75 protein-coding genes and 1 tRNA gene (1 of these 76 running past the window's edge) are annotated in these 115,343 nt (G+C 61.8%); 63 read left to right on the top strand and 13 right to left on the bottom strand.

The genetic code is table 11. The annotated features are described in order from the left end of the window. The 12 genes from ACMRQN_RS07575 to leuD form a co-directional block, all read left to right on the top strand. A protein-coding gene (locus tag ACMRQN_RS07575; RefSeq protein ID WP_418734470.1) for a carbamoyltransferase HypF crosses the window boundary here: on the top strand, positions 1-1,687 show its 3' portion. It extends 926 nt beyond the left edge of the window; only the last 1,687 of its 2,613 coding nucleotides appear in the window; its start codon lies beyond the left edge, outside the window; it ends in the stop codon at positions 1,685-1,687. 17 nt (positions 1,688-1,704) lie between these two features. Beyond that, positions 1,705-1,929, top strand: coding sequence for a HypC/HybG/HupF family hydrogenase formation chaperone (locus ACMRQN_RS07570; protein ID WP_158050267.1), 225 nt, complete (start codon positions 1,705-1,707; stop codon positions 1,927-1,929). Then, positions 1,926-3,029, top strand: coding sequence for a hydrogenase formation protein HypD (gene hypD / locus ACMRQN_RS07565; protein WP_418734469.1), 1,104 nt, complete (start codon positions 1,926-1,928; stop codon positions 3,027-3,029). Before ACMRQN_RS07570 ends, hypD begins: the two co-directional genes overlap by 4 nt. A 79-nt stretch (positions 3,030-3,108) precedes the next feature. After that, positions 3,109-3,489: a metal-dependent transcriptional regulator gene (locus ACMRQN_RS07560; RefSeq protein ID WP_418734468.1), complete on the top strand. Its 381-nt coding sequence runs from the start codon at positions 3,109-3,111 to the stop codon at positions 3,487-3,489. A gap of 192 nt (positions 3,490-3,681) precedes the next feature. Beyond that, entirely contained in the window at positions 3,682-4,737 is a 1,056-nt protein-coding gene (locus ACMRQN_RS07555) for an FtsB family cell division protein (protein ID WP_418734467.1), read from the top strand. Next, on the top strand, positions 4,737-5,699 hold the full coding sequence (locus tag ACMRQN_RS07550) for a Ppx/GppA family phosphatase (protein ID WP_418734466.1): 963 nt from the start codon (positions 4,737-4,739) through the stop codon (positions 5,697-5,699). Before ACMRQN_RS07555 ends, ACMRQN_RS07550 begins: the two co-directional genes overlap by 1 nt. Positions 5,700-5,722: 23 nt before the next feature. Next, positions 5,723-5,807, top strand: a tRNA-Leu gene (locus ACMRQN_RS07545). Between the two features lie 54 nt (positions 5,808-5,861). Then, a complete protein-coding gene (locus ACMRQN_RS07540) occupies positions 5,862-6,911 on the top strand; it encodes a polyprenyl synthetase family protein (protein ID WP_418734465.1) in 1,050 nt (349 codons plus the stop codon). Positions 6,912-6,920: 9 nt separating this feature from the next. Continuing rightward, positions 6,921-7,835 carry a peptidoglycan-binding domain-containing protein gene (locus ACMRQN_RS07535; protein ID WP_418734464.1) on the top strand — a complete coding sequence of 305 codons (915 nt, stop codon included), beginning with the start codon at positions 6,921-6,923 and terminating at the stop codon, positions 7,833-7,835. An 819-nt stretch (positions 7,836-8,654) separates the two neighbouring features. Then, positions 8,655-8,924 (top strand): hypothetical protein, encoded by a 270-nt coding sequence (locus tag ACMRQN_RS07530; RefSeq protein WP_418734463.1) that lies wholly within the window; start codon positions 8,655-8,657, stop codon positions 8,922-8,924. 303 nt (positions 8,925-9,227) lie between these two features. After that, on the top strand, positions 9,228-10,496 hold the full coding sequence (gene leuC / locus ACMRQN_RS07525; RefSeq protein WP_418734462.1) for a 3-isopropylmalate dehydratase large subunit: 1,269 nt from the start codon (positions 9,228-9,230) through the stop codon (positions 10,494-10,496). 21 nt (positions 10,497-10,517) lie between these two features. Beyond that, a complete protein-coding gene (leuD, locus tag ACMRQN_RS07520) occupies positions 10,518-11,012 on the top strand; it encodes a 3-isopropylmalate dehydratase small subunit (RefSeq protein WP_329979410.1) in 495 nt (164 codons plus the stop codon). Positions 11,013-11,736: 724 nt separating this feature from the next. Here leuD and ACMRQN_RS07515 read toward each other — a convergent pair. Continuing rightward, positions 11,737-12,984: an ATP-binding protein gene (locus ACMRQN_RS07515; RefSeq protein WP_418734461.1), complete on the bottom strand. Its 1,248-nt coding sequence runs from the start codon at positions 12,982-12,984 to the stop codon at positions 11,737-11,739. 395 nt (positions 12,985-13,379) lie between these two features. Between ACMRQN_RS07515 and ACMRQN_RS07510 the strand changes: the two genes are divergently transcribed. Then, a complete protein-coding gene (locus ACMRQN_RS07510; protein ID WP_418734460.1) occupies positions 13,380-14,591 on the top strand; it encodes a trans-sulfuration enzyme family protein in 1,212 nt (403 codons plus the stop codon). A 98-nt stretch (positions 14,592-14,689) separates the two neighbouring features. Then, on the top strand, positions 14,690-15,871 hold the full coding sequence (locus ACMRQN_RS07505) for a MalY/PatB family protein (protein ID WP_418734459.1): 1,182 nt from the start codon (positions 14,690-14,692) through the stop codon (positions 15,869-15,871). A gap of 181 nt (positions 15,872-16,052) precedes the next feature. On the opposite strand, the gene ACMRQN_RS07500 is transcribed toward ACMRQN_RS07505, so the two are convergent. Next, positions 16,053-17,399, bottom strand: a complete 1,347-nt coding sequence (locus tag ACMRQN_RS07500) for a hypothetical protein (protein WP_418734458.1) — start codon at positions 17,397-17,399, stop codon at positions 16,053-16,055. 208 nt (positions 17,400-17,607) lie between these two features. On the opposite strand from ACMRQN_RS07500, the gene leuB reads away from it, so the two are divergent. From leuB to ACMRQN_RS07470, 6 genes are all read left to right on the top strand, one after another. Next, a complete protein-coding gene (leuB, locus tag ACMRQN_RS07495; RefSeq protein ID WP_418734457.1) occupies positions 17,608-18,717 on the top strand; it encodes a 3-isopropylmalate dehydrogenase in 1,110 nt (369 codons plus the stop codon). Between the two features lie 36 nt (positions 18,718-18,753). Next, complete coding sequence (locus ACMRQN_RS07490) at positions 18,754-19,125, top strand: histidine triad nucleotide-binding protein (protein WP_276998092.1); 372 nt, start codon at positions 18,754-18,756, stop codon at positions 19,123-19,125. Between the two features lie 156 nt (positions 19,126-19,281). Next, positions 19,282-20,481: a YibE/F family protein gene (locus tag ACMRQN_RS07485; protein WP_418734456.1), complete on the top strand. Its 1,200-nt coding sequence runs from the start codon at positions 19,282-19,284 to the stop codon at positions 20,479-20,481. Between the two features lie 147 nt (positions 20,482-20,628). Beyond that, positions 20,629-26,058: an S-layer homology domain-containing protein gene (locus ACMRQN_RS07480; RefSeq protein WP_418734455.1), complete on the top strand. Its 5,430-nt coding sequence runs from the start codon at positions 20,629-20,631 to the stop codon at positions 26,056-26,058. A 195-nt stretch (positions 26,059-26,253) separates the two neighbouring features. Then, a complete protein-coding gene (locus ACMRQN_RS07475) occupies positions 26,254-26,637 on the top strand; it encodes a NifB/NifX family molybdenum-iron cluster-binding protein (RefSeq protein ID WP_297153789.1) in 384 nt (127 codons plus the stop codon). Positions 26,638-26,858: 221 nt separating this feature from the next. Further along, on the top strand, positions 26,859-29,882 hold the full coding sequence (locus ACMRQN_RS07470) for a tetratricopeptide repeat protein (RefSeq protein ID WP_418734454.1): 3,024 nt from the start codon (positions 26,859-26,861) through the stop codon (positions 29,880-29,882). A gap of 102 nt (positions 29,883-29,984) precedes the next feature. On the opposite strand, the gene ACMRQN_RS07465 is transcribed toward ACMRQN_RS07470, so the two are convergent. Beyond that, positions 29,985-30,380 carry a molybdenum cofactor biosynthesis protein MoaE gene (locus ACMRQN_RS07465; RefSeq protein ID WP_158049291.1) on the bottom strand — a complete coding sequence of 132 codons (396 nt, stop codon included), beginning with the start codon at positions 30,378-30,380 and terminating at the stop codon, positions 29,985-29,987. Positions 30,381-30,626: 246 nt separating this feature from the next. Between ACMRQN_RS07465 and lysA the strand changes: the two genes are divergently transcribed. The 6 genes from lysA (at position 30,627) to ACMRQN_RS07435 (ending at position 38,660) form a co-directional block, all read left to right on the top strand. Continuing rightward, entirely contained in the window at positions 30,627-31,982 is a 1,356-nt protein-coding gene (gene lysA / locus ACMRQN_RS07460; protein WP_418734453.1) for a diaminopimelate decarboxylase, read from the top strand. Between the two features lie 9 nt (positions 31,983-31,991). Further along, positions 31,992-33,275 carry a homoserine dehydrogenase gene (locus ACMRQN_RS07455; protein WP_418734452.1) on the top strand — a complete coding sequence of 428 codons (1,284 nt, stop codon included), beginning with the start codon at positions 31,992-31,994 and terminating at the stop codon, positions 33,273-33,275. 24 nt (positions 33,276-33,299) lie between these two features. Next, the gene (ispG, locus tag ACMRQN_RS07450) at positions 33,300-34,382 is read left to right on the top strand and encodes a flavodoxin-dependent (E)-4-hydroxy-3-methylbut-2-enyl-diphosphate synthase (protein ID WP_418734451.1); all 1,083 of its coding nucleotides are present in this window, start codon (positions 33,300-33,302) and stop codon (positions 34,380-34,382) included. Between the two features lie 8 nt (positions 34,383-34,390). After that, positions 34,391-36,130 (top strand): proline--tRNA ligase, encoded by a 1,740-nt coding sequence (locus ACMRQN_RS07445; protein ID WP_418734475.1) that lies wholly within the window; start codon positions 34,391-34,393, stop codon positions 36,128-36,130. A gap of 247 nt (positions 36,131-36,377) precedes the next feature. Continuing rightward, entirely contained in the window at positions 36,378-37,034 is a 657-nt protein-coding gene (locus tag ACMRQN_RS07440; protein WP_418734450.1) for an HAD family hydrolase, read from the top strand. Between the two features lie 318 nt (positions 37,035-37,352). Beyond that, on the top strand, positions 37,353-38,660 hold the full coding sequence (locus ACMRQN_RS07435; protein WP_418734449.1) for an RNA-binding domain-containing protein: 1,308 nt from the start codon (positions 37,353-37,355) through the stop codon (positions 38,658-38,660). 260 nt (positions 38,661-38,920) lie between these two features. On the opposite strand, the gene ACMRQN_RS07430 is transcribed toward ACMRQN_RS07435, so the two are convergent. After that, positions 38,921-40,291: an ATP-binding protein gene (locus ACMRQN_RS07430; protein ID WP_418734448.1), complete on the bottom strand. Its 1,371-nt coding sequence runs from the start codon at positions 40,289-40,291 to the stop codon at positions 38,921-38,923. Between the two features lie 265 nt (positions 40,292-40,556). Here ACMRQN_RS07430 and ACMRQN_RS07425 point away from each other — a divergent pair, with 265 nt between their 5' ends. The 9 genes from ACMRQN_RS07425 (at position 40,557) to ACMRQN_RS07385 (ending at position 53,111) form a co-directional block, all read left to right on the top strand. Beyond that, the gene (locus ACMRQN_RS07425) at positions 40,557-41,189 is read left to right on the top strand and encodes a phasin family protein (protein ID WP_418734447.1); all 633 of its coding nucleotides are present in this window, start codon (positions 40,557-40,559) and stop codon (positions 41,187-41,189) included. Between the two features lie 24 nt (positions 41,190-41,213). After that, positions 41,214-42,869, top strand: a complete 1,656-nt coding sequence (locus ACMRQN_RS07420; RefSeq protein ID WP_418734446.1) for an ABC1 kinase family protein — start codon at positions 41,214-41,216, stop codon at positions 42,867-42,869. Positions 42,870-43,128: 259 nt separating this feature from the next. Continuing rightward, the gene (locus ACMRQN_RS07415) at positions 43,129-44,673 is read left to right on the top strand and encodes a DEAD/DEAH box helicase (RefSeq protein WP_418734445.1); all 1,545 of its coding nucleotides are present in this window, start codon (positions 43,129-43,131) and stop codon (positions 44,671-44,673) included. A gap of 508 nt (positions 44,674-45,181) precedes the next feature. Next, positions 45,182-47,494, top strand: a complete 2,313-nt coding sequence (locus tag ACMRQN_RS07410; RefSeq protein WP_418734444.1) for a methylated-DNA--[protein]-cysteine S-methyltransferase — start codon at positions 45,182-45,184, stop codon at positions 47,492-47,494. 319 nt (positions 47,495-47,813) lie between these two features. Then, entirely contained in the window at positions 47,814-49,409 is a 1,596-nt protein-coding gene (locus ACMRQN_RS07405; protein ID WP_158049304.1) for a PucR family transcriptional regulator, read from the top strand. A 180-nt stretch (positions 49,410-49,589) separates the two neighbouring features. Beyond that, complete coding sequence (locus ACMRQN_RS07400) at positions 49,590-51,152, top strand: hypothetical protein (protein WP_158049305.1); 1,563 nt, start codon at positions 49,590-49,592, stop codon at positions 51,150-51,152. Between the two features lie 85 nt (positions 51,153-51,237). Further along, on the top strand, positions 51,238-51,669 hold the full coding sequence (locus ACMRQN_RS07395) for a hypothetical protein (RefSeq protein ID WP_158049306.1): 432 nt from the start codon (positions 51,238-51,240) through the stop codon (positions 51,667-51,669). A gap of 137 nt (positions 51,670-51,806) precedes the next feature. Further along, positions 51,807-52,553: a 23S rRNA (guanosine(2251)-2'-O)-methyltransferase RlmB gene (gene rlmB / locus ACMRQN_RS07390; protein WP_418734443.1), complete on the top strand. Its 747-nt coding sequence runs from the start codon at positions 51,807-51,809 to the stop codon at positions 52,551-52,553. A 15-nt stretch (positions 52,554-52,568) separates the two neighbouring features. Next, a complete protein-coding gene (locus ACMRQN_RS07385) occupies positions 52,569-53,111 on the top strand; it encodes an NYN domain-containing protein (protein ID WP_418734442.1) in 543 nt (180 codons plus the stop codon). A gap of 403 nt (positions 53,112-53,514) precedes the next feature. On the opposite strand, the gene ACMRQN_RS07380 is transcribed toward ACMRQN_RS07385, so the two are convergent. Both ACMRQN_RS07380 and ACMRQN_RS07375 read right to left on the bottom strand, forming a co-directional pair. After that, positions 53,515-54,489 carry a glycosyltransferase family 2 protein gene (locus ACMRQN_RS07380; protein ID WP_418734441.1) on the bottom strand — a complete coding sequence of 325 codons (975 nt, stop codon included), beginning with the start codon at positions 54,487-54,489 and terminating at the stop codon, positions 53,515-53,517. Further along, positions 54,486-57,617: a YfhO family protein gene (locus ACMRQN_RS07375; RefSeq protein WP_418734440.1), complete on the bottom strand. Its 3,132-nt coding sequence runs from the start codon at positions 57,615-57,617 to the stop codon at positions 54,486-54,488. Before ACMRQN_RS07375 ends, ACMRQN_RS07380 begins: the two co-directional genes overlap by 4 nt. Before the next feature lie 533 nt (positions 57,618-58,150). Here ACMRQN_RS07375 and ACMRQN_RS07370 point away from each other — a divergent pair. The 5 genes from ACMRQN_RS07370 (at position 58,151) to ACMRQN_RS07350 (ending at position 69,145) form a co-directional block, all read left to right on the top strand. Continuing rightward, the gene (locus ACMRQN_RS07370) at positions 58,151-61,612 is read left to right on the top strand and encodes a DNA-directed RNA polymerase subunit beta (protein WP_413587822.1); all 3,462 of its coding nucleotides are present in this window, start codon (positions 58,151-58,153) and stop codon (positions 61,610-61,612) included. 3 nt (positions 61,613-61,615) lie between these two features. Beyond that, positions 61,616-66,028 carry a DNA-directed RNA polymerase subunit beta' gene (locus ACMRQN_RS07365; protein ID WP_418734439.1) on the top strand — a complete coding sequence of 1,471 codons (4,413 nt, stop codon included), beginning with the start codon at positions 61,616-61,618 and terminating at the stop codon, positions 66,026-66,028. A 237-nt stretch (positions 66,029-66,265) separates the two neighbouring features. Continuing rightward, positions 66,266-66,745, top strand: a complete 480-nt coding sequence (locus ACMRQN_RS07360; protein ID WP_417059753.1) for a phosphoribosyl-ATP pyrophosphatase — start codon at positions 66,266-66,268, stop codon at positions 66,743-66,745. Between the two features lie 3 nt (positions 66,746-66,748). Next, a complete protein-coding gene (gene glmM, locus ACMRQN_RS07355) occupies positions 66,749-68,125 on the top strand; it encodes a phosphoglucosamine mutase (RefSeq protein WP_418734438.1) in 1,377 nt (458 codons plus the stop codon). A gap of 69 nt (positions 68,126-68,194) precedes the next feature. Then, positions 68,195-69,145 carry a leucine-rich repeat domain-containing protein gene (locus ACMRQN_RS07350; protein WP_418734437.1) on the top strand — a complete coding sequence of 317 codons (951 nt, stop codon included), beginning with the start codon at positions 68,195-68,197 and terminating at the stop codon, positions 69,143-69,145. 545 nt (positions 69,146-69,690) lie between these two features. On the opposite strand, the gene ppk1 is transcribed toward ACMRQN_RS07350, so the two are convergent. Beyond that, positions 69,691-72,297, bottom strand: a complete 2,607-nt coding sequence (gene ppk1 / locus ACMRQN_RS07345; RefSeq protein WP_418734436.1) for a polyphosphate kinase 1 — start codon at positions 72,295-72,297, stop codon at positions 69,691-69,693. A gap of 84 nt (positions 72,298-72,381) precedes the next feature. Further along, positions 72,382-73,344 (bottom strand): exopolyphosphatase, encoded by a 963-nt coding sequence (locus tag ACMRQN_RS07340; protein ID WP_418734435.1) that lies wholly within the window; start codon positions 73,342-73,344, stop codon positions 72,382-72,384. A 254-nt stretch (positions 73,345-73,598) separates the two neighbouring features. Here ACMRQN_RS07340 and recJ point away from each other — a divergent pair, with 254 nt between their 5' ends. After that, the gene (gene recJ, locus ACMRQN_RS07335) at positions 73,599-76,946 is read left to right on the top strand and encodes a single-stranded-DNA-specific exonuclease RecJ (protein WP_418734434.1); all 3,348 of its coding nucleotides are present in this window, start codon (positions 73,599-73,601) and stop codon (positions 76,944-76,946) included. A 126-nt stretch (positions 76,947-77,072) separates the two neighbouring features. Here the strand turns inward: recJ and ACMRQN_RS07330 are convergent, their stop codons facing one another. Then, positions 77,073-77,948, bottom strand: coding sequence for a hypothetical protein (locus ACMRQN_RS07330; RefSeq protein WP_418734433.1), 876 nt, complete (start codon positions 77,946-77,948; stop codon positions 77,073-77,075). A 318-nt stretch (positions 77,949-78,266) separates the two neighbouring features. Here ACMRQN_RS07330 and ACMRQN_RS07325 point away from each other — a divergent pair, with 318 nt between their 5' ends. The 4 genes from ACMRQN_RS07325 to ACMRQN_RS07310 all read left to right on the top strand — a co-directional run bounded on the left by ACMRQN_RS07325 (position 78,267) and on the right by ACMRQN_RS07310 (position 83,228). Beyond that, positions 78,267-79,157 carry a hypothetical protein gene (locus ACMRQN_RS07325; RefSeq protein ID WP_418734432.1) on the top strand — a complete coding sequence of 297 codons (891 nt, stop codon included), beginning with the start codon at positions 78,267-78,269 and terminating at the stop codon, positions 79,155-79,157. A 139-nt stretch (positions 79,158-79,296) separates the two neighbouring features. After that, on the top strand, positions 79,297-81,675 hold the full coding sequence (locus tag ACMRQN_RS07320; RefSeq protein WP_418734474.1) for a RelA/SpoT family protein: 2,379 nt from the start codon (positions 79,297-79,299) through the stop codon (positions 81,673-81,675). Positions 81,676-81,756: 81 nt separating this feature from the next. Next, positions 81,757-82,419, top strand: coding sequence for an MBL fold metallo-hydrolase (locus tag ACMRQN_RS07315; RefSeq protein WP_418734431.1), 663 nt, complete (start codon positions 81,757-81,759; stop codon positions 82,417-82,419). 176 nt (positions 82,420-82,595) lie between these two features. Further along, positions 82,596-83,228, top strand: a complete 633-nt coding sequence (locus ACMRQN_RS07310; RefSeq protein WP_296061769.1) for a DUF47 domain-containing protein — start codon at positions 82,596-82,598, stop codon at positions 83,226-83,228. 128 nt (positions 83,229-83,356) lie between these two features. Here ACMRQN_RS07310 and ACMRQN_RS07305 read toward each other — a convergent pair whose 3' ends face one another. Beyond that, positions 83,357-84,313 (bottom strand): zinc dependent phospholipase C family protein, encoded by a 957-nt coding sequence (locus tag ACMRQN_RS07305; RefSeq protein ID WP_418734430.1) that lies wholly within the window; start codon positions 84,311-84,313, stop codon positions 83,357-83,359. A gap of 190 nt (positions 84,314-84,503) precedes the next feature. On the opposite strand from ACMRQN_RS07305, the gene ACMRQN_RS07300 reads away from it, so the two are divergent. From ACMRQN_RS07300 to ACMRQN_RS07265, 8 genes are all read left to right on the top strand, one after another. Next, positions 84,504-85,730 carry an MFS transporter gene (locus tag ACMRQN_RS07300; protein ID WP_418734473.1) on the top strand — a complete coding sequence of 409 codons (1,227 nt, stop codon included), beginning with the start codon at positions 84,504-84,506 and terminating at the stop codon, positions 85,728-85,730. A 228-nt stretch (positions 85,731-85,958) separates the two neighbouring features. Beyond that, on the top strand, positions 85,959-87,236 hold the full coding sequence (locus ACMRQN_RS07295) for an aspartate kinase (protein ID WP_277014145.1): 1,278 nt from the start codon (positions 85,959-85,961) through the stop codon (positions 87,234-87,236). A 10-nt stretch (positions 87,237-87,246) separates the two neighbouring features. Continuing rightward, a complete protein-coding gene (locus ACMRQN_RS07290; RefSeq protein ID WP_296061745.1) occupies positions 87,247-88,302 on the top strand; it encodes an aspartate-semialdehyde dehydrogenase in 1,056 nt (351 codons plus the stop codon). A 331-nt stretch (positions 88,303-88,633) separates the two neighbouring features. Then, positions 88,634-89,395: a TlyA family RNA methyltransferase gene (locus ACMRQN_RS07285; RefSeq protein ID WP_418734472.1), complete on the top strand. Its 762-nt coding sequence runs from the start codon at positions 88,634-88,636 to the stop codon at positions 89,393-89,395. A gap of 137 nt (positions 89,396-89,532) precedes the next feature. Continuing rightward, positions 89,533-90,063, top strand: a complete 531-nt coding sequence (locus ACMRQN_RS07280; RefSeq protein WP_418734429.1) for a nitroreductase family protein — start codon at positions 89,533-89,535, stop codon at positions 90,061-90,063. 292 nt (positions 90,064-90,355) lie between these two features. Continuing rightward, positions 90,356-91,177, top strand: coding sequence for an MBL fold metallo-hydrolase (locus ACMRQN_RS07275; protein WP_418734428.1), 822 nt, complete (start codon positions 90,356-90,358; stop codon positions 91,175-91,177). A 65-nt stretch (positions 91,178-91,242) separates the two neighbouring features. Then, positions 91,243-92,922 (top strand): energy-dependent translational throttle protein EttA, encoded by a 1,680-nt coding sequence (gene ettA / locus ACMRQN_RS07270; protein ID WP_418734427.1) that lies wholly within the window; start codon positions 91,243-91,245, stop codon positions 92,920-92,922. A gap of 7 nt (positions 92,923-92,929) precedes the next feature. Beyond that, positions 92,930-93,214: a hypothetical protein gene (locus ACMRQN_RS07265; protein WP_418734426.1), complete on the top strand. Its 285-nt coding sequence runs from the start codon at positions 92,930-92,932 to the stop codon at positions 93,212-93,214. A 671-nt stretch (positions 93,215-93,885) separates the two neighbouring features. Here ACMRQN_RS07265 and ACMRQN_RS07260 read toward each other — a convergent pair. After that, positions 93,886-95,250: a PFL family protein gene (locus tag ACMRQN_RS07260; RefSeq protein ID WP_297151791.1), complete on the bottom strand. Its 1,365-nt coding sequence runs from the start codon at positions 95,248-95,250 to the stop codon at positions 93,886-93,888. A gap of 300 nt (positions 95,251-95,550) precedes the next feature. Between ACMRQN_RS07260 and ACMRQN_RS07255 the strand changes: the two genes are divergently transcribed. From ACMRQN_RS07255 to ACMRQN_RS07230, 6 genes are all read left to right on the top strand, one after another. Beyond that, on the top strand, positions 95,551-96,177 hold the full coding sequence (locus ACMRQN_RS07255; protein WP_418734425.1) for a TetR/AcrR family transcriptional regulator: 627 nt from the start codon (positions 95,551-95,553) through the stop codon (positions 96,175-96,177). Between the two features lie 15 nt (positions 96,178-96,192). After that, a complete protein-coding gene (locus ACMRQN_RS07250; RefSeq protein ID WP_418734424.1) occupies positions 96,193-101,151 on the top strand; it encodes an acyl-CoA dehydratase activase-related protein in 4,959 nt (1,652 codons plus the stop codon). A gap of 443 nt (positions 101,152-101,594) precedes the next feature. Beyond that, entirely contained in the window at positions 101,595-106,268 is a 4,674-nt protein-coding gene (gene gltB, locus ACMRQN_RS07245) for a glutamate synthase large subunit (RefSeq protein ID WP_418734423.1), read from the top strand. 3 nt (positions 106,269-106,271) lie between these two features. After that, a complete protein-coding gene (locus ACMRQN_RS07240; RefSeq protein WP_418734422.1) occupies positions 106,272-107,786 on the top strand; it encodes a glutamate synthase subunit beta in 1,515 nt (504 codons plus the stop codon). A 128-nt stretch (positions 107,787-107,914) separates the two neighbouring features. After that, a complete protein-coding gene (locus tag ACMRQN_RS07235) occupies positions 107,915-108,217 on the top strand; it encodes a helix-turn-helix domain-containing protein (RefSeq protein WP_418734421.1) in 303 nt (100 codons plus the stop codon). After that, positions 108,217-109,470, top strand: coding sequence for a type II toxin-antitoxin system HipA family toxin (locus ACMRQN_RS07230; RefSeq protein WP_418734420.1), 1,254 nt, complete (start codon positions 108,217-108,219; stop codon positions 109,468-109,470). Before ACMRQN_RS07235 ends, ACMRQN_RS07230 begins: the two co-directional genes overlap by 1 nt. A 74-nt stretch (positions 109,471-109,544) precedes the next feature. On the opposite strand, the gene ACMRQN_RS07225 is transcribed toward ACMRQN_RS07230, so the two are convergent. Both ACMRQN_RS07225 and ACMRQN_RS07220 read right to left on the bottom strand, forming a co-directional pair. Then, on the bottom strand, positions 109,545-110,630 hold the full coding sequence (locus ACMRQN_RS07225; RefSeq protein ID WP_418734419.1) for a hypothetical protein: 1,086 nt from the start codon (positions 110,628-110,630) through the stop codon (positions 109,545-109,547). Between the two features lie 50 nt (positions 110,631-110,680). Next, entirely contained in the window at positions 110,681-110,842 is a 162-nt protein-coding gene (locus ACMRQN_RS07220) for a hypothetical protein (protein ID WP_418734418.1), read from the bottom strand. 203 nt (positions 110,843-111,045) lie between these two features. On the opposite strand from ACMRQN_RS07220, the gene ACMRQN_RS07215 reads away from it, so the two are divergent. The 4 genes from ACMRQN_RS07215 to ACMRQN_RS07200 all read left to right on the top strand — a co-directional run bounded on the left by ACMRQN_RS07215 (position 111,046) and on the right by ACMRQN_RS07200 (position 115,023). Then, on the top strand, positions 111,046-112,254 hold the full coding sequence (locus ACMRQN_RS07215) for a Tm-1-like ATP-binding domain-containing protein (RefSeq protein ID WP_418734417.1): 1,209 nt from the start codon (positions 111,046-111,048) through the stop codon (positions 112,252-112,254). A gap of 211 nt (positions 112,255-112,465) precedes the next feature. Further along, complete coding sequence (locus ACMRQN_RS07210; RefSeq protein WP_158048630.1) at positions 112,466-113,296, top strand: phosphoenolpyruvate hydrolase family protein; 831 nt, start codon at positions 112,466-112,468, stop codon at positions 113,294-113,296. A 138-nt stretch (positions 113,297-113,434) separates the two neighbouring features. Further along, on the top strand, positions 113,435-114,292 hold the full coding sequence (gene rsmI / locus ACMRQN_RS07205) for a 16S rRNA (cytidine(1402)-2'-O)-methyltransferase (protein WP_418734416.1): 858 nt from the start codon (positions 113,435-113,437) through the stop codon (positions 114,290-114,292). A gap of 11 nt (positions 114,293-114,303) precedes the next feature. Further along, on the top strand, positions 114,304-115,023 hold the full coding sequence (locus tag ACMRQN_RS07200) for a M48 family metallopeptidase (protein WP_418734415.1): 720 nt from the start codon (positions 114,304-114,306) through the stop codon (positions 115,021-115,023). Positions 115,024-115,343 lie beyond the last annotated feature (320 nt).

Raw genomic sequence — 115,343 nt, 5'->3', positions numbered from 1 at the left:
TCCGGCGCGTCCGATCGTGCTGCTGAAGAAGCGCCCAGGCGTGGCGCTTGCTGCGGGCCTTGCCGACAAGCTGCCCGAGCTCGGCGTCATGCTCCCCGCCACCCCGGTGCAGCTCCTCTTGCTGCACGATTTTGCCCGCGCCCTTGAGGAAATGGGCGTCCCTGAACCTCCGATGCTTGTGATGACCTCGGGAAATATCCACGATGAGCCGATCGTTACCGACGATGCCGAAGCACGCGGGAAGCTCGGCGGCATCGCGTGCGCCGTGCTGGGCAACGACCGCGCCATCCTTTCGCGCTACGACGACTCGGTGGTTCGCATCATTTCGGCGGGTTCTGCGGGCGCTGCCGTGCAAGTGATCCGCCGTGCGCGCGGGTTTGCGCCCGTGCCGTTGAAGCTGGCGCAGGCGAGCACCAACCCAGAGGCTGCCGCAGTCCCGGAGGATGCCGCGGCCCCCGAGGCGACTGGCGCCGCCGGCTATGAGGGTTCTCCCGAAACTGCAGGCCATGAAGCTGCGGTCGCCCCGGTGCTCTTCGCGGCAGGCTCGGAGCAGAAAAGTACCTTCGCTTTCGTCCGCGGTTCGGAGGCGTTCGTCTCCCAGCATGTGGGCGATCTGGAAAACGCTGAAGCTTTCGATGCCTGGCTCGACGCGAAAAGCCGCTTCGAGAAGCTTTTCGAGCTGCGCGCGACACGCCTTGCCTGCGACGCGCACCCCGAGTATCTCGCTTCGAAATGGGCGCGCGAGCAGGCGAGAAAGCTCGATATCCCGCTGGTCGAGGTGCAGCATCACCATGCGCACATCGCTTCGGTCATAGGCGAGAACGGCCTTTCGGGCGCGGTGTGCGGAATCGCCTTCGACGGAACGGGGTTCGGTGCGGACGGCTCTATCTGGGGCGGGGAAGTGCTGCTCGCAAACGCGCAGGCCTATGAGCGGTTCGCGAACTTCGCCTACGTTCCCATGCCGGGCGGTGCCGCCTGCGTGAAAAATCCTTTGCGCATGGCGTACGGCGTTCTGTGGGAGTTCGACCTGCTCGAGCATCCGGCGGCCAAGCGGGTACTCGATGCGCTCGGCGAGCAGGCCGACCTTTGCGACCAGATGATCGAGCGAGGCTTGAACACGCCGATGACCTCGTCGGTCGGCCGTCTTTTCGACGCGGCGAGCGCCATCTTGGGGATATGCGAGCACCCGACCTACGAAAGCGAGGCGGCGGTTCTCTTGGAGGCTGCCATGGGGCCGGCCGCATCTCCTGACGGTGGTTCGACCGACGAGGCGGGCGTCAACGGCCGTTACTCGGTCGCCATCACGAAGAACACCGCGACGTCGAAGTCGACCGCCCAAGACACGTCGGTCCTGCTCTTCGACGCGGTGCCCACCTTCAAGGCGCTTCTCGACGACATGCAGGCGGGCATCCCCGCAGCGACCATCGCCCGCCGCTTCCACGGTGCCTTCGTGGAAGCCATCGTGAACGCGGCGAAGCTTGCGTACAGCGTTTACGGCGTGTCCACGGTGGCGCTCTCGGGCGGCGTGTTCATGAACCGCTTCATAATCGAGCATGCGCTCGCGGCTTTGCAGGACGAGGGCTTCACCGTTGCCGTCAATCGTGAGCTGCCGCCCAACGACGGATGCATCTCCTACGGCCAGGCTGTGATAGCATGTGCGCAAGACGAGACGACGCACGACGAGTAAAAAAGGACTGAGTGCCTATGTGTTTGGCAATACCCGCGTTGATCACGGAAAAGAAATCGGACAATTTGGCGACGGCCGAAATTCTCGGCGTCACGCGCGAGGTGGCGCTTGATCTCACGCCGCAGGCGAACGTCGGCGACTACGTGTTGGTGCATGCCGGCTTCGCTATCGAAGTTGTCGATGCTGATTATGCAAAAGAAACCATTGAACTGGTCAAACAGCTTGAGGATGTCGCCGTATGAGCGTCTTGGAGGATGCCGCCGACATCGATTTCTCGGCGTTTAAAGACCCGAAGCTCGCGCGCGGCCTCATCGAGACCATCCACCGCCTTGCGCCCGAGCACGCGACGCTCATGGAGGTGTGCGGCACGCATACCGTGGCAATCGCACGCAATGGCATTCGCGATTTGATGCCTGAAGGGCTTCGCCTGGCGTCGGGCCCCGGGTGTCCCGTTTGCGTCACGTGCAACCGCGACATCGACACGGTGATTGCGCTCTCGCGCATCCCGAACGTCACGATCACCACCTTCGGCGACATGACGCGCGTCCCCGGGTCCACTTCGAGTTTGCTTGCGGAGCAGGCCGCGGGCCGCTCGGTCGAGATCGTCTATTCGCCCCTCGACGCGCTCGCCTTTGCGAAGGCGCATCCCGAGCGGGAGGTCGTCTTCGTGGGCGTTGGCTTCGAGACGACGACGCCGCTTGTGGCCATGGCCATCAAGCGCGCAAAGGCCACGGGGCTTTCCAACTTCACCGTGTTCGCGGCGCACAAGAACATGCCCGGTGCGTTGGAGCTGCTCGTGGGCGACCCCACGCTCGAGCTCGACGCGCTCATCCTCCCCGGTCATGTGAGCACCATCATCGGCGCCGAGCCGTACCGCTTCCTGGCGGAGAAATACGGCATTCCTGGCGTGATCACCGGATTTGAGCCGGTCGACGTGCTTCAGGGCATTGCCATGCTCGTGCGGCAGCTGCACGAGGGTCGTGCCGAAATCGAGATTGCGTACGCGCGCGGCGTCATGCCTGAGGGAAACCCCGTGGCCCTCGCCGCGATTGACGAGGTGTTCGAAACCTGCACGGCCACGTGGCGCGGCTTGGGCGATATCCCCGGCTCGGGGTATCGCATCCGCGAGGAATTCGCCGACTTCGACGCGGTTCGCCGTTTCGAGCCCGATGTCGAGCCGACGCACGACCCGAAGGGATGTCGCTGCGGCGACGTGTTGCGAGCTCGCATGGCTCCTAACGAATGCCCGCTGTTCCGCACGATCTGCACGCCGGAGAACCCGGTGGGGCCTTGCATGGTGTCGAGCGAAGGCAGCTGTGCGGCGTACTACCGGTATTACTAAAGTTAGCTACAGCTAAGACCTTCCCCGTTACCCTTCGCGCTGTGGTACCATAGAAAAAAGCGCTGATTGGAGGATGGAAATGGAAAAAGTCTCCATGTCGCATGAGGATTACCTTGAGGCTATCGTCATGCTGGGTGGAACGACCGAGAACTCTGTGCGCTCGGTCGATATCGCGAACAAACTGGGGGTTTCCAAGGCCTCTGTCAACAAGGCGATGAACGCCCTGAAGGAAAAGGGTTTCGCCGATCAGCCCTATTACGGCGACGTCACGCTGACGGAAGACGGCTATCGCTATGGTGCGGCGGTGCTCGAGCGCCACGAGCTTCTGCGCAAGTTCCTCACCAAGGTTTTGGGCATTCCCGAGGACACGGCCGAAGAGGAAGCGTGCTTGATGGAGCACGCCATCAGCGACGAGTCCTTCAAGAAATGGAATTCTTATATCAAGCAGCTTGACCTTTAAGGGCCCTATCGCCACTGCCCGTTTTTCCTAGATACGAATCTGAGCTGTTCAGCGGGCCGAGGGCAAGGCAAAACACTGCAAAGCGCCGGCCGTTTTCCCACGTGCCGGCGCTTTGCTTGTGTGGTATCCTGCGAAGAGCTTCTTGCATTACACACACTCTTATCAAACCACGATGCACTAAGGGGCCATTCGTTGACACAGCAGGCGAAAATCCTTTCGTTTGACAAGGCACGGCGCGCGCAAGGCGACCGCTCGCACTCACTCGATTCTTCTCGATACGCAACGCGCGATGCGCGCTCTTCCCGAACGGGGTATTCCTCCCGCGAGCGCTCGGGGGCATATGCGGCTGCCCGTACGCGTCGGGACTCCGACTATGCCGCTCGCGCAGCGGAGCGCTTGCGCTATTCCGAAGACGACGTTCGCGACGTCCGCTCGCGCTATGCGGGCGAGGGAACCCGCGACGTCCGCTCGCACTCGCGCGATTCGCGGCGCTCCGCTTCCGACAGGGGGCCCATCGGCGGGCGCGCATATTCCTCGCAATCCCGAGACGCTTATGCGAACAGCCGTCTTGCCTGGGACGATTCCCTTGAAGAGGAGAACCCCGAGCAAGCTGAGCACGAGCCCGAAACGCTTTCTCGCTTCGAGAAGCTCAAGCGCAAGCACGCGAAAGACAAGGCTGATCGCAAGTTCGCGCGCCAGTACGGCGGCGGTGGCGACGCTGCGCCTGGAGAAGGCGGCTCGCGCGCTGCGGTGTACAAAGGGGAAATGGGCTCGGCGCATCGCCGCTCATCCCGCATGCAGAACGAGGAATCGTCGTCCGCATCGCGGCGCACCCGCGGCGGCGATTCTCAAAAACCAGCCTCGCGCCTCGTGAGGAAGCCTTGGTTCATCGTAACCGCGGTCACGGCGTTTTGCCTGGTGTTCACCGTGTCGTTCCTCTATCCTTCAGCGGCGCAGCTCTACCATTCCGTGCGAGAGCGCGACCAGCTCCAGGCGGAATATGCCGCCATCGAGCAGCGCAACGACTCGATTCAGGCGACGGTCGACGCGCTTTCGACCGATGCGGGCGTGGAAGATCGCGCCCATCAGGAGTTCGGCTGGGTCTCGAAGGGCGAGAACGCCGTCACCGTGTACGGCCTCGACCTCGATGACGACTCGACGTTCACGGCAAGCGTCGTGCCTGGCAGCATCCCCGCTCCCGAGACGTGGTACTCTAAGCTGCTCGATCCGATCTTCGGGGAGAAATAATGCGCTGCGGGCGGTATGCCGCAATCGACATTGGGACGGTGACGTGCCGCATGCTCGTTGTCGATGCGGACGAGTCGGGGCTCCACGAGCTCACGCGCGAATACGCCATCACCAACCTCGGCGAGGGGGTGGACGCAACGGGCGAGCTCAAGCCCGAGGCGATCGGCCGCGTCGTTCGAGCCATCGACGGGTTCCTCGCGGTGCGCGATTCGCTCTCGACGCCCGATCATCCGGTGATTCGCACCGTTGCGGTGGCGACATCGGCAGCTCGCGACGCGCGCAACGCCGCCGATTTCGCAGCGCGTCTGCGCGAGCGGGGCATCGAGCTTTCCGTCATCCCCGGATCCCGCGAGGCCGCGCTGTCGTTTTCGGGCGCCTCGATTGACTTTTCGGGCGAGCGCCTCATGGTGGTCGACGTGGGCGGCGGCTCGACCGAGGTCGTCATGGGAACGGGCGGCGCCGAGCCCTTGTGCGCGCACTCTTTCAACGTAGGATGTCGCCGGGTGACCGAGAAGTTCCTGGCGAGCGACCCGCCCGCGCCCGAAGAGCTTGCCCGGGCGCGCGCATGGATTCGCGAGCAGATGGCTTCCTGGTTCGCTGACCAGGCAAAAGAGGCGGCGTCGCTCGAACGTGTCATCGCGGTTGCGGGCACGGCAACAACCGTCGTCAGCATCCGCGAGCGCATGGAGACCTACGACTCCTCGCGCGTTCACAAGGCGCGGGTTTCTCGGCAGGATCTGCTCGAAGTGCACGAGCGCTTGGCTGCTCTGCCGCTTTCTGAACGAATGCAGGTGGTGGGGCTCGACCCCAAGCGCGCGCCCGTGATGGTCGCGGGGCTTCTCATCCTTCTCGAAGTGCTCGATTTCGCCGGCATTGATGCGTTTACGGTGAGCGAAACGGACATTCTGCATGGTATTACGCTCGCAGTCTCGCATGAGGCCTGCGAAAAATCGTGCTTGTGATAGGATTTGCACGAGCAAATCACGGGGGCGTGGCGGAATTGGCATACGCAGCGGACTTAAAATCCGCCGCCGCAAGGCTTGTGGGTTCGAGTCCCACCGCCCCTACCAGATGTTTGCTTCTGGAAACGTTCGATCTATGAAGACAGGCGATTTACCGACCGCATGGAAACCATCAACGACATCATCGCATTGACCGAGCAGCCCCCCACCTCTTTCGAGGAGTACCTGAGCTGTTACGCGTCCAAAATTGGGGACATCCTCAACGCCTACATTCCGTCGGGCTCGCATCCCGACATGGATCGCTATCTCTACGATCCCCTGAAGCGCTATAGCGAAAACGGCGGCAAGCGCCACCGCCCGCTCATCTGCTTCGCAGCATGTCGCGCGGTCGGCGGCAACATGGAGCTCGCCACGAGCGCTGCGGCGGCTATCGAGCATTTCCACACAGCGGCGCTCATCCACGACGACATCGCTGACGAGGCTGAGCTGCGCCGCGGCGAGCCCTGTCTGCACCTTACCGAGGGCATAGGACTTGCCATCAATATGGGAGACCTTGCGTTGTCCCTGGTCAACGGTACGGTAATCAATGATCCGCTGTTGAGCGACGCGGTGAAGGTGCGTGTGGTCAGCGAGCTGATCGAAATGACGCGCCGCACGATCGAGGGGCAGGCGCTCGATATCGGATGGGCGCGCGACGGTCGCTACGACATCACGCCCGAGGATTACCTGGTCATGGCGACGCACAAGACCGCGCACTATTCGGGCGCTGTGCCTTTAGCGGTCGGCGCTATCGTGGGCGGTGGCACCGAGCAGCAGATCGAGGCGCTGCGCTCCTACGGCCTCGACACAGGGCTCGCTTTCCAGATTCAAGACGATTTGCTGAACCTCATCGGCAGCGAGGAATCCACCAAGAAGGATTTCCGCAGCGACATCACCGAGGGCAAGCGCACGCTCATGGTCGTCCATGCGTTGCAGAACTCCCCGAAGCGCGAGCGCCTGATCGAGATTCTCTCCTCGAAGGAGAAAGATCCCGCCGTCCTCGCCGAGGCGGTGGACATCATGGTCGAGTCCGGGTCCATCGAATATGCGCGCACCTACGCGGAAAACCTGACGAGCATCGCCAAGAATCGCCTGGTCGACCTTGTCGAGCCGTCCGATTCGCTGAAGCTGCTCATCTCCATGGCCGATTGGTTCGTCAACAGATTGAAGTAGGCGGTTCTCATGGATAGGATCAAACGAAACGACAAAGGGCCGGCGGTCGAGGACGTGCAGCAGCGCCTCGTCGCTGCCGATTGCCTTGAGGAAGGCGCCGTGAGCGGTGTCTTCGACGACGCGACGGTCGCCGCGGTGCGCGCCTTCTGCGTGAAGTCGGGCCTTCCTGCAGCTGAAGAGGTCGACGAGAAGGTGTGGTCGGCGCTCGTCGACGCGACGTTCTCCCTGGGCGATCGCACGCTCTACCTGCGCATGCCGTACTTCCATGGTCGCGATGTGCGCGAGCTGCAGCAGGTGCTTTCCGCGCTCGGGTTCGCCTGCGGCGTGATCGACGGCATCTTCGGGGCCCATACCGAAGACGCGCTGCGCAAGTTCCAGCTCAATCTGGGCCTTCCTTCCGATGGCATCGCGGGCGCGTACACGTATGCCGCGATCCAGAACCTGCACCATTCGTGGGTCGGCAAGGCAGCCATCCACGAGATCGTCCACCTCGGATTCGCGCGTGCGGCGGGAGTGCTCGAGCGGAACGCGCTGTGCCTGTTCGGTACCGAGGAGTTCGCCCGCAGCGTCGCGTCGCGCATGTCGAACCTCTCACTTGCCACGAACCCGCAGTCGAAGATTCTCTCTGCGGACTCGCTTCTTGTTGCGCCTGACGAGTCTATGCTGCTGGTGCACATCGTGCTTCCCGAGGAAGAGGCCGTGCAGAAGGTGCCGCGCGTGAGCTACGAGGACGAGGCCACGCTGCCGCTTCGCTTGGAGCAGGCCATCGCCGCAGCTCGCAAGGCGACGCCGCGCCGTATCGCCATCGAGCTTCCTGGCCGCGTGTGGGAAGACGCGGGCGAGGGCCGCAGCGCCCAGCATTTCGCGATCACCCTGCTCGACGCCTTGTGCACCGCGCTTTCCCAAAGCGAGCGCTCCGCCTAAGCGTTGACGCTCGGCGTGCGTCTTGCGGGGAAGGGCTAAAGCATCTCGCGTGAGCGAGGGTTCGTCCCAAAACAACCGAAGAAACCAAATGAGGGCCGCCTGAGTGCGGCCCTCTTGTTGCGCGAGGCGGGAAACGCCGGCGTGCCTCTTTCCTGCCTCGCGAGGCGGCGGGGCACTACCGGCGTGTCTCTCTCCTGTTGTGCCGGGGACGGGCTTGCCTGCGCGCGGTGCCCTCGCCGTATCGGAAACGAGCAGTGGGCGTGCACCTCTCCTGTTGTACCGAAAACGGGACATCCAGACGTTTGAGTGCCTTGGTGAGTCGGGAATTCGACCAACAATCTACCTGGGATTTCAAGTAAAACCTGAAATTCGCCGCATTTTAGGGAATTCCCCCTTGCCTTACTGACATCATGCATGACATAATGCCCGACAGTTGCCTGAATAACAAGGGAACTTTTCACGAGGATGTTGGAAACCGAAGAACGTTATGACGTCGCACGTTTTCGCTCTCAGTCTTGCGTCGGGCGGGTTGGCTGCCTGTGGAGGCGAGGCGAACGGCGCTGCCGCATTCTTCTCCCGCAAGCGAGTTGGGGCGAAGCGGCATTGAGCCGCCTGTTGCATTGGCGGGCATTACGAAAGGGCGTGGAACGTAAAGGCGTCAATTGCTATTTGCGCATCCATCAATTGGGCAGGTGAACAGGGGTGCGCAGCATATAATCGAATAGAGTCCTGAACGGCTCTTGGCGATTCCCGGCAACAACATCGAGAAGATGTTCGATCGATCTAAAACGGACGAGGAACGAACCAAAAGGGGACATTATGGTTTCAAAGGCAGAGGCGCCCACGGAAGAAGAGCGCGAGCATCTTACCCCGATGCAGGAGCGCCTGCTCGGCTATATTGCCTTCCGGACCGTCGGTCGAGATGGGACGAGCGAATCGAAGCGCCAGCTTGCCGAGCACCTTCGCAGCAGCACGAAGACGGTCGACCGAGCGATTACCCGCCTGTGCAACGAGGGCTACATCGAGGTGGAGGAGAATCTCCTTCCCGATGGCCGGCAAGGCGCCAACACGTATCGACTGAGTAGATAACGAGCAGCTTGCTTGCTCCGCGCGCTTCGTCGCAAGTTTTCCTAGGGCTCGAATTCTCCCGTCTCTTGTGTGCTTTTCCCTTGCCGCGCGCTGCCTCCCGTGCGCTTTCTCGTGCGCCCCTCTCGCCTTCCCGCTGCGAGCTGCCTTCCGTCGCCCTTTCCCTCTCCACGAGCCTTCCCGTCCTGCGCTTTCCCGCCGCGTCGCAATCTGCATCTTACGTGCGGATGAACTTCGTGACCTGGCGGGAGTGCTACAATGTGCGGGTTTTACAGACGGTTCAACTGCACGAAAGAGGGAGTCAACATGGCACGTCCCATGACCATGGCGGAAAAGATTCTGGCCGCCCATGCGCATCTCGATGAAGTGGAGCCGGGGCAGCTGATCGAATGCGATCTCGACCTCGTGCTTTCCAACGACATCACGTCGCCCATCGCGATCAAGAACTTCAAGAAGATCGGCGTCGAGAAGGTGTTCGACCCGACCAAGATCGCCCTGGTGCCCGACCACTACGTTCCCAACAAGGACATCAAGAGCGCCGAGCAGGCCAAGCAGGTGCGCGAATTCGCCCGCGAGCAGGGCATCACGCACTATTACGAAGTCGGCTGCATGGGCGTCGAGCATGCGCTTCTGCCTGAGCAGGGCGTTGTGGGCGCGGGCGACCTCATCATCGGCGCCGACTCCCACACCTGCACCTATGGTGCGCTCGGCGCATTCTCCACGGGCGTCGGCTCCACCGATGCCGCGGTCGGCTATGCCACCGGCAAGGCGTGGTTCAAGGTGCCCGAGACGCTGCTCTTCAAGATCGACGGCGAGCTCAACCCGGGCGTTACCGGCAAGGACATCATCCTCTACATCATCGGCATGATCGGCGTCGACGGCGCGCTGTACAAGGCGATGGAGTTCACGGGCAGCGCCATCCGCAGCCTGTCGATGGACCAGCGCCTTTCCATCTCCAACATGGCGATCGAAGCTGGCGGCAAGGCCGGCCTCATCGAGGTGGACGACATCACGCGCGCCTACATGGACGGCCGCACCGAGCGCCCCTACACCGAGTATCATTCCGACCCCGACGCGAAGTACGCGAAGGTGTACGAGATCAAGGCGTCCGACATTCCGCCGACGGTCGCGTTCCCGCATCTGCCATCGAACACGCGCCCGGTCGCCGAGGCCCGCGATGTGAAGATCGACCAGTCCGTCATTGGCAGCTGCACGAACGGTCGCTTGGAAGACATGCGCCAGGCCGCGGCCGTGCTCAAGGACCGCAAGGTTCACCCCGACGTGCGTTGCATCGTGATTCCCGCCACCCAGCAGGTGTACAAGCAGTGCATCGCCGAGGGGCTCATGGATATCTTTCTCGACGCCAACTGCGCGGTGTCCACGCCGACGTGCGGCCCGTGCCTGGGTGGTTATATGGGCATCCTCGCCGCAGGTGAGCGCTCGATTTCCACCAGCAACCGCAACTTCGTCGGCCGCATGGGCGACCCGACGAGCGAGGTCTATCTCTCCTCACCGGCCGTTGCCGCGGCGAGCGCCGTCTTAGGGCACATCGGCCTGCCGGAAGATTTGGACTAACGGGAAGGGAAGGTTCCACTCATGCATTTCAAGGGTACCGCGCATCGCTACGGGCGCGACATCGACACCGACGTCATCATTCCGGCCCGCTACCTGAACTCCTCCGAGCCCGAGTGGCTCGCACAGCATTGCCTGGAGGATTTGGACGCCGACTTCGTGAAGAAGGTCAAGAAGGGCGACATTATCGTTGCCGAGGAGAACTTCGGCTGCGGCAGCTCGCGCGAGCATGCGCCGATCGCCATCAAGGCGGCGGGCGTCGACGTGGTCATCGCGAAGAGCTTCGCGCGCATCTTCTACCGCAACTCGATTAACACGGGCCTCGCCATCATGGAGTGCCCCGAGGCGGTCGATGCTATCAAGCAGGGCGACGTTGTGGATGTCGACGCCGACGCGGGCGTCATCACGAACACCACGACGGGCGAGACCTTCAAGGCGCAGCCGTTCCCGCCATTCATCCGCGAGATTATCGAGGAAGGCGGCCTTATCAACCGCACAAAGAAGGTGCTGGGGAAGTAAAAGAGAAAGCCGATGCCGAGGAGGCGGCGCAGGGCGTCGACACCTCTAATCTTGCCGCCGCCCAGAAGAAGCACGATGAGCTGAAACAGTCCTACGACGAGCTCGTCGAGCAGCGCGACGCCATTCGGGACGAGCAGTAGCGCCTCTATGAGGACGCGATGGTGACACGCAGGGATTACGAGAATGCCCGTAAGAACGCCTCCAGGGAAAACACGAAGGTTAGTGACGACGAGGGCTATCTCAACCAGTAGCTTAACATGGACTGGGACTGGCTCCGGAGCTCCTCTGGGGTCGGTCCCTTCAGTTTAACTGGAACTTCTCGTTCCCCTGATTTCGAACTGCCTCACGCTTCCCAGATACGGGCGCCTCCCGTCTCTGGAGAGGGTAAGATTTATACGTTCTGAATAAGCATCGGCGTCCTTGAGTAGCTTGACCTCGTCTTCGTTTTCAAGAAGCATTTGCTTCTTGTTGCCGCACACGCAGCAATCGTCTCTCTCTACGTTAATCTGACCACATGCGCAGACCCACCATGTTTCGTTGCGGATGATTCTACGTTCCGCGAAAAATGATAAGAGCGAAGAAAAGGATGATGATAGAAGACGGTATAACCATGACTGACCCCTTAAACTTCCTATGCTTTTGCGACAATCGGAAGAGTTTTCGTTTGCGCTGATGTTCTTCCTGGCAGTAGGTTATCGGGGGGCTTGTCGATGATTGTTTTCGGCTACTCTTCTGGCCAGAGGATTTCGCTGCGTAGATAGTCTCCTAAGTGCGGCGTGGAGAAGCGCACGAGCCCATAACCTGCCGACTCGATGACGTGCTCACGAATGAGGCTGGCCCGATATTTTGCCGCCCAGCTTGTGGTTCTCCCGGTGCGCTCGGCAATATCGGAAACCTTCGACGGGGCATCGCCGTCTTTCGCCATCGCCTCTATGAAGAAACGCTGCGGACTGCGGAGGCCATAATACAATGGTGCGCATATCGCCTCGTAAAAGGCGAGCAGCGCGTCGGATTCCCCAGTTAAAACGTCGCAGCTCTCGATAATGCGCGATCCGCGCCGCTCGGCAGCACGCCACATGTAATACCCGACGAGTTGGATCATGTATGGATGCCCGCCCGCCTTCCTCGCGGCGTCGAGCGCTATCTCTTCAGGGATTTCCTTCCCAGACTTCGAGGCGACACTTGCATACGCATCTCGCACTTCAAGCAAGGGAATCTCCTTGAGAATGCGACGCTGGCTTCGCCTTAAAAACGTGAGGGCATCGTTTCCTGTAAGGTCGTCGACAATTGAAGGAAGGCCAGCGAAGGCGAATGCAACGCCCTTCTTTTCGCTATCAGGGGTGTTCGTCAAATCCTGATCTCGGATAACGTGTTGCAGGGCGGTTGCAAGCGCCACCATATCATCCGGTGAGGCGGCTTGCGCTTCGTCGATGGTGAACACGATGCCTTTCCCCGGTGCTTCTTTTTTCAGACGCTGATTTATCGCTTCGCGCAGGGTGAGGGCGCATTGCTCGGACGGGGCGAATGATGCTGCTCCTAAACTCGCACTCGCGATGCCCGGAATCGAAAACGAGGGTCCTATGTTCGCGCTTTTAAGTTTGAGTCCCTGAGGCGCCAGGGCGGCGACGATGCGGTCGCAAAGGCCGAAAGACGCAGTCTCGGAGACGACCGTCCAGCCTTGAGCGGTTGCAAGGCGGGCGAATTCGCTGAGCATGACCGTTTTCCCGTAGCCGCGCTGGCCGGTAATGAGCATGAGTCGTCCGGGCGCTCCAGCACCGTTTTCGAGCCCCTCCGCGAAATCGTCGATAATTGGCTGTCGGCCGATAAGCAGCGGGGGAATTTTTCCTGCGGTGGGTTTGAACGGGTTTTGAGTCAAGCGGGCCTCGCTTCGATTTTCTTTTCGTGATGAACGATTACTAAACTGTATCAAATTATACCAACTTCTACCAAACGCTACGATTTGAATTGACATACTTTGGGTGGATCGGACGTTATCTTTCCACAAATGCGGCAATGATTTTCTGCCCGATAACCAGTGTTCTGAAAAGCGAATATCAGAGTTATCTGATTTCCATGCAGGTAGTGCGATTCTCCGATACACTAATCACTCGGATTAGAACCATACAAACTTACTAGGGAAATACTGGCTGCCCCCCTGTCTCTGCGTGTGTAGCTCGCGCGTAATGGGTTGGCGCAGGTCGGGCGCACGTGCCGTGCCGCGCGGGCGAGAGCCTCAAGATTTCTGCGAGCTGCTGCGCCTCTCGGTCTTTGCTCACCTCGTATGGGCGAGGCCGCCGGGGTGGCTAGCGTTTCCGAGTGTTTGTCCTTTGCGGAAGACGACATCAGGGGGAAGGGAGCATTGCTCGCATGAACGACTCAAGCTTCGAGGCAATGGCCGAGGAAATCGAGGGGCTTCTTGGCATCGACCAGGAGAAACACGCTGACTGGCACGCGGAATCCATCGCGGTCCACGGCTATGAGGGCGCAGACGTGCGCACGGGCGCCATCAGCTACCCGCTTTACCAGTCCGCGACGTTCGCCCACCCCGCATGGGGCAAATCGACCGGCTACTGCTATTCTCGCTGCGGGAATCCGACGCGCTTGGAGCTTGAGAACACCATCGCCCTTTTGGAAGGCGGGAAGAAGTGCATGGCGTTCTCGAGCGGCATGGCGGCTATCACCACGCTGCTCAAGCTTCTGCGCTCGGGTGATCACGTGCTGGTGAGCGACGACCTTTACGGCGGCACATATCGCCTGTTCAGCAATATCTATACGCAGTACGGGCTGGAATTCGACTACGTTGACCTTACTGATACCGACGTGCTTGCGGCGTCGTTCAAGCCGAACACTAAGCTCGTGTTCCTGGAAACGCCCACAAACCCCACCATGAAGGTAGCCGATATCGCCAGTGTTGCCGAGGCCGCGCACTCGCACGGGGCGGTGCTTGCAGTGGACAACACCTTCCTTACCATGTACTTCCAGAAGCCGATCGAACTGGGCGCTGACGTGGTGGTTTACAGCGGCACGAAGTACCTGTGCGGCCACAATGACGTGCTGTCGGGCTTTCTCGTCCTGCGCGACGGCACGCTGCTCGAGACGCTGTTCAACGCTACGATGAGCGAGGGCAACCAGCTCGACCCGTTCGACAGCTGGCTTATGCTGCGAAGCCTGAAGACGCTCGGCGTTCGCCTTCGCCAGCAGGAGGACAACGCGAAGCGCATCGTGGAGGCTCTGAAGGAGAATCCCCACATCACAGACGTGTTCTACGTCGGCGACCCCGATCACCCGGACTACGACCTGTCTCGCAGCCAAACAACGGGCTTCGGCGCGATGATGTCGTTCAAGGTCGACACGCACGAGCGCGCGCTGGCGGTGCTCGAGCGCGTGCGGCTCGTTCTTTTCGCGGAGAGCCTTGGCGGCACGGAGAGCCTCGTGACGTATCCACTCGTGCAGACGCACGGTTCGATTCCGGGGCCGATACTCGACAAGCTGGGAATCGACGAGCGCCTGCTGCGCCTTTCGGTCGGCCTCGAAAACGCGGAGGACCTTATCGCCGACCTGGAGCAGGCAATAGGGTAACCTTATCGAGGGAGGAAAAATTACCAAGGTTGTGCGTTTTGCCCAGGACGGGTGCGCCTGGGTGCGACCTTGTGTGCGACAGTGAATGGAGCATTCGCATGACGAAGTACGATTTCGAGACGATTATCGATCGCCGCGGCACGGGCAGCTTGAAGTGGGACGCGTGGAGCCGTCGCGGCCATGCCGTCGATGAGCTGCCGCTTTGGGTCGCCGACATGGATTTCAAGACCGTGCCCGCCGCAATTGAAGCGTTGACGGAGCGCGCGGCGCACGGCGTGTTCGGCTACTCGATGGCGCCCGACGGATACTACGAGGCGGTGCAAGCGTGGTTTGAGCGCCGTCACGGCTGGCGCCCCGCGCGTGAGTGGTTCGTCATGACTCCTGGCGTGGTGTTTGCCCTGGCCATGGCCGTGACCTCGTTCACGCAGCCGGGCGATTCCGTGATTATCCAGCCGCCTGTGTACTACCCGTTTCGCATGATGATTGAGGACAACGGCCGCAAGATGGTCACGAGCCCGCTGCTCTACGACGGCGGACGCTACACCATGGACTACGAGGGCTTCGAGCGCGAGCTGGAGAAAACGGGCGCGAAGCTGTTCATCCTGTGCAACCCGCACAATCCCGTGGGGCGTGCGTGGACCGAAGACGAGCTGCGACGCATCGGCGACATCTGCCTGCGTCACAACGTCGTGGTGGTCGCTGACGAGATTCACGCCGACTTCGCGCGCGCGGGCCATGTACATGTGCCGTACGCCTCGCTCGGCGAGCGCTATGCGAAAAGCGCCGTCGTCTGCACGGCGCCGAGCAAGACGTTCAACCTGGCAGGGCTGCAGCTGTCAAACATCTTCATCCCGAACCCCGATCTTCGCGCCGCGTTCAGGCGCACGCTCGACCGCACAGGCTACGACGAGCCGAGCGTGTTTGGCGTCGTGGCCACGCAGGCGTGCTACGAGCAGGGTGAAGAATGGCTCGACGAGCTCAAGGGCGTGCTCGACGAGAATTACGCCGTGCTCGAGGCGGCGGTTTCGCGCATGCCGGGTGTGGAACTCGTGCCGCTCGAGAGCACGTACCTGCCGTGGCTCGACTGCCGTGGCCTGGGGCTTAGCGACGTCGAGCTCAAGCATCTGGTGGAGCATGACGCGAAGCTCTGGCTCGACATGGGAACGATGTTCGGCCCCGAGGGCGCGGGCTTCGTCCGCGTGAACCTCGCAAGTCCGAAGGCCATGATCGAGGACGCCTGCGGCCGACTCGAGCGGGCGGTGGCGGCTCTGGGGGAGTAGTCACCATTGTTGTAGGGAAATGCCACGAGGTTTAAATGAGGAGTCGCCGTCCTTGGAATCGAGGTCTCCGGCTTTAGGATCAGCTCTCCTGCCTGAGTCCTTGCGGCTACGCAAAGGGGGCGACCAGGCTATCATCGTCCCTGGTCGCCCCTCTCCTTGCAAGTGTTTGTCGCCTGGCGACTTACTTCCCGAATATCTTTGAGAAGAACCCTTGCTTTTTAACCTTCTCCTCGCGCAAGGACCCCTCGCGCTTCGCCTCGGCCTGCGGGGCGCCGCCGCTGCCGCCGTTGCCCCCGATGCTGACGATCTCGTGCAAGAAAGGCGACTTCACGTAGCGAATCTCGATGGGCGTCGCGTGCACGGTGCTCTCGCCCGAGAGGTGCACAGTCGAGCTGAGCGGGGCGACAACGTGGGTTTCGCGCGTCTCGCTGAACAGTACGGCGGCGGCGCGTCCCGTCTGGCCATTCACGGCGATGCGCACCTGCTCGCCCTCGCGCCCGTCCGAGGCGGGCCTATCGACGTAGTAGATGGGCACGAGCATGAGCCCGGAAGTGTGCTTCCTCACGTTATATGTCCAGGTGCGGAGGCTTTTCTTGCTCAGGCCGAGCGCTTCTTCGGCATCGTTTTTCGCAATCTTGAGCGCTAGGTTGTCGATGATGACGCTGTCCTTCGCGAAAGCCTCGACGGCCGCCACGCGGAAATTCCCCTCCTGCATGACGGGGTCGAAGGGGGCCACCGCCGAGAAATCCCACGGCTCCAAAAGGTTCATGAGGGACAAATCGAATATGCGCGTCTTGGGGTAGACCCAATCGAGCACCTCGAAGAGCACGAGCGTCTCCTTCTGGAACTTCTTACCGGGGTAAGACGCGATTATGCGCAGGTCAGCGAGCGATACCGCGGTATACGCGAGAACCATCTGGTTGTCGATGGCGTCCTCGACGCTGTGCCCCGCGAAGAGGTCGGGGTGCTGCCGCACGAGCTCGCGGGCGTTTGCGCGCGCCTGCTGCTCGGATATGCGGCAGGGAATTGCCTGGTCGGGGATGTATTCCGAGCCTGTCCCGATGGACAGGTGCTTGCTGAACGTGCCGGGTTGCATCAGGTCGGTGGCGCCGATCTTGTTCCCGCACGACGGGCACTCGAACACGCTCTGGGTCGACTCGCCTTCGAACGCCGCGCCGCAAAACGGGCAGGGGATGCTCACGGTCGTTGCGCGCTCGAACTCGCCTGCGGTGGCGGGGTCCTCGTTTAAGATCCACTCGGCGAGGGACATGTTGCGCCAGTAGGGCTTGAAGAAGTACCAGTCGGATTCCTTCGGGGGCTCGAGGCGCGACACTTGGGGCAGCTTGATCAGGCCGTTTACCATTTGAAGGGGCTGGTGGCGGAACTTCACGATGGAATCTTGCCCCGCCGCGCCTTCTCCCCAGGGCTCGCTCGTCCCGCAATACGCGCATTCGAAGCTGCGGGTTGCCTGGTGAGAATACATGGGGCCGCCGCAGTTGCGGCACTTGATAGCGAAGAAATCTTCCATGAAGCCTCCTTAGCATTCGGTTTGTCTCCTGAAAGTATGTGGGAGCGCGCGCGGGCTTGGCAATACCCCTATGGCCCATTTCGCGCCGCTGTTGCGGCTTCCGTTTTGCGAGTTTGCGCGGGAAATCCGAGCGAGCCCCTTCCTTGTTATCGCGCTGCGCTACTATAGGCGGGTGCGATAAACCGCTTATCGAAAGAGGCATGCAACTATGACTACGAAGTACAATATCTGCCTTTTGCCGGGCGACGGCATCGGCCCCGAGATCATCGCGGAAGGGGTGAAGGTCCTAAACGCCGTCGGCGCGAAGTACGACACGGAATTCGCGTGCGAGGAATCGCTTATCGGCGGCGCTGCCATCGATGCTACGGGCGAGCCGCTTCCCCAGGCGACGCTCGATGCCGCGAAGGCCGCCGACGCCGTGCTGCTTGCCGCTGTGGGCGGGCCGAAGTGGGACACGACCGATCCGAATGCCCCGCGTCCTGAGCAGGGCTTGCTCGGCATCCGCAAGGGCTTGGGCCTCTACACCAACCTGCGCCCCGTGCAGATCTTCGACGCGCTCGCCGGCGCTTCCACGCTGAAGCCCGAGGTCATCGCAGGTGTCGACCTCATGATCGTGCGCGAGTTGACGGGTGGTCTGTACTTCGGCAAGCGCGAGCGCTTCTACGACGAGGAAGGTGCCGGCGTAAACGGCGCCAAGGGACAGCGTGCCTACGACACGCTCGAGTACCGCGAGTACGAGATCGAGCGCATCGCCCGCCAGGCGTTCGAGGCTGCGCGCAAGCGCCGCAAGAAGGTGACAAGCGTCGACAAGGCCAACGTGCTCGAGACTTCCCGCATGTGGCGCGAGATCGTGCATCGCATCGGCGAGGCCGAATATCCCGATGTCGAAATCGAGGACCTGCTCGTCGACAACACGGCGATGCAGTTGATCAACCGTCCCGCCGACTTCGACGTTGTGGTGACCGAGAACATGTTCGGCGACATCCTCTCCGACGAGGCGGCCCAGATCACGGGCTCGCTCGGCATGCTCGCCTCCGCCAGCTTGGGCGACGGCACCGCGCTCTACGAGCCTTCCCACGGAAGCGCGCCCGACATCGCGGGCAAGGGCATCGCGAACCCGCTCGCGCAGATTCTCTCCGTCGAGATGATGCTGCGCTACAGCTTCGACATGAATGATGCCGCCGACGACATCCGCCGCGCGGTGACCAACCTGCTCAACGACGGGTGGCGCACGGGCGACCTGAAGGATGCCACCACTCCTGCCGACAAGGTGGTCAACTGCGCCGGCATGGGCGATTTGGTCGTGAAGTACCTGTAAACTAGTCCTGATGTGATGCTATCGAAAGGAACTGACATGGCTGACGATTGCTTGTTCTGCAAACTCATCTCCGGGGAAATCCCCACGAACAAGGTCTACGAGGACGACATTTGCTTCGCGTTCGACGACATCGAGCCCGAGGCGCCCGTGCATACGCTGCTCGTGCCGAAGAAGCACTACGACGACATGTGCGACGGCGTGCCCGAGGAAGTTTTCGGCCACATGATGTCGGTCGTCCCGAAGGTTGCCGAGATCAAAGGCGTGCGCGAGTCCGGCTTCCGCACGGTGGTGAACACTGGCCCCGATTCCGCGACCACGGTGAAGCATTTCCACATCCACATTCTGGGTGGGGTGAAAATGGGACGCTTCACGTTCGAGAACTCCCAGCGCGCGCAGGGCGAGGAGTAAGCGCCAGCGTTTAGCGCGACGGCGCGCGGGCGCGCACACTTCGTCCTAACGTAAGGCGTAGGAAAAATCCTCCTCAAGAGTTCGTGCGCGCCTCGCCTGCCCCTGCCCTTCCCGATAGGGTTTAACGGTTGTTGCCTAGTGAAGAGGGGTCAATCCGTGAAAACCAATCGCCTGGGGAGGTTGTCGGCTGCGTGCCCCACGCGTCGCTCCCGCGTCGCCGTCGCCGCGTTCGCCATCCTGCTCGTCGCCTTTGCGGGGTTTCTCGTGTGGCTCAACGCGGGAATCGATCGCGTTCCTTTGCGTCCGACGGGGGGAAGCGAGTTCGAGAAGGCGACGGTCGACGAGGTTATCACGAGCGACGTGAGCCTGAGCGATTCGGGCGAGATGCAGGGCAACCAGAAGGTGCTCCTCACGATTACGTCGGGCCAGTACGCAGGCCAGCAGGCCGAGGCGACGAGCCCGTATTCCAACAACTCCGGCGCGCTCTGCTCGCCGGGCTTGAAGGTGATTGTTCTGGTGAACGAGGGGCAAGACGGCTCCCTGGTCGCGACGGTCTACAACTACGACCGCGGGATCGTGCTCTGGGCGCTCGTCGGGCTGTTCCTCGTTTTGCTCTGCGTGGCGGGCGGTCGCTCGGGGACGCTCTCGGCGCTCGGCCTGGCATTCACGTTCGCCTGCATATTCTTCCTGTACCTGCCGATGGTCTACAGCGGTGCGTCTCCCTTTTGGACCGCCGTGCTCGTGGTGGTGCTCGTGACGGTTGTCGGGATGTACCTTATCGGCGGCTGGTCTGCGAAAACGCTCTGCTCGATAGTCGCTACGGTCGTGGGCGTGCTCGCGGCCGGCTTGGTCGCCAGCGTGTGCGGCTCGCTGGGACATATCTCGGGGCTGAACGTCAGCGAGATCGAAACGCTTGCGTATGTCGGGCAGAACAGCAAGCTCGACGTGTCGGGTCTTCTGTTCTCGGGAATCCTCATCTCCTCGCTCGGCGCGGTGATGGACATCTCCATGTCGGTCACGTCGCACGAGTGCGAGCTTCACGCCGCCAGCCCGGCGCTCTCGATGCGCGAGCTCTTCAAGTCGGGGATGGCCGTCGGTCGCGACATGATGGGCACGATGACGCACACGCTCATCCTCGCGTTCGCCGGCGGGGCGGTCAACACGCTCGTGATCATCTACGCCTACGCGATGCCGTACTTCGAGTACTGGAACGAGTATGCCATCGGAATCGAGATCCTGCGAGGCCTTTCCGGGTCGATCGGGATCATCGTCTCCGTCCCCTGCGCCGCGCTGATCACGGCGTTCTGCCTTTCGAGGAAGAGCCGCCAGGGCGCAGGCGCCTTGCATACTTCTTAACAGGGCTTAACGCGCTTCTTGCGAAAGCTGTGCCCAAACCTTCCCTTCGCATGATGTTGACCTTACGTTGGTCGGCCACACTTTTCAATTGTGCCCGCAGTGCGCGCGGACGCGAATAACCATGCGAAAGAGGAGGAACACGGAAGTATGAAACGATGCTTCAACGCCGTGATCGCCGCAACGCTCGCTGCGTCGCTTGCGGTGCCGGTGCCTGCGGCATTCGCCGACGGGACCGGAGACGACACGGCAAGCGGTGCCGCACAGACGGCAGCGACCGCCGAGGGCGATACGGGCAACACGGGAGAGGGCCAGGCGGCTTCAGACCAAGCGGCTTCTGACCAGGTGTCTCCGTTGCTTGTGACGGAAGTGGTCACCGATTCCCCCGGCAAGGGAAAGTACACCTACGTGGAGGTGTACAACAACTCCGACAACCCCATCAACTTCAAAGACTACGTGTACTACTACTGCTACGAGGGAGGCATGGGCACGGGAAAGGTGTTCAGCTCCTCGGATAAGCACCTGGGAATCGATTACGGCAGCAAGGACGCCGATGTCATCATCGAGCCTGGTAAAACGCTCGTGCTGTGGATGGGCGGCTCGAAGAATGAGACGTCGCTCGCCGACTTCAACAAGACGTACGGAACCAACCTCGTCGAGGGCAAGGACATCATCCGCACGCCGTATTCGGGCATCCACACCACGAACAAGCGCGGTTACTTCTTTGGAAAAGACAGCGACGCCGTCATGATCGGCGCCTGGTCGAACGCGAACGGTGACGAGATCCCCGCGGGCAACCCCAACAAGCAGGGCATCCAGTACACCTATCCCGGCTCCGGCCGCGAGTGCGTCGACAACGGGCTCGCGAAGGCGACCCCCGGTTCGGTTACCGCTGACCAGATTCCTGCACAGCGCGCAAACGCAAGCGATCAGCAGGCGAAAATCGAGAAGGCGACCGCGACTGGCGACGGGCAGTTTCAGGTAACCGCTGAGGTTCCTTACCAAGGTTCGTCGGCGACCACGTTCGTGAACCTGCACTACAAGCAGCACTATGGCGACAAGGCGTCTGACGAGAAGACGGTCGCGCTCGAGCCGACTGGGGACGGCAGGACCTTCGCGGGCACGATCGACTCAAGCGAGTTGTTCGGCGAGAGCGTCGAGTGGTACGTCACCGCGTACGGCAACACCGGCAACGAGGTGCGCACGGACGCTCAGACGACCCCGATTACCGCGCAGGTGCCTGTCGCGGAGAAGGCGGCTCCCTACTACATCACCGAGGTCCACGCCAACCCGCAGAGCACCGATGGCAAGCAGTATTCCTATTTCGAGGTGTACAACGCTTCCGACAAGCCCATCAACCTGAGCTACTTCAAGATCTTCTACTATTACAATTACCCTGATCAGACGGCATCTGCATCGGGCAAGGTCTGGTCGCTCGACGACTTTACGGCCTATCTCGAGCCGGGCAAGACCATGGTGTACTACCTTTCCAGCAACGGCACCACGGTCGAGGATTTCAACAACTTCTACGGCACGAGCCTCGAAGAGGGCAAGGACATCGTGCGCGTGAACTACGCAGGCCTGCACTCCTCCGAAGCGCGCTGGATTCGCTTTGGCACCACGGAAGACGACGCGTTCGCCGTGGCGGGCTTCAACGAGAACGCCTCCGAGCGCAGCGACCATGATACCTCGCTGCAGTACACCTACCCCCGCGGCACGGGCGATCGCGAGCCGGTCGGTACGGGCGGGCTCACGGCGACGAACGCATCCCTTCCCGTCGAGGTTTCCGCTGCCACGCCCGGCGAGGTCGCCAATTGGCAGAAGTCCCCGGTGACGGCGAAGTTCCAGGGCTATCCGGGATATCCGGAAGATGACGGCCAGGCTCCGACGCTTGCCGAGAACACGCAGGACATCTACACCGTTCCCGAGTCCATCGACGAGGGCGACGCGCTGAAGGTGCTCTACGACACCGACCTTCTGGTTGGCGCTACGAGCGACGCGCGTCGCGACGCCTTCACCGACAACAAGGACAACGCGTCAGGTGCCGATAACCCGACGAACTATCCTGGCGGCGCGGAGGCGCTCAAGACGCGCCCGTACCTGCTCGGCACCGAGGTGCTTTACAAGCTCGACGACGATTCCGACTGGACCGTTGTCAAGCAGAAGACCCAGTGGCGCCTGGGGCATTTCATGATGCAAATCCCCTCTGACGTGCTGTTTGGCCACGACAAGGTCACCTACAAGGTGCGCGCCTACTCCCTTTACGGCATGAGCGAGACCGACGAGAAGATGGTGAAGATCAACCGCCTGAACGCCACCGACGGTATGCGCCTGTCGCTCAAGGACGGCGCCGTCGTCTCCGGCACCACGACGGTCACCGCCAACGATGGCTCCGACAACGCGAAGACGGCGATTTCCGTCGATGGCGCCCAGGTCACCGACGCGCGCAAGACCTTCGAGAACGGTGCCTGGTTCATGGTGCAGACGAGCGGCATGGACAGCTACTTCAAGGACGCCATCACCGCGCCCTACGGCGACAACCCGCGCGACATCATCACCATCATGGGGCCATGGTGCGAAACGCCCACGTCGCGTGCGGTGCATATCGACAACAAGTACTTCACGTACAACGCGGAGAAAGACACCTACAACGTGACGCTGACCTTGTGGGCGGGCGATTCGGGCACGCCGTTCGAGGAGGCGCTCTATCCCTCGGTGTTCGGCGAGAACCATGAGGATTACAAGGTGTCCGGCCTGCAGATGAAGCTCGCGAACGGCAAGAGCTACCTGCCGGTGAGCATCGCGCCCGACAACGAGAAGACCAACACGAGCACGGCGCTCGACGTGTGGCATACAATCGGCGATTCCGCGGGAATGGAGACCCACCTCGACGCCACGTTCGAGATTCCCGCGGCGGACGCCACGGCCATGGGTTTTGATTGGGACACCACGCAGGTCGCTGACGGCGCGCACGCCGTGACCGCGCAGGGCGAGAACGGCACGGCTTCGGCCAACGTCATTGTCGACAATACGAAACCAACAGTTGACCTGGGCATCGAGGACAGCAAGCCGCTCTACCAGGCTGTCACCCTCGACCCCTCTGCGATTGCGAGCGACGCGAACGGGTTGAAGTCGGTCGCCGCCACGCTCGATGGGGAAGACCTCGCGCTGCCTTCCGCCATCGACCCGCAGAAGCTTGCGGTGGGGGAGCACGTGCTCGCCGTCGTCGCGGTCGACGAGGCCGGCAACATCACGACCTCGCAGGTGAAGTTCACCGTCGAGGACAACGACCCCAACGTGACCGTCGATTCTGACGGGGACGGCATCACGGCCACGACCGCGAACCTGACCGTCAACGTGGGCGACGATCCCGCCAACGTGAGTTTCCGCCAGGGCCGCACGCTTTCCGCTGACGATATCGTTGCAGCTTCGACCAACCAGGCGGCCACCGACGACGGCTCGTTCCCGGCGCAGCTGTTCGAGGCGAAGGTGGGCACTGCCGCCGAGGGCGACACCGTGTCGCTTTCCTGGAAGGGTCAGGCGTCGAGCGTCGATGACGCCCACCCGGTCACGATGTACGCCTTCAACTTCGCGACGCAAGGTTGGGAAAAGGTCGCAACCGCCGATGCGAACGGCGAGATGACTGGCGAGTTCCCTGCTGCCGACCACTTGCGCGACGGCAACGCGGTGATCCTCGTGCAGCAGGTTGCCACCGAAGGCTACCCGACGGCGGCGCTTCCCGACGAGTCCGTGTTCACCGAGGCCGTGTCCCTTCAGTCTCTTGACGGAGCGGGCGAGGCGGCTCAGTCCAGCTGGGACGGCACGGGCCTTCCCGAGAGCTACGACTTCTCGTTTGCTTGGGAAACCGACACTCAGTACTACGCCGAGAGTTTCCCGTACCACTTCGACAACATGAACCAGTGGATTGTGGACAACGCGCAGAGACTCGGCATCCGCTACGTCATGCACACCGGCGACATCGTCGATGACGTGGACATGGGCGGCGAATGGGTGAACGCCGACCACTCCATGAAGATTCTCGACGACGCGGGCATCCCCAATGGCGTCCTTGCGGGCAACCACGACGTTTACGCGGGCATGGAGGATTACGGCAACTACTGGAAGTACTTCGGCGAGGACCGCTACAGCGGTAACCCCTGGTACGGTGGCTCGTACAAGAACAACCTCGGCCACTACGACCTGCTCTCCGAGAACGGTCAGGACTTCCTGGTCCTGTATATGAGCTGGGACATCTACACCGATGAGATCAATTGGATGAACCAGGTGCTCGCGCAGTACCCCGACCGCAAGGCCATCATCTGCCTGCATCGTTACACCAACGTGAAGGAGACGAATGCGGGGCTGCTCGACTACACCGGCAAGCTTTTGCAGGAGGAAGTCGTCGCGAAGAACCCGAACGTGTTCGCGGTGCTCAACGGGCACTACCATGGGTCGTCCATCGAGACGAGCGCGTTCGACGACAATGGCGACGGCGTGAACGAGCGCACGGTGTACCAGATTTGCACCGACTACCAATCCGACCCCGAGGGCGGCAGCGAGTACCTCAAGTTCCTGTACTTCGATCTGAAGAACAACAAGATTTACGTGAACTCGTATTCCCCCTACCGCGACGATTTCAACTACTATGACACCGCGAAGCAGAGCTCGTATGCGGCTGGCACGCAGTATCTCAACCAGGACATCGTCGAGCTTGACGTGCCGTTCACGAAGAGCGCCGACGATCTGAAGAAGAGCCTGATCACGTCTGCGATCAGCGCGAGCGTTGAGAGCGCGACCGAGATCGGCGCTGCGACGGGGTCGGGGGATGTCTCCTTCACCTGGAAAGGGCTGGCCCCGAGCACCAAGTACGGCTGGTATGCCGTGGTCACGAACGACAAGGGCGGCGTCACGCGTACTGTCGTGCAGGAGTTCACGACCGAGGCGGCGGCCGAGCCTGCGGTGCCTACCTTCACCGATGTCGATTACTCGCTCTGGTATGGGCCTGCGGTGACGTTTGTCGCTGGAAAGGGGCTCATGACGGGCTACGCGGGAACGACCCTCTTCGGTGTCGGCGACACGCTGACGCGCGGCCAGCTGGCGACGATCCTCTGGCGCAACGCGTGCCCCGACGAGGCGGCGTCTTATGATGCGACCAAGGCGAAGGACGAGACCGGCATCGCCGGGTCTGCCGACGGCATGTACTACACCGCCGCTGCCAATTGGGCGGTGAAGAAGGGCGTGATGACCGGTTTCATTCGCGATGACGGCTCGGCCGATTTCGCGGCGGATGAGAACGTGACCTTCGAGCAGCTCGTCACGGTCCTGGCTCGCCTCACCGCAAAGTCCGGCGACATCGATGCGGCGGGCGACAACCTGTCGAAGTTCGTGGACGGATCGAGCGTGGCCGACTGGGCGAAGAAGTACGTCAACTGGGCAGCTGGCGAGGGTCTTGTGAAGGGCTACGACACCGGCGCCGGTCAGGTGCTTTTGCCAGGCGAGGACGTTGCCCGCGAGCGCACGGCGATGGTTCTCCAGCGCGCGTTTGCCCTGGGCCTGTTATCTTCCCTATATCTCGATTGATATGATAGTAATTAGGTGTCATTTAGAGACAAATTTGCGCCATTCGTCCTAGAACGCGGTCGTCGCGGCAAAATACTCCGTATTTGGGGTAATTTAAGTCCCATAAGACGAGTTGGATGCATGGCCGCGACGGGGTTGCGTCGATTGCGCGGCATGCGGGGAAGCGGGACGGAGTTCCCGAAGAAAGAAGGCAAGATGACTACCTCGATCAAACTCGCTGTGCCGACGATGGGCGCGGCTGGCCTCAACGCTGAGCGCTCCGGCCATTTCGGCCATTGCGACTGCTTCACCGTGGTCGAAATCGTCGACGGCGTGGTCTCCGAAGAGGCGACGATGGTCGCGAACCCGCCGCACGAAGAGGGCGGTTGCCTGCGCCCGGTGGGCTTGCTCGCCGACGCCGGCTGCAACGCCATTGTCGCTGCTGGTATGGGAATGCGCCCGCTCATGGGCTTCAACCAGGCGGGCATCACGGTGTACTATGACGCCGAGCACCCGATTGTAGGCGACGCCGTTCGAGCCGTTGCGGCTGGTGAGGCGCCCATCATGTCCGCCGACCAGGCGTGCAACCATCACCACTAAGGTACCCAGGTTTTCTCCGCGCGGCAACTCAATCGAGCTGCCGCGCTTTTTTATGCCCGCTGGGGGGTTTGGCTATGCTCGCCGGGGGGTTGGCTCCTATCGTCGCGACTGGTGCGCTCGCGGCTGGTGCGCTCGGGTCGCTTGTATCGACATTGCGCTTCGTTAAACGGGGCATCTGCGCTGTGCAGTGCTATCCTTTTCCCAAGAGGAAAGGAAGTTTGATGGCGCATTGCGAGGCGGATAAGGACGGCGTGTATCGCATCGACGGCAGGGTCGGTCTATTTGGGACGCGACCCCAGGTGCTGCCCGATGCGGTGATGCCCCTGCCCGGCGGACCTGCACCGACATCGTCGTTCGGCTGGATTCGCGACTCGAGCATCACTCCCTCCTCGGGCGACATCTACCTGGTCGAGTTCATCGCGGAAAACAAGTTTCGCATTTGGGGTTACGTCGATTGCTACGGTCGCGCGTTCGTGACCGACCGCCCGCTTTTCGCGCCCCCGGCGCGCGATCCCGACATCCTGTTCTCGCGACCGTGGGACGGGAAGTCCCCCTCTGATTTCGGCACGCTTGTTCTACCGAACTCGAAATTCAAGCGCGATCAGGAGATTCGCGGCACCGTTCAGCTGCGCGACAAGCGCGGGGTTCGTCAAGTTGCCTGCTTCTCCCTGAAAAACGGCCGCTACTCGCTTTTCGATTCCTGGTGCGATTTCGGCTCCCATTCGGACAACCTCACATATCACGAGGCGCTCGCCCGCTGCTTTTTCGCGTTCACCTTCCGCCCGCTGCTCGGCGGTGCGCGGGTCCCGGCGCGCGGTCTCGGCGAGATCATGGAGAGCCTCGACTCCGAAACGCCCTTCAAGGACCTGCTCGGCGCCCTGCACGACATCCGCTCTGCGGCCCTCGATCCCGCGATGCAGCCTCCGTCGCTCGCGCTTCTGCTTGCAAGCTGGCTTTACGACGCGAACGCGATGGGCGTGCTGGCGGGTGCCCAGACCGACGGGTTGAACGCGCCGTCGCTGCGATTCGTTCGGACGCGGCGCTATTCGGACACGTATTTCCTCGGTCGCGGGGAAGGCGGCGACGGCATTCCCGAGACGACGATTTGGGCTATCGAGTCGGCGATCAACCGCTTCGTGCTCATCGCGCGAAAGCTCGAGGAAGGCACAGGCGCGGGGTGCTGCGATACGCCTGACCAGGATATTTCCGAAATTGATGAGTGCGGTGCCATCGATACGCAGCTGTTCGAAGCGGTTGCTGCGCAGGCTCCCTGCGCCGCGCATCCCGCAGACGAGCACGCCGCGGCGCCGAACAGGGCGGGGGAATGGGACGTCCGCCGCTCGATCGGGGAATCGATTGAGCGCTTCCAGCTGCCCGTTCGCTTCATGGTCGAGTACCGCGTCGACGTGCGCTGCGGAAAGGTCGCGTTCGAGGTGGTCGTTCCTCCTGCGCAGCTCATGCCGCAGCGGGTTTATTCCTCCCAGGCGGGTTCCTGGGTCGATCGATCCGACGCCGAGAGAGGGCGGATGGCGCTGCGCTACGCCGAGCACGTGGGCATGATGCTCGCCGCAGCCGCATTCCATGCGGGATGCGCGATCGATGAGGTGGCCGTCTGTGCACGGGAACTGAAAACAGCCGGCGAGATCGAACCCGAAGGCAGCAAGCCGGTAGGCGAAAATCATGGCGACGGCGCTGGCGTCGACATCGGGTTTGGCGCCGGTTTCGGTGGCGAAGATGGCGAGTTTGACGACGGGTTTGACGCTGAAGGAGATGAGTTTGATGGCGGCAGCGTCATCGTCGAGCTCGAAGACGGCAGCGTTATCGTTGAGCCCGGTGGCAACGGCAGCGGCAGCGGCAGCGGAAACGCCGATGCCGGCAGCCGCGACGCGCACCCCCTCTACCAGGTGAAATTCACGAGAAATATCTGCGAGGGCGCCTGTTTCCAAGAGGCGCTTAAAGGCGATCCCGCGCAGCTGTTCGCGGAATGCGGCGCGCGCTTCGGCGTTGACGCGGCCGACTTCTCGCTCGATGATGCCGTCGATGCCGAAGTGAAGCGCATTCGCGGCGAGCTGCCCGAGGTGGGCTCACTCGCCTTCGGTCCGCGCGAGGCGAAGGCATTCGGCGCTGAATCGCTTCGTGACCTAAGGATTCACTCCGATGCCCAGCTGCGCCATGCGGGCGAGCGGCTTGCCGATGCGATCGCGCGCGCGACGAGCACCACCGAGGTCATCCGCCTGGCGCAGGCGGAGCAGAACGCAGCCGATGACCCGCGTATTTTCGCGGCGTGCACGCGCCTTATGACCGACCTTCTCGAAGGCAACGTCGACGCGCACGACCAAAACGCGCTGGTCAGCTGCTTTATGGGGGAGGACCCTTACCTGAATGCACTCGGGCAGGCGCGCGCCGTCGCGCAGGCCGACCCGCATCGGGCGGCGTCGATCCTGCGCGAGGCGATTCGCCAGGCTGAGGAGTCCAAGCGCTTTGCGGACAACTCCGAAGCTGTCCATCGCATGTTCGACACGTATGCGTCGCGCATCATCTACAACCGCGAGCGGCAGGGGAGCGCACCCTGGCGAAGCGGACTTGCCTTCCCCCATCCTGATGAGGGAAAACGCGTCGAGCTGTTGCCGTCGTCTTTGGCTATGTGCTACCTGGAGTCGGTTCGCCTTCTCGAGGAGTCGTTCAATCATGCCGAGGAGGCCGTGCAGTTCGGCCTGCGCTGCATCCAGGTCGCGCCCACCTACACGCCCGCGTATCGCCAGACGGCACGCGCGTACATGCTCATGGGCGACGTGTCCACGTCCTCGCGCACGCTCAGGCGCTGCCTGGAAATCGCGACGCAGCCCGACGAGATCGCGCTTGCGTACTACCAGCTCGCCTATGTGGAATGGAAGGCGGGGAAAACGGCGCTCGGCGTGGCGTGCTACATGAAGTCGATGATGATCGCCCCGATTTATCTGGCTCAATGCACTATCGAGATGCATCGGCTGATGGCGGAGACCGGACAGGGCCCTATCGATCGCGAGGACGTCGACGCGATCCTTGCAGGCGAGGGCGTGCCCATCGCGCCGCTCGACTCGCTGCTCGATGCGCTCGACGACGCCATGCGCACGGCGATTGACGACAACATCTTCCAGGTCGGCCAGCCGCTCTTGGCGTTGCGGCTGTTCTATCGCCCCGACGATGCACTTGTGAACGTGCATAAGAGCCTCAACGCGCCCCTTCCGCCGCAGGCGCTCGACTAGGGGAAATGCAACGAGGCGCGTCCCCGCTCGCTTCGTTGCATTAGTGCGGCGCCCCGGGGTTGGCTTTTCTCCCCGGGGCGCCGCTGCGTTCACGCGAAAGCTCTACGCGTAGATTTCCTTTTCCACGACGAGCTCGTTTTTGATCTTGCCGACGAGCTTCTGCAGCGCATCGACGCAGTTCGGGCGGATGTCGGCGCCGATGAGCACGTACATGATGGAGTCGCCCACGCCAAGCTCGCCCTCGTTCATCCAGGTGCGCACGTAGTACACGCCCGGCCAGGTGAGCGCCTCCTTCTCGGCCGCGGCAACGCCTTCGGCATCGTAGGAGAATTGCACCTTCGCGACTTCCCCAAGGCCTTGGACGCCTTCGCGCACCTGTTTTTTAGGCGTGATGCGCACGATGCCGTTGTGGGTGAGGAACATGCCGCACTGCGCGGCTTTCGGGTCGGCCTTGGCTTCCTTGAGCCACTGGTCGATCGACGGTTCGGGTTTGGACATAAGTTGCCTCCAAAACGTTGAGTGTTCAGGCGCCCTTTCCCAGGCGCTATCTAGATGCCCATTGTACTCGAAGCGAGCCTTCCCGCGGGGCGTGCGCACCCCAGCTCCCGCGAATCGGCAGGTTTGCTATTCGTCCCGCTCACCTTCCCCTTCCCTATAAAACGCGTGCATTTTACGAATGGGAAATACTTGCTCATCGCCCAAATGATAGACTGGGAAAATTCCACAGCATCAGAAAGGACAGCTATGTCTCTCCCAGCATCCGATACCAGCAAGCAGCCCGATAACCTCACCACCATGGATTTGGGTGAGGTTCTTCCCCGCACGGCTGAGGTTCGCGATAACCACCTGTTCATCGGCGGTGTTGACATGGTGAAGCTCGCGCGCGAGGAAGGCACCGCGCTCTACGTGTTCGACGAGGCCGACCTTCGTTGGCGCATGGAAACCTACCGCGAGGCGTTTCGCTCGCGCTACGAGAACTCCGACGTCATCTACGCTTCGAAGGCGTTTCTGAACAAGGAAGTCGTGCGCATTGTGAACGAGGAGGGCCTCTGCCTCGACGTGTCGGGCGGCGGTGAGCTCGCTTGCGCCCAGATGGCGGGCTTCCCGATGGAGCGCGTCTTCGTGCACGGCAACAACAAGACGCCCGCTGAGCTGCGCGAAGCCATCTCCGCAGGTGTGGGCCGCATCGTGGTCGACAGCCGCATCGAGCTTGCCCGCGTGTCCGAAATCGCCGGCGAGCTCGGCGTCGAGCAGGCCATCTACATGCGCATCACGCCCGGCGTCGAGGCCGACACGCACGAGTACATCCGCACGGGCTGCGAGGACTCCAAGTTCGGCTTCACCATGCTCGACGACTTCGCGTTCAAGTGCGTGAAGGACGCCATCGAGGCGCCCAACGTGAAGCTCGTCGGCTTCCACTGCCATATCGGCTCGCAGATCTTCGCGCTCCACTCGTTCCGCGAGGCCGCGCAGGTCATGATCGAGTTCATCGCGCGCGTTCAGAAGGAATACGGCATCGAGATTCCCGAGCTCGACCTGGGCGGTGGCCTGGGCGTGGCCTACCTCGCGACCGACAAGCCCTCCTCGATCGACGATTTCGCGGAATGCACGACGCGTGCCGTCAAGGACTTCTGCGCTGAATACGGCGTTGCCGAGCCGCGCATCCTCGTTGAGCCTGGTCGCAGCCTTGTCGCCAACGCCGGCGTTACGCTCTACACCGTGGGCATCCTTAAAACCCTGCCCGGCATCCGCAAGTACGTCGCCATCGACGGCGGCATGTCCGACAACATCCGCACGGCGCTCTACCACGCCGACTACGAGCCCGTGATCGCCAACAAGGCGGGCGAGCCGCGCACCGAAATCGTCACGCTGTGCGGCAAGCACTGCGAAAGTGGCGACGCGGTCGTCATCGACATGCCCATCCAGCATCCGGAAATCGGCGACATCGCGTGCGTGTTCACAACGGGCGCGTACTGCTCTACCATGTCTAGCAACTACAATGGCCAGCCCAAGCCGGCCGTAGTGTTCGTGAAAGATGGTGCCGCCCGCGTCGTCACGCGCCGCGAGACCTATGCCGACCTCTACGCCCGCGACATCTAGGAGGACCTTATGACCATCAAGCTCGGACTCGTCGGCACCGGCACGGTCGGTGGCGGTTGCATTGACATCCTTCAGAAGCACAAGGAGGACTTCAAACGCCATTACGGCATCGACGTGGAGCTTGTCCGCGTCTGCTCGCGCGACCCTGAGCAGGCCGAAGCCCATGGCGTAAGCGACCTGTTCACGCTGGATTACCACGACATCGTGAACGATCCCGACATCGATATCGTCATCGAGCTCATCGGCGGCACCACGGTGGCGCGCGACGTGGTCGTGTCGGCACTTGAAGCGGGCAAAAACGTCGTCACGGCGAACAAGGCGCTCATGGCGACCCACGGCGAGGAAGTCATGCATCTGGCGGAGAAGATGAACCGCGAGCTTGCCTTCGAGGCGTCCGTCGGCGGCGGCATCCCCATCATCGACCCGCTGAAGCATTCGCTCATCTCGAATGAGATAACCTCTGTTATGGGCATTGTGAACGGCACGACGAACTACATGCTCACGCGCATGGTCGACGACAGCCTCTCCTACGACGAGGCGCTCAAGGAAGCCCAGGAGCGCGGCTTCGCCGAGGCCGACCCTACGGCCGATGTCGACGGCTTCGACGCTGCGGCGAAGATTGCCATCTTGGCGTCGATCGCTTTCAACTCGCGCGTCACGCTCGACGACGTGCACACCGAGGGCATCCGCAACATCACGACGCTCGATCTGGACACCGCCGACGACATGGGCTACGTCATCAAGCTTTTGGCGATCGCCCATCGCACGCCCGACGGCATCGACGTGCGCGTCCATCCCACGATGCTCCCGAAGGCGCACCAGCTCGCGACTGTGAACGGCGTGTTCAACGCGATTTACGTGACGGGCGATGCCGTGGGCGAGACGATGTTTTTCGGCGAGGGCGCGGGCGCGGGCCCGGCGGCGAGCGCTGTCATGGGCGACGTGCTCGAGGTGGCGCGCCATCTCACGCTGGGCGTTTCCCCCATCGTGGGCTGCACCTGCACCGACAACCTGCCCATCCTTCCGGTGGAGGAGCTGCAGACGAAGTACTACATCCGCTTCGCTGTGGCCGACCGCTCGGGCGTGCTCGCCGCGATGGCGGGCGTGTTCGCCAAGCACGGCGTCTCCGTGCGCTCCGTGGTGCAGCGCGGCAACTCCGAGCACGAGACGGTGAACCTCTCCTACGTCACGCACACCGCCAAGGAAGCAAGCGTGCGCGCGGTGCTTGCGGAAATCGCAGGGCTCGAAGACGTTCTGCGCGCCGAGCCGTCGGTGATCCGAGTGGAGGGCTAGCGCGCACCTGCTACAATGCCAACTATGTGTGAAAACGATTCCATAACCGATAAAAAGCCCAACCAGCTCACGCACCGCGTGATGGTGGGCAACGTGCCCTTAGGCGGCGGCGCCCCTGTGGTGGTGCAGTCCATGCTGAACGCGCCCGCGAACGACGTGGACGCCAACCTCGCGCAGATTCGGGAACTTGCCGCGGCGGGCTGCGAAGTGGTCCGCATGGCCATCCCGCGCCGCGATTGCCTCGACGCCTTCCAGCGCGTCTGCGAGCAATCGCCCCTTCCCGTGGTGGCCGACGTTCACTTCGACGCGCAGATCGCCGTGGAGGCGGCGCGCCGCGGGGCGGCCAAGCTGCGCATCAACCCCGGTAACATAGGCGGCCTTGCAAAGACCGACGCCGTGCTCGACGCCGCAGGTGAGGCGGGTATTCCCATCCGCATCGGCGTGAACGCGGGCTCGCTTGACCAAGACCTCGCCGCGCGGCGCGACCTCACGCTTCCGCAGAAGCTCGCCGCGTCCGCCGCGGGCTACGTGGAATACTGCGAGGGCCGCGGGTTCCACGACCTTGTGGTGAGCGCGAAGGCTCACGACGTCATGACCACGGTGCGCACGTATCGCCAGCTCTCGCGCGATCTGCCCCATATCCCTTTGCACATCGGCATCACCGAGGCGGGAACGCAGTTCCAAGGCGTCATAAAAAGCGCCTCTGGCCTGGGAATCCTTTTGGAAGAAGGCATCGGGGACACCATGCGCATCTCGCTTACCGACGACCCCGTCGTCGAGATGCGGGCGTGCTGGGCGCTGCTTTCGGCGCTCGATTTGCGCCGCCGCGGCCCGGAAATCATCAGCTGCCCCACGTGCGGGCGTTGTCAGGTAAACTTGATCGAGCTGGCCAAGCAGGTTGAATCAAACCTCATGAGCACGACCAAGCCCATAAAGGTCGCTGTCATGGGCTGCGTCGTCAACGGTCCCGGCGAGGCGCGTGATGCCGACATCGGCGTGGCGTGCGGCGCGGGCGTAGGCGTCGTGTTCAAGCACGGTGAGGTGCAACGGAAAGTGGAAGAGCACGCCATCGTCGACGTGTTGATGGAGGAGATAGGAAAACTATGAGTGAAGTTATGCGAATGAGCAAGCTCTATGCTCCGACGCTGAAGGAAGACCCCGCGGATGCGGAAATCGCGAGCCACAAGCTGATGCTCCGCGCGGGCATGATCCGCAAGACCGCTTCGGGCGTGTACACCTTCCTGCCGCTTGGCTACAAGGTGCTCTCGAAGGTCGAGAACATCGTGCGCGAGGAAATGGACAAGATCGGCGCGCAGGAAATCATGATGCCGGCGCTGCAGCCGGCGGAACTGTGGCACGAGTCCGGCCGCTGGGACGACTACGGCCCCGAACTCATGCGCCTCGTCGACCGCCACGACCACGGCTTCTGCCTCGGGCCCACCCATGAGGAACTCATCACGTCGCTCATCCGCAACGAGCTGCGTTCCTACAAGGAGCTTCCCTGCACGCTCTACCAGATTCAGGTGAAGTTCCGCGACGAGATCCGTCCGCGCCTGGGCCTGTTCCGCAGCCGCGAGTTCATCATGAAGGACGCGTATTCCTTCCACGCGACGCAGGAATCGCTGCAGGAAACCTACGACGACATGAGCCGCGCCTACGGCACGATCTGCGATCGCTGCGGCCTGGATTACCGCCCCGTCGAGGCCGATGGCGGTCAGATCGGCGGCAAGGTGACGACCGAGTTCATGGCGCTTGCCCCGGCGGGCGAGGCGGAGCTCGTGCACTGCACCTGCGGTTACGCTGCGAACACCGAGGCTGGCGAGTGCCTGGCCCGTCCGACGGAGTACGAGGCCACCGAGCTTAAGAAGATCCACACTCCGGGCGTCCGCACGATCGAAGAGCTCGCGGAGTTCCTCGGCATTCCCGAAAGCTCCACGGTGAAGGCGCTCTCCGGCAAGGACGCCGAGGGCAAGCTCGTCGTGATGTTCGTCCCCGGTGACCACGAGCTCAACGAGATTAAAGCCGAGCGCGCCGTTCCTGGGTTTGAGCTGCTCACCGACGAGGAAATGGAATCCTTCGGCCTGCACAAGGGCTCGATGGGTCCGGTCGGCCTGCCCGAGGGCACGCGCATCATCGCCGCCCGCAGCCTGAAGGGCATCGGCCATTGGGTTGTCGGCGCGAACGAGGACGACTACCACTACGTGGGCGCCGAAGAGGGTCGCGATTTCACGGTGGACGAATGGGCCGACCTGTGCGTCGTGAAGCCCGGTGACTGCTGCCCCGACTGCGGCCTGCCGCTTTCGGGTTCCCGCGGCATCGAGGTTTCCCAGGTGTTCCAGCTGGGCACCCGCTACTCCGAGACCATGGGCGCCACCTTCCACGACGAGGACGGCGTGGAGCACCCGTTCATCATGGGCTGCTACGGCGTGGGCGTCTCCCGCACGGTGGCCGCCATCGTCGAGCAGCACAACGACGAGAACGGCATCCAGTGGCCGTTCAACGTCGCGCCTGCTCACGTGTGCATTATTCCGCTCACGGTCGGCGACGACGAGGTGCAGCCCGCGGCCGAGAAGCTCGCGAGCGAGATCGCCGATTTCGGCTTCGACGTGGTCATCGACGACCGCAAGGAGCGCGCCGGCGTGAAGTTCGCAGACGCCGACCTTATCGGCTGGCCGCTGCAGGTGGTCATCGGCAAGCGTGGTCTGGCCGAGGGCAATGTGGAAGTGAAGCTGCGCCGCACGGGCCAGAAGAAGGACGTTTCGCTTTCCACCATCGCCGAGCTGCTGCGCTTCGCGAAGCGCAACGCTCGCAAGCACCCCTCCGGCCTGGGCGCTTTCGCGGGCATCTTCGAATAGGAGGGTTCCGCGGACCTGTCGGCCCGCGGAACTTGCCGACGCTGCGAAGCGCCCTGACGGCGCAGCTGCTCCCTGCGAATCCTCGTCGCGTACTTTAAGTACGCTTCCTCGGATTCTCGGGGCATCTGCACTCGCCAGGGCGCTTCTCGCTGACTCCTTGGAGACCTGTTGAATTTCACGGTTCGACCTGGGGGTTCTTTTATCTTTCCCTCCAAATATCTCGCATCCTCATCGATTGGACTACTGCATGGCCTCTTCCGTTAAAGCTGTCTTGTTCGACTTGGACGGCACGCTGGTCGATACCGAGGCGCTCATCCTGGCGTCGTTTCGCTACGCGACGAAGACGGTGTTAGGGCACGACATTCCCGACGAGGAGCTGCGCGCGAAGATCGGCCAGCCGCTCACGGTGCAGATGTGGGACTGGGCTGATGGCAGCCAGGAGGTGCACGATAGACTCTTCGACACCTACCTCGAGCACAACGACCGCATCCACTCGCAGCTCATCAGGTCGTTTCCCGATACGACGGCGGTGCTCGGGAAGCTTGCGGCGGCGGGGCTTCCGCTCGGCATCGTCACGTCGAAGCGCAGCGGGAACGCCCGTCGCGCCATGGAGAGCACGGGGATCGAGGGGTACTTCGACTTCCTCGTCGCGCCCGATACGTTCCCCGCGCACAAGCCCGACCCGGCGCCGGTGCTGCACGGCTGCGAGCTTTTCGGCGTTTCGCCTGATGAATGCATCTACATCGGCGACAGCCCCTACGATTTGCAGGCGGGACGGGGTGCCGGCTGCGTGACGGTCGCCGCGCTCTGGGGCATGTTCGCCCGCGAAGAACTTCTGGCAGAGCACCCCGACTACGCGATCACCACACTTTCCGAACTCGTTCCGATAGCGATGGGGAAGTAGCGCCGGGCTGGCAGAGGCGCCAGGCAGGGCCCCATCGGCCATGATTGCGGCTGTGCTGCCTCGTAGCGCGATACGCACCTGTCGATCGTCTTGCGGTTGGGTCTCAGCTTAGCCGCTATGCCCCTGGTCGACTTCTCCATCAGGTGCATTTGGACGATTCTCATCCCGTCCGTCATATTGACCATCTCTAATCACCTCTGGTGAGCAACATACGCAGGTGCTGCCGTCAAAAACAAATCGATGCAATAATGATTAGAATAGTGTTAGATTGGTTAGAATATAATAGAATAGTGTTAGATAAAGAAGGGGGATGAGAAGATGAGAAGAGAAGATCAGTCGACCGAGTTCAAGGAAACGTACGTCGACGACATCAAGAAGACCGTCGTCGCCTTCGCGAACACGGACGGGGGCACCATCTTCGTCGGCGTCGACGATTCGGGAAGGGTCGTAGGCGTCGACGATGTCGACAAGACCATCCTTCGCGCGCAGAACGCGCTTCGCGACGCCATCAAACCCGATGTGACGATGCATGTGTCGTGCAGCGCGCGGGAAGTCGAGAACAAGACCATCATCGCCATCGAGGTTCAAAAAGGAACTTCCTGCCCGTACTATCTTGCAGACAAGGGCATCCGTCCGGCAGGCGTCTACGTTCGCCAGGGCCCGTCCTCCGTGCCCGCTTCTGAGGCGGCCATACTGCAGATGATCAGGGAAACGGATGGAGGAAGCTACGAGAGCGCCCGATCGCTCGAGCAGAGCCTCTCTTTCAGCGAAGCGGAGACGGCGTTCGCTGAGGCAGGGCTGACGTTCGGGGAAGGAAAGCGGCGTACGCTCGGCCTTGTCACCGAGGATGGCGTGCACACCAACTTGGCGCTCCTCTTGTCCGACCAATGCCCGCATACTGTAAAGATCGCTGTTTTCCAAGGGAGGAAGAAGTCGGTGTTCCGCGATAGGTGTGAGCTGAGCGGATCTGTGCTGAAGCAGCTGGACGGCGCGTACGAGTACATCAACCGGTTCAACCGGCTTCGCTCGGAGTTCAAGGGGCTGAAGCGGATCGATATGCCGGACTATCCCGAGGAAGCCATCCGCGAGGCGCTGCTGAACACCATCGTCCACAGGGACTACGCGCTGAGCGGGCCCGCCCTCATCAGCATCTTCGACGACAGAATCGAGTTCGTCACGCTCGGGGGGTTGGTGAAAGGCGTTTCGACGGACGATATCGCCCTCGGCATCTCCATCCCGCGGAACAAGCGGTTGGCGGAGGTTTTCTACCGCCTGAAGCTCATCGAGGCGTACGGGACGGGCATCCCAAAGATTTACGAATGCTACGACGGCGCCGGGAAGCAGCCGGCCATCCAAACGACGCCAAACGCCTTCAAAGTCACCTTGCCCAATCTGAACTACGCCGACGTCGACCGCCCCGAGCTTAACGGACTGACGGACTCCGAGAAGAGGGCGTACCGGCTGTTCGAAAGCAATCCCGTCGTGAAGCGCAGCGACATAGAACAGTCGCTTGGCGTTTCCCAGACCATGGCAATCAGAATTCTCTCCCACCTGGACGACAAGGGTCTTATCCAACGCGAGGGGGCAGGGAGGAGCACACGGTATCGCCGAGCCGAGACATCTTGAAAACCCTCGTCGGCGGGAATCGGGCAAAACCTTGAAACGTTGTAAAAGCCAACGTGCGCTGCAGCAGCCGACATGAGCGACATGTTTCCCGGCGCGCCAGGAAAGCACGTCTTCTATATCGTTTTTACCCCAACTGATACGGCGAACTACGATGCGGTACGCAACATCCCAGTGACGGTTGAAGTCGCAGTGCTCCCTCCGGCCTCGTTTCGCAATGCGCTTCGAAATCGCGCATAGAGTGGTGGTTCCGCTCAGTTGCGCTAAAGCTCGCTGCGCAAAAATCCGACGTCGAGGCAGAAGGCGGCGTAGAGGGGCATATGCCGCAGCTCGTTTCCGAACTCGGTTTTGCTGCGCGAAAAGTCATTCCCCGAAAGAATGTATGCGTAGGGGGAATGCGCTTTCTCCATAAACGAGGCCAGCGTTTTCGCCCGTACGTTTCGCGCGGACTTGACTTCCACGGGGATTACTTCCATGCGGTCGGTTTGAAGGAGAAAGTCCAGCTCACCCGTTGCCTTCCAAGAGCTTGGCGGCGTCCAATAGCACGTTTGGAGGTTGTTGGACGAGAAGGCTTGCGCCGTGGAGTTTTCCGCCAATGCGCCCCTGAAATCGGAAGAGGCAATCACAGCGCCGAGCTCTTCCGCTTCGAGCCAAAGCCGTGGGTTTATCCCAAGCTTGTAAAACATAAGCCCCGTGTCCGCTAGATAGACCTTGAAAAAGCTGCCCTCCTCTTCGTCGAACGGAATGAGAGGCGCCGCAACGCATTCGGTCATTTCGTTTAGGGAGATAACCCCTGCTCCTTCAAGCCATTCAAGAGGCTCCATCAATTTCGCGCGCCGCCCGCCCCGTTCGACTTCCGAATATTTGAACTTCTTCGTGGACGAACGCATGAGCTGTGCCGGAATCGACTTCCACACTTTGCGTGCCGCTATGCCGCTGATGCCATTGTCGGGGTCAGTCATGTCGGCAGTGTACGTTTGGTCGATTTCGCGCTGCTCGATGCGCGCGTCATCAATCGATTGCTGCTGCAGATATGCGGAAACCGCCGCCGGCATCCCCCCGATTGCCTGGTAAAGGCGGAAATAGCGCGTTGCAAGGTTATGGGATGCGTAGGGTTCAAGCGTTTGCGCGTGAGTCCTGATCGCCTCCGCCATGTGTTCTTCGCCAAGCGCCCAGAGAAACTCTTCGAACGTCATGGGGTGCATGGTTTCTTGGTGGACTCCGCTGGGGAAGGGGAGCCTGCGCTTGCGTGTTGCAACGCCAAGCTGGCTTCCTGTCGCGCAGATGCGCCAACCCGAACCGGAGAAGAATCGCAGGGAGTTCAAAGCGCGCTCGCACAATTGAACCTCGTCGAGCAGGATGAAGGCGGATTCTTTTGCTACGGGCATGCGTTTGTAGTCGGCGATGCGCGCCATGATGCCGTCGACGTCGTCGGTCGGGCCGTCGAACAGGGGCTCGATGAGCTTAAGGTCGGTTTGGAAGTCGAGTTTTATGAAGGCGTCGCCGGCAATTCGTCTGCCGACGGTTTCAGCGACATGCGTTTTGCCAACGCGGCGAGCGCCGCGGATCAACAGCGGGCGGCTGAAATCTTTCGTTGCCCAGGTTTCGATAGTGGCTTCGATGGCTCTTCTCATAACGCCTCGCATTAAAATCGTGTATCTGGAATACAGGATATTATAGAAAATCGTGTATTCAAAGTACACGTTTTTCAGCAAAATCGTGTATTCCAGATACACGAAATTCTGCTGTGCTTCTTTCTGCCGTCGTTGTGGCTCGGGCTTTTTACGCCCTGGCAACGTTTTTCCTCCTGGGTTTGCCCTTTCTCCCCAAATGCGGCATTATGGATAAGTAGCGCGTGTCGCCGCGCGGCACGTCCATCTGAGGGACAAGGAGGCCATCATGGCTACACTCGGAGACGGTTTCAAAGGTATTTTCCTGGCAGGCATCGGCGCGGTTGCCATTGGCGCCGAAAAGGGCAAAGAGCTGGTCGACCAGCTGGTCGCTCGCGGAGAGATGACGGTTGAGCAAGGCAAGCAGATCAACACCGAGCTCAAGCACCGCGCATCGAATCTCGAATCATCCATTCGCCGCGACACCATCGAGGCACGCATGTCCATGATGTCGCCCGACGAGCGCGTCGAGTTCGCCAACATCGTGCGCGAAATGGCGGATACCGCCAATGCGAAGGACGCCGAGGCGGCGGCCGAGAAGCTGAAGGCCGCGAACGCCGCATCGGCATCGGACACGGCTGCGGAGCCGAACCCCATCGCCGAAGCGAAGACCGCGTGCGCGACGGCAGTCGCTGCGGTGGGCACAGCGGTGGAGGCGGTCGCCAATAGCGCGCGTTCCGTGCTCGACGAGGCTGCGGCTCTGAACGCTCAGCGGGACGCCGCTTCTGCCGAGGCGCCGGCTGCGGAAGTTGTCGCAGGTGAAGTCGTCGTGGAGCCTGCCGCAGACGCAGCTGCGGAACCTGCCGCTGACGCAGGCGAGGCCCCCGAGGCTCCCGAGGGCGAAGGCGCCCCCACGGCCTAGCGCCGCGCCGCCACGGGTTTCCTCATGGCCGAAAACAACACACTGCTCAGGCACTTTTTCGCTCCTGGGGCCGACGCCGACCCCGAGGGCCGTTTCGGGCTCAACTCCAAGTCCCGTCGCCGCCGCATGCGCGAAATCATCGGCATCGTCGGCAAGCATCGTGCCCTCGAGGGCTTCACGCCCGAAGAGTTCCGCGCGATGCTCGAGGACTTGGGCCCGAGCTTCGTGAAAATCGGCCAGACGCTCTCGACGCGCTCGGAAATCCTTCCCAAGGTGTTTTGCGAGGAACTCACCAAGCTCCAAACGGAATGCGATCCGCTGCCGTTCGATGAGATGCTCGCGGCGCTCGATGAGGAATTCGGCGGCCGTCGCAAGGAAATCTTCGCCGAGATCGACTCGAAGCCGCTTGGCAGCGCGTCGCTTGCCCAAGTGCATCGCGCGGTCCTGACCTCGGGAGAGTCGGTCGCCATCAAAATCCAGCGCCCTGGCGTGAAGGCCACGATGGCGCTCGACATCGACATCATGCGCATGCTCGCCCGTCGCGCCTCGAGGTACATGAAAGGCGAGCAGATGCTCGACTTGCGCGCCGTCGTCGAGGAGATGTGGGCGACGTTTCTGGAGGAGACCGATTTCCGGCGCGAGGCGGCGAACCTCGCCGAGTTCGCCGAGCTCAACCGCGACTGCGTTTTCATCGCGTGTCCGAAGGTCTACACCGAGCTGTGCAGCGAGTTCGTCCTGGTCATGGAATACGTCGACGGCATTCCCATCGGCGACGCGGACCGGTTGGTGGCCAATGGGTACGACCTGGAGGAAATCGGGTCGAAGATGCTCGACAACTACGCGACGCAGATTCTCGACCACGGGTTTTTCCACGCCGACCCGCATCCGGGCAATGTGATCATCCGCGATGGGCGGATCGTTTACATCGATTTGGGGAACATGGGCCGCCTGTCGGCACGCGACCGTGCGGGCTTCGGCGACATCATCGAGGCCGTGGGGCTTAAGGACCCGGGCGCGCTCAAGGATGCGCTCATGCGGTTCGCGGCGAAGAAGGACAACGCGGCCATCGACCACACGCGCTTTCTCGCCGACCTCGACTTGCTGCTTGAGGACTACGGCTCGTGCGATGTGGCCGAGATCGACGTGGGCCAGTTCCTGAGCGACATTATGCAGCTCACGCGCTCGTGCAACGTGATGCTGCCCGCTTCGGTCACGAGCGTGTCGCGCGGAATCGTGACCATCGAGGGCACGGTGGCGCCCTATATTCCCAACCAGAATATCGTCGCGATTATAAATGCCCACATCAAGAGCAAGAAAGGCACGCGCGAAGAAATCCGCGACGCGCTTGAGGACCTTGCGCGCGCGATTTACTCGTCGGGCCGCGGCACGCTCGACGCGGCGTCGTATTCCGGCGAGGCGCTCAAGATGCTCACGCGCGGCCAGCTGAAGATGAACATGGAGGTCCTCGGCTCCGAGGCGCCGCTCGCGCACCTTTCGCGCATGATCAACCGCGTGGCGATCGCGATGGTGATCGCGGGCCTGTTTGTTGGCTCGAGCCTGATGGCGGGGACCACGATGGAGCCGCGCTTCCTCGGCGTGCCGCTGCTGTCGTTTTTCGGATACTTCGGTTCGCTCGTTTTGTCGATCTGGCTCATCTTCAGCATCTGGCGCAGGAAGTAGCCCCCGCGGTGTGGATTTCCCGTGCCGATATGCGCGGACGACGGAATGAAGCGGCATAATAGACAGTCGCTTCAAGCGAAAATCTTTCTCTTTTCTTATTTGCGCATATCCGCGGCGGCTTCGAGCTGCGCGTAATTCCGCCTATGAATTGGAAAGCGGCTCGCCTCAAGCGCAAATGCACGCCGCTGGGAGCGGGTGCGCCCACGGATTCGCATCGCAAGGGGCGATGGAGCGTGGCAACTGAAGAAAAGAGTCTTACATGGAAAACTTTGCCAGCCTTGGCCTGTCCGATAACGCCCTCGATGCGGTTACGCGCCTGGGCTACGATGAGCCCACGCCCGTTCAGGAGCAGGCTATTCCCATCGTTTTGACTGGCCGCGACCTCATCGCCGCTGCGAGCACGGGCACCGGCAAGACGGCAGCCTTCCTGCTTCCCGTCCTTTCCCGCATGCCGCGCGACCGTAGCCACAACCGCCCGCCGCGCCTGCTCGTGGTTTCGCCTACGCGCGAGCTTGCACAGCAGATCGCTTTCACGGCCATGAAAATCGCGCGCTGCACCGGGCAGTTCGTGACGACTGTCTTCGGTGGTGCACCCTACGGCCCGCAAATCAAGGAGATTCGCCGCGGCACCGATGTGCTCATCGCTACGCCCGGCCGTCTGAACGACCTTATGAAGCGCGAGGTCGTCGACCTCTCCGGCGTGCAGACGCTCGTGCTCGACGAGGCGGACCGTATGCTTGACATGGGTTTTCTTCCCGATGTGACCACCATCGTCGAGGCTACGCCCGACGAGCGCCAGACGCTTCTCTTCTCGGCGACGATCGACGAGTCCATCCAGAAGAACCTCGGCAATCTGCTTAAGAACCCCGCCGTGGTGGAAATCGCGCATAAGGGCGAGACGGCCAAGACCGTCGACCAGTACATGATGCCGATCAAGCAGGACAAGAAGCCCGAGCTCCTTCGCGCGGTGCTCGAGGAGAAGGGCCACGAGCGCGTGATCGTGTTCGCCCGCACGCGCAACCGCGCCGAGGATTTCGCGAAGGCGCTGAACGACGATGGCTACCAGGCGGAATCCATCCATTCCGACAAGTCGGTGGGTGCGCGCCGCCGTGCGCTCGACAAGTTCCGCCGCGGCAAGGCGAACATCCTCGTGGCGACCGACGTGCTCGCTCGCGGCATCGATGTGCCGAGCGTCGACTATGTTATCAACCTCGACCTTCCCGATTGCCCCGAAGACTACGTGCACCGCATCGGCCGTACGGGTCGCGCGGGCGAGCACGGCTACGCCATCTCGTTCGTGAGCCCCAATCAGCGCCGCCTTCTGGTCGACATCGAGAAGCTCATCGATCGCGACATCCCCTTCATGGGGCTTGAGACGTACGACCTCGATCCCGACCTGCTGAACCGCAAGAACAAGGGTCGCGGTGGTTCGAGCCGCAACAGCGCTGGTCGCAAGCGTGATGGACGCGGGGCTGGCGAGTTCGCCAACCGCGCCGAGCGTCGTGCGGCGAAGTTCGGCGACAACAAGCGCGGTCGCGGCGGGCGCGATGAGTTCGAGGGCCGCGGCGGACGCGGCGGCTCGCGCGGCGACAAGCGCAACGAGGGCGGCAGGCGCGGCGAAGGCGGCAAGCGCGGCGACTCGAAGGGCAAGCGCGGCGAGTCGCATCGCACGAGCAAGCCGTCGGGCAACAAGGGCGCCGCAGCGACTGCTTCCAAGCGCAACAAGAAGCGCCCCTCCAACATGAACGACGTGCGCTCCTTCGGCGAGCGCCGCAACTTCGAGAAGAAGCAGAAGCGCCACTAGCAAGCGGGGCGCCGCTGGCAAGCAGGGGCGTGCGAGCGAGCAGGAGCATTGCGAGCAATCGGAGGCACCACTAAGCAGACTCTGGCGGCAACGGTAGAGCGTCAGGTGGAATGGTCGTGCGTAGATTGTTCCACCTGAGGGAATAGGGAGGGACCCAGTTCACGCTGAACTGGGTCCCTCTTGCGTTCGGGCGTCATTGATTCCTACTCGGCAGCTCTTTCTCGAGGTCGGCAATGGGGCTTTGCACCTGATCGCTTCCAAAATCATCACCGTTAGAGCGAAGGGCGACAAGCTGATCGCCTATTGTTGAACGGGGCGTCGGCATCCCGATTATCTGGCGTCCGATTGTAGCTTGAGCTCCGTACTCGGTCCCGCGGCGGAAAACAAGGCGGCTTTGGCGAAAAAATCGGGGTTGGAAGTGCGGTCTTTATCGGGTCTTCATGTCCGAAAATGGCTGGTTTTGGCGGCCACGTTGTGGTTTCATTGCCTGCGTAAGAAAGAGTCGCAGATGGAAGGTTCGGCGGGTGAGCATATGGGCGACAGTAAAAAGGCCGACGGCAGCATGGGGAAAGCTGGCGAGGGCGAAACCGCCAAAGACAAGGTCGATTTCGGACTTTTCGCGGGGAGCGATCTTCCCAGCCAGGACGTATGTTATCAGGCCCTTTTGTCAGGGGATCCTCATTTCGACGGCTTGCTTTTCGTCGGCGTTTCCTCGACGGGAATTTACTGTCGCGTGGGCGTATGCTGGGCGAAGGTGCCCAAGCGCGAAAACTGCACGTTCTTCAAAACTGCTGCCGAGGCGGAAGCGGCGGGGTATCGGCCTTGCCTGAAATGCCGCCCCGAGCTTGCGCCGGGAACCCCAATTGCGCCCGACATCGACCATGCGGTTGCACGCGCCGCTTCTAGCATGCGGGAGCGGCCCGGAGATGCTCCCATCGCTCGGATTGCCGCGGAGCAAGGCATGTCGGAGCGTCATCTGCGCCGCTTGTTTGAGCAAACTTACGGTGTGCCACCTGCGCAGTATCGCGAAACATGTCGCTTGCTTCTTGCAAAAAGCCTGCTCACAGACACAGAGCTCTCCATGACACGCATCGCGTATGCAAGTGGGTTTGCCTCGGTCCGCCGATTTAACGATGCGTTCGTCAACAGCTACGGCATGCAGCCGACGCGATTCCGCAAAAGCGTGCAAGGCTCGACATCTGCGAAAACGGCGGCGGCGCCTATCGTTCTGCATGTCGACTATCGCGAGCCGTATCGCTTTGATCTGCTGCTCGGTTTCCTGCAGATGCGCGCTATCGAGGGCGTCGAGGCGGTGCTCGACGGTGCGTATTGGCGGATCGTCCGCGCCTCCGATGGCGAGCGCGCTGGGTGGATCAAGGTGGAGAACGATCCCTCGCATCGCCGCCTTGCCGTCACCATATCGCCCGAGCTTTTTGACGACATTCCCTCGGTGCTTGCCCGTACGCGCCGCCTGTTCGATACCGATTGCGTGCCTGGGGCGGTCGAGCAGGGGCTCGCTGATTTTTACGAACACTCAGGTGAGACGTACCGCATTCCTGGCATTCGCGTGCCGTGCGCCTTCGACGGCTTCGAGATGGCGACCCGCGCCATCTTAGGGCAGCAAATCACCGTGAAGGCGGCAAGCACGCTCGCGGGGCGTGTCGCGCGCGAGTTTGGTTCGCCGATAAAGGGGCCGATTGAGGAATTGACCTGCGCATTCCCCTTGCCGCAAGCCTTTTGCGCGGACGATGCGCCCGCCCGCCTTGGCGAGGTCGGCGTCATCGCTCAACGTGCGAACGCCATTTGCGCCATCGCGCGCGCTATGGAGACGGGCGAACTCACACTGCGTCCCGGCGCCGACCTCGCGGCGGAGGCTGCGCGTCTCGGCAGCATCCGCGGCATCGGCGACTGGACGGTGCAGTACGTACTCATGCGCGCCTACGATTACCCCGATGCGTTCCTTCCCACCGACTATGGCGTGAAACTTGCGCTTCCCGACATGAAGCCGCGTGCGCTGGAGAAACTGTCGCAACCCTGGCGCCCGTGGCGATCGTACGCCGTGATGTCGATGTGGTCGGTGCCGCACGAGAAGCCCAAGAAGTCCGCCCCGAAGAAGGAAAAGGGGAAAGGAAAGGGGAAGGCGCGTACGGAGTCTCCCCTGGCGAACATGGCGGACGCGACCGCTGCGGAAAAGACTGCTGACGCGCTGCCCGCGAGCATGACGGTTGCGGCGAGGCGTGCAACAACAACGGCAAAGCGCGCGGATCAGCGAAAGAAAGAAGGGACCATGGATTTCACCTGCACCTACGCGTCGCCTTTGGGCGATATCGAGCTTGCGAGCAACGGCGAGGCGCTCATCGGCCTGTGGTTCAAGGGTCAGAAATACGACGCGGCGACGCTTTCGCCCGCCACGCAGGAAAAGCCCGACGATCCCGTGCTTGCGCAAGCGCGTGCGTGGCTCGACGCGTACTTCGAGGGCCGCGACCCAGGAGAGATTCCCCCGTGCGCACCGCGCGGGTCGGAGTTTCGCCAGCTCGTATGGGCGAAACTTGCGGAAATCCCCTACGGCGAGCTCGTCACCTACGGTGATATCGCGAAGGCAATCGAGGCCGACACGGGCAAGAAGCGCTCGGCGCGAGCCGTCGGCGGAGCCGTGGGGCACAATCCGGTGTCGATTATCTTGCCTTGTCATCGCGTGGTGGGGGCAAGCCGCAGCTTGACGGGATATGCGGGCGGCATCGAGCGCAAGACCGCGCTCCTCAAGCTGGAAGGCGTCGACATGAGCGCGCTCTCGGTTCCCACGAAAGGCACAGCGCTGTAGGGGGGGGGATTCAAGGGAACGAGCGCCTCACGGGTCTCTTGGCGAACGCAGGTGAAACCTCACCCGCATAACCTCACCTTCCCTGGGATTGGGTATGCCGTCCTTGCCACGATGGTATACTTGCATTACACTGCTCTCGTGGCTTTGGGCGTGCGATGGGGTAGCTAGGTCGTTTGAGAGCGCTCTCGAAGTTGTTGACGCGCAAGGCAATCGAAGACAGTGAGTTCATCGAATGCGGTAGAGGCATGATTTGCGCTGCCCCTGCGCGAAGGCTGCTGCCTCTTGCGACCAAGAGCGCATCTAGGGAGGAGTAAACTCTATGGTCAGATCCTCGCGGTTGAGCGTAAGCGGCATCTCTTGCAGAATCATTTCTCGTGAATTAAGCGAGGCAAAAGTCTCTAATCATTTCAATCAAAGCTGCGATCGCTGGTTCCTCGATGTCCAAATATTGAGCAATCGGTGCCACGATAAGTCCGTCCTCTACGTAACTTGTGATGAGGACTTAGTTCAGAGCTATGGTGCTGAGTATGCCGTGGTCTACGTCGGTGATGTCGCAGATGATGTTCGTGGAGCAATAGGTGTCGTGGACACGCAGGAGCCCTTTGGCGATATATTTTCCCTTTTGCAGGATATCTCGTTGCGCTATAGAAGATGGGAACGTGATATGGACAGCTCTCTTTTGCGTGAGGAGGGCCTGCAGACCCTCCTTGATCTCGCATCTGCGTTTATACCGAACCATATCGACATCGTCGACCCCGCCATGAAGCTGCTTGCGCACAGCGACGATTCCGATTTGGACGATCCGATAACGAATCGCCTCGTTAAACTGGGCTATCACAGTGAAGATACTATCGAGCAATTCAGGTTAGATAAAAGATTTAAGTTATGGTCCGAGAGCGAAGGTCTCATCGTGAACACGGAACGCAAGATATCGCGTTTCCCTTCGATACTCTATTGCTTTAAAACTACTGGATCCTTTTCGGTTATTGTGGTTATGATATGCAACGTCATGGAGCCGTGCGGCTATCTGAAGGATGTCTATCGCCTGGTCGTATCTCGGATAGCGCATTATGTTCGTCGGGAATACGAAGGGTTCACGACTGCGAGTGAGGCAATATGCACTTTCATCAGGGATTTAAGTCACGGCGTTATCACGACCGAACGTGAAATCAAAGAGCGCGCACGATTTGTCGACATTCTTTACGTGGGTCCTTATTGCCTGTTCTATTTTGGGCTTGAAAACGTTCGCGACATACCCGTCTGGCGCTTCGTGGCCGAAATCTCCGAGCGCTCCGTTCCTGCTATTACGGTGAAACTGGACAATTGTCTTTTGGTGCTTTGCTCCAATTGCCGAGATAGTGCTTGTAAAGGGCTGTGCCGCGAGGGCTGCCCCCGGAGACGAAAGAATATCAAGCAGAGGCTATCTCAGGTTGCGCAGTCGTATGGTCGCCATGGATCTTGCAGCGCGGTCATGGGAAGCCTGGCTGATTTGCCAATCGCGTACGAACAGGCTCGGATGGCATACGAGATGCATAGTCGAGAGCTGACGATGGGAACGGTTTCGGCGTGCGAGTCTCCGCTCGTTTCGTTTGATTCTTTCTTTTTGTACTCCTATCTTGCAAACCAGCTGCTTGTGGACGGGGGCATGCTCGCATCGTCGAGAGCGTTTAGGGTAATCGACGAGATGAACCGCTATGATGTCCAAAACGGGACAGACTATTATAAGTTTCTCGAATGTTATCTGGAAAACGATCGAAAAGCCACGCGCGTGGCCGAACTGTGCAACATGCATCGCAATAACGTGCCGAAACGTCTCGAACGGATCGAGGAGTTGTTCGGTGCGCAAACCGAGACTTTCGAGCAACGGTTGAGCCTCATGCTGGTCTTCGAGGTGCGCAGGCATATGCTTTCGTGAGGTAAGCGCAAAGGACTTTCGCCTAAGGTTTAAAACGGGCTGTTATAGCATTTCGCAGCCATTCGGGCATGATGCTGTGTGCAATGTGCACCTGATGTGGGGTTTCGGCTCTTTCTATACTCTTCGGCAAGAGGGGGAAGACCATCGCTCTTCCCGGTATCCGAAGTGAAGGAGGCTCCCATGGCAATCAAGAAGCTAGAGGAAATCAGACTCAACGTTCAACCTGTCTCCATAGAGTTCGTTCACGAATATGTTTTCGAGGGTCCATGCCGTTTTGGCAAGGGAGACGCGCTAACCAAGCCGTTCGACGAAATGATAAACGAGGAGAAGTTCCAGGATTGGTATACGCAGCTTAAAGCGCATATGCACGAGGATGTCGTGAATCTGCTTCCGCCTATCCGCATCCACGGAACCGAGGACTGGTACATCAAGGACGAGGAAGTTCGGAAGATCATCACCGATGCTACTCCGGGTGTTGAGGTCGACTTGTATTTTTCGGTCGAGCTGGGTCGCGTATTCCTGCTAAATTACGAGGTCGCACGACTGACGGACAAGCCGTGGGCAATGGTGCAGGCATGCTGCTATACCGCCAACTCCTGCGCCCAGCATCGAGCGCGCGGTATCGAGTACATTCCGTTTGAGACCTGGGAGGCAGCCGAGGATTACATGGTTGTTCTGCGAGCCAAGAAGGCTTTGAAGAACACGCGTATCCTGTGCGCTATCCGCAACAATTCGTCCGTGTCGGTTAGCTCTTCTGACAGCATCATAGATCCTGACAAGACCATGGACGAAGTATTCGGGGCTCGTCAGCGTACAATCAGCGCACACGAGCTTCTCGACCAAACGAGCTATGGCGATCCGATGGGCAACCATTGCACGCCGGGTCGTAAGGGTCTCAACTTTACCGAGGAAGACGCTAAGGAAATCGAGCGGCAGACTCGCGAGCTCATCGATAACGCGCAGGAAGTGCGCATGAGCGAGGAAGCGGTGAAAAAATCCGTCGAGATGCGTTACGCCATCCATAAGTTCATGGAGGCGAATGACTGCAATTGCTATGCCGCCCCATGCGGTGACATTTGCTCGACGCGGCGCATGAACGAACAGCAGGTTACGATGTGCCTGAATCATGCGCTGAATAACGAGGAAGGTATTCCCTCTGCCTGCGAATACGACTTGGCTGCGCTTATCTCGATGGTTATGTTGCAATCTATCGGTCGTCGACCGTCGTACATGGGCAATACCTATGCGATTCCGCGTCAAAAAGACGGCAAGCACATTCCGTTCCCAAAGATGCCGTTCTTTGACAAAGAGGAGACGGCTCGTCAGCTTGCGAAGCTCGAGAATGTCGACAATCTGGTCTTGACCTTCCACTCGGTTCCGAATCGTCGGTGGACGTCTTACGACGCGCCGGTTCGTCCTTATGCGATCGGTCCTTTCACCCATAGTGGTTGGGGGGCTACGATTCGCTACGACTTTGCAGCTGATGAGGGTCAAGTTGTCACGATGTGCCGCGTCGATCCAACTTGCAAGAAGATTCTCATTGCCAAGGGTACGATTGTTGGCGGCTTGGGTTACGGTTCGGTCAACTGCTCCGAGGGCGTATTTTTCGAGGTCAAAGACGTGCATACGTTCTGGAAGTATCAAATGGACTGCGGCAACCATGTTCCGCTGATTTACGGCGATTTCGAAGATCAGCTCGTTCAGCTGGCGGAAAGCTTGGGCTTGGAAGTTCTGCGCGCATAGTTACCCGCATGGGCGCAGAGTGATTTCCGTAGGGGGTTCTTGGTGATGAGTGCAAGAACCCCTTTTTCGATGAAAGGTGTCGAATATGAGCGGTTCACCAACGTTGCAAGAGCGAATCGACTCTGCCGATGAAGAATTCAAGGGCCTCCTTCTACGGCTCAAGAATCCTTCAGCTACGCTTGACGAGTTCTGTCGCCTCATTCGAGAGATGACTTTATTGAAATTCTTGCTGACAGAAGAGGAGGTGACAACTGATGAGCTACTCGAACTCTCCAAGATAAGCGTCGATAAGTTGCTTTACTTGCACGATAAGAGCGTCCAGTTGGGGCATGCTTCGGTTTCGTGTACAGGTATCAGTTCCACTGCCACGAAAAAGGTTCTGCTTATCTTGAAGCTGCAACGCGAGTTGGGGCTTCAGCCCATGCCCGCCGATGAAGCGTATAAGCTCAAGACGACGCGTGCCCTTGGCGAGAATCTTTATTTCAGGCTGAGGGAAAATGGCGAAAGCGAGTCTTAGGGCTAAACTGCCGCGAATCTGTCTCGAATTTATCCGGCGGCGAAAAGGCGTATGCTCTTGGACGGTTCGTGGTACACTTGCTCGCTAGACGAATTCGCCGCCTCGTGCGGCGTCAATCACTCACGAAAGCGAACACCATGGCTGATTTCATCGAGGGCAAACGCCCCGTCATCGAAGCGCTGCGCACTGAGATTCCGTGTAAGCGCGTTCTTCTTGCCGACAATGTGAAGCGCGATCCGCTCATTGAGGACGTGCTGCGCAAGGCGAAGAAGCGCAACGTGCCTGTGGAAACGGTGCCGCGCGCGCGTCTCGAGAAGCTCTCCGAACGCGGCAGTCACCAGGGCGTTATGGCGGAAACCAAGCCCTTCAACTACGTGAATGTCACGACTATCGTGGAAACTGCGAACGCGCAGGCTGCCGAAAACGGCGGCTCGGCGCTCGTCGTCATCCTCGACCACATCACCGACGCGGGCAACCTGGGCGCCATCGCCCGCTCCGCCGAGTCGGTTGGGGCTGCCGGCATCGTCATCCCCAACAAGCGCGCGGCGCACGTAACGGCGGCGACGTACAAAAGCTCGGCAGGCGCGATTTCCCACATCAACGTGACGCAGGTCGCGAACCTCTCCCAGACGATCGAACGCCTGAAGAAAGAGGGCTTCTGGGTTTGCGCGGCGAGCGAGCATGCGCAAGAAGTGGTGTGGAAGTCGAACCTCAAAGGCAAGATCGCGCTCGTCATGGGCTCGGAAGGCGAGGGCGTGTCGAGCCTCGTGCTCGAAAACTGCGACTTCGCGGTGAAGCTTCCCCAGATGGGGAAGGTGTCCTCGCTCAACGTAGCGCAGGCGTCCACTGTCTTCATGTACGAGTGGCTCCGTCAGCAGCAATAGGTTGCGCATTCGAAAATGGCAAGGAAACGAAACAAGCTGCTCATCGTCGATGGGTACAACGTGCTCCGCTCGGGTGAGCGCTACAAAACGACGGCGTTCGGACCCGACTACACCGACGACGCCTTCAACACCGCCCGCGAGCGGCTGATCAACGACGTCGTGAACTTTGCGGGTCGCGATTGGCGTGCCATCATCGTGTTCGATGGTGCGAAAAACGAGTTCTCAACAGGAGAAGCGCAAACCATCGGCGGCGTGCGCATCATGTTCAGCCCAGCTGGCCAGTCCGCTGACAAGGTAATCGAGAAGCTTGCTCACGACGCGCGCGAGCGCATGGTCGAGACGCTTGTAGTCACAAGCGACGCCACCATCCAAGACACCGTCTTCGGGGGCGGCGTCGATCGCATGAGCGCGAACGGCTTCAGCTATGAGGTGGGGGAGTACTACAATCAGGCGCGCCTCGATGAGTCGCCAAAGGTGGCCGAGAAGCGAACGCTCGGCGATCGCATTCCTGCCGATACCCTCGCCAAGCTGAAAGCGATGCGCGACGGGAAGCTTTAAGGTCCAGCGAGTGCTTTCCTGACGGGGCGGGGGGCGCTCGAATGCCCGATTCACATTCTGGCTTCTGCTCATCGGCTTCGACTACGAGCGCCCCGCCTTCGTCCCGAAGAGCAAATTGAGCCCAAGAGGCAAGTAATGGACAAAATGCGTTGATATGTGAGTCCGAATCGGCGGTTTCGGGCATCTCGGAATCCGTTCCATGGTGTTTTCCCAGGTCGGATTCTTCAAAGATAAGTCTGCTATGTACAGCTCCTCACATATCGGCATTATTTGTCCACGGCGAGCCGATTTTGAGAAAGCAGCACTCTCATGGAGATCGCCTCGCGAGAGTGTCGGAAAAAAATCGCGCGACAGCGACCTCGCAACACCAGCAAACCTCGTTGTTTGCCAGCTGCGGTCACTCCTACCTTTCGCCCTCTTCGCGCCCCTCGTTTGTGAGGTGCTCTTTCGCGATGTAGAGCGGGCGGTGCTTCCCCTCGATGTAGCTGCGCGAGAGGTACTCGCCGATTACGCCAAGCACGGTGAGCTGTAGGCCGCCGAACAGCAGAATCAGGCACGCGAGCGTCGGGAAACCCGGCACGTCGGTGCCCCGCAGCGCGTATTCGAAGATGATCCACAGAAGATAGACGAACCCGCCGAGCGAAGCGATGAGCCCAATCCAAACGGCCACCTTCAAAGGCCAGGTCGTGAAGCCTAAAATGCCGTTCGCCGCATAACGGAACAGCGACCTCACCGACCATTTGCTCTCGCCGTTGGCGCGCGCGTCCGGCTCGTAGGGGACTTCGAGCGTCTTGAATCCGACCCATGCGAAAAGTCCCTTGCTGAAGCGCTGACCTTCGGGCAGAGAGAGCAGGGCGTCGGCCACGGTGTGGCGGAACACGCGGAAGTCGCTCACGTTCGCAGGAATCTCGATGTCGGTGCAGATGCCGTTGAAGGTCTTGTAGAACGAGTGCTTGAACAGCTTTAACACGACGCTTTCCTTGCGCTCGATCTGGCAGGCGGCGACGATATCGTACTCGGGCTTGTCCACAAGCAGTTTGTACATGCGCAGCGCGTCCTCGGGCGTTTGCTGCAGGTCGGCATCGATGAGGCAGATGCACTCGCCGCGTGCCGCTTCCATGCCCGCATACAGTGCCGCCTCCTTGCCGAAGTTGCGGGAGAACTGCACGGCCTGCATGGGATGAGAAGGGTCGGTTTCGCTCACAACCTCGCGCAGCAGCTCGAAGGTGCCGTCCTGGCTGCCATCGTTCACGAACACGATCTCAAGCGAGATGCCCTCCGCGTCGAAGCACTCGAAGGCGCGGCGCTTGAACAGGCGGATGTTGTCGACCTCGTTGTAACAGGGGACGACGAAGCTCAAGCTGAAGGGGTAGGTCATTGCGCTGCTCTCTTTCCGCTGGTCGCGCGCGTGCGATGGCGACGGTTCTCGAAGGCGCGCCATGCGCAGAACGCAGCGACGCTCGCGATGCTGATAATCGCGCTCGGTATGAGGCCGGGCGCCATGTAGTGAAGTTCGATGTCGTTGGTGCCCGCGGTGACGTCGATGCCCAAAAGTCCGCCGTAGAGCTCGTGGACCGGCACGTTGTGTCCGTTCACAGTGGCGCTCCAGCCCTTCTCGTAGGGGATGGAGATGAGGAGCGTCTCGTCGCGTTGGGCGTCGAAGGAGGCGCTCACCTGGCCGTTCGAGAACGATTTCAACGAGAAGCCGGCGGAATCAAGCTTTCCGAGCAGCGTCTTCATCTCGTCGACATCGAGCGTCTCCGCCTTGATGGCTGCCTCGGTCGGTGCGTTGAAGACCGCCTGTTGAACGTCGACGATTTGCCCGTGCTTGTTCACGGTCGTCTGCTTCATGGCCGTCGGGACAATCGACACCGTGACGGTCTCGCCCGCGTTGAACGTGCCCGCGTAGACCACGTTGCATGACCCGCGCCCTCCGACGTGCTCGACGGTGTTGCCGTTGACCTGGGCATAGCAGGAGATACCGGCCTCCTCGATATCGAGTAAGTAGATGCTCGGGAAGTACAGGAAAAGCGGCCCTGCGCTCGTGGTGGTGACGGTGAAGTCGCGCTGGGTTGCGCTCGTGCTCTCCGCGTCGACAGCGGTCGCCTTATGGTAGAGACCGCTCGCGTCGGCGCCCGTGACGGACGCGTACATCGCTATCTGGTTGTTGAAGGGGTTGGCGCTCCATGCATCGGTGGGCTCGTCGTCGGTCGCATCGGTCGCAGCGTTCGAGTAGTCCGCCTTATTCGCCAATTCCGTCTCCTCGGCTGTGGCCGCAATGCCGTAGCCGAGAGGCATCGACGAGGTCGTCTTCCAATCGCGATACGACCCGTAGAGCTTTTGAGCATGGTCGGCGACGAGCTCGGTTTCGGGTGGCTGCTCCTCAGCAATGACGTTGGTCACCGAAAGGAGCGCATCTGCCGCCGTGTTGGGCGACTGGTACGCGGTTCCGAACGGCGTCTTCTTCGAGTAGCCGAGGCGCATGAGCAGGTTCTGCACGCTGTTTTCCTGGGTGGACGAGTACAGATCGAACGAGCCCGGCCCACTGAGCACGAGCCCCGTGCAATCAGGTCCGTTGTACTTCGACGACCCATAGTACACGCACGTTTGCCCCGTGCGCGCGAAGCCGTTGTCGGTGGGGTAGTCCTCGTAGTATTCCTCGAGCTCGGCGATGCGGTTCGAGTATTCGCTCGCGCTTAAGTCGCATGCGGCGTATTGAGCCGCCGTGCCGTAGCACTGTTCGAAGGCGAACAGGACGACCAGGCAGGCGATTCCCGCTCGGGCAAGAATCTTGCGCCCCGTCTCGCGCTTCTCGCGGGCGTTCCCTTCGGCGGGAACCCGCAGGCCCTGGCGCACCATGAGCGCAAGGAAGGCGGTGAATCCCGTAATCAGTACCAGTTCGAGCACGGCGTTCGCGGCACTCGGGCGAATCGAGAGCGTTCGGTACCACACGTTGAAGGTGGCACATCCGAAGATGAGGAACGCTGCCGCGCCGCCCTTCACCACGGCGCGCAGCGATGTGTGACGCACGGGGCGGTTCTTCGGATTTCCGGCGACGACGAGCGCCTCGTTTTTATTGTCCAGGCAGAAGGCGATGCCCTCGAAGGCAAGCGCCACCATCGTGAGCAGCAGCAGAAACGCCATGCGGCCCGTGTAGGACGACTCGGGCACGAATCCGAGCCAGATCGTGTTCAGCTGGATGAGGACGAGCGACGAGGCAGGAATGCCCATAATGACGGCACCCGCTATGCGCAGGGCGCGGGACCTGCGAGCGTCTGCGAAGAAGACGGCGACGCCTACGAGTACAAGAGCTGAAATCACGATCGCAGGGGTCGCGTTCGCGACGATGATGCCCGGCCGCGTGCCGATGGCGAAGAAGTTCGCGTAGTCGAAGGGGTTGAGCGAGAAGATGGTCCCCGCAAGCGCCGCCAGACCAGCGCCTGAACCCTTGCCGCCCAAAAGCGCAATCAGCGTGGGGAAGAGGATTACCGCAGAGGCTCCCACGGCAAGAATCATCGTCGCAGCATAGCGTAGGCCCAGGTGGATGAGGGGGTGGCCTGCGAGCTTTCGGTTCTTGGGGGCAATGCGCGCGGGCTCGTTTGCGCTGCCTCCGTTGCGCTTGCCCGCGTCGTCCGCGCACTTGCGTTCGTTTCCGAGCCTAAGTTCGCCCTCGTCGCAGGCGCGCTCGCTCTCCTCGATGCGAAGGCGTGCGTACTCATAGAAGAAGTAGAAGATGGTGAAGAAGCACACCATGTAGCCCGTGTACCAATTGAAGAGGATGGCGCACGCGCACGACGCGAACAGGGCCGCGCATCCGCGTCCGCGCACCAGGCGGTACACGCCCAGGCAGGCGAGCGGCGCCATAATCACGCCGTCGATCCACATGATGTTGCTCGAATACCCGGTGACATACGAGGTGAGTGAGTAGGCGATCGCGCCGACCACCGCAAGCACCTGCGTTGCGCAAGACCCCTTGGCACCTGCCGCGACAAAGCGACCGCGCAGGAAAACGAGGCAGGTCACGGCGGCAAGCGGAATCTTCACGAGGAAGAGGAAACTGAAGAAGTAGGGCACCTGCGAAGGGTCGCAGAAGGCGACGAGCGCGTTTAAGGGACTCGACAGGTAATAGGTATATTGCGCGTAGGTTCCGCACCCCATGCCCGCGTCGGCGGAGTACAGCAGCGACGCGTCGCCGTTGATCACGTTGGAGAGCCATCCGAAGAACTGCGCGTACTGGACGGGCATGTCGTACATCATGACCGAGACGTCCCCGAAGGGGTAGATGTTGTTCGATGCGAACGCGAAGAGAATCACGAAAAAGGGCACGACGAAGGAGAGGGCGTATGCCGCGATCGCGCTTTTCGTCACAGCGGGCCTCGCGCTCGGTGCCTGCGGGGTGCGCCTCTCGGGGCGCTCCTCGGGCTTCGCATGAGATCCTGCGGCGGCGGAAAGCGGTTCGCCTGCCCTCGATGCTGAATCTGCTATGTCTCGTTTCCAGACTGCCATTTTTTCTGAAAGCCATCCTAGCGCCTGCGAGGAGAAAACGGGCTTTCAGCCGAAGGTTCGTGGCATAAATCCAAAAGCTTACCCAAAGTCTGCATATTATTAGTGTGGGGAAGCCTCCGATGCCGCAGTTTTGCCTTGCCTGTCGCCGCCTGTTATCGTGCGCGCTTGCGGTGGGGTCCGTCGTTTGGGGAAGGTGGACTTCGCCGCCCACGCCGCGCCCATCTTCGTCGCGCGTTCTGCCCTCGCCCCTCCTTCGCGCCCGCGCCTGTCGCCCTCCTCCGCGAGCCTCACAGGAAAGCAACTTTTTTCGACCTCGTTTCCCCAGCTTAAAGGCCGAAAGAACAAAAAACTTCCACAGCTCGTAAAAATTTTTCTTGACGCGGTACGATCCCCATAGTATCTTCTTCGATTGCAACTTTTTTGGGAAATGAGTGCGTGCGTGAAGGAGGAAAAGCCTCGTGGCCAAAGCAAAAACTAGCGCTCCCACCAGCCTTTATAGGAATCGCAGAAGCTTCGCGAAGATTCCGGACGTAATGGACGTCCCCAATCTTATCGCAATCCAGACGGACAGCTTCAAGTGGTTCAAAGAAGAAGGCCTCCAGCAAGCTTTCCAGGACATCGCTCCTATCGAGAACAGCACGAAAGACATGTGCGTGGAGTTCGGCAAGCATGAGTTCGGCGAGCCGAAGTACACCGTCGATGAGTGCAAGGAGAAGGACGTCTCGTATCAGGCGCCCCTGTTCGTGGAAATCCGCTTCATCAACCGTGAGACGGGCGAAATCAAGGAACAGAACGTGTTCATGGGCGACTTCCCGCTCATGACGAACCGCGGTACCTTCATCATCAACGGTACCGAGCGCGTCGTTGTCTCCCAGCTCGTTCGCTCCCCGGGCGTGTACTTCTCGTCCGAGCGCGACAAGACGTCGGACAAGACAATCTACAACGCGAAGGTCATCCCGAGCCGCGGTGCGTGGCTCGAGTTCGAGACCGACAAGCGCGACATCCTCTCCGTGCGCATCGACCGCAAGCGCAAGCAGCCGGCCACGCTGCTCGTTCGTGCCCTCGGCCTTGCCGAGACGCGCGAGGAGATCATCGAGCTTCTGGGCTCCGACGACATGGTGCTGCGCACCCTCGATCGCGACCCGGCAACCACCAAGGAAGAGTCCCTCATCGAGCTGTACAAGCGCTTCCGTCCGGGCGAGCCGCCTACGATCGATTCCGCGCGTACGCTGCTTGAGGGCCTGTTCTTCAACCCCCAGCGTTACGACCTGGCGAAAGTCGGTCGCTACAAGATCAACAAGAAGCTCGGCTTCGACGCCGACAACGACGCCTCGACCCTGACCGACGAGGACATCACCGCCACGATGAAATACATCATCGCGCTGCATGCCGGTGAGGAAGGCGCGAGCGTCGACGACATCGACCACTTCGGCAACCGCCGTATCCGCACGGTCGGCGAGCTCATCCAGAACCAGTTCCGCATCGGCCTCTCCCGTATGGAGCGCGTCGTGCGCGAGCGCATGAGCATGCAGGAGCCTGACGAGATCACCCCGCAGTCGCTCGTGAACATCCGCCCGATCGTGGCTGCCATCAAGGAGTTCTTCGGAAGCTCCCAGCTCTCGCAGTTCATGGACCAGGCGAACCTCGCCGCAGGCATCACGCACAAGCGCCGTCTGTCCGCACTCGGCCCGGGCGGCCTGTCCCGCGAGCGCGCAGGCTTCGAAGTCCGCGACGTCCACAACTCCCATTACGGCCGCATGTGCCCGATCGAGACGCCTGAAGGCCCGAACATCGGCCTTATCGGCTCGCTTGCGACGTTCGGCCGTATCAACCCCTACGGCTTCATCGAGACGCCCTACCGTCGTGTGGTCGACGGCAAGGTGACCGACGACATCGACTACCTCACGGCCGACGAGGAGGAGAACTACACGATCGCCCAGGCGAACGAGACGTTCAACCTCGAGACCCGCGAGTTCGGCACCACCGACGCCGACGGCGTGTTCCACAAGGCGACGCGCGTTCTCTGCCGTACCAAGGACGCTTCCGGCGTGTTCGGCGAGCCTGAAGAGGTGCTGCCCGAGCAGGTTACCTACATGGACGTTTCCCCGCGTCAGATGACGTCGGTCGCAACGTCGCTCATCCCGTTCCTCGAGCACGACGACGCGAACCGCGCCCTCATGGGCTCGAACATGCAGCGTCAGGCTGTGCCGCTGCTCAAGCCGCACGCCCCGCTCGTCGGCACGGGCATGGAGCACCGCATCGCGGTCGACTCCGGCGAGATCCTGGTCGCCCAGAACCCGGGCGTGGTCGACTACGTCGATGGCCAGACGATCATCGTGCTCAACAACGACGGCGAATACGACGAGTACCTGGTCCCCAAGTTCCAGCGCTCCAACCAGTCCGGTTGCATCAACCATCGCCCGATCGTCCGCAAGGGCGACGAGGTCCATGCCGGCGACGTGCTCGCCGACGGCCCGTCCTGCGACGGTGGCGAGCTGGCACTCGGCCAGAACCTCATGGTCGCCTACATGCCGTGGGAAGGCTACAACTACGAGGACGCTATCATCGTGTCCGAGCGCGTGGTTGCTGAAGACCTGCTCACGTCCATCCACATCTCCGAATACGAGGTCGACGCGCGCGACACCAAGCTCGGCCCCGAGGAAATCACCCGCGAGATCCCGAACATGTCCGACGACATGACGGCCGATCTCGACGCTGACGGCATCATCCGCATCGGCGCCGAGGTGTTCCCGGGCGACGTGCTCGTGGGCAAGGTCACCCCGAAGGGCGAGACCGAGCTCACCGCTGAAGAGCGCCTTCTGCGCGCCATCTTCGGCGAGAAGGCCCGCGAGGTGCGCGACACGTCGCTCAAGGTGCCCCATGGCTCCGGCGGCCGCGTGATCGGCATCCACCGCTTCAGCCGCGCGGCGGGCGACGAGCTTGCCCCCGGCGTGAACGAGCTCATCCGCATCTTCGTGGCTCAGAAGCGTAAGGTCCAGCAGGGCGACAAGCTTTCCGGCCGCCACGGCAACAAGGGTGTCATCTCCCGCGTGCTTCCGGTGGAGGACATGCCATACCTCGCCGACGGCACCCCGATCGACGTCATGCTTAACCCCCTCGGCGTTCCTTCCCGTATGAACGTTGGCCAGCTGCTCGAGAACCATCTCGGCTGGGCCGCCAAGTGGGGTTGGTCTGACGAGGACACCGACAAGCCGGTTGCCGGCCCGCAGTTCGTGGCGACGCCTGTCTTCGACGGTGCGACCGAGGAGGAAATCTCCGACGCCATCGAGCATGCGAACAAAAACCTCATCAACATCAACCATGCCAAGTACGGTGACCTGGCGCGTGACGAGTTCGTCCCGCAGCTGTCCCGCACCGGCAAGACCTGGCTCTACGACGGCCGCACGGGCGAGAAGTTCCGCGAGCCGATCACGGTCGGCCAGACCTACATCCTGAAGCTGGGCCACATGGTCGACGACAAGATTCACGCCCGCTCGACCGGCCCCTACAGCCTCATCACCCAGCAGCCCCTCGGCGGCAAGGCCCAGTTCGGCGGCCAGCGCTTCGGCGAGATGGAAGTGTGGGCGCTCTACGCGTACGGCGCTTCCAACGTGCTGCAGGAAATCTTGACCGTGAAGTCCGACGACACCGCCGGCCGCGTGAAGTCTTACGAGGCCATCGTCAAGGGCGAGAACATCCCGCCCGCGGAGGTGCCGGAGAGCTTCAAGGTTCTCGTGAAGGAAATGAAGTCGCTGTGCTTGAACGTCGAGCTCGAGGGCCACGACATGCAGCCGATCAGCGAGGACGAAGGCGTCGTCGAGAAGAAGGACGACGATTCGGATCAGGCGCTGTTCGACGCGATTGCCGCGGACGCGAAGCTTTCTGAGGAAGAGTCTGACAAGGCTCTCGATGACATCGCAGCTGAACTGGGAGAATTGATGGGCGATTCATCTAATGACGATACGACCAACGACCTTATCGGTGGAGAGGAGTAAGAGATGACCGAATTCGACGTGAACAACTTCGACGCGCTTCGCATCTCCCTCGCGAGCGCCGACGATATCCGCAGCTGGTCGCACGGCGAGGTCAAGAAGCCCGAGACCATCAACTACCGCACGCTCAAGCCCGAAAAGGACGGCCTGTACTGCGAGAAGATCTTCGGTCCTACCAAGGACTGGGAGTGCGCCTGCGGCAAGTACAAGCGCGTTCGCTTCAAGGGCATCGTCTGCGAGCGCTGCGGCGTCGAAGTGACCCGCAGCAAGGTTCGCCGCGAGCGCATGGGCCATATCGAGCTCGCTGCGCCCGTGTCCCATATTTGGTACTTCAAGGGCAGCCCGAGCCGCCTTGGCTACCTGCTCGACATCCCGCCGAAAGAGCTGGAGAAGGTGCTGTATTTCGCCAGCTCCATCATCACTTCGGTCGACAAGGAAGGCCGCGACGAGGACGCTGACGAGCTTCGTGACGAGCTTGCCGCCGACCTCGAGGAGCTCGACGCCGAGCGCGACCGCCTCATCGAGGCGACGCGCCGACTGGGCACCGACTACGTGCCGGAAGACGACGACTTCGTCGACGAGATCGACGAGGACGAGCGCCTGACCCCCGAAGAGGTCGAGGCCGAGATCGCCGATATCCACGAGGAGTTCATCGAGCGCAAGCAGCTGCGTCAGGACGCCTTCGAGGCCTTCATGAAGATCGAGCCCAAGCAGCTCGTTCCCGAAGAGGCGCTCTATCGCGAGATGCGCATGAACTACAAGAACTACTTCACCGGCGGCATGGGTGCCGAGGCGGTGCGCGACCTGCTCGACGCGATGGACCTCGAAGAGGCCGCCGAAGAGCTGCGCGACACCATCGCCAACGGCAAGGGTCAGAAGCGTGCGAAGGCGATCAAGCGCCTGAAGGTCGTCGACGCGTTCCTGAAGTCCGACAACAAGCCCTCCGACATGATCTTGGACGTCATCCCGGTCATCCCGCCCGACCTGCGCCCGATGGTGCAGCTCGATGGCGGCCGTTTCGCGACGTCCGACCTGAACGATCTGTACCGTCGCGTGATCAACCGCAACAACCGCTTGAAGCGCCTGCTCGACCTCGGTGCCCCCGAGATCATCGTGAACAACGAGAAGCGCATGCTCCAGGAAGCGGTCGACAGCCTCTTCGACAACGGTCGCCGCGGCCGCCCCGTCACGGGCCCGGGCAACCGTCCGCTGAAGTCGCTCTCCGACATGCTCAAGGGCAAGCAGGGCCGCTTCCGCCAGAACCTGCTCGGCAAGCGCGTCGACTACTCCGGCCGTTCGGTTATCGTCGTCGGCCCGTCGCTCAAGCTGCATCAGTGCGGCCTGCCGCAGCAGATGGCCCTCGAGCTGTTCAAGCCCTTCGTCATGAAGCGCCTGGTCGAGCTCGAATACGCCGCTAACATCAAGGCTGCGAAGCGTGCTGTCGATCGTGGCGCGAGCTACGTGTGGGACGTTCTCGAGGAAGTCATCATCGAGCATCCCGTGCTTTTGAACCGCGCACCTACCCTGCACCGTCTGGGCATCCAGGCGTTCGAGCCGGTGCTCGTCGAAGGCAAGGCCATCAAGCTCCATCCGCTCGTCTGCACGGCGTTCAACGCTGACTTCGACGGTGACCAGATGGCTGTGCACGTTCCTCTGGGAGCCGAGGCGCAGGCCGAGGCGCGCGTGCTCATGCTTTCCGCCAACAACATCAAATCCCCTGCTCATGGTCGTCCTCTGACCGTGCCGACGCAGGACATGATCATCGGCGTGTACTACCTGACTGCCGCTCGCGACAACTTCCCGGGCGAGGGTCGCGCGTTCGTGAACTTCGCGGACGCCGTAAACGCGCACGACGCTCATGCCGACGTCGACCTGCAGGCCAAGATCTGGGTTCGCCTTCCGAAGGACACCCAGGTTGCCACCGCGTTCCACACCTATGAGGAGCACAAGGCTGGCACGCGCCTCGAGACGACCATCGGCCGCATCATCTTCAACAACGTCTTCCCGGACGATTACCCGTTCATGAACTACCAGATGAACAAGAAGGAAATCGGCCGCTTGGTCGAGGACGTTTGCAACCGCTACGACCTCGCCGACGTTCCGCCGATCCTCGACGGTCTGAAGGAGACGGGCTTCCATTACGCCACGCTCGCGGGCATTACCGTTTCGGTGTACGACGCGACGGTGCCGCCCAACAAGAAGGAGATTCTCGACGATGCCGAGGCCAAGGTCGACGCCATCGACGAGGATTACGAGATGGGTCTCATGAGCCCCGAAGAGCGTCACAAGCAGGTCGTCGACATCTGGACCGATGCGAACGAGAAGGTCGGCGACGCGATGTCGGCCAACTTCGACCACTACAACCCCATCTACATGATGGCCGACTCTGGTGCTCGTGGTAACATCAAGCAGATTCGTCAGCTCGCAGGCATGCGCGGCCTCATGGCCGACACGAAGGGCCAGACGATCGACATTCCGGTTAAGTCGAACTTCCGCGAGGGCCTGTCGGTGTTGGAGTACTTCATCTCCACGCACGGTACTCGAAAGGGCATGGCCGACACGGCGCTTCGTACCGCTGACTCCGGCTACCTCACGCGTCGTCTCGTTGACGTCGCACAGGAGGTCATCGTCCGCGAGATCGACTGCGGCACCGCCGAGGGTGTTCCCTACCCGCTGTACAACGAGAAGGGCGAGCTCGACGAGAACCTCATCGGCCGTTGTCTGCTCGAGTCCGCTGTGGGCACCGACGGCACGGTGATCCTCGAGGGCGACAACTACATCTCCTCCATGGACCAGCTGGCCGAGATGGCCGCTGCGGGTATCGAGGAAGTGACCATCCGCACGGTCATGACCTGCCATGCCGAGCACGGTGTTTGCCAGAAGTGCTATGGCTGGGACCTCGCGACTGCGCGCCCGGTCAACATCGGCACGGCAGTCGGCATCATCGCAGCTCAGTCCATCGGCGAGCCGGGCACGCAGCTTACGATGCGTACCTTCCACGCCGGCGGCGTCGCGGGCGAGGACATCACGCAGGGCCTCCCGCGTGTTCAGGAACTTTTCGAGGCGCGCAAGCCGAAGGGCCAGGCCGTCCTCGCCGAGATCTCCGGCACGCTGCAGGTTTCCGGTGACAAGTCGTCCAAGACGCTCACGATCCACGACCAGGAAGGCAACTACCGCGAGTACGTCGTTTCCGCTCGCGCGACGCTGTTCCCCGGCGTGGAAGACGGCGGCGAGGTCAAGGTTGGCCAGCAGCTCACCAAGGGTTCGGTGAACCCGCACGACTTGCTGCGCCTGACCGACCCCAACACGACGCTTCGCTACATCGTTGCCCAGGTCCAGGGCGTGTATGTGTCCCAGGGCGTAGACATCAACGACAAGCACATCGAGGTCATCGCGCGCCAGATGCTGCGCAAGGTGGCCGTGCTCGACGCGGGCGATTCCGAGTTCCTCCCGGGCCGCCAGGTCAATCGCTACGAGTTCGAGAACGAGGCGAACGCTCTGATCGCCGAGGGCAAGAACCCGCCGGTCGGCCAGCCGCTGCTTTTGGGTATCACCAAGGCTTCGCTCGCCACCGACTCGTTCCTGTCGGCTGCATCGTTCCAGGAGACCACCAAGGTTCTCACCGATGCCGCCATCGAGGGCAAGACCGACCACTTGGTTGGCCTGAAGGAGAACGTCATCATCGGCAAGCCGATTCCCGCTGGCACCGGCCTTAAGCGCTACCGCGAGGTGGGCCTTACCTACAAGGGTCGCCCGACGGGCAAGGTTATCGGCGATACGCTGCCGGACACCGCTCCCGACGCGCTGCGCGAGGTGGAAGAGCTTCTGCCGCAGCCGCAAGATTGGTCGCTCGACGGCGATGGCTACCTCAACTCTATGGGGTCGAGCTACGGCAACTACTACTCGGGCCTGTCGCTCGGGCATCGTGGTCCGCAGCTTTCCGACGAGGATGCGCGCCTGTACATCTTCGACGACCTGGGCGTTTCGCAGCGTTGGGCCAACAAGTTCAGCGAGGCAGGCATCGAGACGGTCGCCGATCTGGTGGGCCACACCGAGGAGGATCTCCTTCGCATCGAGGGCATCGGCGTGAAGGCGATCGAGGAGCTCAAGGAGGGCCTGAAGGAGCACGATCTGCTCTATGTCATCGAGGACGACCTTTCGGCATCTTCCGACGACATGAGCCAGCTGCTCGATATGGTCTTCAGCCCCGACGACAACATCCTCATCGGCGGCGACGAGCCGGCAACGTTCAACACGGAAGGCGAGGACATGCTCGGCGAGGCGCTGCCTCCGCGCAGCTACCATCGCAACCTCGAGGAGCTCGACGAGCTGCTCGGGTCGGTCGGCAACTTCGGCTTCAGCTTGAAGCACGCCGATGACGAGGAAGATTCCGACGATTCCGACGAGGACGAGGAATAATCACTCCGCCGCCTCCACGGGCGGCGGATCCACTTGACGCTGTGAGGCCCTGAGGCACTCAGCTTTGCCCCTGCGCATCGCGGCGCGTACCTTCCAAGTACGCAAGCGTGCGCACGGGCGATTCTGGGTACCTCGGGGCCTCTCGTCATTTTCCCGTGCAGGACAAGGAAGCCTCGCGGATAGGGGGATTGTCTCCCTCGCGATCCGCATGGGGCGCCAGGTCAAGGAAAGGCGCATATGTCTGAGAAAACGTATGTCCCCGAAGGCGAGGTTGCCCCGTCTTCGCAGATCGCAACCACAATCGAGGCGCTTGCTGCGACAATTCGCGCGCGTCGAGATGCGGGCGAGGAAAGCTACACCCATCAGCTTCTCTATGGGCCGGCCGACAAGCCGCTCAAGAAGGTGATGGAAGAGGCCGGGGAAGTGGGGCTCGCCGCCAAGGACGTCGAGTCCGAGCTCGTGATGTTGCGGGCTATGGAGCACCACGCGCGCGGCCATGAAGCGCTGGTCGCCTCCGCGGGCGAGCGCGTTGATGCGTGCACCGACCACCTGCGCTATGAGGCGGCTGACGTAGTGTATCATCTTCTTGTTGTGCTCGAGCGTTATGGCATCGACTTGGATGAGTTCGCCGCCGAGCTCAACGAGCGCATGACCGACGAAGAGCGACCTTCGGGGGCGGTTCGCCTCAAGCAAGGCCACGTTAAAAGGGGTAAGTAGCCTATGGCACGTCTATTTGGAACCGACGGTGTCCGCGGAGTCGCGAACACTGAGCTCACCTGCGAGCTTGCCTATCGTTTGGGACAGGCTGCGGCCGTGTTTCTCGGCAAGAACATCGTGGTCGGCAAGGACACCCGCCTGTCGGGCGATATGCTGGAATCGGCGCTTGCCGCCGGCATCATGAGCGCGGGAGGGACCGAGCTTTCGGTGGGGATTATCCCTACGCCTGCGGTTGCGCTGCTCGTGCGCGAGCTGCACGCCGACGGCGGTGCGGTGATCTCCGCTTCGCATAACCCGCCGGAGTACAACGGCATCAAGCTCTTCGACGCCGAGGGCTACAAGCTTCCCGACGAGGTGGAAGATAAGATCGAGGAGTTCATCAAGCAGGGCGGTCTCGAGGGTGCTGCTGCTCGAGCCAAAGAGGGTGCGGAAGGCGAGGACGCCGCCGCGATGCTTCCCGGCGACGAGGTGGGCGTTGCCCTTCCCGTTGACGAGGCCTGCGAGATTTACATCGAGCATGCGGTTCAGAGCGTGCGCGCGCAGGGCATCGACTTCTCGGGCATCCGCATCGCGCTCGACACGGGGCATGGCGCCTCGTCGCTCACGAGCGCTGAGGCCTTCCGCCGCTTGGGCGCGGAGGTCATCGCGATCAACGAGGACTTCGACGGCACCGACATCAACGTGAACTGCGGTTCCACCCATCTCGAACCGCTTGCCCAGCTTATGCGCGAAAGCGGCGCGGACGTCGGCGTGGCGCATGACGGCGATGCCGACCGCGTGATGCTCATGACGCCCGACGGCACCGAGATCGATGGCGACATGGTCGAGGCCGTGTGCGCGCTCGACATGAAGCGCCGCGGGTGCCTGCCCGAGGACACCGTTGTGTCCACCGTGATGTGCAACCTCGGGTTCGTCCATGCGATGCGCGACAACGGCATCACTGTCGTGCAGACGAAGGTGGGCGACCGCTATGTTCTCGAGGAGATGCGCGCGAAGGGCTACGCCATCGGCGGCGAGCAATCGGGCCACATGATCCTGCTTGAGCACAATTCCACGGGCGACGGCCTTATGACGGCTTGCCAGTTCCTCGCGGCGGTGAAGCGCGCGGGCACGCCGGTGGCCGACGTCGTTTCCATCATGAAGAAGTTCCCGCAGACGCTTATCAACGTGCGGGTGCGCGACAAGCATGCGGTTGAAGGCAACGAGGCTATCGCCGCTGCCGTCGCGAAGGCCGAGGAAGCGCTTGGTGATTCGGGTCGCGTGCTGCTGCGCCCGAGTGGCACGGAGCCTGTGGTTCGCGTGATGGTCGAGGCGGAGGGCGCGGACGCCGCGAAGGCCCACGCCGAGGCGATTGCCGCTGTCGTTGAGGCCGAAATCTAGAAGATATCGCATATCGCCCCTGTTCATCGGGGGCGATTTCTTTCCTGGTGCGCGAGGTGAGGGAGACCCATGGCATACGAGATCATAGTCGCGAAGTTCACCCCCGACGAGCCGGATGAGCGCATCGATGCCGTGCTGCCCGACGATGTCGTCGGCATCGGGGCGAAGGCGTTTCGCTTCAAGGGCGAGGTGCGTTCCTTGCGCGCCCCCCAAAGCCTCATCGAGGTGGGGGATGCCGCTTTCGACGGCTGCCGCAACCTCGTGCAGGTCGACTTTCCGGGCGATGTCGCCATGGTGGGAAAGCGCGCCTTCCAACACTGCACCTCGCTGCGCGAGATAACGTTCGCCGACACGCTGGGCCGCATCGACGATGCCACGTTCCAAGGCGCGACTTCGCTTTCCCGCGTCGTAGCGCCCGGGGTGACCGAAATCAACCGTTACGCCTTCCAGCGCTGCACCTCGCTTGTCGATGTGCAATTTGGAGCCTTGGAGACGATCGGGCGTCGCGCGTTCGCGAGCTGTACCGAACTTGAGCGGATTGAGCTGCCCAGCACGTTGAAGGTGATCGGGGAGGAGACCTTCTCGGGATGCCAGGCGCTTCGCGAGATCGCGATTCCTGAGAGCGTGGAGGAAATCGAACCGCGGGCGTTTCGCGGATGCACCAGCCTCGATGCGGCCTTGATTCCCGAGAGCATCGTGCAGCGGTTCCCCGAGGCGTTCACGCAGGAGGTGGCGGCCCGGGCGGGCGTCGTGCTGAAGACCGAGCGCACAAGGCTCTCGGCTGCGTTCCAGGAAGCGCACGAGGCGGATCGGGCGGAGCTCATGGCCGATGGCAAGCGCCTGTGCGCCGAGGAAGACGAGCTGCGCAAACAGCTCGCTGGCTTGGGTATGTTCGCGCGTGCGGAGAAGGAGCGGATCCAGGCGCGGCTCGACGAGGTGGAAGGCCAGCTTGCGGAGGTGCGCGATTTGATCGACGCGCTTGACAACCCGACCGACGAGGAGCTGCTCGCGATGCTGTAGCGCGCAGGGGCGGCGCGCGGCCCTCGGGGTGCGTGTGCGCCCACACGCCCCGAGCCCGGCGTTCGCGAGCCCGGCGTTCAAGATCGTCCGTGTCCGCTAGCCCGGCGTGCGGGTGCTCGGACGCGATGGCCTGCGCGGGCTCGCGGGATGCTGCTCTTGTGCTCCTAAACCCTTCTTTCTCGAAATCGACTCATCGTGGACAAAAAAGGCCGATATGTGAGGAGTAGTATAAGGCAAACTTCCTTTCGATAATTCGGACCTGGGAAAACGCTGACATAAGCGCGAGCGAGCAATCGCTACCGACTTCGAGGACTCACATATCGGCATTATTTGTCCCTCGCACCTCGATTTTCGAAAAGAAGGGTGGCCGGCGGTTCCGGCGATGGCCCTTGATGCATCACAAATCGGGATGCGATTAAAAAGTGTGTCCGAAGGGCGTTGACGCAGGCCAGCGCACATTTTTTGTTGCACCATTCAGCAAGAAGGCCCGCTTAGACGGGCCTTCTTGCATGCTACGACACGCCCGCGGCAATAGGGCGAGATGTTTACTTTCTCTTGTTGGAGAGGCGAATGGCTGCGGCAAGTGCGCGCACGAGCAGGCTTGGCTTGTGCGGCGGTTGCTCGATGTGGGGCAAGATCGCCGTGGTCGTCACTTCCTCGGCGGGCTCGATGGCATCGGGCTCGAGCGCTGGCTCGCTGGTGCCGGCCGCGTCAGCGGAAGGAGAGCCGCTAGCCGCGTCAGCGGGAGTGGCACTGCTCGTTGCGCTCATCGTCTCTGGAGGAACCGTGGCAGTCTCCGAGGTCGCGGGAGTTGCCGTGCCCGCACTCGGCGCCACGTTCGTTGCGCCTTCGACCGCCTCGCGCTTCTCCACCTCGCGCTCGACTTCCACCTCGGTGCTCATGCGCGCCTTAAGCCGAGCCTCGTCCATGAAGTGCGCCTGCGAGTCGAATCGAATCGTCTTGCCCTCGGGGCTGACCTGAGCGAAGAACCCAAGCGGCGTGTAGCGGCGGTTGGGAAGCAGCTCGCGCAGCTTCGCTGTGTCGGAAAGCGAGACGTCGATGTAGGACAAAATGCGTTCGCGCAGCTTCTCGTCGAGCACGGGCCAGGCGATTTCCACACGCTTGTCCATGTTGCGCGTCATGAGGTCGGCGCTCGCCAGGTAGACCTTCATGTTCGCGCGCGGGCCGAACCCGTAGATGCGGCTATGCTCGAGCATGCGTCCCACGATCGAGACGACGCGCACGTTCTCGGTGTAGCCTTCCACGCCTGGGACCAGGCATGATATCCCGCGAACGAGCATGACGGTCTTCACGCCTGCCTGCGATGCCTCGGCGATCTTGTCGATGATCTCCTTGTCGGTGACCGAGTTCGTCTTGAAGAACAGCCCACACGGTTCGCCTCGACGAGCAAGCTCGATCTGGTGGTCGATGTTCTTTAGAATGAGCGGCTTCACCTGCAGGGGCGCCACCCACAGCACGCCGTAGTTGTCCGACACGTTCTCGAGCGCCATGTTGCGGAAGAACTCCGTCGCATCGCGGCCGATCGTGGGGCTCGTTGTGATGAGCGACAGGTCGGTGTAGAGCTTCGCCGTCTTCTCGTTGTAATTGCCCGTGCCGAGCTGCGTGATGTGCTGGATCCCGTCGTCGGTCTGGCGGGTGATGCAGCAGATCTTGCTGTGCACCTTGTAGTCGCGGAAACCGTAGATGACGTTGCATCCAGCCTGCTCAAAGCGCTGCGACCACTCGATGTTGTTGCTCTCGTCGAAGCGGGCGCGCAGTTCGAACAGCGCGGTGACCTCCTTGCCGTTCTCGGCGGCGTCGATGAGCGCCTCGGCGAGATGCGACTGGCTGGCCAGGCGGTAGAGCGTGATCTTAATCGAGATGACGCGCGGGTCGCGCGACGCCTCGCGCAGAAGCTGCACGAACGGGTCCATGCTCTCGTAGGGGTAGGAGAGCAGCACGTCGCCGCCTGCCGTGACCTGCTCCATGATGGGGCGCTTGCGGTCGAGGCACGCCGGCCACTGCGGCGTGAACGGCGGATACATGAGTGCCGCGCACTGCTTTTCGGAAAGATGCGATGCCAAACCCCAGGTGAAGCTCAAATCAAGCGGCACTGACGTCGTGAACACCTGGTGCTTCTTCAGGTTCAGGCGATCGAGCAGCAGCGGCTCGAGGGTATCGGAGAGCTCGCGCTCGCTCTCGAGACGCACGGGGGCTAAGCGCGCGCGCTTCTTCAGGATGCGCTTCATGTGCTCGCGGTAGTCCTCGTCGTTCTCGTCGGTGGATTCCGTCGCGTCGATGTCGGCGTTGCGTGTGACGCAGATGACGTTGGTGTGCTTCACGGTGTACATGGAAAACACCTGCTCGGCGACCATTTCCACCACATGCTCAAGCAGGATGAACGAAAAGCCATCGCCCGGCAGCTTCACGACGCGCGCGCACTGTCGCGGCAGGGGGATGAGCCCGAGCATGGTTCCCTCGGCGCCGACGTTCTGCGAAAGGGAGGCGCTCTTCGCAGGCTCCTTCGCTGGCTTGCCCTTGCTCTTCTTGCCTTTCTTGCCCTTCTTCTTCTGCTCGCTTTTTGCCTGCTCCTGGGCGTTGTCGGCTTCCTCATCGAGGCGCACGACGATGTAGAGCGCGCCGTTTTCGAGGTGCGGGAAGGGGTGGCGGGCATTGATGATCTGCGGGGAGAGGAACGGCGTCACGTTGGCCTCGGCGTATTCCGCCAGGTAGGCGCGCTGCTCGTCGGTGAGCTCGTCGGGGCGAACGTGCGTGACCCCCACCTTGCTCAGCAGCAGGCGAACCTGCTCGAAAGTGCACTCGTAGGCGGGGTAGAGCTCATGACAGCGCAGATAGATGGCGCGAAGCTGCTCGGAGGGCGTCATGTTGGACTTGGAATCGACGATATGCTTCTTCACGAGCGACAGGTCGGTCAGGCTGCCGACGCGCACCATGAAGAATTCCTGCAGGTTGCTCCAGAAGATGGAGATGAAGTTCAGGCGTTGCAGAAGCGGGACCGACTCGTCGGCGCCCTGCTCGAGCACGCGTTCGTTGAAGTCGAGCCACGACAGCTCGCGGTTCTGCAGATAGGGTGCGGGATTGCCAGCTGCGGGAATGACCTGGTCTGATGAAGTGGGATTGTCGTTGGCCATGCAGAGCCTCCTTGATGTGCATGATGACACGTTCTTCGCGCTACCTTCCATGATAACGCGCTGCGGGATGATGAGGTGAAAGCGTTACTGAGCCTTGACCCTTGAGCAAGGCGTATTGCCCAGCATGCGCTCGATGAGATAGCCTTCGCGCACGCCGCGTTTGCATATCTGCAGCTCGCGGGCGCCAAGCTCTCGCATGAGCGTGCTGAGGATGACGCAACCCGGCCCGACCGTGTGGATGCGCTCGGGAACGGCGCGCGCTGCAAGGTGGGCGAATTTCGACGGGTTGCTCTCCAGCAGATCGAGCAGCGCGTCGAAGTGCGCGGGCGTGAGGGCTCTCGGCCGGCAGGGCTCGCCGGTCATCTGGGCGTAGAACTTTGCGGCGGCACGGGCGCTTCCCCCGACGCCAAAGAGCGTTTCGGCGCGATATTTCTGCAAGTCAATGGGAGTTTCCGCGACGCGTTCGAGGAACGCGTGCTCGATTGCTTCGACCTCGCTCGCCTGGGGCATGACAAACTCCACGTATCCGGCGTAAGAGGAAAGCGAGCCCTGCCCGATGCTTACGTCGTCGAAGTCACGCCCTTTCTCGACGCGGATGAGCTCGGTCGATCCGCCGCCCAAATCGACCACGGTGCCCTTCTCAATCGTGCGATCGCATGAGGCCCCGGTGAAGCTGAGATGCGCCTCGTCGCGAGCGGAAAGCAAGTTCACGGGAGCGCCGATGGCCTTTTCGATCGCGCTGATGGCCTCGCGGGAGTTCGTGCAGTTGCGCAGCACGGCGGTGGCGAAGATGTCGGTGCGCACGCAGTTGAAGTAACGCGCGCGCTTCAGGTGCCCGGAGAGCACGTCGACTGCGCGGGCGATGCCTTCCAGGGTGAATTCGCCCGCATCAACGTAGGCCGAAAGCCCCGCCATCACCTTGTCGTTGATGATGCTTCTGAAGTCCTTGCAGGTGATGGGCTTCTTTTTACTTATGCCGTCCTTCACGTCGAAGATGACGAGGCGCACAGAGTTCGACCCCAGGTCGATCACGCCGTAATTTGCCATAGTGCTATCCGTTTCCTGTTAAGCTCGGTTTTCCTCCATCCTAGCGTAGCGCTTCGAGCAATGGGGAAATCTTTACGCGTCCTTTACGCTCGCTCTGCTTGGACTTCGTATTCGGGGGCCAAATGGCAGGTTCGCGCGGGCGGCTTGTCGGCCGTCTGCGCCGCAAGGTTGAAGTGAGCTGTGACACCATGCGGCGATTGTGGGAAAATACGCAGCGAGAAAAGATAGCGATGCATGTTTAGAGGTAGATTTCCATGTCAGCTCAGTTCAACATTCGCCGTGCGTCGAGTCGCATGGTATCGGTGCTCCAGCGTGAACTTGACCTGCCCCGTTTCGTCGCGGCAACGCTTGTCGGCCGCGGAATCGACACCCCGAAGGCGGCGCGCGCGTTCCTGTTTCCCTCGTTCAAGCACGATTGGCTCGACCCCTACCTGATTCCCGGGCTCGGCGACGTCGTCGACGCGCTCGAGGACGCCGTGCGGAAGGGCCATCGCATCCTCGTGTTCGGAGACTTCGACCTGGACGGCATATCCGCGACGACGGTTCTCACCCGTGGCCTGCGGGAACTCGGGGCCGACACGGTGCCGTTCATCCCGAAGCGCTTCGAGGAGGGCTACGGCATCACGGCCGCGGCGCTCGAGCGCGTGAAGACCTACGGCCCCGACTTCCTCGTGACGGTCGACTGCGGCATCGCCTGCAAGGCCGAGGTGAAGCTCGTGCAGGCGGCCGGAATCGACGTCGCAATCACCGACCACCACGAGCCTACGGACCTGGTCCCCGAAGGCGTACCCGTCGCCGACCCGAAGATCGATGCCACGTGCCAAAGCTGCGTGCTCGCCGGTGCGGGCGTGGCGCTGAAGCTCGTGCAGGCGCTCGGTGCTCGCTTCGGCAAGCCCTACCTCTGGCGCGATTTCGTCGACTTCGCGACGCTCGGCACGGTGGCCGACCTCATGCCGATGCTTGGCGAGAACCGCCCGCTCGTGATCGAGGGCATCAAGATGATGAACAAGGCGCCGCGCCCGTGCGTCGCTGCGCTGCTCGAAACCTCGGGGGCGGTCGGCAAGCCCCTCACCAGCACGAACCTCAGCTTCTCTCTCATTCCGCGCCTCAACGCCGCAGGGCGCATGGGCAACGCCGACCTGGCGCTCAACCTGCTCATGTCCGACGACTTCGACGAGGCGTACCGCTTGGCGACCGAGCTCGAAGGGCTCAACGACCAGCGCCGCGCGATCGAGGCGGAGCTCTCCGAGATCGCGAAGGTCCAGGCTGCGGAAATCTACCACGGTCAGCGCGCGCTCGTCGTTGCGGGCGAGGGGTGGCACGAGGGCGTGAAGGGCATCGTCGCGAGCCGCCTAGTCGGCATCTACGGCGTGCCGTGCATCCTTTTGACCATCGACGGCGACGAGGCGCGCGGCTCGGGCCGAAGCGTGGGGCGCGTGAACCTGTTCGCCGCGGTCGAATCGACGTCTGACCTGCTTGTTCGCTTCGGCGGACACGAGGCGGCGGTGGGCATCACGCTCAAAACCAAGGACATCCCCGCGTTTTCGAAGGCGCTCTGCGACTACCTCGACAAGCTGCCCGAAGACGACTTCCACCCGCTCATCGAGATCGACACGTGCATCAACCTCGATGAGCTCACGCTCGAAACGGTGGGCGCACTGAAGCAAGTCGCCCCCTTCGGTCAGGAGAACCCGACGCCGTGCTTCCTCGCGCGCGACGTGCTGCTCACCCATTGCCGCGCGGTCGGCGCCGAGAAGAACCACTTCTCGTGCACGCTCACGAACGGCCGCACATCGATTTCGGGCATCATGTTCCACTGCACCGACATCGACATGCTCATGACGACCGACAGCGTGGTGAACGCGGCGTTCCAGGTGGAAATCGACACCTGGCGCGGGCGCAAGTCGGTGAAGGCAATGCTTCAGTCCATCACGCCTGCTCGCACGTGCCCTGCGCTCGAGGCGTGCCTCGAGCCGGAGAACCTGTCGTTCGCGGCCGACCTGTACGCCACGAGCGACGCGGAGCTTTGCGAGGACTGCTGCGAGAGTCCCGAGGACATCGAGGCATACGAGGCGGAGCGCGAGAAGAACCGCGCGCTATGGGAACAGAAGGCGCAAAGCGACCCCGACGCGCTCGAGAACGCGGTGGTGCGGGCGATTATCGGCGACCGCGAGCTGCACAAATCGCAGCGTGTGGTGCTCTCGAGCCTTCGAGCGGGGAACTCCGTGCTTGCCGTCATGGCGACGGGGCGCGGCAAGTCGCTCACCTTCCAAGTGCATGCGGCATGCGAGGCGCTCGCGCACCATACGGCGAGCCTGTTCGTCTACCCGCTGCGTGCGCTCATCGCTGACCAGGCGTTTCATATCAACGAGGCGCTCGCGCCCTTCGGAATCAACGCGTGCACGCTTACGGGGGAAAGCGCGCCCGACGAGCGCCGCCAGGTTTTTGCGGGCTTGAGGGATGGCTCGGTCGACATCGTGCTCACGACGCCGGAGTTCCTTGTATGCCACGCCCCCGAGTTCGCGGCTACCGACCGCATCGGCTTCGTCGTGGTTGACGAGGCTCACCACATCGGCCTTTCGCGCGCGGGCCATCGCCCCGCATATGCGCAGCTCGGAAGCACTATCGCGCAGATGGGCAACCCGGTTGTGCTCGCGCTTACGGCAACCTCGGACGAGGCTGTCACCAGCGACATCGACCGTGTGCTCCCCGTGGCGGGGCACGTGGTGGACGACACCATGCGCACGAACCTTCACGTGGTCGACCAGCGCAACCTGCGCAATCGCGGCGACTACCTGGCGACGCTCGTCGCGCAGGGAGAGAAGAGCGTCATCTACGTGTCCTCGCGCGAGCAATCGGTGGCGCTCGCCCGCAACCTGCGCAAACGCGTGCCGCAGATGGCGCCGCTCATCGGTTTCTACAACGCGGGCCTTTCGCGCGCCGAGCGCACGCGCGTCGAGGAACTGTTCCGCACGGGCGCGATCGCGGTGCTCGTCGCCACGTCGGCGTTCGGCGAGGGCGTGGACATTCCCGACATCCGCAACGTCGTGCTCTTCCAGCTGCCGTACAACGAGATCGAGTTCAACCAGATGAGCGGCCGTGCGGGGCGCGACGGCAAGGACGCACGCGTGCATCTGCTGTTCGGGCGCTCGGATGTGAAGCACAACGACCGCATCTTGCAGGACATGACGCCCGACCATGACGTGCTTGCCGAGGTGTACCGCACGCTTCGCACGTGGCAGCGCAAGACGCCCGGCGAGTTCTTCGAGATGGCCGATGGCGAACTCGCGCGCATCGTGAGCGGTGCGGGCTGCGAGATCACGGCGGCGTCGGCGGCGTGTGGCATTGCGGTCTTCCGCGAACTGGGGCTTATCGAGACGCATGTGGCCTACGCGTCGGGCGAGGGTGCGCGCATGGTGCGTGTGAAGGAAGGCGCCGGGCGCGTGGAGCTGACCGACAGCGTGCGCTATCGCGAGGGATTAGGCGAGCGCGACATCTTCAAGGCCTTCTACGAGTGGGTGATCGACTGCGATTGCGCGCGCCTCGAGCAGCGTGTGTCCGGCCCCATCACCCCGCAGATGAAGCCGCTGCATCTGCGGTAGGGGAAGGTGACCTGTGACGGGCGATGGCGAATGGCGGTGCGCCATTGGGGCTGGTGCGAGGAAGGCAGCGGTAGCTCTCGCCTGCGATTTCGCCTTTGCTAGGCGTGGAACTTTCGGCCTCGCGCGCTAGCCGGCGAACCCAGCGTCCCGGTAGATTCCCTTCGCCTCGTCGACCCCCGCGTCGATTATCGGGTCGACCTCCGAGAGCTCGGACTCCACCTCGTCATCGGAGAGCCCCGTGCCCTCCAGGTAGCCGCGCAGGACCACGTCGCGGATGACATGGCGGCTGCGGTCTATCATCAGCACGGGGTCGGCCCCGTTGAGCCCGAAGACCCATTCGGCGTAGTCGCCTTGGCTGATCTCCCCCACAAAAGCGCTGCCCCCGTTTTCCTCGTCTCCCGACGGGCCGTTCACGCCGTCGAGCCAGAGGGCCTTCGAATCGACGTCGTAGACCCAGGTGGCGCTATATCTATCAAAGGAGGCCGGATTGCTTCCCGGGGGATATCCCCCGAGCCCCTCCTGTGAGAAGTCCATCCAGAGCACGACGCACCTCTGTGGGTACTTCTCCGAGTGCCCCGTCTCGCCCCCGTCCTCGATGTACCACGACAAGGACTCCACCCTGCCGTCGCTTACGGTGCGCCCGTCCTGGTAGCCGAACAGGTAGACGTAGTTGTTGTAGAACGGCGCGAGCGCGTCCTTCCCCTGGTACCCATACAGGGAGTACGCCCCCTCGATGCAGATACGGGGCCTGTCGTTTCTGTACGCGCTCAGGGCCGACGCCAGGACGGTCGGGCTGAGGTGGCCTTGCTCCCACAGGGCGTCGCAGGAACGCGAGTCGAGCGTGCTGTAGTACAGCTCGTCGAGGGCGTTGTCTGCCCGCGTCGCGGCGTAGGCCCTGCTCAGGAGGAGCCACGCGAGCACTGCGAGCAGCACCGCCACGACGAAGTTGCGCATGCGCCGCAGCGTCCTTGCGGGGTCGTACTCCCTCTCCCTCTTTCCCATGGCCTACCCCCTCCTAGGGCTCGCTTACCTCTCCGGCAAGTATCCTGTAGAAGCGGTACGTGTCGGGTGTAGCCTTCTTAATTCCAATCATATTTAGCGAATGGTTTGACAGTAAATCCAGGGGCCAGTTCGATGTTAAAAATCCCGAGAAAAGAATATTCCTAACAAAGAATATCCATGCTAACCTATCGCTGATAACGGTGCCTTACGTTCAAAGCGCCGTTATGTTTCGTACTTTCCCTATGAACTGGGTGCGTACATCTTTTTCGTACGATGACTTAAATGGCCTTTCGGCACGATATTAGGAGGCGCATAGAAATGAACATTCGAACGAAGCAGGGTTTGCGTCTTTCCGTCCTGGCCGCCTTTTCGTCCGTCGCTCTTGTGTGTGCTGCGGCGTTGTCGGGGTGCGGGTCTCAGCCACCGCAAGGCGCTTCCTCTGCCGAGGTTCCTCATTCCCAGAATGACGTGCTGCAATCGAAGGAAGCCGTTCTTCATGTAAGCGCTTCAAGCACAGAGTGCACCTTTGAATCGTTGCGCGATGACTCGGATCTCGTTGCTTCGGGCCGCTATCTGGGGAAATCGGACCCCTTCCTCGTGATTCCCGTTGTCGGGGGCATAGATTCAGCGATGTACTATACGGACTATTATTTCGCGGTCGAGGATGTTTTCAAAGGCGACGTCTTGGTCGATGATTCCGCGTCGTCGCGCGGGGATTCCGTCATATCTGTTCGCATGAAGGGCGGCGTAGGCGACCGGGTTGCCGTCGTGAACGATAATGCTCCAGAATTAGAGGAAGGCGCCGACTACCTGCTTTTTCTCTACCGGGTCCTCGACGGGCTCGATGGGAATACGGAGGGGAATCACTACTATTCTTTTGGCGACAAGTTGGGCATTTGGGAAAAGGGCGCTTCGGGGGCCTTTTCCAATAGCGAGATTGGGAGCGTTGATTCTTCATCGCTTGCCGTTATGCCTGTAAGCGACGCGGTTCCGGCATCTGAGCAAAATCTTCAATCGGAAGATGCGATGATAGAGGATGTTCGAAACCTCTTTGCAGCTGGGAAGATAGATGAAAAGATGCTCAACGCATATGAAGAGCTCTACAACGCCTCGCGCAACGGTTTCGCCACCATCGCGACCGACGACGAGGTTGCTGCGTTCGAGGAGGAAATGGTCGCATCGTCGACGGCGCACTCTCAAAGCTCCTGATGCCTTGATGCGTGCGTTTGCGTAAGCGTCTCTTTTCCCTTTGACGAATCGAGTAGAATGAAATCACTACGATTTAGTTTCAAGGGAAAGGAGGACTGACATGAGCACCAACGGCCGCAACGGCGGCGATGACGAGATAATGCTCGGCGAGTCGCTCAAGTCGTCTTCCGAAAAGCAGACGGTTGATGATGTCATGCTCGGGCGCGCGTACACGCCCGAGAAATCGTTTTCGGTGGCGCCTCGTCCCACCGAGGTGGGGGAGCTTCACTCGACGGAAACCCCGGAAGAGCGCTTCGTCGAGCTGCAGCGCCTGACTGACGGCTACCTGACCGACGACGAGCGCGACATGCTCGAGCGCGCGTTCCGCTTCGCCGACGCGGCGCACAAGGGCGTCACGCGCAAATCGGGCGAGCCCTATATCATCCATCCGGTCGAGGTCGCCATCATCCTGGCGGACTTGCGCATGGACGGCGAGACGCTGTGCGCCGCGCTACTTCACGACACGATCGAGGACACCGACGTTACCTACCAGGACGTGGCCAGCGAGTTCAACGAGAACGTGGCCGCGCTCGTCGACGGCGTCACCAAGATCACGCGCATCGAGGTGGAAAGCCTGTCGGACAAGCAGGCGGCCACCATCCGCAAGATGTTCGTCGCCATGAGCAAAGACATCCGCGTTATCGTGATCAAGCTGGCCGACCGCCTGCACAACATGCGCACGCTCTCGGCGCTCAAGGAAGACCGCCGCATCTTCAAGGCGCGCGAAACGCTCGAAATCTACGCCCCCATCGCGCACCGCCTGGGCATCAACTCGGTGAAGTGGGAGCTTGAGGACCTTTCCTTCTACTACCTCGAGCCTAACAAGTACAAGCAGGTCAGCCGCATGGTTACCGAGTCGCGCGCCGAGCGCGAGCAGTACCTGGGCGAAGTGATCGACACGCTGCACGACGAGATGAAGAAGGTCAACATCGTCTGTCAGATCATGGGCCGCCCGAAGCATTTGTACTCCATCTACCAGAAGATGGTGAACAAGGGCAAAGGCTTCTCCGAGATCTACGACCTCATCGCCGTGCGCATCATCGTGAAGTCGGTGAAGGATTGCTATTCGGCGTTAGGCGCGGTGCACACGCTGTGGCACCCGATGCCCGGGCGATTCAAAGACTACATTGCCATGCCGAAGTTCAACATGTACCAAAGCCTGCACACCACGGTCATCGGTCCTGCTGGCAGGCCGCTTGAGGTGCAGATTCGCACCGAGGAGATGCATCGCCAAAGCGAATACGGCGTGGCGGCGCACTGGCGTTACAAGGAGAAGGGCGAGAAGGCCGACGCCGCGCTCGACCAGCAGCTGGCATGGCTGCGTCAGATGGTCGACTGGCAGGACGAGACGCAGGATTCGCGTGAGTTCCTGAAGGACCTAAAGGTCGACCTAGCGCCGACCGAGGTGTTCGTGTTCACTCCGAAAGGCGAGGTCATGAGCTTGCGGGCGGGCTCCACGCCGGTCGATTTCGCCTACGCCATCCACACCGAGGTGGGCAACCATTGCGTGGGCGCGAAGGTGAACGGCGCCATCGTCCCGCTGACCTACGAGCTGCAGCTGGGCGACCGCGTGGAGATTCTCACGCAGAAGAGCGCCACGCCCTCGCGCGACTGGCTGAACATCGTGAAGACGCCCTCGGCGCGCAACAAGATTCGCGGGTTCTTCAGCAAGGCGAGCCGCTCGGACGATTTGCAGATAGGCCGCGACCGCCTGACACGTGAGATGAAGAAGCACGGCATCGGCATCTCGAGCGCCAACTCGATGCGCGCAATCAAGACGATTTCCGAGCACATGGGTTACAAAAGCCCTGATGACATGCTTGTGAACATCGGCACGGGGAAGGAAAGCCCGCAGCATGTGGGCAATCGCCTGTTAAAGCTGCTCGTCGACGACGGGAACGAGGAATCGCGGGCCGGCGCGCTCGGACAATCCGAGACGAGCCCCGGCGTCATGCCTCCCATGATCACGAGCGTCGTCTCGCCGAAGCGCCGCGAAGCGCACAGCTCGAACGGCATCGTCGTGAAGGGCGTCGACGATGTGCTCGTGCGCTTGTCGCGTTGCTGCAACCCAGTGCCGGGCGACAAGATCTTGGGCTTCGTGACGCGCGGTCGCGGCGTGTCGGTGCATCGCGCCGATTGCCCGAACGCCGAGGAGCTCATGAAGCACCCCGAGCGCATCATCGAGGTGGAGTGGGAGAAATCTGCGCCGTCGAGCACGTCCTACAAGGTGGAGATCTACATCGAGGCGATCGACCGCTTGAACCTGTTGCGCGACGTCACGGTGGTCCTCTCCGACATGGGCGCGAACGTGCTGTCCTGCAACACTATCTCGCACCGCGACGGCATGGTCGAGATGCGCTTTTTGTTCCAGGTGTCGGATATCTCGCTCATCGACGCGGTGCAGCGCAAACTGCTCGGGCTCGAGGGCGTGTTCGACGCCCATCGCATGCTTCCCGGGCAAGGGGGAAAGAAGAAGTAACGATCGTTCGTCTGCGGCCGCGGCGGGTACATTCCGCGCTGGGGTCAGCAGGCGGACCGCTCTTATCGAAAGGTTGTGGCAATGTCTCTTCGAGTGGTGAAAAATACGTGCGTTGACGTGTGCTTTCTCGTGCAGGGAATGCTCGAGAACAACGTGTACTTCATTTCGGATGGCGAGGCGACGATGGTGGTCGACCCGTCGTCGGACGCGGAGGAGATTATGCGAGCGCTCGACGGGCGCGAGCTTGACGCGATCGTGCTGACGCACTGCCACTCCGATCACGTGGGCGCAGCAGCCGACTTGCGCCGTCTGACGGGCGCGACGGTGATCGCGTCGAAGATCGATGCTCCCGAGATTTGCGGGGAGAAGCCCATCTCCCGCGACAATTGGAAGTTCGAGACCTGCCCGATCGATTTCCGCGCCGAGGACGGCGATGTCGTGGAGATCGGCAATATGGCGTGGAAAGTGATGCTAACCCCTGGTCACACCAAGGGTGGCATGTGCTGGTACCTCGTGCCGCAGTTCGGCAACCACGAGGACGGCACACCTGTCCTTATTTCGGGCGACACGCTGTTCGAAGGGTCTGTGGGGCGCACCGATTTCGAGGGCGGAAGCATGAAGGAGATGCGCGCATCGCTTCGCAAGCTGGCGTTTCTGCCCGACGAGACGATTGTCCTTCCCGGGCATGGCAGGCAGACCACCATCGGTGCCGAGCGGAGCCGCACCTTCGCGCAGTGGGCGTAAGAGTCTGCTGATTGCGCCGCTGCGGGGCTTTCTGATGTCGTCTGCGGCAATTCGGGCTAATAGCGTTGAGAACTAAGTAAAGAACACGTTAAACTCTGGGCGTTTGAGCGTCAGCGCGACCCTTCCCAAGGCTCGCGTTCTTCCGGTCAATTCGCTTAGCGAAAAGGAGTCGATGAATGGGCAAGAGGCACCATAAGTACGACTATTTCAGCGCGTTCGAGGACCTCTCGGAGCTTGCGGTCGATGAGGCCGACCTGCTCATCAAGGCCATCGAGGAATTCACCACGGCCGATGCGCTCAAGGAAACGATGGAGAAGGCGCACGCCATCGAGCACAAAGGCGACGACATCAACCACGACATCTTCCGCAACGTGGCGACCGATTTCATCACGCCGATCGACCGCGAGGACATCATCGGCCTCGCCCAGGCGCTCGACACGATCATCGACGAGCTTGAAGAGGTCATCCAGCGCTTCTACATGTACGACGTGCATTTCATGCACAAGGATGCGCTCGAGTTCGCGCAGCTGCTGAAGAAGGAATGCAAGGCGCTCAACAAAGCCATGGAGGACTTCCGCAACTTCAAGAAGTCCAAGAAGTTCAAGTCGCTCATCATCGAGGTGAACACCTACGAGGAGGAGGCCGACCAGCTGTTGATGCACGTCATCCGCGATTTGCACACCACCGATTGCGAGAACACCATGCGCGTGATGGTGTGGTCGCGCATCTTCGAGCACATGGAGAACTGCGCGGACGCGACCGAGCACGCCGCCGACTGCATGAGCACCATCCTGTTGAAGAACGTGTAACGCGCAGATAGAGCGCGCAGCGTGACGACGGCTCGCCAGGCGCAGGAAATATCGAAAGCGAACGGGGCCTCATCAGGAAATGATGAGGCCCCGATTTTTCGAGAAGGCAGATTGTCGCACTCGTGCCCTTACTCCACCGCGAGCAGCTTCGCCTCGACGGGCTCGCCGGAGAAGTTGAGGTCGCGCGTGATAGCGCGCGCCGCCTCCGCATCGAAGCTGTCGGCGTCGAACAGCGCGCTCACCTCGTCGAAGCGCCGCTGCGCCTTCTCGTAGCGATCCCAGAAGCTGTCGGTCGACTTCTCGTGCGTGAAGGGGTTCTCCCAGACGGTGTGCTCGCGATTGTCGTACGCGCACGTCTCCGCCAGGATCGCGCGGTGGCTCATCGCGCGGTAGAACGAGTACGGGCGCACCAGCTCCTCGATGCGTGCGATGGCCTCGCGCTTCACGCCGGAGCCCGAATGGAAGAGGCGCTGCACCAGGCGGAAGCAGTGCACCGCGTCGCCGAACGCGTTGCGCGGGATGATCTTGCCGAATACGGAGAACGCCATGTTCGCGTACATGTGCGAAACGATGCGCAGCATGCGATCGGAGCCCTTGAGGATGTTCACCGCCGGGTTGAACGTTGCCACCGTTTCGCCGCGTTTCACCGTGAGCACCATCTCGTCGTACTCGCTCTCGATAACCGCGTGCACCTCGCTGCCGTCCGCGCGCGAAAGGCCCGGCTCGCCCGCATCGCACAGCTGGAACTCGTGGAAGTACACGAGCGGGTGCATGGTCGAGTCGAGCACGTAGTGGCCCAGGAACCCGAGCGCATAGGCGCGCCCGACGGAGCGGTCTGTCTCGTCGAGTGCGTCGATCGCTCGCTTGAAGGCGACGAGAATCTCGTTCGGCTTCTCCTTGTGCATGATGTTCCCGAGCCGATGGACCGACGAGAGCAGGGGATTGGCAACGGAATAGAACAGCGGGTCAGGCCCTTGGTTTCCCAAGAGGAAGGCCTCGGCCTCGTCCTTCGTTCCACCGATGGAGGAGAAATGACGCGCGTAGGCGTCCTGTCCGAACGTGTCGTGCGTGATGATTGCCGGCATAGTCTGAACTCCATCCTTTGAGCCCCTGACGGGAATTTTACTGTCGCTAAGTAAAGCATCATATACAATGATGAGCGGCTTGTTAACGTCCCCCATGCGTCTTTGCGTACGTTTTACATAGGCCGCCATGACGCGTGAGCAGGGATTTTCCGAACTTTGAGTGAAAGGCGTTGTGGTGTCGCGCACCCATATGACGAAACCCGAGCGCAGCTGGGTCCTCTACGACGTGGGCAATTCCGCCTACGTGCTTCTTGCATCGACGCTTATCCCCATCTATTTCTCAGCGATTGCCGACCCGAACTCTTCTGCGGTTGTGGCCTGGGGCTACGCCTCGACGGTGGCTTCGCTTGTGCTGGCGTTGCTCATGCCGTTTCTTGGCAGCCTCGCCGATCTGAAGGGCAACAAGAAGAAGTTTCTCGCCGGCACTATCGGCACGGGCGCGGTGACGCTCGCCGTGATGGGCATTCCCTCCGATGCGATGGTGTTTCTCGTGATCTACGTGGTGTCGTCGGTCATGCTGAACGCGTCGCTCGTGTTCTACGACGCCTTCCTTGTGGACGCCGCATCGAGCGAAGAGCGCTACGACGAAGTGTCGTCGCAGGGGTACGCCTGGGGATACATCGGGTCGTGCGTGCCGTTCATCATCTGTTTGGTGCTCGTGCTGTTCGGCGAGAACTTCGGGATCGGGCAGCTTGACGGCATCCGCATCTCGTTCGTCATCACGGCGGTGTGGTGGCTCGCGTTCAGCGTTCCCATCTGGCGCGACGTGCACCAGACGCACTACAAGCCGCGCGAGGAGCATCTGTTCAAGAACACGATTGCGGGCCTTGTGGGAACGTGCAAGAAGATTTTCCACGACCGCAGGCTCATGATGTTCATGCTGGCGTTTTTCTTCTACATCGACGGTGTGCACACGATCATCGCGATGTCTACGAGCTACGGCACCGACTTGGGCATCAGCTCGACGAACCTCGTGCTGGCGCTTTTAGTCACGCAGTTCGTGGCATTCCCCTCGGCGATTGCCTACGGGCGCCTTGCGGGGCGTTTCGGCACGAAGAAGATGCTGCTCATCGCCGTGTTCGCGTACTTTTTGATCACGCTGTTCGCGGCGTTCTTCCTGCGCAGCGCTGCCGAGTTCTGGGTGCTCGCGATTTGCGTCGGCCTGTTCCAAGGCGGCATCCAGGCGCTTTCGCGCAGCGAGTTCGGCAAGCTCATCCCCAAGGAGCACGCCAACGAATACTACGGCTTCTTTGATATCTTCGGCAAGTACGCGACCATCATGGGCACGCTGCTCGTGAGCGTGTTCACCCAGGTGACGGGCTCGAGCTCGATTGGTGTCCTTTCCGTGGCGGTGCTGTTCATCGTCGGCTTCGTGTTGCTTTTGAAGATGCCCGAAGGCACGGCGGCGGGAGAGTAGAAGTCGGGGCGCCGCTTGCGGGACGTGGTCGGTATGCGGCATGCGAGCCGCCGGGGCTCCGAGCGTACGCCGCCCTGCTCGCAGCTCGGGACCGTACGCTTCCCCCGCGCGACGTGCGGCTCGGTGTACTCGGCATGGAAAATCGCTCGCTCGTGTACGGCTCGGGAGTGTATCCCGAGCCGTTTGGTATAGTGGCGCAAAGGTTTCCCTTTCAAAAGAAAGATCGAGATGTCGTTAGTCGTATGCAAATTCGGGGGGACGTCGGTCGCGTCGCCCGAGCGTATCAAGATGGTCGCGAACAAGCTCATTGCCAAGAAGAAGGCGGGCGACGATGTGGTCGCCGTTGTCTCTGCGATGGGAAAAACGACCGATGAGCTGGTAGGACTTGCAAACGCGCTCAACACGAACCCTCCAGCGCGCGAGCTTGACCGTCTCCTCTCGACCGGCGAGCAGGTGTCGATGACGCTTCTGGCCATGGCACTCGAGGCGCAGGGCTATCACGCCATGAGCTTCACGGGCCGCCAGGCGGGCATCCGCACGGACGGGACGCACAACAAGGCGAAGATCGTCAGCGTGCGATCCGACCGCATCATGGAGACGGTCGACAAGGGCATCATCCCCGTGATCGCGGGCTTTCAGGGTATCGACGACAACGATGACATGACCACGCTCGGTCGCGGCGGTTCCGACACGACGGCAGTGGCTGTGGCCTGGGGAATCAATGCCGACGTGTGCGAGATCTATTCCGACGTCGAAGGCGTTTTCACCGCCGATCCGCGCGTGTGCCCGCGCGCTAAGAAGCTCGACCAGATTTCCTACGACGACATGCTCGAACTCGCTGGCGCGGGCGCCGGCGTGCTCCAGATGCGCGCCGTTGAGTTCGCCCGCAAATGGAACGTCGTCATCCATTCCCGTTCGGCGTTTTCCGACGCCGAGGGCACGTATATCAAGGAGGCTCCCGACATGGAGGAAGCGGTAATCACCGGCATTGCGCACGACACGTCCGAGGTCAAGGTTACGATTCGCGGCGTTCCCGATATGTCGGGCGTGGCGGCGAAGCTGTTCAGCGCGCTGGCATCCAACCAGGTCAGCGTCGACATGATCATCCAGAACGTGTCGGAGTCGGGCATCACCGACATCAGCTTCACCTGCCCGGGCGGCGATCTGCCGCGCGCCCGCGAGACCGTCGAGCGCATCGTGCCGACCATCAACGCGCGTACCTACATCGTTGACGAGGACATCGCGAAGGTGAGCCTGGTGGGCACGGGCATGAAGTCCTCGCCGGGCGTTGCCGCGAAGGCGTTCGAGACGCTGGGCCAAAACGACATCAACATTCTGGCTATCTCCACGAGCCCGATTCGCCTGTCCGTGGTGGTCGATGCTGCGCAGGCTGCCCAGGCGGTCCAGTGCCTGCACACCGCTTTCGGTCTGGATTCCGACAGCGTGTTCGTGGAAACCCAGCTTTCGGCGGAAGAAATCGCCGCCAAGATGAACAAGGGCAGATAGGGAGGTAAACATGGCTTGGACGAAGGTTATCCCTGCTCATCCGGTTGTCGCTGTTGCCGGTGCGACGGGCGCTGTGGGAAATGAGTTCCTGAAGGTCTTGCATGACCTGGACTTCCCTGCAAGCGAGGTGCGCGCGCTCGCGTCTGCGCGCTCGGCTGGCAAGAAGCTTCCCTTCGAGGGCTGCGGCGACGTTCCCGCAGGTGAGCTTACTGTGCAGGAAATGACCCCCGAGTCGTTCGAGGGCGTCGATATTGCGCTGTTCTCCGCAGGCTCCGACGTTTCCAAGGCGATGCGCGAGGCTGTGGTTGCTGCGGGCGCCGTCATGATCGATAACTCGAGCGCGTTCCGCATGGATGAGGATGTGCCCCTGGTGGTTCCCGAGGTGAACCCGGGCGACGTGTCGTGGCACTCGGGCGTCATCGCAAACCCGAACTGCTCGACCATCCAGATGGTCGTCGCCCTGAAACCTCTCTATGACCTGGCGAAAATCACCCGCGTTGTCGTTTCGACCTATCAGGCGGCAAGCGGCGCCGGCGCACCCGCCATGGCCGAGCTCTACGACCAGACGCGCGAGTTTCTGGGCGGCACGCCCGACGACGAGCTCACGGTGTCGGCGTTCCAGCACCGCATCGCCTTCAACTGCATCCCGCACATCGACAAGTTCCTCGACGACGACTCCACGAAGGAAGAGTGGAAGATGGTCGCCGAGACGAAGAAGATCATGGGCGATGCGGGCGTGAAGGTTGCCGCTACCTGCGTTCGCGTTCCCGTGCTGCGCTGCCACGGCGAGTCCGTGAACGTGGAGTTCGCCGCTGACGTGACGCCCGAGGCTGCCCGAGAGGCACTCGCTGCAGCGCCTGGCGTCACCGTGATGGACGATCCCGCGAACAACGTGTATCCGATGCCCGGCCTGCTCGCGGGCACGAACGACACCTACGTGGGGCGCATTCGCCGCGACGACACGGTCGATCACGGCCTTTCGATGTGGGTTGTTGCCGACCAGATTCGCAAGGGCGCAGCGCTTAATGCCGTGCAGATCGCGCAGCTTTTGCTTCCGAAGGATTAACGGTGGATTGTCCGGCCGAGCGTCGGGCCAGGATGGTATACTGAACGCGTGCAAGGTGGCTCGCCGCTGCTACGGCAGCTACCCCGGTTTCAAGTTTTTAGCTTGTGGGAGTAGCCGTTTCCCGTCTTAGCGGGGGCGGCTACTTCACTTTCTTAAGCGTAACGAAAGCTCGATAACCGCTATCACAACCAGACAGAATGTGAACAATTCCGTATAGGTAACCATGAGCAACCTCCTAATGGGATAGGGGGTAGCCCGCCACCTTGCACGAGTGTAGTGTATCATATAAAAACGAACTTGTGTTCGTGTGTTGAGTCTGTATAATGCCCCTATGATGAAAAAGCCGAAAAAGATACGCCTTGACGAACTCCTTGTTGAGCAGGGAGTTTTTCCTGATGCAGGCACGGTTTTGCGCGCTGTGCTCGCGCATGAGGTGAAGGTGGACGATGTGTACGTCACGAGTGCCGCGGTGAAGGTGGCGCCCGATGCGGAAATCATCGTGCGCGGGCGCAAGCAGTTCGTTTCGCGCGGAGGGCATAAGCTGCAGGGCGCGCTCGACGCGTTCGGACAGGACGTGCAGGGGCTGAACTGCATCGACGTCGGGTCGTCGACGGGCGGCTTCACCGATTGCCTTTTGCAGGCGGGCGCTGCGCATGTGGCCTGCGTCGACGTGAACTACGGTCAGCTCGCTTGGAAGATTCGCACCGACGAGCGCGTGAGCGTTTTCGAGCGCACGAATATCAAGCTTGCCGATCCGGGGGAATTGGGCGCGCCGTTCGACTTGATCGTGTGCGATGTGAGCTTCATCGGGCTTGCCGTGCTGGCTCCCGCTTTCGCGCGCTTGTCGCGCCCAGCGACCGAAGACGCTCCGGCGAGCGTGTTCTTAGGGCTGGTCAAGCCCCAGTTCGAGTCCCGCCACGACGAGACGGACCACGGCATCGTGCGTGACGAGGCCGTGCGCGCCCGCACGGTGGAAGAGGTCCGCTGTGCTCTTAAGAGCGAGGGCTTTGAGGTAACGGGCACCATCGAGTCGCCGATCAAAGGCGCGGAAGGGAATGTGGAATACCTCGTCCGCGCAGTCTTCCAGGGCTGAGACGTGGCCTTTCTTGGTGTGACCTTCTCGCAAGGGGTCGGCGGGCCTTCCCGCTTCGCCCAGCTTCGCGCGCTTGGCCTGTCAGCCTTCGGGGTTATACTGTTCTCGGCAAATCGCAATCGATCGAAGGAGTCAGCATGAACGGGCAGGAATACCTCGACCTTCTGAAGGCGCGCTACTCGGTGCGTTCGTTTTCCGACGTGCAGTTGACCGACGCGGAGCTCGATGTGCTGCTTCAGGCGGCGCAGCTTTCTCCCACGGCTAAGAACTCGCAGCCGTTTCGCCTTTGCGTGGTGCAAAGCGCCGAAGGTCTTGTGAAGATCGACGAGGCGACACGCTGCCGCTACGGCGCGCCCACGGTGATCATCGGCGCCTACGATGCCGACGTGTCAGCGAAGGGGCTCGGCTATGAAACGGGCGACTTCGGCGACATCGACACGTCGATCGTCCTCACCAACATCGCGAACGCTGCGGCGGCCGAAAACCTCGGAAGTTGCTGGGTTGGGGCGTATGATTCTGCGATTATTCGAAAGAATTTCAATATCCCGAACAATTATGTGCTCGTAGACCTTATGATGGTAGGGCACAGTGTCGAGGATGCTGAACCGAGTCCTCGTCACGAGCAAACCGAACCGCTCGATACCTTGGTGGTTCGCGAAACGTTTTAACGAACCCGCGCGGGTTCAGCTGCATAGCCCTCACTCACGTCGCAACTGATGAAGGGCTGAAGGCGTCGCTTACAAAGCGGCGCCTTCTTTTTTGGCGAAGGTTTCTGAAAAGGTTGAACGTCGGTTTCGGAAGGCGTCGATCGTCGGGCGAGATTGTCGATTGCCGGATGAAGGCGCCGAATGCCAGGGGGGTAGTGCCGAAGGCCTTCCCCTGAGGGGCTCGGAGTTCCCCTGGACGGGTTCGGGCTCTTCTGCGGAAGGTGCCGACGACGGCGAGCGAAAGGGTTTTACCATGCGGTTAACGATGCTGGGCACCGGCCATGCGCTCGCAACGAAATGCTACAATGCGTGCTTTGTGCTTCAGGACGACGAGATGGGGAAGGCGCCGGGCCGCGCATTCCTCGTCGATGCGGGCGGCGGGAACGGCATCTTGACCCAGCTCGAGCGGGCGGGCATCGATTGGCATTCCATCCACGACCTGTTCGTCACGCACACCCACGTCGACCACCTGCTCGGGTCGGTCTGGATTCTCCGCGTGGTGTGTTATGGCATGGAATGTGGCAACTATCGGGGGGAATTTCACTTCTGGGGAAACGATGAGGTCGTGGCGGCGGCTGATAAGCTGGCGCACATGCTCTTGCGTCCGAGCGAGTCGGCGTTCATTGGCAAGCGCGTGTTCCTTCATGCGGTCGAAGACGGCGACACGGCGCAGATTCTCGGGCGTCCCGTTACCTTCTTCGACATCCACTCGACCGGATCGGCCAAGCAGTTCGGGTTCACGATGGAATACGCCCCGGGCAAGGCGCTCGCCTGCAGCGGAGATGAGCCGCTGACCAGCGAGAACTTCTCACGTGTCGAAGGGGCGGCGTGGCTTGTCCACGAGGCCTACTGCCGCCATGCCGATATCGAGCGCTACAATCCGCACCCGATTCACCATGGGACCGTGCGCGAGGCATGCGCGACGGCGGAGCACCTCGGTGTGGAGAACCTCGTGCTCCACCATACGGAAGACGACGATCTGCCGCATCGCAAGGAGCGCTACGTCGCCGAAGGCCGCAGCGTATACGGCGGCAACCTCCACGTGCCCGATGATTTGGAGGCGTTCGAGTTGTAACGGACGTTTGCTTGATACAATAAGTCTCACGTATGCAATGACCAGGACAATAGGGAGTCTATCGAATGGCCGAATTCATTTACCAGATGTACAAGGCGCGCAAGGCGCACGGCGACAAGGTGATCTTGGACGACGTCACGCTGTCGTTCTACCCAGGCGCGAAGATCGGCGTGGTCGGTCCGAACGGCATGGGCAAGTCCACGCTTTTGAAGCTGATGGCGGGCATGGAGGAGGTCTCCAACGGCGAGGCGCGTCTCACGCCCGGCTACACCGTGGGAATCCTTCAGCAGGAGCCGCCGCTCGACGAGGACAAGACGGTGCTCGAGAACATCGAGCTCGCGTTCGGCGATGTGAAGGCGAAGGTCGACCGCTTCAACGAGATCGGCGGACTCATGGCCGAGCCCGACGCCGACTTCGACGCGCTCATGGCGGAAATGGGCGAGCTGCAGGATGCTATCGACGCAGTTGACGGCTGGGATTTGGACAGCCAGCTCTCGCAGGCGATGGACGCGCTGCAGTGCCCCGACCCCGACATGCCGGTGAACGTGCTCTCCGGTGGCGAACGCAGGCGCGTGGCGCTCTGCCGCTTGTTGCTTGAGGCGCCTGACCTGCTGCTTTTGGACGAACCGACGAACCACTTGGACGCCGAGTCCGTTCTGTGGCTCGAGCAGTTCCTCCACAAGTACCAAGGAGCGGTGCTCGCCGTCACGCACGACCGCTACTTCCTGGACAACGTGGCCGAGTGGATCTGCGAGGTCGACCGCGGGCATCTGTACCCCTACAAGGGCAACTACACCACCTACCTTGAGACGAAGGCCGCACGCCTGGCGTCGCAGAAGCAGCGCGACGAGAGGTTGGCGAAGCGCCTTTCCGAGGAACTCGAGTGGGTGCGCTCGTCCCCGAAGGCGCGCCAGGCGAAAAGCCGCGCGCGTCTGGAGCGCTACGACCAGATGGTGGCCGAGGCCGCGCAGTCGAAGAAGGTTGACTTCACCGAGATTCACATTCCCGCAGGTCCGCGCCTTGGCGCGAACGTGCTCAAGGTGGACGGACTCTGCAAGAGCTTCGGCGATCGCGTGCTCATCGACAACCTGTCGTTCGAGTTGCCGCGCAACGGCATCGTAGGCGTGATCGGCCCGAACGGCGTGGGCAAGTCCACGCTCTTCAAGATGATCGTCGGCAAGGAGCAGCCGACCTCGGGTACGCTCGAGCTGGGCGAGACGGTGAAGCTTTCCTATGTCGACCAGGGGCGCGAGGGCATCGATCCCAAGAAGAACGTGTGGGAAGTGGTCTCCGACGGGCTTGACTACATGATGGTGTGCGAGACCGAGGTGCCGAGCCGCGCGTATGTGGCAAGCTTCGGATTCAAAGGCTCTGACCAGCAGAAACCCGCAGGTGTTCTTTCGGGTGGCGAGCGCAATCGCCTGAATTTGGCGCTCACGCTGAAGCAGGGCGGCAACCTGCTGTTGCTCGACGAGCCCACAAACGACCTGGACGTTGAGACGCTTTCCAGTTTGGAAAAGGCGCTGCTCGAGTTCCCCGGATGCGCCGTCGTGACGAGCCACGACCGCATGTTCCTCGACCGCATCGCCACGCATATCCTCGCGTGGGAGGGTACTGACGAGAACCCGGGCAACTGGTTCTGGTTCGAAGGCAACTTCGACAGCTATCAGAAGAACCGCATCGAGCGCTTGGGCGAAGAGGCTTCGAAGCCGCATCGCCTCCACCGCAAGCTGACGCGGGACTAGCCAGGCGATGCTGAGGCCGATTGCGGCGCTGCGGGCGTGGTTCGACGGTTCGTGGGACGATGCGTGCCTGCGCTGCGGGATGTGCTGCTACGAGCGGGAAGTTGGTGAAGACGGCTCTGTCGGCATCGACTTCTCGGCGCCGTGTGAGTTTCTCGACGAGGACTCGCGGTTGTGTCGCGTGTACGATGAGCGCTTTACGCGATGCGAGCGTTGCCGCCGCTTGACGCCCGTAGCTGCATTGTTCGGGAAGCACCTACCCCCGACCTGCGGGTATGTGCTGAGGTTTCGATAGGGAACTGTAATTGCGAAAATTGGGAAGCTACTCTAGAGCGAGCAGCTTCCCAATTATTATTTAAGGGTGATTATTCGATTCTGGTCCAATATTGTCGTCGTTACCGCTATTTGCTTATCGTCGTCTATCGCGGTGGCGGGCAAGGTCGTGTATACGTAGATATGGACAGGAATATTGGCGTCAAAGTAGGTCGTTTTGCTGAAAGCCATAATTCGCCGGCAAGGTATTTCATGTCGAAGTTTGAGTAAGTGTTTCCATTGCAAAGCAGCTGATTATTCTTTATAGCTTGATCGACTGGGATTTTATCTGCTTCGGGTAATGTCGAGTCGTAATCCACTAATCCTCTTCTCGTCAGATGGCAACTGTAAGAATGGAGGAGGTGAGAGATTGGCTTATAAGTCAATCTCTCCTATATACAGCAGAAGATAGCAATAATTGATTTAGAGGCGATTTAGCGAAGTATTTAGTTGATTTAGAGGCATAATTGATAAAAAATTGGTTGAGTTAGAGACTGTTGAATGTGCGCAGGGTGCAAAATGCGGGGCTTTCGGAATTCTGAAAGCCCCGCATCGTTTTTTGCTATATTTTCCAAAAGCCCTGCTCGGAAAACCATCGAGTAGGGGCGTGCTCGCTTAGGCGCATAGTATGAGAACGGGTAATCTGCCGAATCGCTAGTTCTTCAAGCTGTTGATCGGGGCGGGCATGCGGCCTCCGCGGTGGGCGAAGACGGTGCCGGCGTGTCCGTTCACGGGCATGACGGGGGCGTATCCCAGGAGGCCGCCGAATTCCAGTCGGTCGCCGACCTTCTTGCCGATGGCGGGAATGACGCGCACGGCGGTGGTCTTGTTGTTGATCATGCCGATGGCGCACTCGTCGGCGATGATGCCGAAGATCGTTTCCACCGACGTGTCGCCGGGGATGGCGATCATATCGAGGCCCACGCTGCAGACGCAGGTCATGGCCTCGAGCTTCTCAAGGGAAAGGGCGCCTGCCTCGGCTGCGCGGATCATGCCGGCATCTTCCGACACGGGAATGAACGCGCCCGAAAGCCCGCCGACGCTCGACGATGCCATGACGCCGCCCTTCTTCACCGCGTCGTTGAGCATGGCGAGCGCTGCCGTGGTGCCCGGGCCGCCGCACTTTCCGACGCCGATGGTTTCCAGGATCTCCGCGACCGAGTCGCCTTCGGCCGGCGTCGGCGCGAGCGACAAATCGAGGATGCCCTTCGTCACGCCCAGGCGCTTGCTCGCCTCGCGAGCCATGAGTTCGCCCGCGCGCGTGATCTTGAAGACGGTCGCCTTGATCGCTTCCGAGATGGCGGTCATGTCGGCGTCTTTCGGCATATTGGCGAGCACCGAACGCACAACGCCCGGGCCCGAAACGCCCACGTTCACGACGGCGTCGGCCTCGCCCGAACCGTGGAACGCGCCCGCCATGAAGGGGTTATCCTCCACGGCATTGCAGAAAACAACCAGTTTACCTGCGCCGATGCACTGGCGATCGGCAGTTGCCTCGGCGGTCTTCTTCACGATGCCCGCCATCTTGAAGGCGGCGTCCATATTGATGCCCGCGCGCGTCGAGCCCACGTTCACGCTCGAGCACACGAAGTCGGTCGCCGCGAGGGCGTCGGGGATGGAGTCCATAAGGTTGTTGTCCGCGCGCGACGCGCCCTTGTGCACGAGGGCGGAGAAGCCGCCGACGAAGTCGACACCGACGACCTTCGCGGCCTTGTCCATGGCCACAGCGATAGGCGACAGGTCGCGGGCGTCGGTCGCCGCGCAGATCTCGGCGATGGGCGTCACCGAGATGCGCTTGTTCACGATGGGGATGCCGTATTCGCGCTCGAGCTGTTCGGCGGTGGGAACGAGCTGCTCGGCTGCGGTGGTCATGCGGTCGTAGACCTTGCGGGCCATCGTGTTGATGTCCGAATCGGTGCATCCTCGCAGGTTCAGTCCGAGTGTGATCGTTCGGATATCGAGGTGCTCCTTGTTCACCATCGCCAGGGTTTCGGCGATTTCGGCAGGTGTGATTTGCATAGATACTCTCCCTCTCGCGAATGGGCGTTTTGAATTGCGCGTGGGCTGTTGATTTCTTCGAACAGGATACCTTTTTTCGGAAGGGAAACGGCAGCCGTCATCGTTTTAGCGGGAAAAACGGCGCTGATTTGGCACGGCGGGGGAAGGTGATTCGGCTGCGCCTTGGTCGGCTCCTGTTTTCCAGCAAAACCTGTGTAAACAGGGCGCGCATCCGTTGCCATTCGCGTGTCAGCTCGCTACAATCACACTATTGAACAATATGTTTATTATTGGTCGGATTGTTGAATGGGGGTGGAGCTTATGACATGTTCGGCAAACGAAGGTGCCGCTTCTGAAGATCGGCGGATCACGCGCTCGAAGCAGGCGCTGCGCGAGGCCTTCATCGAGCTGACGGAGGAATGCGGGCTCGACGGGTTCTCCGCAAGCGACCTGTGCGCTCGCGCGGGGCTCAACCGCGGCACGCTCTACAACATCTTCGGGGACAAAGACGGGTTGCTCCGCGCGCTCGAGGGCGACATTATGGCCGACCTCGAGGCTCTTCAGGCAAAGATGCAGGCGATCGGCCTGAAGGACGTCATGCGCTACCGCGTGAGCAAGCGCCCGATGCCCTTTTTGGTGGAACTGTTCGACTGCCTGCGCGAACAGGGCGACTTCCTGCATGCGGTGATGGGCCCTAAGGGCGACCCGAGTTTCGGCCCCCGCGTGCGCGATGCGCTGTGCACTGAAATCATCCAGACCATCCTGCACGAGCGCTATCGCAACAACCCTGAGCCGTTCGTGCAATATTACGTTGCGTTCTACGCGAGCGCGTATCTGGGGGTCATCACGCGTTGGGTCGAAACGGGCATGCGCGAGAGCTCCCAGGACATGGCGCTTATCGCGATGAAGCTCTTCTTTATAAAACCGGGCGATCCGATCAAGCTGTAAACGAAGGCGATAACGATGGAAGACGAAAACATGAACAATCAGGAATTGACGGCGGACGAGAAGGCGTCGCTTGGTGCATGCTCGGGCGAGGGTTGCGCGCCCCGCACCACGACGGTTGACGCGACTCCGATTGGAGAACCCGTCGTGAAGGACGCGCTCCATATCGGCATCGATGTCGGCTCGACGACGGTGAAGCTTGCCATCTTGGATGAGAACGACCAGGTCAAGTACTCGGTCTATCGTCGTCACCATGCTGACGTGCGCGCAACGATCGTGGAGGTGCTCTCCGAGGCCGCCGAAGGTTTCGGCGATGAGCGCATGACGATCGCCATCACCGGCTCGGGCGGACTGCTTTTGGCCCAGTGGCTCGGCATCGAGTTCGTGCAGGAGGTCATCGCGAGCAAAACCGCGGTCGAAACCTTCATCCCCAAAACCGACGTGGCCATCGAGCTCGGCGGCGAGGACGCGAAGATCATCTACTTCGAAAACGGCATCGAGCAGCGCATGAACGGCACGTGCGCGGGCGGCACCGGCGCATTCATCGACCAGATGGCGGCACTTTTGAACACCGATGCGGGCGGCTTGAACGAGCTCGCGCGGAACGCGACCACCATCTACCCCATCGCTTCGCGCTGCGGCGTGTTCGCGAAGACTGACGTGCAGCCGCTTTTGAACGAGGGTGCGCGCAAGGAGGACATCGCCGCCTCCATCTTCCAGTCCGTCGTGACGCAGACCATCTCCGGTCTCGCGTGCGGCCGGCCCATCCGCGGCTACGTGGCATTTTTGGGCGGCCCGCTGCAATACCTTCCCGAACTGCGTAAACGCTTCTATGAGACGCTCGACCTCGACGAGGAACACCGCATCGTGCCCGACAACGCGCACCTGTTCGTGGCGAGCGGCTGCGCCATCGCGGGCGCGGCGAGCTCGACCGTGCGCGCCGAGAAGCTCTCCGACGTGCTTGACCGTTTGAAGAACCTGGGCGATATCCAGGGCTCCGAGGTCGTGCGCCTGCCTCCGCTGTTCGCAAACGACGCCGAGCTCGATGAGTTCAACGAGCGCCATGCCGCCGAGTGCGTGAAGCGCGAGAGCCTCATGGATTACACGGGTGTTGCCTACCTGGGCATCGACGCGGGCTCGACCACGTTCAAGGCGACGCTCATCGACGAGGAAGGCAGCCTGCTCTGGTCGCACTACGTGTCGAACAAGGGCGACGTGCTCGGATGCGCGAAGGCCGCCATCGCCAAGCTCTACAACGACATGCCGGTCGACGCCGAGACGGGCGAGCCGCTCATCACCATCGGACACGCCACGGTCACCGGCTACGGCGAGGCGCTGCTCCTTGAGGCGCTGCGCGTCGACTCGGGCGAGATCGAGACGGTCGCGCACCTGCGCGGCGCTCAGCAGATGCTTCCAGGTGTGGAGTTCATCCTCGACATCGGCGGCCAGGACATGAAGTGCCTGCGCGTGAAGGACGGCGTGATCGACCATATCATGTTGAACGAGGCGTGCTCGTCGGGCTGCGGCAGCTTCATCGAGAGCTTCGCGACGGGCCTGAACCTGGACGTTTCCGAGTTCGCCAAGACGGCAATCCATGCGGAAAACCCCGTTGACCTGGGAAGCCGCTGCACCGTGTTCATGAACTCCCGCGTGAAGCAGGCACAGAAGGAAGGCGCTACGGTGGGCGATATCGCTGCGGGCCTGGCCATTTCGGTCATCAAGAACGCGCTGTTCAAAGTTATCAAGATCCGCGACCCGCACGATGTGGGCACGAAGGTCATCGTGCAGGGCGGCACGTTCTTGAACGACGCCGTACTGCGCGCGTTCGAGCAGCTCGCGGGCGTGCATGCCGTGCGCCCCGACATCGCGGGCAACATGGGCGCCTACGGTGCCGCGCTCCTCGCGCGCGACCGCTACCGCAAGCAGGCCGCAGCGCTGGAATCCAGCCACGACCAAGCGGAATTCAATCCCGAGCAAGCGAAAGAATCCACCGCGGAACTCCGCTCAGAAGCGGGTCCGCAGCCTTCGCTCCGTCCCGCGGAGTCTTCTTTCGCGGCGCAGGCTGAAGCAGCTCATGCCTTCAACTCCGATCAGGCGGAAGCCGCCGGCGAGCGGAGCGAAGGCTGCGAAGCTTCTGAGCGTAGCTCGACCGCGGCTTCCGCCGCCCTGCAGGTCGAATCGACTTCCGCCGACGCCGAAGTCGTCGCCCCGCAGGTCAAATCCACGCTGCTTTCCCTCGAGCAGATCGAATCGCTCGCTCCCACGCATAAGACCGTGCGCTGCAAGGGCTGCTCGAACGCCTGCCTGCTCACGGTGAACGATTTCGGCAAGGACGAGAACACCGGCAAACACCGCCGCTTCATCACGGGCAACCGCTGCGAGAAGGGCGCCGGCGCGTTCGACAAGAAGTCGCAGCAGGTGCCGAACCTCTTCGAGTACAAGAGCAAGCGCCTGTTCGACCACTACACGCCGCTTTCCGCCGGCAAGGCCCCGCGCGGCACGGTGGGCATTCCCCGCGCGCTCAACATGTACGAGAACTACCCGTTCTGGTTCACCTTCTTCACGAAGCTCGGATGGCGCGTGGTACTTTCCGACCCGTCCACGAAGAAGACCTACGAGGCGGGCATCGAATCCATGCCGTCGGAGAGCGTGTGCTACCCGGCGAAGCTCTCGCACGGCCACATCATGAACCTGCTCGACAAGCACCCGGACTTCATCTGGTTCCCTTGCAGCAAGTGGGAGCGCCAGGAGGACGACACGGCGGGCAACCATTTCAACTGCCCGATCGTGGCGAGCTACGCCGAGGCGCTGCGCCTGAACATCGATGAGCTGCGTGAGTCGTCGACGCAGTTCCTGAACCCGTGGCTGCCCTACGACAAGAAGGAACACCTGAAGAAGCGCCTGATGGTGGAGCTTATCGAGGCGCACCCCGAGCTCATGGGCGAAGGTGTTGCCGCCCCGACGCAGGAGGAAGTGAACGCAGCGGTCGACGCCGCTTGGGCCGAGGACGAGGCGTTCAAGCGCGACATGCGCGTGAAGGGCACCGAGACCCTGAAGTGGATGGAGGAGACGGGCACCCATGGCATCGTGCTGGCGGGCCGTCCCTACCATAACGACCCCGAGATCAACCACGCCATCCCCGAGCTGCTCACGAGCTTTGGGCTGGCGGTGCTCACCGAGGACTCCATCGCGCACCTGGGCACGCTCGAGCGCCCGATTCGCCTGGTCGACCAGTGGATGTACCACACGCGCCTCTATGCGGCGGCGAAGGTGGCGACCGAGCGTCGCGACCTCGACCTCATCCAGCTGAACTCGTTCGGCTGCGGCTTGGACGCGCTCACCACCGACCAGGTGCAGGAAATCCTCGAGTCGGCGGGCAAGGTGTACACCGTGCTTAAAATCGACGAGGTGTCCAACCTGGGCGCCGCGCGCATCCGCGTGCGCAGCCTCCTTGCCGCACTGAAGGATCAGGCCGATGAAGAGGCCGAACGCACCGCGAAGCCCGCCAGCTGCCCCGCGTGTGACATCGAGATCTCGCCCGACGCCGTCCCTGACGCGTTCAACGAGAAGGCCGCGCCCGAGGCTCAGGAGCGCATGCGCCAGCGCGAGGGCGCCGACACGGAGTTCCCGCGCGCGGTGTTCACCGAGGAGATGAAGGAGCAGGGCTACACCATCCTGGCTCCGCAGATGGCGCCGTACCATTTCGAGCTTCTCGTGCCCATTTTCAGCCGCTTCGGCTACAACGTCGAGCTTCTGCCGAGCGTGGACCACGGCGCGGTCGATGCGGGCCTCAAGTACGTGAACAACGACATCTGCTATCCGTCCATCCTGGTCACCGGCCAGATTATGGAAGCCGTCATGTCGGGACGCTATGACACCGACAAGCTTGCCGTGCTCATCACGCAGACGGGCGGCGGTTGCCGCGCCACCAACTACATCTCGCTTATCCGCAAGGCACTGAAGGCTGTGGGCCTCGCGCACATTCCCGTGATCGCCATCTCGTTCAAGGATTTGGGCGAGCACAATCCCGGCTTCAAGATCACGCCGAAGATGCTGCTCCAAGCGGTGTACGCGCTGCAGTACGGCGACGTGCTCATGCAGTGTCTCTATCGCACGCGCCCCTACGAGGTGGAACCCGGTAGCGCGAATCGCCTGTTCGACCACTGGATGGCCACGTGCAAGGGCCAGTTGGAAACCGGCGAGTCCTACGGTCGCTTCAAGCGCACGATCCGCCAGATCGTCGAGGACTTCGATACGCTGCCGCTCCAGGGCGAGGGAACCAAACCGCGCGTCGGCGTGGTGGGCGAAATCCTCGTGAAGTTTCACCCCACGGCGAACAACCAGATCGTCGACGTGATCGAGCGGGAAGGGTGCGAGGCCGTGGTGCCGGGGCTCATCGAGTTCTTCCTGTTCGGCGTTGCGGGTGGCATTTTCCAGAAAGATCCGCTCGGGCGCAGCTCGAAGGGTGCGCTCGGGTCGAAGGTGGCGCTTTCCGCCATCAAGAAGTTCCGCGCGCCGGTGAACAAGGCGCTCGCCGACTCGTCGCGCTTCAACCCGCCAGCGAACATCTACGAGCTGGCCGAATATGCGAGCGAGATCCTCTCGCTGTGCAACTCGATGGGCGAGGGGTGGCTGCTCACCGCTGAAATGGTGGAGCTTATCAAGACCGGCGCGCCGAACGTGGTGTGCACCCAGCCGTTCGCGTGCCTGCCGAACCATGTGGTCGGCAAGGCGGTCATCAAGGAGCTGCGTCGCCGCTACCCGGAGAGCAACATCGTGGCCGTCGACTACGATCCGGGCGCGTCGGAGGTGAACCAGCTCAACCGCATCAAGCTGATGATTTCGGTTGCGAAGGCGAATCTGGCGGAGAAGGAATCCGAGGCCCGCGCGGCACGCGACACCTTCGTGAACGCCGACGGATCGCACGGCAAGGCGCAGGACGCGGGCAAGCTCGAGGTGGAAACCGAGCTCGCGTAAGCGGGGCTCGAGTGCTGCCGTGAGTTGGGCGGGCGTTTCGCGTACACGAGACGCCCGCTAGCAAAAAGTGCAGCGAAATCGGGAAATTCTGGCACAAAAACCGAGCTGTCCCACGGAGGGTTGACGGCTAAGAAAGTAACCCCGGGTTGAGCAACTGCTCGACCTGGGGTTACTTTCTGAAAGGTTGGCACAGCTTCCAAGTTCCCCTCGATTTGAAGAACGATAGGGACGTAATTCGTGGGACAACTCGGTTTTTGTGCCAGAATCTTGCTCCCCACATGCTTTCTGCCGCCCGCCGCCGCATTGCGGTTGCTTTGTTTCAAGTCTGTTTCCAGGTTGTCATAACCATGTTGCAGCTTGAAACAAAGCGCTCAAGAGTCGATACACTACGTCATAGACTGCCATTTTGGTAAAACGGCAGCCCTATGGACGAAGGATCGCATATGAACTATCAACTGAGCGAACAGGCGGGGGCGCCTCGGTGTGAAGCTGGGCAAGGGGCATGCGCAGCTTGCGAGGAGAAGCAGCCCGCGGCGGGTCTTTACCGCGAATCATACGAGCACGACGCGTGCGGCATCGGCGCATTGGCGCACCTGAAGGGCGAGCGCAGCCATGCCATGCTGGACGATGCGCTGTCGGTGCTGGTCAATCTGGAGCACCGCGGAGGCACGGGCCTCGAGCGCAACACTGGCGACGGTGCAGGCGTGCTCTTCCAGATTCCGCATCGCTTCTTCCGCAAGGAAGCGCAGAAGGAAGGCCAGCTTTTGCCGGGGGAAGGCGACTACGGCGTTGCCATGCTCTTCTTCCCGCACGATGACGAAGTTGGCGTGCGCGACGCGAAGCGCGTCTTTGAGGAAGGTTGCGCGAAGTGCGGCGTGCCCTTGATGTTCTGGCGCGAGGTGCCGGTCGATCCGCACGACCTCGGCAGTACCGCGCAGGCGTGCATGCCGACCATCCTGCAGGCGTTTTTACGTCGTCCAGAGGACGTTTCCGCAGGCCAGGATTTCGAGCGCAAGCTTTATGTGTGCCGCCGCACCATCGAGCGCGCGGCTGACGCGAACCCGGCGCTCGCGAACAAGATCTTCTACGTGTGCTCGATGTCGAGCCGCACCATCGTCTACAAGGGCATGCTCGTGGCGACCCAGATGCGCCGTTTCTTCACCGACTTGAACGACGCGGCGGTCGAGACCTCCCTCGCGCTCGTCCATTCGCGCTACTCCACGAACACGACGCCGTCGTGGGAGCGCGCGCATCCGAACCGCTACATCATCCACAACGGCGAGATCAACACGCTGCGCGGCAACATTTCCTGGACGCGCGCCCGCGAGCCGAAGCTCTACAGCCCGGTGCTCGGCGAGGACCTGAAGAAGATCCTGCCGATTATCAACCGCGAGGGTTCCGACTCCGCCATCTTGGACAACGTGCTCGAGTTCCTGACGATGAACGGCCGTCCGCTCGACCGCGCCGTCACCATGATGATTCCCGAGCCGTGGGACAACAACGACCGCATCGACGAGAAGCGCCGCGCCTACGACGCCTACCAGTCCATGCTCATGGAGCCTTGGGACGGGCCTGCCGCCATCGCGTTCACCGACGGCCGCATGCTGGGTGCCGCGCTCGACCGCAACGGCTTGCGCCCGGCTCGCTACTACGTCACGCGCAAGGACTGGCTCATCCTGTCTTCCGAGGTCGGCACGATCGATGTCGATCCTGAGGACATCCTTCAGGCGGGGTGCCTCGGTCCGGGCGAGATGCTCGAGGTCGACCCTGACCAGGGACGCGTCATCTGGAACGATGAGATTCGCAACCGCTACGCGAACGAGAAGCCCTATCGCGATTGGCTCGGCGAGGAAATGCTCTCGGTCGACGATCTGCCACTGCCCGAGCCTGCCGACCCTGCCGCTGAGGAGGACACAGGCGTGCCCTTCACGCGCCGCATGGCCAAGCTGGGTTACCACTTCGACGACATCCAGGAGCTCATCCGCCCCATGGCGAACAAGGGCTCGATTCCGCTTGCGTCCATGGGCACGGACGCGCCGCTTGCGTGCCTCTCTAAGAAGACGCGCAGCTTCTTCGACTACTTTAACCAGCTGTTTGCCCAGGTCACGAACCCGCCGATCGATGCGTTGCGCGAAAGCTTCGTCACCTCGACGGTGCTTTACGTCGGCAACCACGGCAACCTTTTGGAAGACTGTCGCGACACCTGCCGCCTCGTGCGCCTCGAAGGCCCGATGCTCACCCACGACGAGTTCAACCGCCTGTGCTCGATCGACCGCGTTGGGTTCAAAACGGCGCGCTTCAGCTGCACTTATCCGCGCGGCGCTGAGGAGGGCGCGCTCGAAGGGGCGCTCGCCGCATTGCGCGAGAACGTGGAGGCGGCCGTGCGCGGCGGCGCGAACCTGATCGTGCTGTCCGACCGCGCGGGTGAGGGGGAAGTCCCCATCCCGAGCCTTCTTTCGCTCGCCGCGGTGCACAACCACCTGATCAACGTGGGTCTGCGCACCGATGCCGACCTGCTCGTGGAGACCGGCGACGCGATGCGCGCGCACGATTTCGCCTGCTTGGTGGGCTATTCTGCCTCGGGCATCTACCCGTACATGGCGCACGAGTGCATCCGCGATTTGTGCGAGCGCGGCGAGCTCGACGTGGACGGCGACACCGCTGTCGCGAACTACGACAAGGCGGTCACCGCGGGCATCACGTCCATCATGTCGAAGATGGGCATCTCCACGATGCAGGGTTACCATTCCGCGCAGATTTTCGAGATCCTGGGCCTCGATGACGCGTTCGTCGACGAGTGCTTCACCCATACCTCCACGCGCATCGGCGGACTTGGTGTGGAAGGCGTGCAGCGCGAGCTGAACGAGCGCTACGATAAGGCGATCGCGCTCGACAAGACCCCAGCGCCCGACCAGCTTCCCTCGCTCGGCGTGACCTCGTGGCGTCCGATCGACGGCGAGGAGCACCTGATCAATCCCCAGACGATCTACCTGCTCCAACGTGCGGTGCGCGAAGGCGACTACGGCATGTTCAAGGAATACAGCGCCGCATGCCATGTGCCCGGTCGCGCGGTCACGCTGCGCGACCTGCTCGACTTCGCGCCGCAGGGCACCCCGGTGCCGATCGACGAGGTCGAGCCCGCAAGCGAGATCGTCAAGCGCTTCAACACAGGCGCCATGAGCTACGGCTCCATCTCCAAGGAAGCGCATGAATGCCTGGCCATCGCGATGAACCGCCTCGGCGGCAAGTCGAACACGGGTGAAGGCGGCGAAGATCCCGCTCGCGAGACGCCGCTTCCCAACGGTGACAGCAAGTGCAGCGCCATCAAGCAGGTGGCGTCGGGCCGCTTCGGCGTGACGAGCCGTTACCTCTCTTCCGCCATCGAGATCCAGATCAAGATGGCGCAGGGCGCAAAGCCGGGCGAAGGCGGGCATCTGCCTGGCAAGAAGGTGTACCCCTGGATTGCCGAGGTACGTCGCTCCACCCCAGGTGTGGGGCTCATTTCCCCGCCGCCGCACCATGACATTTACTCGATCGAGGACTTGGCCGAGCTCATCTTCGACCTGAAGAATGCCAATCCCGGCGCGCGCGTGTCGGTGAAGCTGTGCGCGCTTGCGGGTGTGGGCACTATCGCCACGGGCGTTGCCAAGGGTGGCGCCGACAAGATCACCATCTCCGGCCACAACGGCGGCACGGGTGCGGCACCGCGCGACTCGATTTACCATGCGGGCATCCCGTTCGAGATCGGCCTCGCCGAAACGCAGCAGACGCTTCTGCGCAACGGCCTGCGCAGCCGCGTAGTCGTGGAAACCGACGGCAAGCTCATGTGCGGGCGCGACGTGGTCATGGCCGCGCTGCTCGGCGCCGAGGAGTTCGGCTTCGCCACCATGCCGCTCGTCGCCATGGGCTGCATGATGCAGCGCGACTGCCAGCAGGACACCTGCCCCGTCGGCGTCGCGACGCAGAACTGCAAGCTGCGCAGCTGCTTTGCCGGCAAGCCCGAGTACGTCGTGAACTTCATGATGTTCGTCGCCGAGGAGATGCGCGAGATTATGGCGCAGCTCGGCTTCCGCACGGTCGACGAGATGGTCGGCCATCCCGAGTACCTGCGCCAGGTTGAGGTGCCGGGCAACTGGAAGGCGAACGAGATGGACCTCTCCGACATGCTCGCCACGGTGACCAACGAGTTCGGCCAGGCTATCCCCGGTGCCGAGGGCAAGCACTTCCTCCCCTCGATGGCGCCCGACTGCCAGCTCGACCGTGCGCTCGATGCGACGCTGTTCATTCCCTACACGGCCGAGGCGCGCGAGCATCTGCGCCCCATCCGCTTCCGCGCCGACATCGCCAACGTGAACCGCTGCGTGGGCACGATGCTCGGCAGCCAGGTGACGCGCCAGCACCCCGAGGGGCTTCCCGAGGGCTCGATCACGGTGGACTGCGACGGCTCGGGCGGCCAGAGCTTCGGCGCCTTTCTGCCGCGCGGCATCACGCTGAACATCGAAGGCGATGCGAACGACTACTTCGGCAAGGGGCTTTCGGGTGGCGTCCTGACGGTGCGTCCGCCTGAGGCGGCGACCTACAAGTTCGACGAGAACGTGGTCGTGGGCAACGTGGCGTTCTATGGTGCGACCAGCGGAAAGGGCTTCGTGAACGGCCTTTCCGGCCAGCGCTTCGCCGTGCGCAACTCGGGCGCCACGGTGGTCGTCGAGGGCGTGGGCAACCACGGCTGCGAGTACATGACCGGCGGCATCGCGCTCATCTTGGGCGAGGTCGGGCCGAACTTCGCGGCGGGCATGTCGGGCGGCGTGGCGTACGTGTACGATAAGTTCGGTACGCTCGCGGACAACTGCAACCTCGACATGGTGCGCCTGTGCGAGCCCTCCGAGGACGAGATCGAGCTCATCCGCAGCCTGATCGAGGAGCACGCCGAGCGCACGCAGTCGCCGCGCGGCATCAAGCTGCTCTACCAGTTCAACACATTGAAGAAGCTGTTCGTGAAGGTGATTCCCCGCGATTACGAGCGCGTGATCAACGCGGTCGAGGCCGCCGAGGCATCGGGGAAGTCGCATGAAGAGGCGTTGCAGATTGCGTTCGACGCCATGACGGAAGGGAAGTAAGCGATGGGCAAGCCAGGAGCGTTTTTGGAGCATGGTCGTCATGCTCATGACCTGCGTCCCGTTGCGGAGCGCACGCAGGACTTCAACGAGTTGGGTGTGAATCTTCCCGAAGAGGGCCAGCGCGAGCAGGCGAGCCGCTGCATGGCATGTGGCGTGGCATTTTGCCAGTTCGGGGCCTCGTTTGGGAAGGCGCGCCCCTCGGGGTGCCCGCTTCACAACCTGATTCCCGAGTGGAATGACCTCGCATGGCGCGGCCAGTGGGACGAGGCGGCGGCGCGTCTGTCGCTCACGAGCCCCATGCCCGAGTTCACGAGTCGCGTGTGCCCGGCGCTGTGCGAGGCGGCGTGCAACTTAGGCCGCAACGACGAGCCCGTGACGATCCACGACAATGAGCGTGCCATCTCCGATTGGCAATGGGAACACGGCGGGCCGCGCAGGTTCGCGCCTGCTGCCGCGGATGCCCCGAAGGTCGCTGTGATTGGTTCGGGACCTGCAGGTTTGGTCGCCGCTTGGGACCTCGCGCGCCGCGGTGCCCATGTCACGGTGGTGGAGCGCCACGACCGTGCGGGCGGCCTTCTCATGTACGGTATCCCCAACATGAAGCTCGAAAAGTCGGTGGTCGCGCGCCGTACCGAGCTCATGGCCGAGCTTGGCATCGAGTTTCGCCTGAACACCGATGCGGCCGATTCTGCGGTGGCTGCGGGGCTTGCCGAGGAATTCGACGCGGTCGTCGTGGCGGCGGGCGCGTGTGCGGCACGCGGTGTTCGCGCCGAAGGCTTCGATGAGGGTCTCGCCTCGGGTGACGTGGTCTACGCGGTCGATTATCTCACCGAGCAGACGCGCGCGCTGCTCGAGGGCCGCGAGCCTGCTATCAGCGCCGAGGGCAAAGACGTCGTCGTTATCGGCGGCGGCGACACGGGCAACGACTGCATGGGCACGGCGGTGCGCCAGGGCGCGCGCACGGTGCGCCAGCTGGAATACGGCCCCTGCGCGCCCGAGGTGCGTGCAGCCTCCAATGCGTGGCCCGAGTGGCCCAACGTGAAGAAGACCGATTACGGCCAGGAGGAGGCTATTGCGCTTCAAGGTGATGACCTGCGTGAATGGTGCGCCGACACGCAGCGCGTGCTCCTGGATAGCGACGGGCACGTGCGCGGGCTTCAAGTCCATTCGCTCGATTGGTCGGCGGGCAAGCCTTCTGCGGTCGAGGGCTCTGAGCGGGAAATCGACGCGCAGCTGGTGCTAGTCGCTTGCGGCTTCGCAGGTCCCGAACATGGCGTGTTCGATGCGCTCGGTGTTCCCATGGCGACGACGGGTCGTCCCCTTCCCGTGATGGAAGGCGGCGCGACCGGCGCGGCTGCGGCAACGCATCGCGCTGAGCTGGCCGAAGGCACTGCTGCGGCGGGTCGTGCCGCAGTGTATGTCGCGGGCGATGCGCGCAACGGCAGCTCGCTCGTGGTGAGCTCGATGGCCGACGCGCTCAAGTGCGCAGCTGAAGTGGCGGTTGACTTGGGGCTTTAACCTCGATTTCGCCATTGAATCACCTTGCAGAAAAGGCGTCCCGCACAATGCGGGGCGCCTTTATTAATACTGTAGATGTGCTACACTAACATAGATAATGTAACGTAACATATACAATAAGGACTACTATGAAGCGCCCTTCGTCGCCAACGGTGAAACTTGCTGCAAAGCAGATCGGGGAAAACCTCGCAACATGGCGCAAATTGTATAATCTGACGTCTCAGCAGATTGCGGACAAAGCGGCGGTGTCGCGCGCCACCATTTCCCGCCTCGAAAACGGGGACCCGAAAGTGAGCTTCGAAACGTTTCTCAACGTGTGTCGTGCGTTGTCTTCTCTCGATGCCGTAGTGGAGGCAACGGACCCTTACGAGACTGACTATGGTCGCATCCGCGCTGATCAGGCACTCCCGCAACGGGTAAGGAGATCCTGATGGTTCCTATTGTCGATGTCTTTACGAGTCTTGCTGGGGAAGCTGCCGAAGTTCTTGTTGGAACGTGTCGGTTCAGTTTGCGTCGTGGGAGGATAAGCTGCTCTTTTGCCTATAACGATGCCTACCTCAAGAGAGCAGACGCTTATGCAATCGACCCCGCTTTGCCGCTGCGTTCCACTTTTTATCACTGCGAGGGAATGCCTGGCGCGATGCGCGACTCTTCTCCCGATCGCTGGGGAAGGCATCTGATTGACAGAAGGGCGATTGCCGAGGCCCAGGCGGCGGGTGCGACGCTTCGTGCGATTGACGAAGTTGATTATCTGCTGGGCGTTTTCGATTCCACTCGTCAAGGGTCCCTTCGTTATTCCGTTCCTGATTCTGACGACCGGTTGTCTGAGAGCAACGAGGTTCCTCCGATTGTCGAGCTCAAGCGGCTCCTTTTTGCCTCGAACGAAATAGCTCGAGGTAACGAAAGAAGCGGGCAGATAAAGGAGCTTCTTGATGCTGGCTCTGGTTCTTTGGGCGGTGCTCGTCCGAAGGCTTCCGTTGTCGACGAAGGGAAACTTCTCCTTGCGAAATTCTCCCATCCAGGAGATGAGTGGGATGTGATGGCGTGGGAGAAAACGGCGCTTGACATTGCGGGCGACGCGGGTATGGCGGTTCCTTCCTCGAAGCTTGTGAGAATTGGAAGCGACTCGGTGCTGCTCCTTGAGCGCTTCGATCGATCGGGCTCCCTTAAGAAGGGTGAGAGGATTCCGTATTTGAGCGCGATGACTCTGATCGGTGCGCATGATGGCGAGCATTGTGACTATGCGACCGTTGCCGACGCCTTGTCGGTTTGGACGTCAAATCCAAATCGCGAGTTGGCGGAACTCTTTCGAAGGGTCGTTCTTTCCGTGGCATTGCACAACACCGACGACCATCTTCGAAACCTGGGCCTCATCCGCAAGGAGGGAGGATGGGTGTTGGCTCCTGTTTTCGACGTCAACATCAACCCTGCTGCCGCGCGGGTTCGTGCCACTTCCATCTTTGGTGAAGTGGGAAAAAACGAGGTCGAGGGCTTGGATTCGTTTGGCGAGATTTGCGGACTGTCGGCTGAGGCAAAGGCACAAATTGTGGGGGAAACGCTTGCATCGGTTCGCCATTGGCGCGCGTTTGCCAAGCGAAACGGGTGCAAGGATTCGGAGTGCGAGCTGATGGGGCGCGTGATAGAGGAGCGCTGCGCGGCTCTCGAATCACGTTTTGCCAGGTAGCTGCAATGGAAATGGGAAGGCGTCCCGCGCAACGCGGGGAGCCTTCGACCCCGACATGGGGGAGCCTTCGATTCTTATGCCAGCAGGGCTTCGACTTGGACGTTCTTCAACCTGTTCACGGCATCGAGCTTCCACTTGGGATAATCGAAGCCGGGGTCTTCGTATTCGAAGTCCTTCAAGTCGACAAGCTTCGCGCGGATGTCGGGCGTCATGAGGGCGCGTCCGATGGCGATGAAGTCGGTGCCGATTTTCGGCCCGATGAGGCGGATATACTCGTCGAAGTCGTCCGCCTCCATCATCATGGGCAGGCATGCCATGTTGTGGTCGAACAGCGGCGCCATGCGAAGGATCTCGCCTGTCGCGTTGTTGACCAAAAAGCCGTAATTCCCCGCATGCCGATCGACGTTCGCCATAACCGCGTCCATCACGACCATTTCGCGAAATGCCTCTTCAGCGCCGTGTTCGGCGGCGAAGGCGAGCATGTCGTCGACATCGAAAGGACCCTCGAAAAAGCGGTGAGCGGAGACGAATCCCTCGCGTTCCGATGTGAACAGGGGGCATTTGCAGGCGAGCTTTTCGTGGAATCGAAGCAGCGAATAGGGAACGTGGTCGATTTTTGCGGCGTCGAGTAAATCTGATGCGAGCTTCTCGGAATACGGTTCGAACCCTGCGTTCGCATAACCGGTGGAACCGCGCTTCAAAAGTGAGATCTGCCCGTTTTCGCGAATCCAGCATTTCGCAAACGAACCCGACGTCGCGAACTCCGGGGAGGTGGGGGAGTTCTGCCGCCCGTACATGCCGGTGCCGTCGAAGGCGATGCGCGCGATGACGTCATCGAAGGGATTGCGATAGAGCGATACGTCATCCCAGGTCAAAGCTTCGTCTTCGCGCTTCATCCAGAAGGTGTCGGTCAGCGACAGGCAGCGTATCATGCCGATGAAGTCATGGCGGGTGGTAAGGCCGAGTTCGCGCATGAGCTTCTCGATCGACGTTCGGTGCTTGGCGATGGCTCGCCCATCGATCCAGTCGTTGATGTCGATGAACCCGTAGGGGAGATAAGGGTCAATGCGTTCGACCTCTGTATAGCGGAAGTCGTCGATCCTTTTCTCTTCTTTGTACGTTGCAACAACGGTGTTCTTGTTCATCAGCTGATAGAGCATGTCGCACCTCCCTCAGGCAAAATCGTTTACGTGCATTATACGGCACCGCGCTACTTCAGGACTCCCATGGTGAAGGCGCGCGCGAGGACGGTGGCCGCGCGCTGGCGCTCGACATTCTCGCCCGGGCAGAGGAGCTTTCCCCTGTCGGGATCGTTGTAACCCTCGACAAGGCCCAGGTCATGCGCCCATGCGAGAGGGGGCGCGCTGCTCATCGTGGCTCCTTGCGAATCTTGGGATGGGTCTCGGTTGTCGGGTTCTCGTTAGCATAGCACAAGCCTTTTATGCTATCCGCCGTGTAACAAATACCTTTCGCGGAATTGTCGTGATGCTGTGGCGAGTTGCGAACGTGGCGTCGAAACCATAGCGGTCGAACTAAACTGGGCAGCGAGTCGAAACCCTACGTCAGGAGGCCTGTGTGAAAACAGTCGCTATCATCGGCACGTTCGACACGAAAGGCGAGGAATTCGCCTATGTGAAAGCCCGCTTCGAGGAGCTGGGCGTCAACACCCTCACCATCCACTGCGGCGTCTTCGACCCGCAAACCATGCCCGACGTTCCCAACACGGAAGTCGCGGCGGCGGTCGACATCGAGATGTCGACCATCGTGGAGAAGAAGGACCGCGCTTTCGCCACCGAGACCATGACGCGCGGCGTCGAGAAGCTTCTGCCCACGCTGTATGCGAACGGCCGCTTCGACGGCGTGTTCTCCATGGGCGGATCGGGCGGCACCACCATCGCGACCGCCGGCATGCGCAAGCTCCCCATCGGCGTGCCGAAGGTCATGGTGTCCACCATGGCGTCCGGCGACACGTCCCCCTACATCGGCGCGTCGGACATCGCCATGTTCCCCTCGATCGTCGACGTGGCGGGCATTAACTCCTTCTCGGCGACTATTTTCAACAACGCCGTCGCCGCTATGGCGGGCATGCTCGAGCACGTCGCCCCCAAGCACGAGGACAATAAGCCCCTCGTCGCCGCGACCATGTTCGGCGTGACCACCCCCGCCGTGCAGAAGGCGCAGGCCTATCTGGAGTCGAAGGGCTTCGAGGTGCTCGTCTTCCACGCGACGGGCACGGGCGGAAAATGCATGGAGGCGCTGGTCAACGGCGGGTTCATCAAGGGCGTGCTCGACCTGACCACCACCGAGTGGTGCGACGAGGTTGCAGGCGGCGTGCTCACCGCAGGCCCCGATCGCTGCAGCGCGGCTGCCTTGAACGGCGTGCCGGCCGTCGTGTCGGTCGGTGCCGACGACATGGTGAACTTCGGGCCGTGGGAAACCGTTCCCGAGCAGTATCAGTCCCGAAATCTGTACAAGCACAACCCCACGGTCACGCTCATGCGCACCACGGTGGAGGAGAACGAGAAGATCGGCCACGCCATCGCCTCTAAGGTGAACATGTCGATCGGCCCGTGCGCGGTCATGCTGCCGCTCAAGGGCGTGTCGATGATCGACGCCGAGGGCCAGCCGTTCTACGGTCCCGAAGAGGACGCGGCGCTCTTCAAGACGCTCAAGGACGAGATCGATCCCGCGAAGGCCGAGATTATCGAGATGGACGCGCACGTAAACGACGACGAGTTCGCGATCGCCGCAGCCCAGAAGCTCATCGACCTCATGGAGAAATAGCACGACCGGGAAGGCGGCGGCGACGCGCTTCCGCCTCCCCCTTGGCACCGCGCCGCGCCAGGTCGCAGCCGCCCCATCCTCATCGGGCTCGCTGCGGGCGGGCGGCGCCTTCCCTAGGCTTCATCGGCGTCGTCCGTTCTAACTCGCGGACGCGCCGTGAACGCATATGTTCGGCAAGAAAAAGGTAGTACTCGAAAAGAAGGAGAACACCATGCTTGAACTGTCCCGCGCGGAAATCCTCGATCGTTTCCGTAAGTCCCTCGCCGAGGGCAACATCCTGCTCGGCGTCGGCGCCGGCACGGGCATCACGGCGAAGTCGGCTGAGGCCGGCGGAGCCGACATCTTCGTCATCTACAACTCCGGCCGTTTCCGCATGGCCGGTCGCGGCTCGCTCGCGGGCCTGCTTTCCTACGGCGACGCGAATCAGATTGTCGTCGAGATGGGCGCCGAGGTGCTGCCCGTCGTGAAGGACACCCCGGTTCTCGCCGGCGTCTGCGGCACCGACCCGTTCCGCGTCATGAAGAAGTACCTGGCCGAGCTGAAGGACCAGGGCTTCAACGGCGTGCAGAACTTCCCGACCGTGGGCCTCATCGACGGCGTGTTCCGCAAGAACCTCGAGGAGACCGGCATGGGCTACGGCCTTGAGGTCGACATGATCGCCGAGGCGCACAAGCTCGACATGCTCACCTGCCCGTACGTCTTCGACGAGGAGCAGGCGGCCGCGATGACCAAGGCCGGCGCCGACATCATCGTCGCGCACATGGGCCTCACCACCGGCGGCACCATCGGCGCCGAGACCGCGCGCACGCTCGACGACTGCGTGGAGATCATCACCGGCATCGTGAAGGTCGTGAAGGACATCAACCCCGACGCGCTCGTCATCTGCCACGGCGGCCCGATTTCCGAGCCGAAGGACGCGGCGTACGTCATCGAGCACGTGCCCGGCATCGACGGCTTCTTCGGAGCCACCTCGATCGAGCGCCTGGCCGCCGAGCGCGGCATCAAAGCCCAGACCGAGGCCTTCAAGGCGATCAAGAAGTAACGTCTCTCGGCTTCGCATTCCACTGAGGCTCCAACGGAGGGCGCTCGCAGCGATTCGCGTCGCGGCGGGCGCCCTTTTCTCGTGGTGGGAGCGCTTCCTCTTGCGCGCCGCGGCTCCGCTCGCGCTATACTAGCGCGCATGGCTAACACACTTGGAAAACTCATCATCTGCCCGACGCCCATCGGCAACTTAGGCGACATGACCGAGCGTACGGTTTCGGCGCTTGGGGAAGCGGACGTCGTGTGCGCGGAGGACACGCGCGTCACGGGGAAGCTGCTCGCCGCCTTCGGTATCGAGAAGCGGCTCGAACGCTTGGACGAGGCGCTCATCGGCGACCGCGCGGCGCAGGTCGCCGAGCGCGTGCTTGCCGGCGAGGTGATCGCGTACTGCAGCGACGCCGGCATGCCGGGCGTGTCTGACCCGGGGCTTCGGCTTGTTCGCGCAGCTCGCGAGGCTGGCGCGCCCGTCGAGGTGCTCCCTGGCGCATCCGCCTGCGCCACGGCCTACGTGGCAAGCGGCTGCACGTGTCCTCGCTTCTACTTCGGCGGCTTCTTCCCGCGCAAAGACGCCGAGCGCAAGGCGACGCTCGATGCGCTGCGCTCTCTCGACGCGGCGCTCATCTTCTACGAGAGCCCTAACCGCGTGGCGTCGGCGCTCGAGTCGATGGCCCAGGTGTTTCCCCTGCGCGAGGCAGCGGTGTGCCGCGAGCTTACCAAGCTGCACGAGGAAGTGGTGCGCGATACCCTGCCGAGCCTGCGCGACGAGTTCGCCCGACGCGCGGAAGAGGGCTCCATCAAAGGCGAGATTGCCATCGTGATCGACGAGCCGAGCGCTGCTGAGGAGGATGCGGCTCAGCTCGATGCCGCCGAGGCCGCCCGCGCCCGCGCTGCCGAGCTTAAGGCCGAAGGTGCGCGCAACAAGGAAATCGCCAAGGCGATCGCCGCCGAGTTCGGGCTTCCCCGGAACGCCGCCTACGAGATAGCGCTCGACGCTTAAAGGGTCGAGCCGTGGCGTATTCCAACCAATCGGGCCCCGTGCGCACGCGCCGCATCGCCTCCGGATCTTCGGGCGCGTCCTCTTCCGCCGACAAGCGTGCACCGAAGCGGGAGGGTTGCGGTTCCCAAGGTGGCAGGCGAGCCGGCGCCGCTGGGCGAACCCGTGCGGGCGCCCGCTCCGCCGCAGATGAGCGCATGCTTCTCGTCGACGGCATCGAGGTGCGCCTTTCCCGCAAGCGTGTAAAAAACCTCAACCTGAGGATCGCGCGCGACGGATCGCACGTGGACGTGTCGGCGCCGTCGTGGGTGAGCGAAGACGAGGTGCGCGACTTCGTTCGGCGCAAGGCGGCATGGATCGAGTCGCATCTTGCCCAGGCAGTTGATACTCCCATGGCGCGTGCGGCCAAGGCGACTCCCGAAGAAGTCGCCGCATGGCGCGAGGTTGTTTCCGCCTGTGTGCCCGCGCTCATCGCGGCGTGGGAGCCGATCATGGGGGTGCGCGCGGGCAAGATCGCGTATCGCAACATGACGAGCCGCTGGGGCAGTTGCCAACCGGCGACAGGGCGCATCTGCATCAACGTGCGGTTGGCGCTTTATCCGCCGGAATGCTTGGAATATGTGGTCGTCCACGAGCTGTGTCACTTGTTGGAGCGCGGCCACGGTCCAATGTTTCACCAGCTCATGGACGCGTTTATGCCCGATTGGAAGCAGCGCCGCGCGAAGCTGCGCTAAGGGGCGTCCCTTCCAGCGAGCGTCCAGGCATGCCCGCCTGCGCCCGCGTACGCGCGATCCCTTGCGCTCCCGCAGAGATGTCCGCGACCTCCCAGCCTGTGTTGAGATGAAACGTGACAAAAAGGCGCGAAACACAACGAAAATCGTGCAACGATGGAAAAACGATTATTCCTTCTTGCGGTGCGAGTTAAGTTTTTGAGGAAAAACAGCCGAGAAATCTGCTAGCGAAGGAAAAGGGCCCTTCGGTATGCTTGCGGGTGTCTAAGCCAAAGCAAGCAAGAGAAAGGCCCTTCACGATGAATCTTACCACGCGCGCCGAC

Source organism: Ellagibacter sp. (genome assembly GCF_048412355.1).
Lineage (GTDB): Bacteria > Actinomycetota > Coriobacteriia > Coriobacteriales > Eggerthellaceae > Ellagibacter.
This window is presented reverse-complemented; position numbering and strand designations above follow the sequence as displayed.

Bases quoted from the DNA above. Each gene is read 5' to 3' on its own strand.
- ACMRQN_RS07570 (WP_158050267.1), top strand. From the start codon at position 1,705: ATGTGTTTGGCAATACCCGCGTTGATCACGGAAAAGAAATCGGACAAT.
- hypD (WP_418734469.1), top strand. From the start codon at position 1,926: ATGAGCGTCTTGGAGGATGCCGCCGACATCGATTTCTCGGCGTTTAAA.
- ACMRQN_RS07560 (WP_418734468.1), top strand. From the start codon at position 3,109: ATGGAAAAAGTCTCCATGTCGCATGAGGATTACCTTGAGGCTATCGTC.
- ACMRQN_RS07550 (WP_418734466.1), top strand. From the start codon at position 4,737: ATGCGCTGCGGGCGGTATGCCGCAATCGACATTGGGACGGTGACGTGC.
- ACMRQN_RS07540 (WP_418734465.1), top strand. From the start codon at position 5,862: ATGGAAACCATCAACGACATCATCGCATTGACCGAGCAGCCCCCCACC.
- ACMRQN_RS07535 (WP_418734464.1), top strand. From the start codon at position 6,921: ATGGATAGGATCAAACGAAACGACAAAGGGCCGGCGGTCGAGGACGTG.
- ACMRQN_RS07530 (WP_418734463.1), top strand. From the start codon at position 8,655: ATGGTTTCAAAGGCAGAGGCGCCCACGGAAGAAGAGCGCGAGCATCTT.
- leuC (WP_418734462.1), top strand. From the start codon at position 9,228: ATGGCACGTCCCATGACCATGGCGGAAAAGATTCTGGCCGCCCATGCG.
- leuD (WP_329979410.1), top strand. From the start codon at position 10,518: ATGCATTTCAAGGGTACCGCGCATCGCTACGGGCGCGACATCGACACC.
- ACMRQN_RS07515 (WP_418734461.1), bottom strand. From the start codon at position 12,984: ATGTCAATTCAAATCGTAGCGTTTGGTAGAAGTTGGTATAATTTGATA.
- ACMRQN_RS07510 (WP_418734460.1), top strand. From the start codon at position 13,380: ATGAACGACTCAAGCTTCGAGGCAATGGCCGAGGAAATCGAGGGGCTT.
- ACMRQN_RS07505 (WP_418734459.1), top strand. From the start codon at position 14,690: ATGACGAAGTACGATTTCGAGACGATTATCGATCGCCGCGGCACGGGC.
- ACMRQN_RS07500 (WP_418734458.1), bottom strand. From the start codon at position 17,399: ATGGAAGATTTCTTCGCTATCAAGTGCCGCAACTGCGGCGGCCCCATG.
- leuB (WP_418734457.1), top strand. From the start codon at position 17,608: ATGACTACGAAGTACAATATCTGCCTTTTGCCGGGCGACGGCATCGGC.
- ACMRQN_RS07490 (WP_276998092.1), top strand. From the start codon at position 18,754: ATGGCTGACGATTGCTTGTTCTGCAAACTCATCTCCGGGGAAATCCCC.
- ACMRQN_RS07480 (WP_418734455.1), top strand. From the start codon at position 20,629: ATGAAACGATGCTTCAACGCCGTGATCGCCGCAACGCTCGCTGCGTCG.
- ACMRQN_RS07475 (WP_297153789.1), top strand. From the start codon at position 26,254: ATGACTACCTCGATCAAACTCGCTGTGCCGACGATGGGCGCGGCTGGC.
- ACMRQN_RS07470 (WP_418734454.1), top strand. From the start codon at position 26,859: ATGGCGCATTGCGAGGCGGATAAGGACGGCGTGTATCGCATCGACGGC.
- ACMRQN_RS07465 (WP_158049291.1), bottom strand. From the start codon at position 30,380: ATGTCCAAACCCGAACCGTCGATCGACCAGTGGCTCAAGGAAGCCAAG.
- lysA (WP_418734453.1), top strand. From the start codon at position 30,627: ATGTCTCTCCCAGCATCCGATACCAGCAAGCAGCCCGATAACCTCACC.
- ACMRQN_RS07455 (WP_418734452.1), top strand. From the start codon at position 31,992: ATGACCATCAAGCTCGGACTCGTCGGCACCGGCACGGTCGGTGGCGGT.
- ispG (WP_418734451.1), top strand. From the start codon at position 33,300: ATGTGTGAAAACGATTCCATAACCGATAAAAAGCCCAACCAGCTCACG.
- ACMRQN_RS07445 (WP_418734475.1), top strand. From the start codon at position 34,391: ATGCGAATGAGCAAGCTCTATGCTCCGACGCTGAAGGAAGACCCCGCG.
- ACMRQN_RS07440 (WP_418734450.1), top strand. From the start codon at position 36,378: ATGGCCTCTTCCGTTAAAGCTGTCTTGTTCGACTTGGACGGCACGCTG.
- ACMRQN_RS07435 (WP_418734449.1), top strand. From the start codon at position 37,353: ATGAGAAGAGAAGATCAGTCGACCGAGTTCAAGGAAACGTACGTCGAC.
- ACMRQN_RS07430 (WP_418734448.1), bottom strand. From the start codon at position 40,291: ATGAGAAGAGCCATCGAAGCCACTATCGAAACCTGGGCAACGAAAGAT.
- ACMRQN_RS07425 (WP_418734447.1), top strand. From the start codon at position 40,557: ATGGCTACACTCGGAGACGGTTTCAAAGGTATTTTCCTGGCAGGCATC.
- ACMRQN_RS07420 (WP_418734446.1), top strand. From the start codon at position 41,214: ATGGCCGAAAACAACACACTGCTCAGGCACTTTTTCGCTCCTGGGGCC.
- ACMRQN_RS07415 (WP_418734445.1), top strand. From the start codon at position 43,129: ATGGAAAACTTTGCCAGCCTTGGCCTGTCCGATAACGCCCTCGATGCG.
- ACMRQN_RS07410 (WP_418734444.1), top strand. From the start codon at position 45,182: ATGGAAGGTTCGGCGGGTGAGCATATGGGCGACAGTAAAAAGGCCGAC.
- ACMRQN_RS07405 (WP_158049304.1), top strand. From the start codon at position 47,814: ATGGTCAGATCCTCGCGGTTGAGCGTAAGCGGCATCTCTTGCAGAATC.
- ACMRQN_RS07400 (WP_158049305.1), top strand. From the start codon at position 49,590: ATGGCAATCAAGAAGCTAGAGGAAATCAGACTCAACGTTCAACCTGTC.
- ACMRQN_RS07395 (WP_158049306.1), top strand. From the start codon at position 51,238: ATGAGCGGTTCACCAACGTTGCAAGAGCGAATCGACTCTGCCGATGAA.
- rlmB (WP_418734443.1), top strand. From the start codon at position 51,807: ATGGCTGATTTCATCGAGGGCAAACGCCCCGTCATCGAAGCGCTGCGC.
- ACMRQN_RS07385 (WP_418734442.1), top strand. From the start codon at position 52,569: ATGGCAAGGAAACGAAACAAGCTGCTCATCGTCGATGGGTACAACGTG.
- ACMRQN_RS07380 (WP_418734441.1), bottom strand. From the start codon at position 54,489: ATGACCTACCCCTTCAGCTTGAGCTTCGTCGTCCCCTGTTACAACGAG.
- ACMRQN_RS07375 (WP_418734440.1), bottom strand. From the start codon at position 57,617: ATGGCAGTCTGGAAACGAGACATAGCAGATTCAGCATCGAGGGCAGGC.
- ACMRQN_RS07370 (WP_413587822.1), top strand. From the start codon at position 58,151: ATGGACGTCCCCAATCTTATCGCAATCCAGACGGACAGCTTCAAGTGG.
- ACMRQN_RS07365 (WP_418734439.1), top strand. From the start codon at position 61,616: ATGACCGAATTCGACGTGAACAACTTCGACGCGCTTCGCATCTCCCTC.
- ACMRQN_RS07360 (WP_417059753.1), top strand. From the start codon at position 66,266: ATGTCTGAGAAAACGTATGTCCCCGAAGGCGAGGTTGCCCCGTCTTCG.
- glmM (WP_418734438.1), top strand. From the start codon at position 66,749: ATGGCACGTCTATTTGGAACCGACGGTGTCCGCGGAGTCGCGAACACT.
- ACMRQN_RS07350 (WP_418734437.1), top strand. From the start codon at position 68,195: ATGGCATACGAGATCATAGTCGCGAAGTTCACCCCCGACGAGCCGGAT.
- ppk1 (WP_418734436.1), bottom strand. From the start codon at position 72,297: ATGGCCAACGACAATCCCACTTCATCAGACCAGGTCATTCCCGCAGCT.
- ACMRQN_RS07340 (WP_418734435.1), bottom strand. From the start codon at position 73,344: ATGGCAAATTACGGCGTGATCGACCTGGGGTCGAACTCTGTGCGCCTC.
- recJ (WP_418734434.1), top strand. From the start codon at position 73,599: ATGTCAGCTCAGTTCAACATTCGCCGTGCGTCGAGTCGCATGGTATCG.
- ACMRQN_RS07330 (WP_418734433.1), bottom strand. From the start codon at position 77,948: ATGGGAAAGAGGGAGAGGGAGTACGACCCCGCAAGGACGCTGCGGCGC.
- ACMRQN_RS07325 (WP_418734432.1), top strand. From the start codon at position 78,267: ATGAACATTCGAACGAAGCAGGGTTTGCGTCTTTCCGTCCTGGCCGCC.
- ACMRQN_RS07320 (WP_418734474.1), top strand. From the start codon at position 79,297: ATGCTCGGCGAGTCGCTCAAGTCGTCTTCCGAAAAGCAGACGGTTGAT.
- ACMRQN_RS07315 (WP_418734431.1), top strand. From the start codon at position 81,757: ATGTCTCTTCGAGTGGTGAAAAATACGTGCGTTGACGTGTGCTTTCTC.
- ACMRQN_RS07310 (WP_296061769.1), top strand. From the start codon at position 82,596: ATGGGCAAGAGGCACCATAAGTACGACTATTTCAGCGCGTTCGAGGAC.
- ACMRQN_RS07305 (WP_418734430.1), bottom strand. From the start codon at position 84,313: ATGCCGGCAATCATCACGCACGACACGTTCGGACAGGACGCCTACGCG.
- ACMRQN_RS07300 (WP_418734473.1), top strand. From the start codon at position 84,504: ATGACGAAACCCGAGCGCAGCTGGGTCCTCTACGACGTGGGCAATTCC.
- ACMRQN_RS07295 (WP_277014145.1), top strand. From the start codon at position 85,959: ATGTCGTTAGTCGTATGCAAATTCGGGGGGACGTCGGTCGCGTCGCCC.
- ACMRQN_RS07290 (WP_296061745.1), top strand. From the start codon at position 87,247: ATGGCTTGGACGAAGGTTATCCCTGCTCATCCGGTTGTCGCTGTTGCC.
- ACMRQN_RS07285 (WP_418734472.1), top strand. From the start codon at position 88,634: ATGATGAAAAAGCCGAAAAAGATACGCCTTGACGAACTCCTTGTTGAG.
- ACMRQN_RS07280 (WP_418734429.1), top strand. From the start codon at position 89,533: ATGAACGGGCAGGAATACCTCGACCTTCTGAAGGCGCGCTACTCGGTG.
- ACMRQN_RS07275 (WP_418734428.1), top strand. From the start codon at position 90,356: ATGCGGTTAACGATGCTGGGCACCGGCCATGCGCTCGCAACGAAATGC.
- ettA (WP_418734427.1), top strand. From the start codon at position 91,243: ATGGCCGAATTCATTTACCAGATGTACAAGGCGCGCAAGGCGCACGGC.
- ACMRQN_RS07265 (WP_418734426.1), top strand. From the start codon at position 92,930: ATGCTGAGGCCGATTGCGGCGCTGCGGGCGTGGTTCGACGGTTCGTGG.
- ACMRQN_RS07260 (WP_297151791.1), bottom strand. From the start codon at position 95,250: ATGCAAATCACACCTGCCGAAATCGCCGAAACCCTGGCGATGGTGAAC.
- ACMRQN_RS07255 (WP_418734425.1), top strand. From the start codon at position 95,551: ATGACATGTTCGGCAAACGAAGGTGCCGCTTCTGAAGATCGGCGGATC.
- ACMRQN_RS07250 (WP_418734424.1), top strand. From the start codon at position 96,193: ATGGAAGACGAAAACATGAACAATCAGGAATTGACGGCGGACGAGAAG.
- gltB (WP_418734423.1), top strand. From the start codon at position 101,595: ATGAACTATCAACTGAGCGAACAGGCGGGGGCGCCTCGGTGTGAAGCT.
- ACMRQN_RS07240 (WP_418734422.1), top strand. From the start codon at position 106,272: ATGGGCAAGCCAGGAGCGTTTTTGGAGCATGGTCGTCATGCTCATGAC.
- ACMRQN_RS07235 (WP_418734421.1), top strand. From the start codon at position 107,915: ATGAAGCGCCCTTCGTCGCCAACGGTGAAACTTGCTGCAAAGCAGATC.
- ACMRQN_RS07230 (WP_418734420.1), top strand. From the start codon at position 108,217: ATGGTTCCTATTGTCGATGTCTTTACGAGTCTTGCTGGGGAAGCTGCC.
- ACMRQN_RS07225 (WP_418734419.1), bottom strand. From the start codon at position 110,630: ATGCTCTATCAGCTGATGAACAAGAACACCGTTGTTGCAACGTACAAA.
- ACMRQN_RS07220 (WP_418734418.1), bottom strand. From the start codon at position 110,842: ATGAGCAGCGCGCCCCCTCTCGCATGGGCGCATGACCTGGGCCTTGTC.
- ACMRQN_RS07210 (WP_158048630.1), top strand. From the start codon at position 112,466: ATGCTTGAACTGTCCCGCGCGGAAATCCTCGATCGTTTCCGTAAGTCC.
- rsmI (WP_418734416.1), top strand. From the start codon at position 113,435: ATGGCTAACACACTTGGAAAACTCATCATCTGCCCGACGCCCATCGGC.